This is a genomic window from Formivibrio citricus, assembly GCF_900115065.1.
Classification (GTDB): Bacteria; Pseudomonadota; Gammaproteobacteria; order Burkholderiales; family Chitinibacteraceae; genus Formivibrio; species Formivibrio citricus.
In genome coordinates, this window is the sequence record NZ_FOVE01000003.1 from 57,672 (window position 1) to 169,395 (window position 111,724).

The window sequence follows — 111,724 nt, forward strand, 5'->3', positions numbered from 1 at the left end:
GGAACTGGGCTTGCACGGCAAGCTGCGCATGGGCGACGACAGCGCATTCGAGATCCGCACGCTCGACCAGCTCGAAAACGAACGACCGATGAACCGGGATACCGATGTCATCTACTTCCCCACCCTCGCCGACAACCGTGTACTGACCAGCACCTTGCGTGGCGCGGGTTTCACCTGCGTCGACAACTACACGGACGGCTTCGACCTGCAAGACCTGATCAAATCCGGGCGCAAGGCAGTAGGCGACGCAGTTTGCGCACCGATGGCCGCCGTCTATGGCGACCTGCAACGCGCCACGGCCGATTTCTCCCGTCGCAAGGCCGGGAACGATCCGCTGCTCGCCGGCAAGTCCCGTCTGCTGTTCTTCAACAACGCCGGCACCGGCCCCTGCCGCCAGGGACAGTACGTCGAAGTCCACAAGCTGATGGTGCATCGCGAGCGCAACCGCAGTCGCGACGCCGCAGCCGACGAATGCCATAACGGCCTTGAATCCGTGATGCGCTTCCTCGTCGCGCGCGAGTCGGCCGGCTACAACTTCGGTCTTGAGGAATGGTCGCTGCTGCGCCTGTACCAAGGCGCCATCCTGCAGGGCGTGTTGCAGGAAATCCTGTTCACCGGCGGAGCCAACTGCCGCGACTATGCCGAGTACGAAACCTTCCTGGCCGAATACCGGAAGATGAAGGAAGAAGTCTACGCCGCACTGGAAGCCTTCCACGGGCCGGGCGCACTCGGCCGCGCCGCAGTCGATCTTCTCGGCACACCAGCCAAATACTTCGCCTACCGCCTGCACGGACGCGATCTGACCGAACCGCTCAAACGCTTTGCCGCCCGCTGGATCGATGGCCGCGCCCCCGCGCAAAAACCGTTGTCCGTCCATATCACGGGCGAGGTCTACATGCGCGTCGCCCAGGCCGAGGACATCTTCCGCACCTTGCTCGCCACGCTCGGCTTCGGCCGCTTCCATCTGGAAACGGCGCCGGTATGGGGCTATCTCGAATATCTGGTTGAAGAAGCGGCAGAAGACGCACGCGAAGCCATTGCCACGGCCGAAGCCAAACTGGCTCGCCAAGGCAACGACAGCGAAACAGCAAAAACTTTGCAAGAGGCCCGCGCAAAGCTCAAGCGCATCGGCCACCTGCGCTGGATGCTGCGCAACCTGCTGGCCAAGCCGCTCTACGACGCTGCCGGCCTTTCACTGCCGAAGGCTGCCGCAAAAACCATGGAAGCTGCGAAGGAAGTCCTGCCGACCCTGCGCCCGATCGGCGAACTCGGCCCCTACGCAGGCGAAATCATCATGGGGCTGCGCGAAGGGCATGATGTTTTCCTCAACGTGGCCCCCACCGGCTGCATGGTTTCCACGATGGGCCAGGTCTTCGCCCCGCGCCTGCGCGCCGCCGCCGAAGGCGAAGGACGCATCCAGCACCTGTTCTCGGCCGACGGCGAAGTCAACGCCGAAACACTGGCGCTGGCCATGCTCAAGCGTTTGGGGCCGGAAGGGTTTTTCGTGCGGACACCTGCCCCGGCCCAAGCCTGAACGCCGGCAACATCCCCTGTCCGGTACGACACCGGCAGGGGATGCTCCGCCAAACCACTTGAGCAAGTTGCGTTTTTCCCATAAAATGCCGCGTTTTCCCCCTTGCCTGACCGCAGTCGCTAGCGGCAGGCTGCTTAGCCAAAAGGAGTACTCATGCGACATTACGAGATCGTATTCATCGTGCACCCCGATCAAAGCGAGCAAGTGCCCGCAATGATCGAGCGCTACAAGTCCATCATCACCGCCGGCAACGGCGTGATCCATCGTCTGGAAGACTGGGGCCGCCGCCAACTGGCTTACCCGATCCAGAAGATCCACAAGGCTCACTACGTTCTGATGAACATCGAAATCGGCCAGGAAACCTTGGACGAACTCGAACACGCCTTCAAGTTCAACGACGCCGTTCTGCGCCATCTGACCATCAAGATGGAACAGGCCGTGACCGAAGCCTCCCCGATGATGAAGGAATCGGAAAAGGCCAAGTCGCTGACTCCGGCTGCCGAAGCTCCGGCTGCAGCCTGATCGGGCATTGGACAACTGCAACCAGGTCAGGCTGACAGGCACATTGCTTGCCACAGGACCGCTGCGACACACCCCCGCTGGACTGCCGATTCTCGAAACCGTGATCGTGCACCAGTCGGAACAGCAGGAAGCCGGCAGGCCAAGAAAGGTTGATTGCGAAGCGCCGATTCTGGCCATGGGCGAAACCGCCCTCGCACTTCACCGCAGCCCGCCGGGCGCCAGAATGACCGTAAAGGGATTTCTGGCTGCAAGAAGCCTGCGTCGCAAGCAAGACCTTGTGTTGCACATCGAAGAATTTGAATTGCTGAATTGAGGAATACACACATGAAACCCGCACCGCGCAACCTGTTCCGGCGGAAAAAGTTCTGCCGCTTCACCGCCGAAGGCATCACCCAGATCGACTACAAGGACATCGCGATCCTGAAGGAATTCATCGTCGAAAACGGCAAGATCATTCCGGCCCGCATCACCGGCACCAAGGCCAAGTACCAGCGTCAGCTCTCCACCGCGATCAAGCGCGCCCGCTTCCTCGCCCTGCTGCCGTACTCCGACCAACACTAAGCGAGAAGGAACCTAGAACATGCAAATCATCCTGCTCGAAAAAGTTGCCAACCTCGGCGATCTTGGTACCGTGGTCAAAGTCAAGGACGGCTACGCCCGCAACTTCCTGATCCCGCAAGGCAAGGCCAAGCGTGCATCCGAAGCCAACCTGAAGGAATTCGAAGCTCGCCGCGCCGAACTCGAAAAACGCCAGGCTGAAATCTTCGCCGCCGCTCAGGAACGTGCCGGCAAGCTGGAAGGCGCTGCCATCACCGTCGCCCAGAAGGCTGGCGTGGACGGCCGTCTGTTCGGCTCCGTAACCAACCACGACATCGCAGAAGCCATTACCGCTTCCGGCGTTGAAGTGAAGAAATTCGAAGTCCGCCTGCCGGAAGGCCCGCTCAAGCAAGTCGGCGAATACGACATTGCTCTGGCCCTGCACCACGACGTAGTTGTGAACGTCAAGGTCAATGTAGTCGGCGAAAACTAAGCCGCTGCATCACCCCAGCAAAAAGACGCCTCGCGGGGCGTCTTTTTGTTTGCCTGTCATCGGTCAAGGACATCATAATCTCCTGACTCCAATCTGCTGCGCCCGATCATGAGCAAACCCAGCAACCCGACTGAAATCGCCCGCGAAACACTGAAACAGCTTGCTGTGCGCCGCATTGTTCCTACGCCGGATCACTATGAAGCAATCTACCACCAGATAGCGCAAACTCCGGAAGAAGAACGCCTGCATCCGGGCCTGAAGCAAATCGTCGAATCGCTCGCAGCCCTGCCACAGCAAACGCCGGAACTGCAACGCAAACTCGGCGAGTTGCGCAAGACCGCTTCGGCAGAGGACTGGCCCGCGTTTCCGAAACTGCTTTTCAGTTGCCTGGAAGGGCAAGGCGCACAAGCCGAACTCACCCGCAACTGGTCCGACCTGATCCGCGACCTGATCCGCCAATGGGATCTGCGCAACCCGGTCTTCACGCCCAGCCGCAAGAAGGATGCCCTGGAAAAGGTGCTGATCAACTTCGGCAGCGACAGCGGTGCGCTCAACGAAAAACTGGCCGGACTGGTTCGCTCCTGGAGCGAAACAGGCACCGAAGGTTCCGGAGGCGCGGCTGCAGAGACCTCTCGCGAACAAGCATACGAGGCCGATGCCATTGTACCGGCAGCCGGAACAGGCTGGGCAGACTGGCGCAACGCACTGGTCCAGGCACTGCAACTCGGCGTGGAAGCGCGGCTTGCGCACAACCCCGACCTGCAGGAAGAAGCCGCCAGTCTGGCCAACGAAGCCGCCCGCATCGAACACGAAGCCGGCTTGCAAGCCCTCACACCCCGTCTGCGCAAATTCTGGCTCAAGCTCGAACTGCAGAACGATCAGGAAATGCGCCTGTGCGACGGGCTGCTCAGTCTGTTGCGCCTGTTGACCGACAACATGGCTGAAGTCGTAATCGACGACGAATGGGTGCAGGGGCAGATCGCCGTCGTGCAGAAGATCATGTCGCAACCCTTGGACATGAGCCTGATCTACAGCGTGGAAGCCGGTCTCAAGGAAGTGCTGTTCAAACAAGGCCAGCTCAAGCACAACCTGAAGGAAGCGCAGACTGTTCTCAAGGACATGATTGCCACCTTCATCGACCGGCTGGGATCGCTCTCGGATTCGACCGACAACTACCACAGCAAGATCACGGTCTACGCGGAAAAGATCCAGAAGGCCAACGACCTGCCGAGCATCAGCCATGTGATGGAAGACCTGTTGCAGGATACGCGCTCGATGCAACTCGACGTGCAGCGTTCCCGCGACGAGATGAGAGAAGCCCAGCGCAAGGCCGACGAAGCACAGCAGAAAATCCGCGATCTGGAAAAAGAACTGCAGGCCGTCAGCGAAAAGGTGCGCGTTGATCAGCTCACCGGTGCACTGAACCGGCGCGGGCTGGAAGAAGTCTTCGAGGTCGAGCTTGCCCGCACCCAGCGCAGCCACCTGCCGTTCGCCATCGCCCTGCTCGACATCGACAACTTCAAGAAACTCAACGACACCAAAGGTCACGCTGCGGGCGACGCCGCCCTCACCCACCTCGTTCGCGTCATCAAGGACATGCTGCGCCCCACCGATACGGTCGCCCGCTACGGTGGCGAGGAATTCGTGATCCTGTTGCCGGAAACCTCGCTCAAGGAAGCCGTTTCCGTGCTGCAGCGTCTGCAGCGCGAACTGACCAAGCGCTTCTTCATGCACAACAACGAAAAGCTGCTGATCACCTTCAGCGCCGGCATCACGCTGGTCGATCACAAGGAACCGCGCGAAGCCGCACTGAGCCGCGCCGACCAGGCCATGTACCAGGCCAAGCGACTCGGAAAAAACCGCGTGGAAGTCATGCTGGCAGAGCAATGAATCTGCGGACCGGACTATGGAAAACCAGCCTGCTTCTGGCTGCCAGCCTTGTTTTACCCCTGCAGGTTCACGCCAGGACACTGCACGGCACCGTCATCGGAATCAGCGACGGCGACACGCTGACGCTGCTCTCCAATCAGCGCCAACACAAGGTACGCCTGGCGCAAATCGATGCACCGGAAAAAGATCAACCCTACGGACAGCGCGCCAAACGTTCGCTCTCCGATCTTGCCTACCGCCGCGAAGCGCGTGTGGAAGTCGAAGCTGAAGACAAGTACGGCCGCACCGTCGGCACCATCTGGATCAACGGGCGCAACATCAACGAGGAACAGCTCCGGCGCGGCATGGCTTGGGTCTACACCCAGTACGCCCACAGCCCGGAATTGTTGACTATCCAGCAGGAGGCCCGTCAGGCGCAACGCGGCCTCTGGGCCGACGCCAACCCGACCCCGCCATGGAAATGGCGTCACACCCGCCCATCGGCCAGCCACAGCCAATGGGGATGGCTATCGTGGTTGAAATTCTGGAAATCCGGACACAAGCAAAGCAAACCCGCCCCGATCCGCGAAGGCTTGAGCACCCCGCAGCAATGCGGCGCCAAACAATATTGCAAGGAAATGACGAGTTGCGAGGAAGCGCGTTTTTATCTGGAGCAGTGCGGATTGAAGCAATTGGACGGGAATGGTGACGGGGTGCCTTGCGAGGCGTTGTGCAGGTAGCACGAGGTCATTACTTGACGCGGCAGAATACCCTCTCAGGCGCTGTACTCACGAACATTTCACTCAGTTTTAGATAGGCTTGCATGGAATAGAAAAATCAATGTGGTAATGCTCATCGTGGCGAACCCAAGCATTGCCTTTCATGAAATTCATGTTGGACTGTAAATACGCCCCGCGCTTTGCAGCAAAGAGCTTCGGCAAATACGGCGGATCGAAGATGGCCAGTGAAATACCTGCACCACGAGCCTTGGCTGCGACATCCAACTGATAAAGATGTTCTGCCATCGCCTCAAAATCAATGACATATCCCTCATATTTGCCGTTGGCGTCAAAATCGATGGCATACCCGAATTTGTTGCCGATACCCGTTGGCAAAGGAATCGAACGACCTTGCCCATCAATAATCGGGACAAAAAAATCGACAGACAAACCATTCTTGTGGGTTCGGTGCGGTCTAATTCTTCCTCCAGAAGACCAACCCGTCTCGCCGTAAACAAATACTTTCCCGGCGGCAGACTGCTCCAAAGCACCATAAGCTGCCAAAACGATTTCCGCGACTTTTGAATGGACATAAGTTCGTCCAAGACTGGCTCCCAGCGGGCTATAGGCCGAAAAATTCTTCCCTTCAACTGGCAATTTGACACCATTTTCAAGTCGACCGTTCGACACAGTGCCAAAACAAGTGCTCTCCGCTGCATAAGCAATTCCCGCAATGCTCATGCAGAAGAGGGTAACGATAATTAGGATGAAGCGCATTTGATACGAGTCTCGATCTCTGCACTCGACCTTAGACTCAGGCAAACAACCGCAGCGCCGCCATCGAGCCCGCAGCAATGCCCTTGTCGTCCATGCGGGCGTAAATGGTTGTGAGCTGCTTGCGGATGTTGGCAAGGCTGGCTTCGGTCAGCGGCTTGCCGTTGTCGTCGGCAAGCTCGCCACCGAGTGCACTGGAAAGGCTGTGCGCGAAATCGGCCAGGTAATCGAATACCGCCAGCCCGCCAGCCACGCGCGGCACGTCGAAGAGCAGGGTCAGGCCATCAGAGGTCGTGCCGAACGGCGTTTCGTCCTGGTTGGCAAGCGTGAAGAGCGTTTTGCCGGAATCGCTACGGTAATGGAAGCAGCCATCCGGTCCGCGCACGAGGCCGGCATTCTCGGCCAGTACGCGCACCTTTTCCATCGGGAACGGCATTTCCGCCGGCAGGATGTTGAGACCGATCAACACGTCCACCCCCGCACAGAACTGGTCGAGCGACTGGGCTGCGGCGATCTTGCCCGAGCGTTGCGGGAAGGTCACCACGGCGTCGAATTCGTCGGCAAACTGCTGCACACCCATACAGAAGGCATTGAGCTGTTCCTGGGTCAACGCCCCCTGGCGATCCGCAAGCTGCAAACCCACGCGCAGCTCGGTATAGCGGCTGTGACCTGAGTGATGTACGACTTCCCACTGGTCGTCGTCCCTGAGCCCCAGGGTGACGATGCGTTTTGCGCCTGGGAAGATCGGCACATTGGCTGCAGGAATCAGCTCGCCGGCATGGATTTCGGCGATGAAATCGAGCGCCGGATCAAGCAGGGAGGATGTGACTTCGTCGGCTTCGCGCTCTGGTTCATGAGCTACCGGAGCAGCGGCGGAAAATTGGGGTTCCTGGCGGACAGGTTCCGGCTTGACCGGCTCGACATGAACTTGCGTTGCGACCTTGCGGGCCGCCAGCGCGGCTTCCGGATCAACGAAATCGTCCAGGTCCTCATCATCGATGGCATTGAACGGTTCGGCCGCATGGGCGGGGGCCACCGGCACTTCCGGCTCAACCGCACGTAAGACGGGAATCACGGGCTCGGTCTTCGACTCGACCTTGGGCTCAACTTTGGGTTGGCCGTGGATGATGGGTTCAAGGCGGTGCGTTTCACCGCTGCGGACCATGTTCTTGGGAGTTTCCAGCAACACATCGGGCTGGTTGCGCGCGAAGGATTTCTGCACCTGCTTGCGATAGCGGCGTTCCTGCCACCAGTTGTAGGCATAGACAAGTACGACAATGGCGCCACCGCCAATCAGCGAATACAGTTGCAAATCAGTCATGGTTATTCCGGTCCATCAAACAGTTGCGGGCTCGCGCATGGACAGCGCCTGCTCCACATCCACCGCCACCACGCGCGAAACACCCTGTTCCTGCATGGTCACGCCCACCAGATGCTGCGCCATTTCCATCGCCAGCCGGTTATGGCTGATAAACAGAAATTGCGTGCGTTCGGACATTTTCTTCACCAGATCGCAATAACGCAAGGTGTTGGCATCATCCAGCGGAGCATCCACCTCGTCCAGCAGGCAAAACGGCGCGGGGTTGAGCCTGAACAGGGAGAATACCAGACTTAGCGCTGTCAGTGCTTTTTCACCCCCGGAAAGCAGGTGGATCGTGCTGTTCTTCTTGCCCGGAGGCTGCGCCATGATCTGCAGGCCGGCATCGAGAATTTCCTCGCCGGTCAGGATCAGTTCGGCATGCCCGCCACCGAACAGGGTCGGGAACAGCTCCTGCAAACTGCCGTTCACTGCGTTGAACGTTTCGGACAACAGCGCGCGCGTTTCGCGGTCGATGCGGCGGATCGCGTTTTCCAGCGTTTCCATTGCCGTGAGCAGGTCGGCAGCCTGGCTGTCGAGATAGGTCTTGCGTTCGCGCGCGGAGGTCAGCTCTTCCAGCGCAGCCAGATTGACCGCGCCCAGCCCGTTGATCGCTTGCGTCAAGCGGCCGATCTCGCCCACCAGCGAGGAAATTTTCAGTCCGCTACCCAGCAGCGGGCGCAGCGCTTCCTCGTCGACACCGGCCTCGGCCAATTCCTGGGCAAAGCGCTCGACAGCCAGACGCGCTTCCTGTTCCTTGAGACGTTGTGCATTGACCGCTTCGCGCGCGGGTTCGAGCGTGGTTTCCAGCAACTGCTTCGCCGCCTCGCGTTCGCGCAACTGGTTCTGTGCACCGTTGAGCGCATCGCGTGCAGCAGCCAGCGCCCTTTCCTTCTCGCTGCGCTTGTCGACGGCGGCCTGAAAATCGACGTCGAAATCGCCCTCGTCGATGCCATCGAGCTCGACCAGCAAGGTTTCCAGCCGTTCAGTCAGCATCTCTTGCCGGTGCGCAAATTCCCCGTCACGCTGCGCCAGCTCCCGAAGGCGCGCTTCAGCAGCTTGCACGGCAAAACGCGCTTCCTGCGCGTGTCGTTCGGCCTGGCGCAGCTTGCTGCGCTGCAATTCGCATGCCGCTTCAATTTCGGCGCGCGCCAGCCGGGCGTTTTCCAGTGCTTCGGCCAGCGGTGCAGTTTCTTCCGTTGCCAGCTGCAACGCTTCCTCGCATTCCAGCTTCGCGGCGGTTTCTTCCTCAAGCATCCCGACAACCGACAGCAGCTCCTCTTCGACTTCGCCGCGCCGCCGTTCGGATTGCAGCGCCATTTCCTGACGGCGCGAATGTTCGCGTTCGGTCTGCGCAAGCTTCTGCTGCATTTCCAGCTGCTCGCGACGCGTCACGCGCAGCGTGGCTTCCAGCCTTCCAAGCTGCTCGCCCGCAGCCTGCGCAGCCACTTTGGCCTCGGCCAGCAAGGGGTCGACTTCCGCCAGCCTTGTCTCACACTCCCCCAGTTCGCGTCGACACGCGACCAGACCGGCCAGCGAGCCGCTGCCCGCGTGGTAATGCACGCTGTTGCGGCTGGCAAGATGTCCTTCAGGCGTGACCAGCCAAGCGCCCGCAGGCAAGCTACGACGCAAGGTTTCAAGCTCGCCCGGTTGCGCGCAGTAAACATGGGAGAGCCAATCGGACAATGCAGCGGCAACGGCGGGATGAGAGGAAACGACGTGATCGCGCAGCAACGCATCCTGACCGTCATTCCCGCGCAGGCTGGAATCCAGTTTTTCGAGTTGTCCCACGAAGGAACCCACCACCACCGCGCTCGCCGGCGCAGCTTCGCCAGGCAACGCATCGGTCACCCGGCCCTGCAACCGCATGCCGAGCACAGCCTCCAGCGCGGTTTCCCAGCCGGATGCGACCTCGATCAGTTCGAACACGCGCGGCGCATCGGAAAGCCCCTGCGCACGCAGCCAGCCGTCGAGCGCGCCTTCGTCACCGGCGATCAACAGGTTTTGCAACGCTCCGATGCGTGCCGTCAGCCCGGCTTGTTCCAATGCCAGACGCTCGTTTTCGCTGCGCGCGCGTTGCTGTTCAATACGCCCGGTCTCGATCTGCGCTTCAAGCGTGCAGACCTGTTGTGCGACCTCTTCGGCAGCAAGCGCAATTTCCTCGCGCTCCAGCGCCAGCGCTTCGAGTTGCGGATCGACCGCATCATCCGCCAGGCGTTCCCGGTCGGCCAGCAAGCGCTCATGGCGTTGCTTCAGCGTTGCCAGCGTGCGTTCGTGGTGTTGCAATTGTTGTTGCGCCAGTTGGGCCGCGCTACGGCTCTGGCTCAGGTGATCGCGCGCGGTCTGGAACGCGGCATCCGCTGCTCGCAATTCGTCTTCGAGCTCGGGCAGGCGCTGGCTTTCCTCTTCGAGCGCCAACGCGGCCTCTTCGCTCGCAAATTGCGCTTCCTCCTGCCGGACCTGCCAAGCTTCCTGCTCGGCCAGCGTTTCGGCATGATTGCCTTGCAAACGCACGATTTCGCCCCTGGCTTCCGCGACTTGGCCATTGATGCGTTCGCGCGTCTGGCGCAGGTGCAGAAGTTGCTGTTCGAGCCGCGCCACGCCGGCATTGGCGTCGTACAGTTCGGCCTGCGCGTTGTGGACCGCATCGCTGGCGGCATAGTGCGTCTCGCGCAAGGTTTCGATTTCGGCTTCCAGCGTACGCAGTTCGGCGACCTTGCCTTCCAGCGCGTTCTGCGCCGTGTCGATCGCGTGCCGGGCAGCCTCGGCCTCCCGCGAAGCATCGACCTTGCGCTGCAGTGCCAGCAGGTTCTGCTTCTCGGCAATGGCTTCCTTGAAACGGTGGTATTCGGCAGCGACTTCGGCCTGGGTCGAGAGCTTTTCGATCTGACCGTCGAGCTCGAGCCGGATATCGTCGACCCGCGCCAGGTTGTCGCGCGTATCGGCAATGCGGTTTTCGGTTTCGCGCCGCCGCTCCTTGTATTTGGAAACGCCGGCAGCTTCTTCGAGGTAATGGCGCAGCTCTTCGGGCTTGGCCTCGATGATGCGGCTGATCATGCCCTGCTCGATGATCGCGTAGCCGCCCTTGCCCACCCCGGTGCCGAGAAAAAGATCGGTGATATCGCGACGGCGCACCTGCAGGTTGTTGATGTAGTAGGAAGATTCACCCTGGCGCGTAAGCACGCGCTTGATGGCGATTTCGGCGTATTGCGACCACTGCCCTGCCGCGAGCCCAGCGCTGTTGTCGAACACCAGCTCAACCGAGGCGCGACTCACCGCCTTGCGTGTGGACGAGCCGTTGAAGATCACGTCCTGCATCGATTCGCCGCGCAACTGCTTGGCCGACGATTCGCCCAGCACCCAGCGCACGGCATCGATCACGTTCGACTTGCCACAGCCGTTCGGCCCGCACACGGCCACCAGTTGCCCCTGGGTGGCAATGGTGGTCGGGTCCACGAAGGACTTGAAACCGGCGAGTTTGATATGGGACAGGCGCACGACGCGGTTCGGGATCGGGAAAAGCAGGGATTTTACCCGAGTTTCGAGTCAACCCGGAGTCACCACAGCCTATGTAGTCAGTCACACAGATTCTGCTATGTTCGGCACGCCTCGCATCCACGCAAACCTGCGTGACTGACTACTAGAGTAAAAACCGGCAAAACTCAGCGGGCGCGTTCCCTGCCCCAGCCCATTCGGTTAGAATCGTGTTTTGTGATTGTCCAACACGGAAACTTCCGCCCATGCTGACCGGTAGTCTTGTCGCACTCGCCACGCCCATGTTCGAAAACGGCGACCTGGATTTTGCAACGCTGAGAAAGCTGATCGACTGGCACATCGAACAGGGCACTGACGGCCTCGTGGCCGTTGGCACCACTGGTGAATCGCCCACTGTCGATGTCGATGAACACCTTGAGATCATCCGGACTTTTGTCGAGCAGGCTGCCGGACGCGTACCGGTGATCGCTGGCACGGGCGCCAACTCGACCCGTGAAGCCATCCATTTGGCCCAGCGCGCCAAGGACATCGGCGCGAATTACTCGCTCTCGGTCGTTCCGTACTACAACAAGCCCGGCCAGGAAGGTCTCTACCAGCACTTCAAGGCTATCGCCGAAGCGGTGGACATCCCGACCATTCTCTACAACGTTCCCGGCCGCACGGCTGCGGACCTCTCGAACGATACCGTGCTGCGCCTCGCAGAACTGCCGAACATCGTCGGCATCAAGGACGCCACCGGCAATCTGGATCGCGCCGTGGACCTGGTCAGCCGAGTTCCGTCCGATTTCGCACTGTACAGTGGCGACGATGCCACCACCATGGCCTTCATCCTGCTCGGCGGTCACGGCACGATCTCGGTCACTGCCAACGTGGCCCCGCGCCTGATGCACGAGATGTGCGTGCTGGCACGCCAGGGCAAGATCAACGAAGCACGCCTCATCAACGATCGCCTGCAGTATTTGCATCGCAATCTGTTCGTGGAAGCCAACCCGATTCCGGTCAAGTGGGCCATGGCCGAACTCGGCCTGCTCGGCAAGGGCATCCGCCTGCCGCTGACTTGGCTTTCCGAGGCCAATCAGCCCGCGGTGAAAAAGGCGCTCGTCAAGGCCGGCCTGTGCTGATTCACGCCGAAGCTGTGAGTGAAACATTTTTCACGCATAATGACCCCCTGTTTTTGAAAAAGCGCAGACAATGAAAGCATTCCGTCTTGTTCCCATCGTGCTGGCCCTCGTGCTCGCCGGCTGTTCCTCCGACGACCTGCTGTTGCAACGCCGCGTGGATTACCGTTCCGGAAGCGACAACCTTTCCAAGAATCCGCTGGAAGTCCCACCCGACCTCTCCGCGCCGGCCAGCAAGAGCACGTTGAGCTTGCCGCCCCGCGCCACGCTGGTCGCTGCTGCCAGCGCCACGGCCTCCCAGGTTTTGCCAGGCAGCACCAAGGCCAAAGTGGTCACGGCGGGCGGACAACGCTGGCTGGTCGTGCGCGGCAAGCCGGAGAAACTCTGGAACGAGATCCGTGAGTTCTGGATCGCCAACGGCTTCCTCATCACCGTGGACAACCCCGCCGTGGGCATCATGGAAACGGACTGGCTGGAAAACCGCGCCAAACTGCCGCAGGATGCGCTGACCCGCCTGCTCAACAAGGTTTCCAGCCGTTTTGCCTCGACCGGCGAACTCGACAAATATCATGTCCGCATCGAGCGCGGCACGGAACTGGAAACCACCGAGATCTATGTCACGCACCGCGGCATGATTGAAGCCTACCGTGACGATGGCTCGACCCAGTTGCGCAACACGACAGCTCATGTCGATACCATCTGGAAACCGCGTCCCTCCGATCCCGTTCTGGAAGCCGACATGCTCGCACTGATGTTGCAGCACTTCGGCATGGACGAGCAGACGGCGCGCGCCACGGTCAAAACGCCAGCAGAACAACTGACCCGCGCCGAACTTTCCGCAGACGGCAAGTCGCTCAGCGTGTTCGATTCGTACGACCGCGCATGGCGGCGTGTTGGTCTTGCAATCGAGCGCTCCGGCTTTGTCATCAACGATCGCGACCGCACCAAGGGCGTCTATTACGTCCGCCGCGCCGATACCGACATCGCCAAGGAAGAAACCACCAACTATCTGGGCAAGCTGGCCTTCTGGCGCAAGAACGATGCCGACAAGAAATTGGCAGCCGAAAAACTCGAATACCAGTTGCAGATCAAACAGGAAGTCAACCGCTCTGTGCTCACGCTCAAGGCCAAGAATACCTCCGATCCGGCGCTGGAAAAGCAACTCATGGATGCGCTGCTCAAGCAGCTCAAGTAAGCAATCCTGTATCAGGACCAAAACGGCGATCATGGATCGCCGTTTTTTGTTGTTTGGCCCCGGTTTACTCCGTTAACTTCCCTCTCTTTTTCGAATCCATTTTCCATAATTGAAGAACAGTGTTCCAAGCCAGCAGAGGACAAGACATTGGCCCAGACCCAACTCCCCCTCCCGCCCTACCGCCTTCCGGTTGATGCCATACAGGAATCGGCACAAAGCAACCTTGCATCGGGACTGAGTACGACCGAAGCCAACCACCGCCTGCAGATTGACGGCCCGAACGAACTGCCCGCAGCGCCCCCCGTTCCCGGATGGATTAAATTTCTGCGCCAGTTCACCGATCCGCTTACCGTCTTGCTGTTATGCGCAATGGGCATTTCGCTGCTGGCCTGGTTTATCGAGGGCGAAAGCGGCCTGCCCTACGAAACCATCACCATCCTGATCATCGTACTGCTCAATGCCACGCTGGGGTTCATGCAGGAGCGCCGTGCCGAAGAAGCCGTCGCGGCACTGCAGGCCATGTCGGCCCCCACGGCGAGCGTGCTGCGCGACGGCGAACAGCAAGCCATCGCTGCGCGTGAAGTGGTCACGGGTGACATCCTGCTGATCGAGGAAGGCGACACGTTGCCAGCCGATGCTCGCGTCATCGAATCCATCTCGCTGCGCGTGGCAGAAGCTGCGCTCACTGGCGAAAGCGCTCCGGTCAGCAAGGATCCGCAGCCGATACAGGAAGAAGCCGGCATCGGCGATCAGGAAAACATGGTTTTCAGCGGCACGGCGGTCACGTCCGGCAGGGGACGCGCCCTGGTCGTGGCCACGGGTGCGGACACCGAAATCGGCCGCATTGCCGGATCGCTGCACGCCACGCAAGATGAACCGACGCCGTTGCAAAAGGAGCTCGCCAAGGTTGGGCATTTCCTAGGACGGTCCGTCATCGCAATTGCACTGGTGATGGGGCTGACGCTGCTCTGGATTTACCGCGCCGAGCTTTCCCTGGGCCACTTCGTCGCGATCCTGATGTTCTCGGTTTCGCTCGCCGTCGCCGCCGTTCCGGAAGGCTTGACCGCGATCAACACCATCATTCTTTCGCTCGGCATGGCGCGCATGGCCAAGCGCAACGTGATCGTGCGCAAGCTCAACTCGGTCGAAACACTCGGCTCGACCACCGTGATCTGCTCGGACAAGACCGGCACGCTCACCCGCAACGAAATGACCGTGCGCTCGGTCATCGTCGCAGGCGAACGGGTCGACTTCAGCGGCATCGGCTACGAACCGTCCGGCACCTTGCACCAGCAAGGCCAGCCCTTGAGCGACCCGGTCAGGGATGCGGTCGAGCGTGCGCTGCACACCGCGGAGCTCGCCAACAATGCAAAACTGATCGAACAGGACGGACGCTGGAGCATCCAGGGCGATCCAACTGAAGCCGCGCTGATCGTCGCCGCGCGCAAGGCCGGCATCACTCGGGCGCAACTCGATGCACGCTACACCCGGATCGGTGAAGTACCCTTCTCGTCCGAGCGCAAGATGATGAGCACCGCGCAACTGGATATTTATCACGCCGGCCACATCCGCATGACGAGCAAGGGCGCGCCCGACATCCTGCTGTCGCGCTGCACGCACGAATGGATCGACGGCGAAGACCGCCCGCTTACGCCAGAACGGCGCACCGCGATCCTGACCAGCATCGAAGATCTGGCGCAGGAGGCATTGCGCACGCTCGGCGTGGCCTACCGCCTGCTGCATCGCGATGCACTGACCGGGAACCTGTGCGAAGAGCACGAAAACGAGATGGTTTTTCTCGGCGTCATCGGCATGATCGATCCGCCGCGCCCGGAAGCCGCCGCCGCCGTTGCGGAAGCCCGAGCCGCCGGCATCCGCCCGATCATGATCACCGGCGACCACCAGATCACCGCCGCCGCCATCGCTATCGAGCTGGGAATCGTAGAAAAAGGCGCGCATGCTGTCACCGGTGCCGAACTGCAGCGCATGAATGACAAACAACTGCGGCAAACGGTCAAAACGTGTTCGGTCTTTGCCCGCGTGGCCCCCGAACACAAGCTGCGCATCGTCACCGCACTGCAGGCCGAAGGCGCCATTGCCGCGATGACCGGCGACGGTGTGAACGATGCGCCAGCACTGAAGAAATCCGACATCGGCGTCGCGATGGGCATCACGGGCACCGACGTTTCCAAGGGCGCGGCCGACATGGTCCTGACCGACGACAACTTTGCCTCGATTGTCGCCGCGGTCGAGGAAGGGCGCACCATATTTGCCAACATCCAGAAATTCCTGCGCTTTTTGCTCTCCTCGAACATCGGCGAAGTATTCTTCATGTTCTTCGGCGTACTGCTGGCCGGCGTGATCGGGCTCAAGCCGGAAAGCGGGCTGGGAATCACCGTGCCGCTGCTGGCGGTACAGATCCTCTGGGTCAACCTGCTGACCGACTCCGGGCCGGCATTGGCACTGGGCGTCGACCCCGTCGATCACGATGTCATGCGGCAAACTCCGCGCGACCCGAGAACCAACATCATCACCCCGGCCATGTGGCTGGACATCATGCTGGTGGGGATCATCATGGCCATCGGCACGCTAGCCGTGACCGACTGGGTTCTGCCCGGCGGGCTGATTCCGGGCGGCACCGGCAACATGGCCCGCGCCCAGACCATGGCATTCAACACGCTCGTGTTCTACCAGCTTTTCAACGCCTTCAACGCCCGCTCGGAAACACGCAGCGCCTTCCACGGCGTGTTGCGCAACGGCTGGCTATGGATAGCCATCGCCATCGCCATCCTGCTGCAGATCGCCGTGATCCATCTGCCGTTCCTGCAGACAGCCTTCAAGACCGAAGCCCTGACGGCGCAGGAATGGGTGATCAGCATCGTTACGGCAAGCAGCGTGTTGTGGCTGATGGAGCTGAAGAAGCTGTACTTGCGGCGGCAGTAAAAACAGAAAGGGGCGCAACATGCGCCCCTTTCCTGTCCCGCGAAAAATCAGGCGTTTTCTTCCCGGTTGATGTAGCTGAACGGCAATCCCACGAACAATGCGCCGCCAACGATGTTGCCCAGCGTGCTGAATGCCAGGTTGTAGAGTGCTTCTTCCAGCCTGATCTGGCCGTTACCCAGAAGGGACATGGAGAATGTACCCATGTTGGCAATCGAGTGCTCGAAGCCCAGGTAAAGGAAGATGAACACGACCAGGATCATGATGGCGATCTTGGCGATGTCTTCCTTGCAGCGCAGCGCCAGGCGCACGGCAAGGCAAACGATCCAGTTGGCCAGCACACCCTTGTAGAAGATGACCGATGCGGTCTGGTGAACCTTGTGGGCTGCACCGCTATACAGCGCATGATCCAGCGGCAAATCACCCAGGGCATGGGCACCGTACAGCAGCAAAGCCACCAACCCAGCGCCGGCAAGATTGCCAACATAGCAGGCGATCCACAGCAGGACCGTCGAACCCCAACTGGTCCGCCCTTCTGCGGAAGACACCGCCAGATACATGTTGTTGCTGGTAAAGAGTTCGGCATTGGTGAAGACGATCACCGACAAACCCACGCCGAAAAAGGCCGAGGCGATTACTTTTCCGAAGGGCGAAGCGTGCAGGTTGTGCAACAGCGCCCAGAATACGAACACCACGATTGAGAGGTACATCCCCGCCAGGATCGAGCGCAGCAGATAGCGGCCGGGATCATGTTGCAGCAGGGACAACTTGCGCACGCCGCTGTCAGCAGCCTTTTCAACCAGCGGACGATCAATCATGGGCTTACCCTCCCGAAAAGAAGGCCGCATTAAATCACGGGCATATTTTTGCTGCTATGCAACAAATACACACCTTCCCGATTAACGAGACCTGTCACCACCCCGACACAAAACCCGACAAGCTGGAATCTACTGAAATAGAATCCTGATGCCGAGTATGGCATACAGCGCGGCCACGACGTCATCCAGCATTACCCCAATACCGCCCGGCACGCGCGCATCGAGCCAGCCGATCGGCCAGGGTTTGACGATATCGAACAGGCGAAACAGCGCGAAAGCCGCCCCCCAGCCAGCAAGCGTCGCCGGGGTGAAGGCCAGCACCAGCCACATTGCCACGATTTCATCGACCACTACGCCGCCGAAGTCGGGCACGCCCAGATCGGAGCAGGTCTTGCCGGAAGCCCACGCGCCCAAAAAAAACAGCGGCAGGCACAGCAGTGCTATCCATAGCGGCGGCAGGGCAAAGTTCAGCAACGCATAGAGCGGCAGCGCAGCAAGCGTTCCCCAAGTGCCGGGTGCCTTGGGAGCAAGTCCACTGCCGAATCCCAGCGCAATGAAATGCGCCGGATGCGACACAAGAAAAGCCACATCGGGCTTGGATACAGGTCCGTTCATGGAAAACTCAAGAAAAATGATCGAAACCGGCGCGCGCCAATTCAAGGCGCAAGCCGTCTTCGCGGCATACCCGTACACCATCGCCCTCGGTCAGGCTGCCGATGCGCGCCAGCGCCATGCCGAGATCAAGCCCAAGCGCTTCGATCCTGGATCGCGATGCGGCAGGCGCCGTGAAGCACAGTTCGTAGTCGTCGCCGCCCGCCAGGATGGCTTCTTCAAGCAGGGTTTCCGGCAAGCAATCCAGTTCGCGGGGATAAGGCACTTCAGGCAGCATGATTTCCGCGCCACAGCCGGAGCGCTCGCAAATATGCCCCAGATCGGCCACCAGCCCATCGGAAATATCCAGCGCCGCACTCGCGAGGCCACGCAGGCGCACTCCCAGTTGAACGCGCGGCACGGGCAGATCGAGACGAATCTCGCATTGCCCGCGCAGCTTGGGCGGCAATTCAACCCGCCCCAGGCGGTGCATGACCGCCGCCGCCGCCGCGCCCAGCGGGCCGGAAACCCAGACATCGTCGCCCGGTTTGCCGCCGCTTCTGAGCAAGGCTTGACCGGCCGGCACCTCGCCGGCGATCTGGATCGAAATCGCCAGCGGACCGCGCGTGGTATCGCCACCGACCAGCACCACGCCGTATTCGTCGGCCATCTCGCGCAAGCCGAGGCTGAAACTGCCAAGCCAGTCCACGTCGATTTCCGGCAGCGCCAGCGACAGCGTGAACCACTTGGGCTCGGCGCCCATAGCCGCCATGTCGGACAGGTTGACTGCCAGCGCCTTGCGCGCGAGGCAACCCGGATCGGCATCGGCGAAGAAATGCCGCCCCTCGATCATCATGTCGACCGACACCGCGAGTTCGCGGTCCGCGGTCAACGGCACCAACGCCGCATCGTCGCCCACCCCGAGCCAGCCCGCCGGAGCGGGCCAGTCGAAATAGCGCGCGATCAGGCCGAATTCGTTCACTGACGCTTGTTCCGCGCGGCCTCGACTTCGGCATGACGCGCAATCGCCGCCAGCTTGTCGAGCACGCCGTTCACGAACTTGTGACCGTCGGTGCCACCGAAAGTCTTGGCGAGTTCGATGGCCTCGTTGACGATCACCGGATACGGCGTTTGCGGCATGTGCAGGATTTCGAACGCGGCAGCGAACAGAATCGCCTTTTCCACCGGGCTGACTTCAGCGAAATCGCGGTCGACGTGCGGCTTGAGCGCCTCGCTCAAACCAGCCGATTCCTTGACGGCACCGAACAGGATGGCGCGGAACAGGTCACTGTCGGCCCGCACGAACGAAGTCGAGCTATCCCGCAGGAAACGTTCGATGCTGCCGACGGTATCCTGGGCCAGCAGCCATTGATAGAGGCCCTGCACGGCAAATTCGCGGGCACGGCGGCGCGCCGATTTGACCGGAGCCTTGGGTTTGTTTTGCTGTTGTTCGGCCATGTTAGCGGATCACCTTGAGAAGATTGGCCGTTTCCACGGCAACGCGGGCGGCATCGCGCCCCTTTTCGGTCATGCGGACTTCGGCTTGCTCGTCGGTCTCGGTCGTCAGGATGGCATTGGCCACCGGAATACCGTGATCCAGCGCGATCCGCGTCACGCCAGCGCCGGATTCGTTGGAAACCAGTTCGAAATGATAGGTTTCGCCGCGAATCACCGCGCCCAATGCGATCAGGGCATCGAAGCGCTTGGTATGCGCGAGCTTCTGCAACACCAGCGGAATCTCCAGCGCACCGGCCACCGTGCCGAGCCAGACATCCTGTTCTGCCACGCCCAGCGCCTTGAGTTCGGCCAGGCAGGCGTCGCGCAAGCCCTCGCAAACCGGCGTATTGAAGCGGCTCATCACCACGCCGATCTTCAGGCCCGCCCCGTTCAGATTCGGGGCAATCGCATTGATTGTCATGTTGTTTCCTTCAGTCAAAGATCATTGAATAGGACGGGTTCAGCCCGTCAAGCTTGCAAAAATTCCTGGCGAAAACGCAGCGTTACGGCGCCAGAAAACCCGTAATTTCCAGCCCGAAGCCGGTCATGCTCGGGATTTTGTTTTCGCGCGACATCAGGCGCATGCGCCCGACGCCCAGTTCCTTGAGCATCTGCGCGCCGATACCGTAGGTGCGCAAATCCCACTTGTGCGGGGTTTGCAGCCCCAGTTCCGGCAAGGCGCGTGCGCAGATGTCGTTGCCACACTCGTCGCGGTGCAAGAGGATCACTGCGCCCTTCCCTGCCTCGCGGATTTTCTCCAGCGTCTGCGATACGCTCCAGGTATGCCAGGATGCGCTCAGATCGAGCCAGTCCATGACCGAAAGCGGCTCGTGCACACGCACCAGCGTTTCCTCCGCGCCAACGATGTCGCCCAGCGTCAGCGCCAGATGGCAGCCTTGAGTCATCTTGTCGCGGAATACATGCAGGTCGAACTCGCCAGCGAAAGTCTGCACCTTGCGGCTGCCGACGCATTCCACCAGCGTTTCGGTACTGCTGCGGTAGTGGATCAGGTCGGCAATCGTGCCGATCTTGAGCCCGTGTTCGGCGGCAAACACCAGGAGCTCCGGCAGGCGCGCCATCGTGCCGTCATCGTTCATGATCTCGCAGATCACGGATGCAGGCGTAAGGCCGGCGAGCTGCGCCAGATCGCAGCCTGCTTCGGTATGCCCGGCGCGCACCAGTACGCCGCCCGGCTGCGCCATCAGCGGGAAGATATGCCCCGGCTGCACCAGATCGGCCGGCTTGGCATGATAGGCCACGGCCTTCTTGACGGTGAGTGCGCGGTCCGCTGCGGAGATGCCCGTCGAAACGCCCTCGGCCGCTTCGATCGACATCGTGAAATTGGTGCCGTGCGAAGAGCCGTTGTTCGACACCATCAGCGGCAAGTTGAGCTGTTGGCAGCGCTCGCGCGTCAGCGTCAGGCAGATCAGGCCGCGGCCGTATTTGGCCATGAAATTGATCGCTTCCGGCGTGACGAAATCCGCAGCCAGAACCAGATCGCCTTCGTTTTCGCGGTCTTCCTCGTCGACCAGAATCACCATCTTGCCGGCCCGCAGGTCGGCGACGATTTCCGAAACCGGTGAAATGGACACGGTCATAAAAACTCCTTGAAATTGATTTCACCACAGAGCCACAGAGATCGGGAGAAAACCCAAACAAACAACAACGAACCAGCTCGCTTGAACTCTGTGCCCTCTGTGTCTCTGTGGTGAATATTAATTTTGTAGATTCAACATGCGTTCGACGTAGCGCGCGATGAGGTCGATTTCCAGGTTCACCCGATCGCCCACTGCGATCTCGCCAAGGCCGGTCACCGACAGCGTATGCGGAATCAGGTTGATCGAAAACTCGCAGCCATCGGCCACGTCGACCACCTGGTTGGTCGTGAGCGATACGCCATTCACCACCACCGAGCCCTTGACCGCCAGATACTTGGCCAGCTCTTTCGGCGCGCGCACCACGAGGTTGCGGTTCTCGCCCACGGGATCGAAAGCCACCACGGTTCCGACGCCGTCCACGTGCCCGGAAACCAGATGCCCGCCAAGCATGTCGCCCAGCCGCATCGCCTTTTCCAGGTTCACCTTGCGCCCGGCCTGATCCAGCCCGGCGGTGCAGCGCAGCGATTCATCAGAAACATCGATGCGGTAACGCCCGCCCTCCAGTTTCTCAGTGATGGTCATGCACGCGCCGTTGTGGGCGATGCTGTCGCCCAATCCCATGTCGGATTGATCCAGCTCCGGCGCCGCAATCGTCAGGCGCACGCCGCCGGGAAATTTTTCTACGGTTTCGATCAGGCCCACAGCCTGGATGATGCCGGTAAACATTGTTTATTCCTCCATACCGAAGCGCAGCGCCCATTTCAAATCGGGGCCAACTGCTTCTTTTTCGACCCGTGTCGGGCACAATTTTTCGGTCAGGCTGGCCAATCCCAGATTTGCCACACCCTTCGCCGGATCGCCGATCAGCACCGGCGCCTGGTAAATCACCCATTCGTCAACCAGCCCGGCCCTGGCAAACGCACCGGCCAGTTCGGCACCGGCCTCGACGGTCACTTCGTTGCAGCCGCGCCGACCCAGTTCCAGCAGCAAAGCCATCAGATCGACACGGCCATTTACCGGCAAGCACATCACTTCCGCCCCCGCCGCTTCGAGCGCTGTGCGGCGAGCGGCGTTTTCTTCCGCACAAACAACCAGCACACCGGGCGTCTGCAACAATTTGGCCGAAGGCGGCATGCGCAGGCGGCTATCCAGCACCACGCGCAAGGGTTGGCGGCCGATAGCGAAATCGCGCACCGTCAGTTGCGGATCGTCCGCCAGCACGGTGCCGATGCCGGTCAGCATCGCGCATGAACGCGCCCGCAGCTTCTGCACGTCGGCCCGCGACTCGGGGCTGGTGATCCACTGCGACTGGCCGTTCGGCAAGGCGGTGCGGCCATCAAGGCTGCAGCCGGTCTTGATCCGCAACCATGGCCGATCGCGCGTCATGCGGCTGACAAAGCCGATGTTGAGTTCACGCGCCTCGGCCTCCAGTAAACCGCTTTCGACCGCGATTCCTGCAGCCGCCAGCCGGGCCAGCCCGTTGCCGGCCACTTGCGGATTCGGATCCTGCATCGCAGCGACCACGCGCGCGACACCTGCCGCAATCAGCGCATCGGCGCACGGCGGTGTGCGGCCGTGGTGGCTGCAGGGCTCCAGCGTCACATACGCCGTCGCGCCGCGTGCAAGTTCGCCGGCGGCACGCAGGGCATGCACCTCGGCATGCGGCTCTCCGGCACGTTCATGCCAACCTTCGGCGATGATCTTTCCGTCCCGCACAATCACGCACCCGACGCGCGGATTGGGCGTGGTGGTATACAACCCGCGCGCGGCCAGTTCGAGCGCGCGGCGCATGAACGGTTCGTCGGGCAGACTCACGCCAGCTCCGTATCCAGCCATTCGGCCAGACAGGCTCGTGCCTGTTGCGTCAGCCGCTCGCCCATGGCGTGGCTTTGCTGGCGCAACGATTGCAAATCCATTTTGATGGCGTTCAATTCGCCAGCATGGCCGATCAGCCATTGCTCGACGCGCGCATGGTCGAATTCCGGGTGGCACTGGAAAGCCAGCGCCTTTTCACCCCAGGCGTAGACCTGATTGGGATAGAGCGCGCTCGATGCCAGCAGCGTCGCGCCGTCGGGCAAATCGAAGGTGTCGCCATGCCAGTGCAGCATGTCCGTGAGTTCGCCGGCCAGATGGCGCACGGGCGAAGCTTTGCCGGCTTCGGTCAGCGCAAGCGGCGCCCAGCCGATTTCCTTGCCGTATCCCGGATAGACCTTCGCCCCCAGCGCCGCCGCCATCAGTTGCGCACCAAGGCAGATACCCAGCGTGGCGCGCCCCTGGCGCAGCCAGTCGCCGACAACCTCGATTTCCTCCGCAAGCCACGGATAGGCCGCGGTTTCGTAAACGCCGATGGGGCCGCCCAGCACGACCAGCAGATCGCCCTGACCCGCTTGCGACAACCCGGCCAGCGAATCCACGCCGGCTTCGAGATAGCGAACCGCCAGTCCACGCTCTGCAAACAGAATGGAAAGCGAACCGAGGTCTTCGAACGCCAAATGGCGGATGACCCAGACCACACGCGATGCACTCATTCCCTGGTTGCCTCCTTGATGGCGTCGCGAAAATCGTCCAGATCCTGGAAGCTGCGATACACCGAGGCGAAGCGCACGTAGGCCACCTTGTCGAGCTTGGCGAGTTCCTTCATCACCAGCTCGCCGATCTGGCGCGACGGGATTTCGCGCTCTCCGGCCGAGAGAATCTTGTGGATGATGCGCTCAATCGCCTCGTCGACCAACTGCGTCGGCACCGGGCGCTTGTGCAGCGCGCGCTGGAAGCTCACCCGCACCTTGTCGCGGTCGAACTCGACGCGCTGGCCGTTCTGCTTGACCACTTGCGGCATGCGCACTTCGGCGGTTTCGTAGGTGGTGAATCGTTTTTCGCAGGCGGTACAGCGGCGGCGGCGGCGAATGGCATCGCCTTCTTCGGAAACGCGGGAATCGACGACCTGGGTATCGGGAGAACCACAGAAGGGACATTTCATGGGAGCAACTCCCCGGGATCAAAGAACGAGATAAACGGCAAGTGGGGAGTGGTTAGTCGGGAGTGGCAAAAAACCACTCTCTACTCCCCATTCCCCACTCCCGGATTTTAGGCGCCGTAAACCGGGAACCGGGCAGTCAGCGCCGTCACCTTGGCCGCGACAGCAGCAATATTGGCCTCGTCTTCCGGCTTGTCGAGCACATCGGCAATCAGGTTGGCCACCAGAATCGCTTCTTCTTCCTTGAAGCCGCGCGTGGTGATGGCCGGGCTGCCGATACGGATGCCGGAAGTCACGAACGGGCTTTCCGGATCGTTCGGGATCGAGTTCTTGTTGACGGTGATGTGCGCCTTGCCCAGCGCAGCATCGGCAGCCTTGCCGGTCAAGCCTTTCGGGCGCAGGTCGACGAGGAACACGTGCGATTCGGTACGGCCGGAGATGATGCGCAGACCGCGTTCGGCCAGCGTCTTGGCCATGGCATCGGCATTCTTGCGAACCTGTTCCTGATAGGTCTTGAATTCCGGCTCCATCGCTTCCTTGAACGCGACAGCCTTGGCGGCGATCACGTGCATCAGCGGGCCGCCTTGCAGCGCTGGGAACACGCTGGAATTCAGTTGTTTCTCATATTCGGCCTTGGCCATGATTACGCCACCGCGCGGACCGCGCAGCGTCTTGTGCGTGGTGGAGGTCACGAAATCGGCATGCGGCACCGGGTTCGGATAAACACCAGCCGCGACCAGACCGGCATAGTGCGCCATGTCGACCATGAAATAGGCGCCAACTTTTTTGGCAATCTCGGCCATACGCGCCCAGTCAAAACGCAGGGCATAGGCAGAAGCGCCGCCAATCAGGAGCTTCGGCTTGTGCTCCAGCGCAATGCGCTCCATCTCGTCGTAATCGATTTCTTCTTTGTCGTTGAGGCCGTAGGGGATGATATTGAACAGCTTACCCGACAGGTTGGCCGGCGAACCATGAGTCAAATGGCCGCCATGGCCCAAGTTCATGCCCATCACAGTATCGCCCGGCTTCAGGAAAGCAAAGTAGACTGCCTGGTTGGCTTGCGACCCGGAATGCGGCTGTACGTTGGCATATTCAGCACCGAAGATCTGCTTCAGGCGATCAATGGCAATCTGCTCGACTACGTCCACATGTTCGCAACCACCGTAGAAACGCTTGCCCGGGTAACCTTCTGCATACTTGTTGGTCAGTTGCGAACCCTGTGCTTCCATCACGGCGGCGGAAACATAGTTTTCGGAAGCGATCAACTCGATATGATCCTGCTGGCGAACACACTCGGCCTGCATGGCTGCAGCGAGTTCAGCATCGTATTTGGCGATAGTAAGAGACTTGGAGAACATGGCGAAGTCTTGAGTGGTTGATTGTGAAGCGCGGATTTTAGCATGCCATATCACAATTCCGGATGTGAGAAATGCTCCGCTGTCGATGAAACGGCTTCATGCCCCAGGGAAAGCCCCTGCAATTGCAACGAAGGCGCATGGCCGCGCCCTGTGGCGTCCGAAATGGACCTGTGCAGACCAGCCCTGGAGCCTATGCTGAATTTTTGTGCAAATACGGCTGAGACCAAATTACCAAAGCGCGAACTGCGCCGTTGGCGGTCGTAAAAAATCTCGATGCCCTCCCCAAATCGATGCTCCGCCCGCCCAGTCAGTCGACACTTCCCCTCGACGACATGGGGCCTGCATACCCAATTGATCAACCAGTTTGCAGCAGCAATGTGAACAATACATGGCGGCCTCGATCCGAATGCAGAATCAACCCCACTGGTGGCCATTTCCATTTCACCGTTTTCCAAAAGACTTGGCTAACCAGTTCCTCCACTCAGCCACTAACCCACTGATAAAACAAGTTTTACCAGGCAACAAAACCGCAAGGGCGCTATAATCGCGCCCTTGCTTTTTGAGTTTCCCCCATGCAGCCCGCCAAGAACATTTTCAGCTACCGCAAATACTGGGCCAGCCGCTTCGGCACCGCGCCGTTCCTGCCCATGAGCCGCGCAGAAATGGATGCGCTCGGCTGGGATAGCTGCGACGTGATCCTGGTGACCGGCGATGCCTATGTCGACCACCCGAGCTTTGCCATGGCGATCATCGGCCGCCTGCTGGAAGCGCAGGGGTTCCGCGTCGGCATCATCAGCCAGCCGGACTGGAAATCGGCAGACGATTTCAAAAAACTCGGCAAACCCAACCTGTTTTGGGGCGTGAGCGCCGGCAACATGGATTCGATGATCAACCGCTACACGTCGGACCGGAAAACCCGCTCCGACGATGCCTACACGCCCAACGCCGAGCCCGGAAAGCGCCCGGACCGGGCCGTGGTGGTGTACTCGCAGCGCTGCCGCGAAGCGTTCCCCGATGTGCCGATCCTGATCGGCGGCATCGAAGCCAGCCTGCGCCGCATCGCGCATTACGATTACTGGAGCGAAAAGGTACGCCGCTCGGTACTGGTCGACTCCAAGGCCGATCTGCTGCTCTATGGCAACGCCGAACGCGCGCTGGTCGAAATCGCGCACCGCATCGCCCGCAAGGAGCCGGTGAGCGAAATCACCGACGTGCGCGGCACCGCGTTCATGCTCAGAAAATGGCCGGAAGGCTTTGCCGAGATCGATTCGACCGATCTCGACCGGCCGGGCCGCATCGAGCCGCACATCAACCCGTATGCCGAAGAGCCGGCACAGGCCACCACCGATCCCGGCACGCAGCCGCTGCGCTTCGTTCCCAAGCCCCGGCTCGACCGAAGCCACTGCGCCGTCCGCCTGCCGAGCTACGAGCAGGTCTGCAACGACCGCGTGCTGTATGCTCACGCCTCGCGCGTCATGCACCTCGAACTCAACCCCGGCAACGCCCGGGCGCTGGTGCAGCGCCACGGCGAGCGCGATGTCTGGATCAACCCGCCGCCGATCCCGCTGACCACGCCGGAAATCGATGGCGTGTTCGACCTGCCCTACCAGCGCATTCCGCACCCGTCCTACCAGGGTGCCAAGCTGCCGGCCTACGAGATGATCCGCTTCTCGGTCAATATCATGCGCGGCTGTTTCGGCGGCTGCGCCTTTTGCTCGATCACCGAGCACGAAGGCCGCATCATCCAGAACCGCAGTGAGGAATCGATCCTGCACGAGATCGAAACCATCCGCGATACCGTACCCGGCTTTACCGGCATCATCTCCGACATCGGCGGCCCCACGGCCAACATGTACCGGCTGCACTGCAAAGACCCGAAGATCGAATCTGCCTGCCGCAAGTTCTCCTGCGTGTTCCCCGGCATTTGCAAGAACCTCAACACCGACCACGCGCCGCTGATTGCGCTCTACCGTAAAGCACGTGCGCTCAAGGGCATCAAGAAGATCCTGATCGGTTCCGGCGTGCGCTACGACCTCGCCGTCGAATCGCCGGAATACGTCAAGGAACTGGTCACCCACCATGTCGGCGGCTACCTCAAGATCGCCCCCGAGCATGTCGCCGAAGGCCCGCTTTCCAAGATGATGAAACCGGGTATCGGCACCTACGACAAGTTCAAGCTGCTATTCGACAAGTTCTCCAAGGAAGCGGGCAAGGAACAATACCTGATCCCCTACTTCATCGCCGCGCATCCGGGCACGAACGACGATGACATGCTGGAGCTCGCGCTCTGGCTCAAGAAGAACGGCTTCCGCCTCGACCAGGTGCAGAACTTCCTGCCCAGCCCCATGGCGCTCGCCTCGACCATGTACCACAGCGGCAAGAACCCGCTCAGCCCGGTCACCCACGATTCGGAAGAGGTCTTCACCGCCAAGAAAGCTGTCACTCGCCGCCTGCACAAGGCCTTCCTGCGCTACCACGATCCGGAAAACTGGCCACTCTTGCGCGAAGCCCTGCAACGTATGGGCCGCCGCGACCTGATCGGCAACGGCAAGCATCATCTGGTGCCATGGTTCCAACCCGCCGGCACCGGTCAGAAAAGCGAAGGCGCCCGCAAACCCGAACCTCGCCCCGCCGGCGGCAAGGCACTGGCCCGCCCGGTCGGAACCAAAACACCGCCGCGCAGACCGCTGGCCGGCAAGCCGGCAGGGAAACCGGCGGGGAAGCGCAAGCCGTAGATACAAGCCGAACCTGCCCTGATTCCGTTCATGACAAGTCTAACGAACCATGAGCGGAATCGACTCCGCTGCTCGTACCAGATTTACCCCCTTGCATCCCCAAACAATGCCCGCATATATATCCGAGTAAAATACTCGATTAATAGTGCAGATGCGGCTTGTCTGCCGGATGCCCATGCCTCACACACTGCATCGATTCGTTCCTTATTCGCGCTTTGGCACATTGCCAGAGGCGCTCTATACCCGTCTTTCGGCCACGCCGGTTCGTGCACCACGCCTGCTGGCGTGGAATGCCCCATTGGCAGCGCATCTTGGCTTTGAACCCGATCCGGCCGCGCAGCCCCATCTGGCAGAAATTCTGGCCGGCAACCGGCTGCCAGAGTCGGCCAGCCCGTTAGCCAGTGTTTATTCCGGGCATCAGTTCGGTTCCTATGTGCCGCAACTGGGTGACGGGCGCGCGCTGCTGATCGGGGAACATGCCACACCGGATGGCGAGATTCTGGAGCTCCAGCTCAAGGGCGCCGGCCCGACGCCGTATTCGCGCGGGGCAGACGGGCGTTCGGTACTGCGCTCGGCCATTCGGGAATATCTGGCTTCGGAAGCCCTGCATGGTCTGGGCATTCCGACCACGCGCGCATTGGGGCTGGTCGGATCGGACGACATGGTTCTGAGGGAAGCCCCGGAGCCGCTGGCAGTCCTGTTGCGGGTAGCGCCCAGCTTTGTGCGCTTTGGCCATTTCGAGTTCTGCTACTGGTCGGGCGACCATGCCACGTTGCGCCAGTTGGCCGACTGGGTGATTGAACACTTCTACCCGGCCTGCCGGGATGATCCGGCCCCCTATGCCGCACTGTTGCGGGAAGTCAGCGAACGCACCGCAGCGCTGATCGCCCGTTGGCAGGCGGTCGGGTTCTGCCATGGTGTGATGAACTCCGACAACATGTCGATTCTCGGGCTCACGCTCGATTACGGTCCTTTCGGCTTTATGAATGGCTTCAACGCCCAGCACATCTGCAACCACTCCGACACCCTCGGTCGCTACGCCTACCACCGCCAACCGGAGATCAGTCTGTGGAACCTGTATTGCCTGGCGCAGGCGCTTACCCCGCTATGCGAGCAAGATGCGCTCAACGACGTACTGAAAGACTACCAAGCCGTATTCGAAGCCCGCTACGGAGAGCAGATGCAAGCAAAACTGGGTCTGAAAACCTGGATGGAAAGCGACTGGGAACTTCTGGGCCGCTTGCTGGTTCTGCTGCAGCAATCCGGCACGGACTGGACGATTTTCTGGCGCGCGCTGAGCCAGCTGGATACCGCTGCGTCGCGGCTGCGGGACATGTTTATCGACCGCGAAGCCTTCGATGCCTGGACGCAGGATTATCTGGCCCGACTGGAATTGGACGGTACTCCCCGTGAGGACCGTGTTGCGCGCATGAATACTTGCAACCCGGTCTATGTACTACGCAACCATCTGGCCGAAACTGCCATCCGCAAGGCACAGGACGAACAGGACACCAGCGAAATCGAACGTCTGCGGCGCTGTCTTTCCGAGCCTTTCCGCGAACAAGCGGAATTTGCCGATTACGCGCTTCCGCCACCGGACTGGGCCAGCGAAATCAGCGTCAGTTGCTCGTCGTAAACCCGAAAACAAGCTTCATAAGCCGGCTCCACAGCCTATGATCTAAACATCCCTATCCAGGAGAATACCCATGCCGCTCGATCACCTGTTTTCCCCTCTTTCTTTGGGAACCGTTTCGCTGAAAAACCGCCTGATCATGGCGCCGATGACCCGCTCGCGCGCAGGGCAGCCGGGCGACGTACCCACGTCGCTCAATGCGGAATACTATGCCCAGCGCGCCGGGGCAGGGCTGATTGTCACCGAGGCTTCGCAGATTTCCCGGCAGGGGCAAGGTTATGCCTGGACGCCGGGCATCTATACCGATGCGCAGGAAAAGGGCTGGAAGGGCGTAGTCGATGCCGTGCATGCCAAGGGCGGTAAGATCGCCTTGCAGTTGTGGCATGTCGGGCGGATTTCGCACCATCTGCTGCAGGCCAACGCCGTAGCGCCCGTTGCCCCCTCGCCCGTCCGCGCCGAGAATTCCAAAAGCTTTGTTGTTCTGCCAGACGGGACGCCTGCCAATGTGCCCTGCGATGAACCGCGCTCCCTGTCCAGCGCCGAAATCCCCGGCCTGATCGACGATTTCGTGCGCGCTGCGCGTCGTGCCCGCAGGGCCGGATTTGATCTGGTCGAGGTGCATGCGGCCAACGGCTATCTGCTGAACCAGTTCCTTTCGCCCAACACCAACCAGCGCACCGATCAGTACGGCGGCGATCTGGAAAACCGGGCACGGCTGGTATTGGAAATCATCGACGCCATTGGTGAAGAAATCGGCTTCGACCGCATCGGCGTGCGCCTATCTCCGGGCGGAGTTTTCAACGACATGGACGATCCGCAGAGCGAGGACATGGCGCTGTATCTGGGCAGTGAATTCACCCGGCGCGGTTTGGCTTACCTGCACATCGCCGAGCCGGACTGGGCAGGCGGGCAGCCCTTGAGCGCCGAATTCCGTCGCGATTTGCGCCTGGCCTTCCCCGGTTGCCTGATCTACTGCGGCAACTATACGGCAGAAAAAGCCGAAGCGGTCATTGCCGCCGGGATCGCCAACGCGATCGCGTTTGGTCGCCCCTTCATCGCCAACCCCGATCTTCCCAGGCGGTTCCAGGAAAACGCGCCGCTCAATACACCCGATCCCGACAAATTCTACGGCGGCGGTGCCGAGGGTTACACAGATTACCCGACGCTTTGAATGGCTCGCATGAAAAACCCGGAGCGCTCAAAGCGCTCCGGGTTTTTATTTTCGCAACAATATCCAGGCAAAGCCGAGGTGGCTTTAGAACCTGTTTACGATCTATGGCGAGAAACCATCAGCGGGGTGAAGAGCAGCGCAAAAACCGGGGTGCACAAGGAGTACATGAGGATTCCGAGCAGCACATGAGCCCCGATCACGGTTTCGCAGCAAGAGCGTGAACAGGTTCTTACCCGTTGCAGAACACAAATCAGGTGGTCGCCAGCAACGCCCTATACAACCCCGCATACTCCCTCGCCGCATGATCCCAGCCGAAATCCATGCCCATCGCCCGGCTGCGCACGGTTTTCCAGTCCTTGGGGCGCGACCAGAGCGCAAAGGCGCGGCGTACGCCTTGCGTGAAGCCATCCACGCTGAATTCATCGAACACCATGCCGGTCGCCGTGCCCGCATCAAGATTTTCCAGGCTGCAATCGACCACGGTATCGGCCAAGCCGCCCACCCGGCGCACCAACGGCAGGGCTCCGTATTTCAGGCCGTAAAGCTGGGTCAACCCGCACGGTTCGTAGCGGCTGGGCACCATGATGACGTCGCTGCCGGCCATGATACAGTGGGCATAGTCTTCGTCATAACCGATGCGCACCGCCACGTTGGCCGGATCGGCTGCTGCGGCGGCGCTAAATGCCGCTTCCATCTGAGCATCGCCGCTGCCGAGCAATGCCACCTGCCCGCCGCGCGAGGTGATTTCTGCCAGACCGGCCAGCACCAGATGCAGCCCTTTCTGCTCGGTCAAGCGGCTGACCACGGCAAACAGCGGTTTGTCCGGCGTCACTTCCAGACCGCATGCCTCCTGCAATGCAGCCTTGCACTTGGCTTTGCCCGCGATCCGTGCCGCGCTGTAACGCGCAGGAATCAACGCATCGTTTGCCGGGCTCCAGACCGAATCGTCCACGCCGTTGAGGATGCCGGACAGCACCGGACTGCGCCCGCGCAGCAAGCCATCCAGCCCGCACCCCTGCTCCGGCGTGGTGATTTCCGCCGCATAGCTGGGCGACACCGTGGTGATGCGGTCGGCAAAGAAAACGCCCGCTTTCATGAAGGAAAGTCGACCGTGATACTCCACGCCGTGCACATCGAAGAAATGCGCGGGCAAGGCCAGTTCGGCATGGAAGCTCGCCGGAAATATGCCCTGATAGGCGAGGTTATGGATCGTGAAGACCGACTTCGCCGGGCGGCCCATGGCGGCAAGGTAGGCCGGAGCAAGCCCGGCATGCCAGTCGTGGCCGTGAACTACCTCGGGGCGCCAATGAGGATCCAGCCCGTTGGCCAGCAGTGCCGCCACCCAGCCGAGCACGGCAAAGCGCTGGGGGTTGTCGGCATAGGCGATCTGGTTGGCGTCGTGGTACGGATTGCCGGGGCGGTCATAGAGGTGCGGCGCGTCGATCACATACAAGCTCAAACCATCCGCCGTCCGCCCGTGCAAAAGCCGGACAGGGCCGGCAAACGTTTCCAGTTGCCCTACCTCGCCCGCATCGTGCAGGCCGGACAGGATGGCCGGAAACCCCGGCAGCAGCACTCGCGCTTCGACACCGTGACGCGCAAGCGCCAGCGGCAGCGCCCCGGCCACATCGGCCAAGCCTCCGGTCTTGAGCAAGGGGAAAAGTTCGGAACAGACATGGAGAATGCGCATATTCATGCTCGTATGGAATGAGAAATTTTTTTGAAATTGGCTTGCTACAACAAGCGCCAGCCGTCCACGTAAAGCCACTCGAAGCCGAGCATGCCTTTGCTGCGGATGGTAAGCGGGTGGAGCAGATTCAAACATTTGGGCATGTACACGACCACGCCCTGAATCGTTTGCACGGAATAATCCGCAGGCCGCTGCGGCTCGCCAAAGCTGACCGAAGGCGCTTCGGTGACTTCGATGCAACAGCCGTTGATCGATGGTGGAACGCCGATCGTGATCGGCAACTGCTTCTTCTTGATCAGCGCCAGTGCATCATCTGAAATGGTCAACATCTTTTCTGTCCTTCAGCCCTAATACCGCTCTCTTAAGCCAAGTGAACGGCGTTTTTCTTGATCAGCGCTGCATGCAGCACACCCCGCCCTGGAAGGCGCCGAGAAGCACAGCAAGGCGCGGGAATTCGGCGAGCACTGTTTGAGGCCGCAGGCCGAGTTGCGCAGCCGCCGCGTCTTGCGAGCATCGCAGGGAACCCCGCAGGGGCGCCGGAATGGGCTCGCCTAGGGGTGAAGGGGATTTGGCGAGACAAATCCCTTTCCCGTCTGCCGGGCGGAACCGGCCCTAAACTCCGCGCCGCAGGCGCATGAAAATCCTTAAAGTGAACGGCATTGCCTCAGCCCAGTTTCTTCAGCATCTCCGCCGTAATCAGCACCACACCATTATCGGTGCGATAGAAACGTCGGCTGTCTTCCTCGGCGTTTTCGCCGACGATCAGGCCAGGCGGTATCTCGCAGCCGCGGTCGATCACGCAGCGCCGCAGCCGGCAGCCGCCCCCGATCGTCACGCTGGGCAGGATCACGGCCGAATCGACGGTGCAGAACGAATCCACGCGCACCTTGGAAAACAGCACCGAATTGAGCACCAGCGAGCCGCAGACGATGCAGCCGCCGGAAACCAGCGAGTTGAGCGTCATGCCGTGCGAGCCGTTGATGTCCTGCACGAACTTGGCGGGCGGCAACTGCTCCTGGTAAGTCCAGATCGGCCAGGAGCGGTCGTAGACGTCCAGCTCCGGCATCACCGACGCGAGATCGAGGTTCGCCGCCCAGTAGGCATCGACCGTGCCGACATCGCGCCAGTAGCACTGGCTGCCGTCGCCGCTCGTCACGCAGGACAGGCTGAAGGGGTGGGCAAACGCCCTGCCCTCGCTCACCGCCTTGGGAATCAGTTCCTTGCCGAAATCATGGTTCGATTGCGGGTCGGCCAAGTCTTCATCCAGCAGGCGGTACAGGTATTGGGCGTTGAATATGTAGATGCCCATCGAAGCCAGCGATACATCCTCGCGCCCCGGCATGGCGGGCGGATCGGCCGGTTTTTCGACAAAGGCCGTGATCTTGCGCGAATCGTCGACAGCCATCACGCCGAAGGCGCTGGCTTCCGCACGCGGCACTTCGATGCAGCCGACGGTGCAATCCGCGCCCAGCTCCACATGGTCGAGCAGCATGCGCGAGTAATCCATCTTGTAGATGTGGTCTCCGGCCAGGATCACGATGTATTCCGGGCCATAGTCGCGGATGATGTCGAGATTCTGGTAGACCGCATCGGCCGTGCCGCGATACCAGTGTTCTTCGTCCACGCGCTGCTGTGCGGGCAGGAGGTCAATGAATTCGTTGGATTCGCTGCGCAGGAAGGACCAGCCACGCTGCAAGTGACGCAGCAGCGAGTGCGATTTGTATTGCGTGACCACCCCGATGCGGCGGATGCCTGAATTGATGCAATTGGACAGCGCAAAATCCACGATCCGGAACTTGCCGCCGAAATAGACCGCCGGCTTGGCCCGGTTGTTGGTGAGATCCTGCAAGCGGCTGCCGCGCCCTCCGGCCAGCACCAGCGCCAGCGCCCGCTTGGGCAACTGGCGCGCCAACATGGCTTGTTCCATGATTTCCCCTCCCTTGTTTTTTGAACGCTCGACTTCAATGATAGGAAAAATCGCTGGCCGGGGTCAGAACCTGTTCTCAGAACCTGTTCTCAGAACCCGTTCACGATCTGTTGCGAGAAGCCGTCAGCGGGGTGAAGAGCAGCGCAAAAACCGGAGTGTACAAGTAGTACATGAGGATTTTGAGCAGCGCATGAGCCCCGATCACGGCTTCGCAGCAAGAGCGTGAACTGGTTCTCAGGCGATCACCGAAGGTTCGCTCCGCCCCGTTCTTCCGGCAATCCCGGCCACTTCCTTCGCCAGCACAATCAGTTCTGCCAGTTTTTCCTGCACCGGCACGGCATGCTGCGCCGGATCGGCCTCAAACGCTTCCAGATAGACCCGCAAGGTTGCGCCCTCGGTGCCGGTTCCAGAGAGCCGGAACACCACGCGCGAATCGCCTTCCAGCTCGATGCGCACGCCTTGCGCGCTCGTGCGCGAGCCGTCGACCGGATCGTCGTAGGCAAAATCGTCCGCCCGCGCCACCACCAACCTGCCGAACGCCTTGCCCGGCAATCCGGGCAGCGCGGCGCGCAGGTGCGCCATCAGGCCGTTGGCGGCATCGCAGTCGATGCCTTCGTAATCGTGACGGCTGTAATAGTGGCGGCCGTACTTTGCCCAGTGGGCGCGCACGATTTCCTCGACCGATTGGCCGGTCGCGGCCAGCAGGTTGAGCCAGAACAGCACGGCCCAGACGCCGTCTTTTTCGCGCACGTGATTGGAACCGGAGCCGTAGGATTCCTCGCCGCACAGCGTTGCGAGCCCGGCATCGAGCAGGTTGCCGAAGAATTTCCAGCCGGTCGGCGTTTCGAAGCAGGCAATACCGAGGTCTTTGGCCACGGCATCGGCCGCGCGCGAAGTCGGCATCGAGCGCGCCACGCCGGCGATGCCGCTGCGATAGCCCGGAATCCGCATGGCCTGGGCGGTCATGATCGCCAGACTGTCCGACGGGCTGACGAGAAAATCGCGGCCGACGATCATGTTGCGGTCGGCATCGCCGTCGCTCGCCGCGCCCAGATCGGCGGCATCCGGCCCGGACATCGCCCGAATCAGGTCGCCGGCATGCGCGGGGTTGGGGTCGGGGTGATGGCCGCCGAAATCTTCCAGCGGTACGGCGTTGACGACCGAGCCCGGCGCTGCGCCGAGCAGGTCTTCGAGGATGTGTTTGGCATACGGCCCGGAAATCGCCGACATGGCATCGAAATGGATGCGGTGCCCCGCTGCGAACCAGGCGCGGATCAGGCCGAAATCGAAAATTTGCTGCATCAGTTCGGCGTAGTCGGCCACCGGGTCGATGACTTCGACCGCCATGCTTTCCAGGGTAAACGAGCCCAGCTCGCCCAGCGGCAGGTCGGCGCTGTTGCTGATGCGGTATTCGTTCAGCGACTGGGTGCGCGCGTAAATCGCGTCGGTGATTTTTTCCGCTGCCGGGCCGCCGTTCGCGGCGTTGTACTTGATGCCGAAATCGCCGTCCGGCCCGCCGGGGTTATGCGAGGCCGAGAGGATGATCCCGCCCGTGGCACCGTGCTTGCGGATCACGCAGCTCGCGGCCGGGGTGGAAAGCAGTCCGTCCTGCGCGACCAGCACGCGCGCCACGCCATTGGCCGCCGCCATTTTCAGGATGGTCTGGATTGCGGCGCGGTTATGGAAACGGCCGTCGCCGCCCGCCACCAGCACACCGCCAGCCAGTTCGGGGACCGCATCGAAAATGGCCTGGACGAAGTTCTCCAGATAGTGGGGTTGCTGGAACACGCCGACTTTCTTGCGCAATCCGGAGGTGCCGGGTTTCTGCCCGGCGAAAGGCTGAGTTGGCTGATTGAGAATGGCCATGATTGTGTCTCGCCGATTTTTTGTTGTCTTCCGGAGAAGGCTATCACTTTGTTTGCAGGATCGTCACGCTTCGTGCGGCGACCGTGTATTTTTCGCCAGACAGCACGCCTTCGTCGGCACTGGACAGGCACAGCGTCCAGTCTCCGCGCGGCAGGCGGAATACCACCTGATGCGCCGAGGCGTTCACCAGCAACAACCAGTTGCCCGACAGGCGGATCATCAGCGCCTTGCCTGCCGGATCGTCCCAGTCATGCGCTTCCAGGTGCGTGCCGGACGGGTTCAGCCATTCGACATCCTTCGCGCCGGTGTCGTCCGGCTGGCCGCGCCACCAGCGCCCGCTGGCAAGCGCCGGAATCTGGCGGCGAATCGTCAGCAACCGGCTCACGTAATCGCTCAGATCCGGATCGGCTTCGGCCCAGTTCAGCCAGGTCATTTCGTTGTCCTGGCAGTAGGCATTGTTGTTGCCCTGCTGGCTGTGGCCCAGTTCGTCGCCAGCAAGCAGCATCGGCGTGCCTTGAGCCAGCAGCAGCGTCGCCAGCAGCGCCTTGCGCACGCGCAGACGCAGCAGGTTCACGTGCGGGTCGCTCGTCGGCCCTTCTTCGCCGCAGTTCCAGCCGTGGTTGTGGTTGTGCCCGTCGCGGTTGTGTTCGAGGTTGGCCTGGTTGTGCTTGTGGTTGTACGACACGAGATCGGCCAGCGTGAAGCCGTCGTGCGCGGTGATGAAATTGAGCGAAGCTTCCGGGCCGCGGCCGTCATGACGGAACAGGTCGCTGGACGCGGCAAAGCGCCGGGCAAACGCAGCGCGGCTCACGCCCTCGGTCAGCCAGAACTGGCGCAGGGTGTCGCGGTACTGGTCATTCCACTCGGCCCAGCCGGGCGGGAAACGGCCCAACTGGTAGCCGCCGTGACCGATGTCCCACGGCTCGGCAATCAGCTTGCAACCGGCCAGAACCGGGTCTTGCCCGATGGCAACCAAGAGCGGCGCAGCCGCATCGAAACGCCCCTGGTTGCGGCCGAGCACCGATGCCAGATCGAAGCGGAAACCGTCGACATGGCATTCCGTTGCCCAGTAGCGCAGGCAGTCCATCGCCAGTTGTACCACGCGCGGATGCGCCAGGTTAAGCGTGTTGCCGCAGCCGGTGTGGTTCTCGTATTCGGCTGGACGATGGGGAGCGAGCAGGTAATAGCTCGCGTTGTCGATGCCGCGCAGCGACAGCGTGGGGCCATGGGAATCGAGTTCGGCGCTGTGGTTGAACACCACGTCGAGGATCACTTCGATACCGGCAGAATGCAGCGCCCGCACCATGTCGCGGAATTCGGATAGTGGCGTGGTTCCGGGCCGGCCGGACCAGTAGCGCGGCGTCGGCGCAAACCAGGCCAGCGGGTTGTAGCCCCAGTAGTTGGTCAGCCCGTTGCGGGACAGGCGCGGCTCGTCGAGGAAGAACTGCACCGGCAAGAGTTGCAGCGCCGTGATGCCGAGCTTCTGAAGGTGGTCGATGACTGCCGGATGCGCGATGCCGGCATAGCTACCGCGCAACTCAAGCGGCACGGCGGGATGGCGGCGCGTCAATCCCTTGACGTGAGCCTCGCAGATGAAGGTCTGCGACCACGGGGTACGGGGGTTGACGTCGCCTTGCCAGTCGAAGGGTTCGTCGATGACCCGCGCCTTGAGGGCGACATCGGCGTTGTCGCGCGAGTCGGAATCGGCATGGCGCGGATCGTCGCGAAATTCACCGATTACGGCACGGGCATAGGGGTCGAGCAGTAATTTGGCAGGATTGAAGCGCTGCCCCTGCTCCGGCGCATGGAGGCCATGCACGCGATACCCGTAAACAAGGCCGGGGCGCGCATCCGGCAGCCAGCCATGCCACACGCTGTTGCTGCAGGCGGGCAAGGCATGGCGCGCGACTTCGGTCGCTCCCGTTGCATCGAACAGGCACAATTCGACCTTTTCGGCATGCGCCGAGAACAGCGCGAAGTTAACGCCAGCGCCATCGAAATCCGCGCCCGGCGGCCAAGGGGAACCGGGCAAGAGAGAGTCCGCCGGCACGCTCACTCAACGCCTCTTGGGCAAAGGCTGGCCCAAACTGCCCGGCTGCTCAAAACCGCCCGGTGGATAACCCGGAGGCATGCCCTGCCCATACGGGGTTGAGCGCTGCATCTGCAACATTTCGCTCTGGTAAGTGACCATCTTCCTGACCATGAGCCCGAAAATGCCCAGTATCAGCACGAAGCCGCCGATCAGGATCGCATAATGCACGCCGCTATTGGGCGGATTGGGCAAACCGTACTGGTTTTCTTCCTTGCTGCCGGGCCAGATCAGGAACCAGAGACCAACAAAGCCGCCGATAAGCGGAACGAAAAGCAGCAGTACCAGCCAGCCCGTATAACCCATGTCGTGCAGGCGCAACACGGAAAAACGGATGCCGACGAACAGCATGACCAGCATCAGTGCCAGAAACACCAGGGTCAGGAAAATGGGGAATCCGCCGCCGCCAAACAGGGAGGTCAACAGGCTGCCGATCATTATGAACGCGGCAATCGCCATGACTGCCTGCATGACCACCCCGTAAACGAGATAACGGACACGGTTGAGGCGACCGTCCAGGTTGAAGGCGAACACCGGGGGCAAATCTTCCTGCGCCGCAGAGAAACCGCGCGACAGGGTCGACGCTGCTGTTGCGGCATAGGGGCTGGGCGCAGCCGCTTCGGTTTTCGCCGTGGCCTGCGCTGCGGTATAGCGCGGCATGTCCACGCCGCATTCGCGGCACAGCGTGCGCTTGGGTTGCTTGCAGCCGCATTTCGGGCAGGCCATCTCTTCTGCTTGCGGGACGCTCGTTTGCGGTGCAGGCTCGGCTGGCGGTTCGACAGGCTGCGGCGCAACAATCGGTTCCAGAGACAAATCCGGCACTGGCATTTCGTCCTCGACCCGCACCGCCAGACCGGCCTTTTCCAGCAAAGCCCGGTAGCCTGCGAGCTTCGATTCGGGCAGCCCGCGCTTGATCACGACCGGTCTGCCGGCGAAGAGTTTTTCCACCTGCTCGGGCGGAATCTTCATCAGCGCCGGCAAGCCGGCTTTCACTTCTCCTGGCTCCCTGCCGGGCAGCAATTCCCCGGAAAAGATCAATCGCACCGTTTTTTCCAATTCACGCCCTCCGGAAATCGTCGTAACATTCCTGCCAGAAGCATTATCATGCACCGCAACAATACCACCAACCCAAGTTTGCCAGAAGCCAACAATAATAATCATGCAAGAACAACGTCAACATCAGCGCCATCTTATTTCATGGCGCGTTGCGATTTTCGCAAACCTCAGCAATACGCCGGTACCGGGAAAAACCCAGGAAGTTTCCCTGGGCGGCGCTGGCATTTTCCAGCCGCTCAACCTGGCACCCGGCATGTCTTGCAAGCTGCTTTTCGAGATCCCCAGCAGCGACTACAAAAGCCGCAGCTATCTGGAAGCCGAAGCCACCGTGATCTACTCCTCGCTGGTCGGGGGAACCACCGAGTATCGGACCGGTTTTAAATTCAAACAGGCCCCGCCACAGTTGCAAGACATTCTCAACAGCCTGAACCACTAGTAGCCAGTCACGCAGATTCTGCTATGTTCAGCACGCCCTGCATCCCCATTCGTTTTGTCGCTCATCCTCGCCATAGCCCTGCTATGGCTGCGGTTCGCTTCGCGCGACTGCGGCGCAGATGCGCGCCTCGGCATCCACGCAAACCTGCGTGACTGACTACTAGGCTCTGTTGGCGTTTGATTGATTTTTTACGGTTTGATCGTCCTGAACCGGCGTACGATTTCGTCGTATGAACCGTCTTTTTTCATTCTTGCCAGAGAACGATTGAAAACGGCCATCAGTTTTTCGCTGTTGTGGCGTTTTTTTGACATCGCAAAATATTTATCCCGGACAGCAAACGGAGGCTCCAGCATTTCCAGTTGCAAGCGCTCCTGAGGCGTTACCTTCGTCTGCAAGAGATGATTCGTGTAATCGGTGACCGAAACGATCAGGTCCACACGGCCCGCGAGCAGCTTCCTGATGTTCTGGGTGTGATCGCTGACCGCATCCACTTTCATGCCCGCCGCAAGCAGTTCGGTCTCATTCAAACCGCCTCTGACCAAGCCGATCCGGTAAGGTTTCAGCGCGTCCAGCGAAGTAAAACGGATCTGATCCTGCTTGCGCGCAAAAAAATTGTAGTTGACGCGATACAACGGCGCCGAATAGAGGAATACCGTTTTCCTTTGCGCCGAAACCGGTGCGCCCACGGCACCGTCAATCTCTCCGTCGTCCAGAACCGCATATAGTCGTTTCAAGGGCAGAAATTTGTATTTCACGTTGAGGCCTTCGCGCCGAAAGGCTTCCGTCACCAACGCAGCAAGCATTCCCTTTTCGGGCTGCTTTTCGCCCATATAGGGCCCGTTCTCGAAAAGCCCCAGCACCAGCGTTTTTCCCGCTGCTGCAGCAGGCAAAGGCAGGAAAAAACCCGCCATCAAACACAGCAAAAGACAATTACAGAATCTGCGCACTCCGGGCCTTTATCAAATCATTCAAGCCTTTTCAGATAAACCACCGCCAGCGGTGGTACCGTCAAGATCAGGCTTTGTCCATAACCGTGACTCACCCTAACTTCGGTGTCCACTTCGCCGTTGCCCAAGTTACTGCCGCCATACCAGTGCGAATCGGTATTGAGTATTTCCCGATAGCAACCGGCTTCCGGAACGCCGATGCAGTAGCCGTGGCGCGGCACCGGCGTGAAGTTGCAGATTACCACGGTAAAATTACCATTGGTATCGTATCTTACAAAACTGAACACGGAATTCTCCGGATCGTCATGCGCGATCCAGCAAAATCCCCGACTGTCGAAATCGATTTCGTGAAGCGATGGCGTGGACTGATAGGCGCGGTTGAGATCGCGCACCAGCCTTTGCATGCCTTGATGCCCCCCCTCACCGAGCAGGTGCCAGTCAAGACTTGAATCGTGGTTCCATTCACGCCCCTGGGCGAATTCGCCGCCCATGAACAGGAGCTTTTTGCCTGGATACGCCCACATGAACGCGTAATAGGCACGCAGATTGGCGAATTGCTGCCAGGCATCGCCCGGCATTCTGGCAATCAGCGATCCCTTGCCATGCACCACCTCGTCGTGCGAGAGCGGCAGGACAAAGTTTTCCGAATACGCGTACATCATGCCGAAGGTCAGCTGGTTGTGGTGGTACTTCCGGTGCACCGGCTCTTTCTGCATGTAGCCGAGCGTGTCGTGCATCCAGCCCATGTTCCACTTGAAATGAAAGCCCAGCCCGCCTGCAAAGGTGGGGCGACTGACCGCGGGATAAGCCGTCGATTCCTCGGCTACGGTAAAGGCTTCCGGACGCTCGCTGCCGATGATCTCGTTCATGCGCTTGAGAAAATCGATCGCTTCGAGGTTCTCGCGCCCGCCGAACTCGTTGGGCACCCACTCGCCCTCCTTGCGGCTGTAATCGCGGTAGAGCATCGAGGCCACCGCATCGACCCGCAGGCCGTCGATGCCAAAGCGTTCGATCCAGTACAGCGCGTTGCCGATCAGATAGTTGCGCACCTCGTTGCGGCCGAAGTTGTAGATCAAGGTGCTCCAGTCCTGATGAAACCCTTCGCGCGGATCAGCATATTCATAGAGATGCGTGCCATCGAACTGCGCCAGGCCATGTGCATCGGTCGGGAAATGCCCCGGCACCCAATCGAGGATCACGCCGAGCCCGGCTTCATGCGCGCGCTCGACGAAATGGCGCAACCCCTCCGGGTTGCCGAAGCGCGCCGTCGGCGCATACAGCCCCAGCGGCTGGTAGCCCCACGAGCCGTCGAAGGGGTGCTCGTTGATCGGCAACAATTCCAGATGGGTAAACCCCATCTCGCAGGCATAGGGAATCAATTGTTCGGCCAGCTCGTGCCAGTCCAGCCAGCGGTTGCCCTCTTCCGGCACGCGGCGCCAGGAACCCAGATGCACCTCGTAAATGCTCATCGGCGCTGGCTGCGCATTGGCCTGGCGTCTGGTTTCGCAGGAAGGAACCACCGGCGGCAGGCCGGCGACTTTAGATGCGGTTCCCGGCCGCAACTCGGCAGCAAAACCGTAGGGGTCGGCCTTGAGCTGAATCTGCCCGTTGGCATCCAGAATCTCGAATTTGTATAGCGCGCCGCGCTCCACGCCGGGCAGGAAGATTTCCCAGACACCGCATTCGCGTCGCAGTCGCATCGGGAAACGCCGTCCGTCCCAGCAACAGAAATCGCCGACCACCGAAACCCGCCGGGCGTTGGGCGCCCAGACTGCAAAACGCACCCCGGCCACGCCGTCGATAACGCACGGATGCGCCCCCAACTGCTCGTAGGGGCGATGATGCGTGCCCTCGGCCAGCAACCAGACATCCATTTCGCCCAGCACCGGCGGAAAGCGGTACGGATCGTCGATTTCCAGCTCGCAATCGCTCCATGTCACCGCCAGGCGGTAATCAAGACAACCGGAGCATGCCGGCAACAACCCGGCAAAAAAACCGCGCTCGTCCAGCCGTTCCAGCACGGCGATTTCACCGGAACCGTTTTTCACGGCACAGCGGCTGGCCTGCGGCAGGAAAACGCGCACGGCCAAACGGCTGCCGTCCTTGTGCAAACCGAGAATCGAGAACGGATCGCCATGACGGCCTTCGCAGACAGCGGAAATGGATTCGGGAGAAAGCGCGTGCGGCATGGTGGCGGCTCCGGATGGGGAAGATAGTGCCCAGTATGGCACAGGTTCTCAGGCACACGGTTTGCTTACTGATTAGACGACCCATCAAATGACAGCATCACACCATGGCAGCCCCACTTCTCGCGCCGGGATATTCCCGACCGACCTCCGAACTTGAAAACCTGCTGACCGTATCCGACTCAGGAATCAGCGCCCGCTTCGGGTCTCATACGCTGTCGAGCCATTTTCAACCAATCTACGGACTCTCAATCCAGCGCCCGGTCGGGCATGAAGCCCTGCTGCGTTCCGTGAGCGATGACGGAACACCGTTCTCTCCGCATGCACTGTTTGGAAGCCTGCCTTCCCGCGCACGCCCCAAACTCGACCAACTCAGCCATCTTTTGCATCTGCACAATTTCCTCAACATGGCGGACCGTAATACCTGGCTGTTTCTCAACATGACACCTGAAGTCTTTTTGGGCACGCGCAAGGCACCGGCTGGGCAATCTTTCGGCTATCAACTGGAACAATTGGGGTTCCCGGCACATCAGCTCGTTGTAGAAGTGCTGGAAGAAGCTGTTCGCGACGACGCGGAATTCGAATCGGCCGTGGCCTATTTTCGCGAGCTGGGCTGTTTGATTGCACTCGACGACTTCGGCGCGGGCAGCTCCAATTTCGACCGTATCTGGAAAATCCGCCCGCAGATCGTCAAGCTTGACCGCAGCATCATTGCGCGGTCAGCCAACGCCCCGCGAATCCGCCGGCTCCTGCCACAGATGGTTTCCATGTTGCACGAAGCCGGCGCAATGGTGCTGGCCGAAGGCATCGAAACCATGGATGAAGCCTATATCGCACTCGATGCCGACATCGATTTCGCCCAAGGCTACCTCTTCGGCCGCCCCCATCCGGTGCTGACCTCCCGCAACGAAGCCCAAGCCGTGATGGGCCGGGTCTGGAATTCGTTCGAGAACAACTGGCAGCAGGAACGCAGCCAGCAAAAAAACATGCTGGCTCCCTATCTCAACGCCATTGGCTACGCATCGGTCCTGCTCTCGGCGGGGCGCTCCCAGCCCGAAGCTTGCGCCTCGTTCCTTGAATTGCCGCAGGCCGATTTCTGTTACCTGCTCGATGAAAACGGCCGACAACTCGGTTTCAATCTCTGGTCGAAAACTTCCCAGCCCGGCGCCGATCCGCGCCTCTCTCCGCTGCGGGACACACGCGGCGCGCGCTGGGCGCGCAGCCCCTATTTCCGTCGCGCCATCGAACATTTCGGCAAACCCCAAGTCACCCGCCCGTATCTTTCGCTTTCCAGCGCCCGACTTTGTGTCACGGTCTCTATCAGTTTCAGGATCGGCGACAAGGTGCACGTAATTTGTGGTGATATCCGATGCGCCGATTAGGTGCGCACGCACGGCGCAGGCACCCGAATTGCGCAAACAACGAACACCCTGCGCCCCTGTTTCATGCCGTCCTGATGCCCATAAAACCTTGCTTCATCAAGCATTAGGGTAAACCCCAATACATGGCATGGTTCTTGCAGTCTTCTCTCCCGCACACACCGCACAGACCGGGAGATAAAAAACCATGCTGCAAAGCGATACGATGTCCCTCTCACCCCAGGAAAAAAGCTGGCTGCCTTGGTTCGGCAAGACCGGCAAGCTGGCCATGCGTTGGGCCACCCACCTCAACCGCCAGCGCTATCCGTGGCTCGAAACCGCATTTGAAGGCGTCGCCCAGACCCGCGTGCGCATCCTGACCGACTGGGCCAACCAGCAATGGGCGCATCTGGAAGGCTTCGCCCGCTCGCTGCCCGCGCATGGCGTACTGCGTAACGACTGGCTCTCCGCCCGCCTGCGCATCAGCCGCGATTGCTCGGAGCTTTTCGTGCTTGATCCGCAGGGGCGCGTCATTGCATCCAGCTATCCGGCCCACACTGGCAAAAGCGACATCCCGCCCCGCGTCGTGGATGCCGCACGCAAACAGCGCCTGCTCTACGGCCCGTATATAGATCCGCTCACGCTGCAGATCGGTCCCAGCACCTCCAATTTCCACGATGCGGTCACGCTGCTGTTCCTGCTGCCGGTCTTTCGCGACGGACAGTTGCAAGCCATCCTCTGCGCCCGCGTTCCCAACGATGTCGTGGGCGACCTGATCCAGCGCGAGGGCGGTCACGTTTTCCATGAATCGGGCGACAACTACCTGTTCATGGCCAGACCGGTCTTCGACACCGCGATCCAGCCCGGCGCTGCACTGTCGCGCTCGCGCTTCGAGGACCGCTCGTTTTCGCTCGGCGACAACCTCAAGGACGGGGTCAAGACCGACTTCGGCGTGGTACGGGTACAGAACCACACCGAATTCGAACTGGTATTCAACGATCCGGCCACGGGCCGGCTGCACCCCGGCGTGCGCGAAACCATCAGCAAGGGCAGCAATCTTTACGTGAAATACCCCGGCTATTCCGATTACCGCCACATTCCGGTGATCGGCAAGGGTGTCACGTTCCAGATGCCCGGTTCGCCCGATACCTGGGGCATGATGTGCGAGGCCGATCTCGAAGAAGTCTACCGCGCCCGCCCGATCAGCTACCGCACCAGCAAGGCGCTCTTCCTGTTCGGCCTGCTGGCCATTGGCAGCGCCACCGCGCTGACGCTCGGCTTCAACCTGAACGGCGGGCAATCGCTGATGGCGCAGAGCGGATGCCTGCTGGGCACGGCCATCCTGTTTCACCACCTCTACCTGAAAAAACTTTCGCGGCGCATCTCGGAAACGGCGCGCATGGTGCAAACCGTGGCTGAAGGTGGCGGCAACCTGTCGATGCGGCTGGATAAACCCGGTGCCTACCGCGACGAGATCACGGCCACCGCGCAGTGGATCAACAGCCTGATCGACAGCATGGAAGGCTTGCTGACCCGCATCATCGGCATCAACGGCGAAGTCAGCACCGCCAACCAGGCCCAGGTTCAGACCAGCCAGACGACCAGCGCGCGCGCCCAGGAAGTGTTCGATTCGATGCGCCAGATCCTGGATTCACTGGAAGAGCAGATGCTGGAAATCAACACGGCTTCGACCCAGGCCAACAGCATGCGCGCCGACATGTCGCGCGCCTTCGCGGATGCGCAGAAACAGTTCGAGGATTTGCAGGTCATGTCCGGCGCGATCCGCGGACGCATCTCGCACTCGGCCAGCACCATCGGCGAATTGCAGCAGCGTACTGCCGAAATCGACCAGATCGTGCTCGTCATCAAGGAAATCGCCGACCAGACCAACCTCCTTGCGCTCAATGCCGCCATTGAGGCCGCACGGGCCGGAGAGGCAGGGCGCGGTTTCGCAGTCGTCGCCGACGAGGTTCGCAAGCTCGCCGAGCGCACTCGCGAAGCCACGCTGCAGATCGGCGGCATGATCGACGGTGTACAGGAACAGGCCGAACGCGCGGTCGATGCGATGCAGACCGGCATGGGCGAACTGGAAGCTGGTCTCAAGCTGGCGGTGGAAAGCGCGGCCGACCGCAGCGGCACGGAAGGCATGGTCAACAGCGTACTGGCCACCATCCATCACATCGCCGAAGCCTGCAACGCGCACAGCGGCCACATCCGCTCAGTGGCCGGCACCGCCGACGCCATGCGCACCGCACTGGCCGAATCGGAGCAGAGCCTCGAAGAAACCGCTGCTGCCGTGCACAAGCTTGAAGGCTTGGCGGCGCAGTTCAAGGTGGCGATGGCATAAGTCACAACGAGGGGCTGTTCACAAGCGGCTGCAGGTCAGGAACAGCCCCTCCGGCCGTTGGTCGCGAAACCATGCTCTCGCTGCGGTTTTGTTGCTCTGCCCCGTTCACAAGTATTATCGGGAACTGGGCTCTAAACCTGTCCGTTACTCGACACGGGGGAACGTCGCGGACCAAAGGCAGGTTTATCGCGCCAGTCTCAATGTACCCCGCCATCCAGGCGCCCGGACTCGGCCAGTTCCCGGATCAGGCAGATGCATTCTGCATCCACCTGGCGCCACATCTCCTTGAGATAGTCTTCGTATTGGCTGTCTTCCGGATCATCGCCCGACGGAATCTCATAACTGAAGCGCACGAAAAGGCTTTCCGGCTCCGGCTCTTCAATAGCCAGAAGCAGTTGCCCGCCGCGATGCTGCTCGCCCGGTTCGGTCACGAAATGGATCGTGGATGCAGGCTGTAAACGGATCGCATCCTTGACCAGCAAAACACCCAGTCGCATTTCCCTCAACAGGTACTCATCCGTTTTGTCGAGAAACACAACGCTCTCCACGTTGGGAATAAAAAGCTGGGGTTGCTCTACCCGCAACAATAAACCGCGCCAAAGTTGGGCGCGCGACACAGAAAAATAGGCCGGGTTGCTCAAGTCATTGACCGCGACCAGATGCTCATAACGCACTACAGAGACTCCATTGTTGTTCGGGATTCCCGCTTCTTCCTATTCGACATGGTAACGCTGACGAATCCTCTTCATCTCGCCGTTGCGTTCAAGTTTCCTGATCGCTTCAACCACACGCCCGACAAGATCGGGAGAGGCTTGTCTGGAGAAGGCGACATGCAAACTATCCTTCATCAGAAATGGGGGGCGCAAGATTTTCACCTGCCCGGTGACACCCAAGGATTCGATTCCCGCACGGGCATTGTTTTCAGACACATAGATAAACCGCCCCCTGTCCGCCAGCAGCTTCTTGAGGTTGGTTGTCACGGTAAAGCCGCTGTCATCCACGAAGATTCCCGGTCGTTTTTTGAGAAAAACCGCTTGCCCGGAATTGGCCACTGCGAGAACGGTTCCGTTCCGTCCTTGAGTGCGTATGTCGTCCCAGCTATTAAGCTGCACCGGATCGTCTCTGCGAACGACCAGCACTTGCGGCATGGAAAACAAGGGCGGCTCGATGAAATTGACTGCTGCTACACGATGCGGCGTTTTCAGGAATCCGAAGAAAACGTCAATTTCGCCATGCGTCAGATGATCCAGAGCCCGCGTGGTCGTCACCAGCGTATCCAGCCCGGTAAATTTGATCTGCGGATCGAGCCTTTCAATGGCCCGGATGATTTCCAGACAGATGCCAGGCTTTGCGGGATTGGAGGGATCGTATTTTGCCGGGTAATTTTTTTGCGACAAGGTTTTTACCTGGAAGGGCGCGGCCCAAGCCCAAACCGGCAACAAAGCCAGCAAACACATACCCAGCCATTTCGTAACCTTGAGCATTCACCACACCCGCCCAATCATTCTCAAACTGGTCATCCTCTAGTGCCCCACCTGATAGCGTGTGCGGATCTTCCGCAATTCCCCGTTGCGCTCAAGTCGAGCCAGATCCTCATTGATCCGATTCACCAGTTCGGGGGGGGCTTTTCTGGAAAAAGAAACGTAAATGGCTTCTTTCTGGAAGCGTTTCGGCAGTATTCTGACTTGCGACTCCATACCCAGTTTTTCAATGGCTTCCCGAACTGAATTTTCCGATCCGTAATAGAACCGTCCGCGGCCTGCGACCAGCTTCTTGAGGTTGGCGGAAATCAATCGGGAGTTGTCGTCGACAATAATTCCGCCTAGCGATTTGAGGTAATCCACTTGGCCAATGCCCTTGACTGCCAAGACCACGCCATTAGCGCCCAGCTTGCGGACATCGTCCCAGTCATTGACTTGGACTGTGTCATCCTTTCTTGCAACCAGAACCTGGTTGATTTTGTAGAGATATGGTCCTGAAAAAACGAACCTGGCTGCTCGATCCGGGGTCTTGATATGGCCAAAAAAAACGTCGATCTGTCCATGCGTCAAACCTTCTTCCACCCGGGCAGTCGTCGCCATCTCATCGACCCCGATAAACTTGACCCCCGGATCAAGCTTCTCGATGGCTCGCATGATTTCAATGCAAATACCCGGCCTTTGCGTGCTACCGGGCGCATACTTGGCCTCGAAACCTTCCTGGGAATATGTTTTGACAACCATCGGCGCAGCAGATGCCGGCAGGAAAAACAGGGCTGTAGCAACAGCGCCAAGCAACAAGAGATTTTTTCCGAACATGACATCACCTACCCAAGAAAATAACGGGCGCGTATCCGTTTCATTTCCCCGGAACGCTCAAGTTTTTTGAGATTTTCTACAATGCGGTTGACCAATTCAGGCGGAGTTTTTCTGGAAAACATGGTATAGATGCCTTCCTTCTGAAAACGCGGAGACAGCATTTTTACAGAGGAAGCCAAGTCTTTATTGAGGGCAAGATCCTCGGCCACATACATATCCGAAACATAAAACAAGCGCCCTCGCCCCATAATCAGTTTTTTCAGGTTTACAAGACCGGTCAGGCCTTGATCGTCGATCAATAAACCGCCCTGCTTCTTGAGATAGAACGCCTGCCCCGTCCCTTCATTGACCAGAATAACCCCGTCCTTGCCTAGCTTGCGCACATCATCCCAGTCCTTGACTTCAATCGGGTCATTTTTTCTTGCCACCAGCAACTGGGCGGTATTGAACAAGGGGTCGCCAGCGACCACAAAATGGGCGGCGCGTTCTTTGGTCTTTATCAAACCGAAGAAAACATCAATCTTGCCTGCAGCCAGAGCGGCCTCGATACGGGCTGTTGAAGCTTTTGTTTCAAGACCGACAATTTTCAATTCAGGATCAAGTTTCTCAAGAGCGCGAATAATCTCAATGCAAATACCCGGCCTTTGAGGATTAGTCAGATTGTATTTGGCGAAAAAAGCTTCCTGGGAAAAAGTTCGCAGTTTGACCGGATCGGCAAACACCATGGCACTTCCCAGCCCAAAAACAAGTCCTGCGCCTACGCATCCAGTCGCCCGGCGCAACAATATGCCGACAAGCATCCAGACTTTGCGTCCGGCAAACAAATCAGGCATGCGGTTCAAGACTTATCGCTCCTCTTCCTTGCCCGAAATCCAGATCGATATCACCAGCCACAAGGTGATGAACAATGCCAGGATAAACCCCAAAGCACCCAAAACCGGCAACCCCAGCAATGTTGGGCCACTTTTGACTGTAGAGATGATGGCCGACCCGATCATCAGCGCTCCGGTTACGATCCCCATGGTAAGGCGATTGGCACTGCGCGTCATCTGGATACCGAAATGATCCAGGCGTTTGAGATCCAGATCAATGCGCAGATTGCCCCGACGCGCCTGCTTGATGAGTTTGCCGATATCCCGGGGGACGCCGGCAAGCACATGCAAGGCCTCCACCACCCCTTCCTTGCCGCGCTTCAGCAACGAAGCCGGGTTATAACGTGCCAATACCACCTGTTTCACGAACGGCGTCAGATGCGGCACCATCTGGAAATCGGGGTCGAGCTGCCGCCCCAATCCCTCCAGCGAAATCAGCGCCTTGAACAGCAGAGTCAGATCCGCCGGCAACATCAATTGGTGCTCGCGCGAAAGCGCCACGATATCGTTCAGTAGCGTGCCGAACTGTACTTCCTTGAGCGAAAGATTTTCATAATTGAAGATGAAATCGGCGATGTCCGCAGCCAGCTTTTCCTCATCTACCACGGCATCGCCGGTCCACTCCAGCAACACGTTCAGGATGCCGTGCTCGTCGCGCTGCGCCAGTGCCGCAAGAAGATCGACGATCTGGTCTCGGCGTGGATGAGGCAGGCGCCCGACCATCCCGAAATCGAGAAATGCCAAGCGGTTTCCGGGCAGATATTTGACATTGCCCGGATGCGGGTCAGCATGGAAATAACCATCGATCAGCACCATTTTCAGCACCGCATTGGCTCCACGCGCCGCCAGAACCTTGCGATCCAGGCCTGTGGCATCGACTGCCTCCAGATCGTTGCCAGGAATCCCGCCGATATAGCTCTGAACATTCAGGCGCTCGGATGTCCATTCGCGGTAAACGTGCGGGAGCTCGATCTCGACATTGCCGGAAAAGTTCTGGGTAAACCGTTCCAGATTGCGCGCCTCGGTCGAAAGGTTGAGTTCGCGGCGCAGCGATTTGGAAAATTCGTCGACGATCTTGATCGGTTGATAGCGCCGCATTTCCGGAAATTCAAACTCGGCCAGCTGGGCAATATGGCGCAACACCCGCAGGTCGGCTTCGATCTTGGGAATAATGCCGGGGCGGCGAATCTTGAGGACCACCGCTTCGCCCGACTTGAGGCGGGCACGATGTACTTGGGCAATCGAGGCGGAACCGATCGGAACCGGATCAAGTTCATCGAAAATTTCATGAGGGTTCTGTCCCAGCGCAATCTGCAACTCGGGGAGGAGCGCTTCGAACGGCAATGACGGCGCAGCGCTTTGCAGCTTCTCAAACTCGGTAATCCACTCCGGCGGAAACATGTCCACACGGGTGGCCAAGACTTGACCCAGCTTGATATAGGTCGGCCCCAGCTCTTCCAGAGCACGGCGCATGCGCACTTCGGGCTCGACCTCTTCTATCTCGTGCTTGCCCGGCAGATGCAGCAGGTCACCTGCCTTTTCAATCCCCTTGGCCAACCCCAATCGCTGTACCAGATTTCCCATGCCATGCCGGACCAGGATGGCAATGATGTCGCGCAGACGCGGCAAGTCCCGAACAACGTTAAAGGTTTCCTTGAGCATGGGGCAACCGGAATCGTGTCAATGAATGAATGGTTATTTCAGCGGATGCAAAATCAGCCGTCTAGTGCATTCTAGGCTTTACAGCGTTTGTGCGCACCGTTAGAGTTCAAACCCATGAAATTTCACCTTACAACGGCCTCCCTCATCATGGTTTTTGCCATGGCCGGTCTGCGTGCGGATGGCACCAAAGCTTCTGCGCCAGCCGCCATGGACAAGAGCAAATCCGTGACAGCGTCCGCTCCGGCAAGAAAGGCCTCGGCACCGGCAGAAACGGCGTCCGCCCCTGCTGCAGCCGGAAAACCGCGCCGGGTTTCCGCCAGCGAGCCGGCCAGAAAAATCGCCCAGGATTATGCTCCGGCCCAGGATCTGCTGCTTTCTGCGATGGGTCTGATCGGCGTCAAATACAAATGGGGCGGCAACACGCCCGAGTCGGGCCTCGACTGCAGCGGTTTCGTGCGCTATGTCTTCCAGAATTCGCTCAACATCGTTTTGCCTCGCACCTCCTTCAACATGAGTCGGATAGGCGACACCATCGAAAAGGAAGAACTCAAACCGGGCGATCTCGTATTCTTCAACACCCTCAAGCGCCAGTTCTCGCACGTCGGCATCTATCTGGGCGACAACCGCTTCATCCATTCACCGCGCAAAGGACGCACCGTCGAAGTCGCCAACATGAGCGACAACTACTGGACCAAGCGGTTCAACGGCGCGCGCCGCATGAGCGAGCTCGATCACGAGACCCTGGATCTTGATGCCCTGCTGCAGGGGCGCCCTGCTCGCCAGCCTTCAGCCAGCGCAGCGGAAGGCAGAACCTGCCGCAAAATCACGCGGGTCCGGAACGGCAAGAAGATTGTGACAAACGTTTGCGCCAGAAAAGGCGCCAGCAAACCGACGGCGCGCAACGGCAAAGCCTCTGCTGTAGCCAGCAAGCCAACAGCCAAAAAAACCGCCAAAAAGGTCGTCAAGAAAAACAAAAAGAAACGCGGTTAGCAAATCCGCTTAGACAGCAAACAAACACAAGGGGCGCATACAGCGCCCCTTGTTGTTTTTCCGGTTCTATCTCCCGATCAACCGAGGAATTTCTTCAATGCCTCGGTAAACCGCGCCAGCCCTTCGTCGATGTCGTTTTCGGAAATGATCAGCGAGGGCGCGAAACGAATCACATTGGGGCCGGCCATCAAGATCATCAGGCCATTCTTGCTGCAAAGATCGAGAATCTCCTTGGCGCGGCCGGCATACTTCTCTTCCAGCACGCAACCGATCAAGAGCCCCATCCCGCGGAAAGCACTGAATACGCCAAACTGGCCATTGATCAGTTCCAGGCGCTTGATGAAATGCTGGTGCTTGGCGATAACACCGTCGAGCACTTCCGGGCTGTTGACTACGTCCAGCAATGCCCCCGCGACCGCACAAGCCAGCGCATTGCCGCCATAGGTCGTGCCATGTACGCCCACGCCGAAATGCTGCGCAAGATCGGCCGTGGTCAGCATCGCGCCAATCGGGAAGCCGCCCCCCAGGCTCTTGGCACTGGAAAGGATGTCCGGCACGACGCCATAGTGCTCGTAGGCAAACAGTTTGCCGGTGCGCCCCACGCCGGTCTGGACTTCGTCGAAAATCAACAGGGCATTGTGCTTGTTGCACAGCTCACGCGCCGCCTGCAGGAACTCGGGGGTTGCCGGCAGTACGCCGCCCTCGCCCTGGATCGGCTCCAGGATGACCGCGGCGGTATCGTCGTCGATCAATTGCGTCAGCGATTCGATGTTGTTGTACTCGAAATAGGCAATGCCTTCCGGCTTGGGACCGAAGCCGTCCGAATACTTGGGCTGGCCGCCGACGTTGACGGTAAAGAGCGTCCGGCCATGGAAGGAGTTAAAGGCGGACAGGATCTTGTGCTTGTGCGCACCAAAACGGTCGTGAGCCACACGACGAGCCAGCTTGAGCGCGGCCTCGTTGGCCTCGGCACCGGAATTGCAGAAAAAAGCGCGCTCGGCGAAGGTCGCATCAACCAGACGCTTGGCCAGCAACAGCGCCGGCTCGTTGGTAAAGACGTTCGAGACATGCCAGATCTTGGTGGCCTGTTCCTCCAGCGCCATCACCAGCGCCGGATGGCAATGCCCCAAGGCATTCACCGCAATGCCACCAGCAAAATCGAGATACTCGCGCCCCGCCTGATCCCATACCCGGCTGCCGGCGCCCAACACGGGAACGAAATCGGCAGGTGCATAGGTGGGGACAAGATAACGGTCAAAATCGGCACGGGTAGACATTGGGCAATCCTTCAGGTCAAACAAACGGGCACACTGGCCCTGACAGCCAGAATTTTACCGCAGTGCGGAAAATGTGTGGGGGAGGATGGAAATATAAACAGATCGTTCAGCGATCGGCGATCTCGCGCAGGCGTCGCGCTCGCTCTTCCATGTCCGGTGCATTGACCACGGCCTTGCCGACGATCACGATATCGGGTGCCAGAATCGGTTTGGCCTGCTCCAGCATGCCGATATCGACCCCGCCGGCAATCGCCATCTGCAGCCCGCACAGGCGCTGGATTTCCAGATATTCGCGAAAACTTCCAACCAGGTTCTCGCCACAATCCGCGCTCTTGTGCACGCAGAGGTAGCGCGCCCCCAATGCCTTGAGTCGGGTGCAGCGCCCTTGATAATCGACCACGGTCTGCATGTCGAACATCACGTCCACGCCATACCGCTCGGCGATGCCCAATACGGTCGAAACCGCCTGGTCGGTTGCACAAGCCAGCATGGAGAACATGTCGGCGCCGGCCTGGCACATCAGCAGCGCTTCCTTCTCCGGACCATCGATGATCTTGCTGTCGACAAAAACCGGCTTGCCCGGACACCGATCCTTGATTTTCTGCACAATGCCAACGCCGCTGTATTTCAACAGCGACGTGCCGACTTCGATGACATCAAAATAGGAACCCACCCGGCCCGCGACATCCAGCACTCGGGCTTCATCCGGCAGATCGATCGACAGGCACAGTTTCATGAGCAGGCACCCGTTGCACAGGGGATACTTATCCATTGTGGCCCATCATGCTCCACATTGCCATGGCGCAACTGCCATCCATCCGGAGCGTAAAATTATTCTTGAGCAAGCAACCCGTGTTGAGGCTAGGCTTGAATCGTGTCTTTCACAAGGGAGCGTACTATGACCACTTGGATTCTCGTTGCCAATGCCAGTCAAGCAAAACTCTATTCCCGATCCAGCATCAAGAATGGCCTCTCGCTGGTCAAGACCCTGAGCCACCCCGAAAGCAGAATGAAAAACTCCGACCTGGTCAGCGACGGAGCAGGCGCCATGCAAAGCGCCGGCGGCCACGGAGCGCGCCAACCGCAAACAGCACCCAAGCAAAACGAGGCAATCCATTTTGCTCAGGAACTGGCCCAAGAGCTCAATCAGGGGCGCAACGATCAGCAATTCGGGAAAATTGTCCTGATGGCCCCTCCTGCCTTTCTTGGCCTGATCAACGACAAGCTCGACTCACAAACGGCCAAAATGGTGTCAGCCAAGCTGGACAAGGACTATACGCAGGTCGGCGAAAAGGAAATCCTCGGGGCACTCGGCTGGTAACCTGATTCTTCCAGAGTCAGGCCTGCCGGCTGGCTTATGGCAAACAAAAGGCCGCGTCTTGAAAGATGCGGCCTTTGTTTTTCAGGCTTCGTGCTGATGCAAGCCTGTAAGCTCGTAGACGGTGTCGTCGAAATACTCGTCGTTCTCGTCCAGTTGCCGTAACTGGAACGCCAGTTTTTCCAGGGAAATACTCCCCGAAGTAAAACGATCTTTTGTGCGCTTCATGCTCTTCATGCGCGCAAGAAGCTGACCACGACGAGCCTCGATTTCCCTTTTCTCGCGCCGGTGCGCGCCGAGTGAAAGGTTGAGCCAGAGAATCAGCGGCACGACAAGCACCCACATTTCCATGAAAATCAGGCAAAGCGTCAGAATGGTCAGCAGCAAATACCAGACCTGGTCGGCCTGATCGAACTCCGGCAGCAACACGGAAAGCGATGGCCAGCGGTTCTTGAGCAGACGGGCTACGCGGGCATCGTCAATGACGTCGAGTCTCTTGTGCGCAAGCGCCATCTCCAGAGCCAAAGTGACATAGGCATTGGTAATCACCCGGTTATGCAGCCACTCCGTCTCCTTGTAGGCCCGCATGCGCGCCATCAGTTCCAGTCTGAACTCCGCGCTGGTCAAGGGCGGGATATCATCGTTGCAGGGATCGGTCAGAGCATGTTGCACCAGCAGCGGATACCCTGCCACGTCGATCAACTGCCGGCGGCGTTCCGACAAAATGCCGGCCAGTTGTGGCATATCGGGAAAATCGAGATTGCCATACTGGCGCAGCAATTTTTCCAGCCCGTCGGTGCCGGGATTCTTTCCGGGATGTTCGCGTAGCGCTTGGCGCAGACGCACGATCTCGGCACGGATACGCTCGCCCAACGGAGCAACCTCCGGCACCCACGACAACTGCAGCAAAGACTCGGCCCGGTAGAAACTCTCGTCGAAATGACGATAAAACCCGGCATGGTACATGCCCACCGATTCTTCATCGCGGGTCTTGTCGCCGGTGACAAGCGGAGGAGTCGGAGGGTGGCGCTTGAGGTTGACGCACACCATGTTGATGGCCGACTCGACATCCGGTGCAACACCGGCTCTGGCAAAAACAGGCGCGAGCTCATGCCTGCGGCCGCGCCAATCCTCCAAAGCCTTCCAGATACTCCAGTCTGCCATGATCTCTATTTTTCTCCCTGCGCGGGATGTTACTTGATAGTGCAGGCTTCAAGGAAGTCCAGACGCGGATTGCGCGGATAAAGCTTCTCTGGATCGCCATATCCCAGGTTGACGAGGAAATTGGCCCGCCAGCGGCTGCCGGCAAAAAATGCCTGGTTGACCGCCTCGGCATCGAACCCGGACATCGGTCCGCAATCCAGCCCCAACGCCCTGGCAGCCAGAATCAAATAAGCCCCCTGCAGGCTGCCGTTGCGCATGGCTGTTTCCTGGATCAGCGCATCGTTGCCGACATACCAGCTGCGGGCATCGACCTGCGGATACAGCCTGGGCAGGTTTTCATGAAAATCCAGATCGTAGGCCACGATCACCGTCACCGGTGCCGCCATGGTTTTTTCCACGTTGCCCGGCGCCAGACACGGCTTGAGCAGTGCCTTGGCCTGCGGCGACTTGACGAAAACGAAACGCGCCGGACAACAGTTGGCGGAGGTCGGCCCCCACTTGAACAGGTCGTACAAGCGCAACAGTAGCTCGTCTTCGACAGGTTTATCCTGCCAGCCATTGTGCGTGCGGGCCTCTGAAAAAAGCTGGCCGAGAACGTTCTGATCCAGATCCTTGCTCATCGCTTTTTCTCCTTTTTTCCGAGGCGTGCTTCGATGGCATCGCACAGCGTCTCAAGTATGCGGATGCGCGCATGATTCTTGTTGTTGGCCCCGATCAGATGCCAGGGAGCTCGCAACGTGCTGGTACGGTCGACCATATCGCTGGCGGCGGTAATGTAATCGTCCCATTTGTCACGGTTGCGCCAGTCTTCTTCGGTAATTTTGAAACGCTTCCACTCGGTCTGCTCGCGGGACTGGAAACGGGCCAGCTGCTCATCCTTGCTGATCGCCAGCCAGAATTTGACCACGATGGTGTTGGCATCATCGAGCTGCGCTTCGAAGTCGTTGATCTCGCCGTAAGCGCGCATCCAGTCGGCACGAGGAGCAAATCCCTCGATGCGTTCGACCAATACCCGTCCGTACCACGAACGGTCGAATACCGTGATCCGCCCCTTGGCGGGCAAATGCCGCCAAAAGCGCCACAGGTAAGGCTGGGCGCGCTCTTCCTCGGTCGGCGCGGCAATCGGCACGACACGATACTGGCGCGCATCGAGCGCGGCCGTGATCCGGCGAATCGCCCCGCCCTTCCCCGCCGCATCCATGCCCTCGAACACGACCACCACGGCCATGTCCTGGAACCTGGGATGACGCGTAAGCAGGTTGAGCCGTCCCTGCATGGCTTCGAGTTGCGCCTTGTAGTCATTGCGCTCCAGGTTCTGGTCAAGCGGCAAGGTATCTAGCAGACGCAAACCGTCCACCGGCGGCAACAAGGGCGCCGTTTCAACGCGCATCTGCCGTACCGACGGACGGGCCATGTGATGTTTGACGGCATCGAGAATCTGCTCGCCCACACTCAGGGCACGGAACTGGGCATCCTCACCCTCGACCACCCGCCACGGCGCATCAGCCTGGTTGGTGCGCATCAGCATGGAACGGCTAGCGTCGATGATCTGTTCGTAATGGCGGGAAAACCAGCGGTCCTCGTCGCTGACGCGCCAGGCGGTCAACTCGTCGGCGGACAGTTTTTTGAGGCGCTTCTTGAGTACATCGCCGGAGAGATGCAGCCAGAACTTGAGCAGCAGCCCGCCTTCGTCGGCGAGCATTTTCTCGAAACGGGCGATGCGCTCGATTTCGCGCTCGAACTCCAGGGTGCGTTTACCGCTGAGATATTCCCACATCGGCCCGGCATACCAGCCACCGAACAGGATGGCGATCTTGCCCTTGGGTGGCAAGGTGCGCCAGTATCGCCACATTGGCGGACGACTGCGCTCTTCGTCATTGGGCGGCCCGAAGGCATGGGAGGCGATGTGGCGCGGGTCCATCCATTCCATCAGCAGATTGGCCATTTCGCCCTTGCCTGCCGTCGGCACCCCACCCAGCAGGATCACGACCGGGAAGTCAGCACGGTCCAGAAGCTGGTACTGGGTTTCAAGCAACTCCTGCCGCAGAATCGGCTCCTTCTGGCGGTAGGTTTCCTTGTCAACCTTGTGCCCCAATTCTGCGGAATCGAACATGCAGCCCTCGCTTATTCAGAATAACGATCGCGCAAAACGCCGTATTTCGTCCCAGTCCGTGAACTCCACGTCACGGGCCGGATCGGTCGGCCCGCCCGTAATCCACATGATGAAACGGATCACGAGCCGGTCATACCAAGTGTAGCGGGTGTAAAGCAGTGCACCGGGAAAAACAGCCAATTTTTGCGGCCGCCAGGCGGTCATTTTCAGGAAACGGCGCATGTAAGCCGAACCCTCTGGCGTGTTTTTGCCCGGCTTGCGCGCGGTGAGATTCACGCAAAAAAAGGCGTTGGGGCGCGATTCCAGTTCGGAGCGATGAGCTTCGATGAAGGCATACAGATTGGCTGGCAGATGGCCGTAATGGATTGAGGCACCCATGACAACGCAGCGGCTTTGCAGAAGGGCCTGCGCCGCCTGCGGATCGTCGAGCGACAGCGATACAGCGGTTCGGCCATGCCCCTTCACCTCTTCCGCCATGCATTCGCAGATGCGGTACGTTTGCCCTTCGCGGGTGGAATACAGGAACAGGACATCAGTCATTCTATTTTCCTTCACAGAACCTGTTCACAGAAAAAAGAAAGGAAGCCGAAGCTTCCCTTTCTTTTTTGGAGGCTGCGTTCATCAAACCGAGAACGAAGATCCGCAGCCACAGGTGGAAACGGCATTCGGATTCTTGATCGTGAACTGGGAGCCTTCCAGGCTTTCGACGTAATCGATTTCGGCGCCGACCAGATACTGGTAGCTCATCGGGTCAACCAGCAACGTCACGCCGTTTTTCACGACAGTGGCGTCGTCGTCATTGGCCACTTCATCGAAGGTAAAACCATACTGGAAACCGGAACAGCCACCGCCGGTCACAAAAACGCGCAATTTCAGGTCAGGATTGCCTTCTTCCTGAATCAATTCACGAACCTTTTCGGCTGCCGCATCGGTAAAAATGAACGGGCTCGGCATGTCGGTCGCAGTGCTCATGGCTTGCTCCAAAATAGTTGACTAACAAAGTAGGATTATCGTCTTGCATCCTGGTCCGGTCAATCCTCGGACGTCTTGACGTCACCCAGGAAAATCAGGCGTCCATCGACGATGGCACCAGGGTGCATTTCCAGCGTCTTGTAGGAAAGATCTCCCTTGATCCGCGCCTTGGGCTGCAGTTCGACATACTGGCTGACCTCAATCGGTCCGACAATCTCGCCATTGAGGATCAGATGGGTGCAAGCCACCTTTCCTTCAATGCGTGCTTTTTCACTTACCACCAGCGTACCGGCCTTCTCGTCCGACGAGGAAACATTGCCCGTCACATGGCCGTCGATGCGCAAACCTCCCGCAAAAAGCAGATCTCCGCTCACGCTGGAGCCAGCGCCGATCAAACTGTCGATACGGTCACTCTGGTGGTGCTTGTTCTTTTTGAACATCTAGACTCCCCCGACTTTCTTTTGACATTGCGCCACAACCTGCTTGCCATCATGGGACAGAATGCGCGCATCCAGAAGTTGCGGCTGCGCATCCGAGGGCAATTCGATCACCCCTTCCAGCCGCTCGTAATGCTTGACATGAACCGGCTGCGGTTTGTCCTCGCCTTGTACGTAACGCCCGCGTTGCCCGCGTTTCAGGTAATCGACACCGACAACCAGCCTGCCGTTAAATTCGGCCGCGCTGTTGAAGCCCTGCGCCAACAGTCCGCGATACCGGAATCTGCGCCCATCTCCCAACGATTGCAACTCACAGGCGACAAACCTCAAAGCACGCGCGCGATCATTGACGGTCAGGAGTGACTCAAGAAAAGTCAACGTTTCAAGCCGGGACGAAGCAGCCGCCTGCGACTGGGCCAATTCCCTAGTCAGCGTTTCGCGCGTGGCAATTTCCACAGCAGCACGCTGCTCGGCAAGACGACGGGCTGCATCAGCTGCTGCCACCTGTTTTTCCAGTTCTGCCACGCGCTCGGTCTGGGCATCGAAACCGCTCGAATGCGCTGCTTTTGATTCAATCCAACCCAGCCAGCCACCCGCAGCAAGCAGTCCACCAATGAACATCAACGCAATACCCGCCCGCGCGATCCGCATTCGCCGGCTGGGTGCTGGACGCAACGCCATGGGAGCAGAGGCCAAATGGGCGCGCTGCTGGCGATAGAAACGCTTGATCGGCATAAGAGCATGGAATAACCGGAATCTCCGGATACTACAGGATGATTCCAGCCATCGCAAAAAGGGCCGGACAATCTTTCGCCCCCCAAGCTGCAGACAAAACGGCATGCCCGTTACCTATGTCTCCGAGCACCTGTAACCCATGTCTACAGTCCATACACCCTCCTTGAGCAGGGGCTCCGTTTTGCGGAAGGGATTTACCCAAAATATGAGGGCCGAAAATTCTTTCGGCCCTCATTTTCCCCTTGGCGAAAGGGGTCTCAATGGCACACTATTCGATCGTCAGCTTGTGCTTTGGCTCCGGCTGCATCTTTTTGGGTAACACCAACTCCAGCACGCCATTTTCGAATTTGGCTGTCGCCGCCGTGTCATCGACTTCGCCCCCCAGAGTAAAGCTGCGCGAGACACGCCCAACATAACGCTCGGAGCGAATCAGTTTTTCCCCTTCTTTTTCTTCATGCACAAGCCGGCTTTCTGCCGAGATGCTCACCACATTGCCTTCCACATGGACATCGATGTCTTCTTTCTTTACGCCGGGAAGATCGGCATGCACCGTGTAGGCCTTGTCGTCTTCGCGCACATCCAGATTGATGCGCGACATACCTTCGTAATCAAGCGGTTTGACAAAAAAACCTCGCAGCAGACCATCCATGCTGCGGAACGGATCGTCGAGCAACGTATCCAGATTGCGACGTATCAGACCACCACTCATCACACACCTCCTTTGCTTCGAACGGGATGTTCCCATTCAAACTTAGAACAGCGCAAAGCAGTTTCAATGATAAAAATCAAGCCTGCTGCAACGCACAAACCCAAGCTGATTGAGCAAGGCAAGCAGGTTCCAGATCCTGCCACTACGGGCTACAATCCGTCGCTTCATATCTAGCTGAGTACATCATGCTCTGGTTTCGCAACATTCAAGCCTACCGCCTGGCCGAGAATCACGGCATCACCCCAGCCGATATCGCAGAAAAACTGGAAAAGAAGCCTTTCGTGCCTTGCGGCAACCACGATCTGTTTTCACAAGGCTGGATTGCACCGGCAACGCATGCACCTGATCTCTTCACGGCCGCCTGCCAGGGCGCGGTACTGATATCCCTGAAAACCGAAGAAAAGCTATTGCCGGCCAGCGTAATCCGCCAGCAAGCCGAAGCGCGCATCCTGCAGATCGAAGCAGCGGAAAACCGCAAGGTGGGCCGCCGCGAGGCACGGGAAATTCGCGAACGGATCGCCGAGGAACTCACGCCGCGCGCCTTCGTGCGTGCCCGTCACCAGCGCGCCCTGCTGGATCTGGAGCAGAACTGGGTGTGGGTTGAAAGCGGATCGGCCACCAAGGCCGAAAACCTGCTGTCCCTCTTGCGGGACACCTTGGGCAGCCTGCCGACTCGCCTGCTGGACACCCAGACATCGCCACAGGCAGCCATGACGCTCTGGCTGCAGGAAGGAGCACCCTCGCCTTTTTCCCTGGATGCGGATTGCGAATTGCGTTTCCCCGGCGAAGGAGGCGCCGTTGCCCGCCTGACGCGCCAACCCCTGGAAGAAGAAGAGATCAAGCAGCATTTGCTGGCCGGCAAACTGGCCACACGCCTGGGACTGGTATGGGAAGACCGGATTGCTTTCCAGCTCAATGAAAATATGGCGCTCAAGCGCATGAGCATGCTGGATGTTCTAGAGGAGCAACTCGAAGACGCCAGCGCGGAAGACCAGGCTGCATTGTTCGATGCCTCGCTGGCATTGATGGTGGGGGAGCTGCGGGCATTTTTTCCGGCATTGGTCGAAGCTTTGGGAGGAGAACCCCTGCAGCCGGCTTAGGTTTAGGCTTTATCCCGCGAAGGAGCCGCACGATCCGTGCCGTGCACTCCTTCCGGATCAGGCGTCTTTCTTCAGTACGTTGACCAGAACCCATGTCCAGTCAATGCCTTTTTCCAGCACGCTCCCCAAGCTGACAGTAAACGCTTTTTCGCGCGCACGCACCCGGTAGATCCTGCCATGGCTATAGTCGGCCGAGTGCATGATCAAGGTATTGACGCTCCCGTCTCCGATCTTGTGCGGGAGGTAGATGCCGGTCCGGACATTGAGCGCATCGTAATGCCCATGAAATCCAACTTCGGCCACCGAGATGCTTTCGATGCGATCAAGATCATCGGAATGCATGCTGACCGTCACCGGTGTATTCGTCAGAATCTGGATACCCGCATAAATTTCATCATCGCTCATGCGGTTGAGACGGCGTAGCACGCCAACATGCCAGTTTTTCCCCTCGTCTTCCCGCACTCCAAGCAACACACCGGGACGCACCCATTCGTTTTCGCTGTAGACCAGAATGGCGCCCAGCCCGCTCACGCTTTCGTTGTCAATCGCCCAGGTTTGCCAGTTGTGTTGTTTCACTTGAACCGTATAGGGATTCATCGACAACTTTTGCTGGGTTCGGTTGGAAACGAAACCATAAAGGCGCATGTCCATGACTTCGTCGTAATCGACCCTGTCCTTGACATCGACACTGCCTTTTTCCCTGTAATGCCGCTCGTTATCCTCTTTGACATGGACACACAGCCTATCCAATCCATGAATGACACAGGCAGCCTTGCTGACTTTCCTGCGCTCCGGGCGCTGAACCAGGCAATTGCGCATGCTCATGGTCCAGAAAACTTCCAGATGCTTGAGCAGCTCGATGGTGCCCGCAGTATTGCACCCCTCACCCAAACCGAGACTCTTGGGTGTGGCTCCGGCTTCAAGCCTGGACAAAATCTCCTGCACCTTGGAAACCAATTCCGAGATTCCCCAGCACCGGTAGGTTTCCCCCTCTTCTGCGGGAATGACTTTTTGCGGACCGGAAGCATCCTGCAGGCACACGCAGTAATGATGGACATCCTTCTGGCTTTTTCGGGAAAGCTGCAACAGTTTCGACCAAGAATCCAGCCAGCGGTCTACCCAGTTTATCTGGGAAACAGACAGGTTGTTGCTCGCAACCGTCGCCAGCATCAGCATTTGCAAATACTCGTCGGCACAGGAAGACAGCTCGGTGGAAAGACTGGGATAGAGCGGGAACGGATTGCAATCGACGCCATCGATTTCGGCAAGGCGATATATCTGGTTGGCCTCTGTCCACAATTTGGCCGGGGCCTTTTCAAAGCGGAAGTAATTCCACTTGGCCTTGATAGCCAGATAACGGAGGTTGCGGGCAATGGCCAGAGGCATGTCGGCACCGAACACCGCACGGCTTTTCTCATCCCCCCCTTGCTGGATAAAAGCCTGGTAGGCTTCGCTCATCGCTCTGGCAAACCCGCAAATCTCCTTCCAGAGCTTTTGTTCGGTCTCCTTGGGCATGCGGGGGTTGGAAATGTACTGGAAGCAGACCGATTCGAAAGCCGGCTGCACGGCATTGTCGATCCACAGCAACGACTGCAACACCTCGCTCGTCACCGACATCCTGCCAGTTGACAGCATACTGGCAATTGCATCGCTGACTTTCTGCAATTGAGTAGCCGCATCAGCTTCATTGAGCGGCTTCCACCAAGCCTGCGCAACACGGACATTCACAAAAGGCGTCTTGTGATGCGAAAACAACGAAGCGAGTCGATTAAGCATGAAATTATCCTGTAATTTTCATGTAGTCGCCGATTCTAGCAGCCAAACGACCGCTTCGTCTGCATCTTCAAACACCTGCAATTCAGCCTCGGTCATCAACCGGCTCAACCAAGCCGACCACGTCACCCACTGATCCGTCGTCACCACGGCAATCTTGCCTATTTCCTGGCGGTGCCCTTTGGAAAACCTGATTTCTTCCATTGCCATGTCCAGGGTATAACCTGCCATATCCTGCAAATCCACAAGCAGATTGACCGGCCCCTCGACTTTGGCCGCCGACACCACGTAATTCTCGAATTCGCGAAAATCCTGCAGCGTGAATTCGTTGAATACCACAGCCCGGTAATACCCGTCCTCATGCGCGATAGTAATCATGGCTGGCTCCTTTTCTGCACACTGTGCTTTCAGCATAGAACATGCATGCCAGTAGTCAGCATCGTTAAACGCTCAAAAACGCAAGTTGCGCGCCTCCAGCATCAATACGCGCATTTCCTTGATCGCCCGCTCCAGGCCAACAAAGACCGCATGCCCCACGATGGCGTGGCCGATGTTGAGCTCCTTGATATGGGGAATGGCGGCAATCGGCTGCACGTTATGGTAATTGAGCCCGTGGCCGGCATTTACGATCAAACCCAGCGAGGCAGCATATTCCGCAGCTTTGCGTACCCGTTTCAGCTCTACAGCCCGCTCAGCGGACGTTTCGGCATCGGCATAACGTCCGGTGTGGATTTCGATGACAGGAGCTCCGAGTTCATGCGCCAGCTTGATCTGCTCAAGGTCCGCATCGATAAAGATCGAAACGCGGACACCGGCCACCAGAAGCTTTTGCGTGTATTCGGCCACCGTATCATAAAACCGGCGCACATCCAGCCCGCCCTCGGTCGTCACTTCCTCGCGCCGCTCCGGAACGATGCAGACATCGTGCGGCTTGACCTCCAAGGCATGGGCCAGCATTTCCGGCGTCAGCGCCATTTCCAGGTTCATGCGGGTCTGCACCACCGCACGAATCAGGCGCACATCCTCATCCCGGATATGGCGGCGGTCTTCGCGCAGATGCAGGGTAATCAGGTCAGCACCGGCTTGCTCCGCGAGCTGCGCAGCCAGAATCGGGCTGGGATAGGGGGTGCCGCGCGCATTGCGCAGGGTAGCCACATGGTCGATATTCACGCCAAGCTGGATCATGGTCTTCTCTGTTTTTTGGGGATTGGTAGGTATTTTGCCGCGAAGCAACAAAAGCGGGAAGCTACAACTTTTGCAGATCGATCAACAACTGGCGGGTATGAAGCGGCGCATCGCCCAAAATGGCGGCAAAGGCCTGGCGCATCAGCAATTTGCCCTGCTGCAATGTCTTTTCTGAAGAGAAATCGGCGGAGGCAAACGCCAGCAAGGCGCTGCCGTCATAACGCGGTAGATCGTTGCGTGCTGCGACAATCCCGGTTCCGGGCAGGAAACCGTACTGCCGCCCGGATTCGACCGCCACGCCGTCGCTGGTAGCCTGCCAGTTCATGCCGTAACCGGATTCCTGCAAAAGCTGGCGCTCAAAGCCGCGCAGGACGGGTTCAACAGCTCCGTTCTGCTGTAAACAGGCCAAGTTGCGAATCGCTTCGAAATACGCGGAAAACAAAACCGGATGCGGATCGTCGCGCGGCAGCAAGCGCAGCAGCAACTCGTTCAGATAGAAGCCGCACAGAAGCGGCAAACCAACCAGTTGCGGAACGCCCCCCTGCCATTCGGCCGAATGCAGGGTTTTGACTTCGCCGGCACCGAACCACGACAACACCACCGGCTGGAACCCCAGCAACACGGCCCGCAGCTGCGAGCCGGGACGCTGGGCTCCGCGTGCGACCAGCATTACCCGGCCGTGATCGCGGCTGAATACGTCGAGCAGGCGGCTGGTTTCCCGATAGGGATACTGATGCAGAATGAAGGCCGGTTGTGCGTCCGTGCGCGACTGTTTCGACCTGGCCACATCGCCTCCGCGGCGTTATTCGTAACCGTACTGGCGCACCAGACGGGTATCGTCAGCCCAGCCGCTCTTGACCTTGACCCAGATCTCCAGGTGCACCTTGGCATCGAAGAGCTTTTCCATGTCAATACGAGCGTCGGTCCCGATGCGCTTGAGCTTTTCGCCGTTCTTGCCGATCAGGATCGCCTTCTGGCTGTCGCGGTCAACCAGCACTGCGGCGTAAATGCGGCGCAGCTCGCGGCCATCCTTCATCATCTCTTCGTCGAATTTTTCGATTTCCACAGCCATCGCATAAGGAAGCTCGTCACCCAGCATACGGAAAATCTTTTCGCGGATGATTTCCGCAGCCAGGAAGCGCTCGTTGCGGTCGGTGATCTGGTCTTCGTCGAACAGCGGCACGGATTCCGGCAACAGGGGCTCGACCGCCTGCATCAGCACATCGAGCTTGAGCTTGCGCTGCGCCGAGATTGGCACGATGGCGTGGAAATCGAAACGCTTCGACATCGCATCGACAAACGGCAACATCGTCGACTTGTCAGCGAGTTCATCCATCTTGTTGACGACCAGGATCACCGGACGATTTTTCGGCAACAATTTGATCACTTCTTCGTCGGCAGGGCCAAAACGCCCCGCCTCGACCACATAGAGCACCACATCGACATCAGCCAGGGTCGTGGTTACGCTGCGATTCATTGCCTGATTCAGCGCATTGCGATGCTTGGTCTGAAAACCCGGCGTATCGACGAAGACGAACTGGGCACTGTCCGTGGTCATCACGCCGGTAATCCGGTGGCGCGTGGTCTGCGCCTTGCGCGAGGTGATGCTGATCTTCTGGCCGATCAGGTGATTCATCAACGTCGATTTGCCGACGTTCGGTCGCCCCACAATCGCCACAAAACCACAACGGAACTCCTCGGCGCCCACTTCTTCCAGTTCGTTCATTTCTTTTTTCCTTTGCCCGGATAACGCTCGGCCAGTAGCAAGAGCGCCTCGGCTGCTGCGAGTTGTTCAGCCGCGCGCCGACTGGAGCCCTCTGCGCGGGTAATGATGGCGCCATCAGCTACGGCGCAACTGACTTCAAAAATCTGGTCGGGCGAATCGCCCTCCTGGCGCAAAACGGTATAGGCCGGCAGGGTGAACTTGCGCGCTTGCAGCCACTCCTGGAGCGCGGTCTTGGCATCCTTGGTTCCTGCCGAAGGGTCGATCGAAGCCAGTCGCTCGGCAAACAGCTTCTCCACGACTTTTTCCACGGCGACGAAACCGCCATCGAGCCAGATGGTGCCCAGTACGGCCTCCAGCGCATCGGCCAGGATCGAAGCACGCTTGTGTCCGCCGCTCTTGAGTTCACCCTCGCCCAGCCACAAATATTCGCCGAGGTTGAGCTGGTTGGCAATCAGCGCCAAGCCTTCCTGGCAGACCAGCGCCGCCCGCATTCTTGAAAGCTCGCCCTCGGAATGCTGCGGAAAATTCAGGAACAAGGCGCGCGCAATCAGGGCGTTGAGAATACCGTCGCCAACAAACTCGATGCGCTCGTTGTGGGTAGAGGAAAAACTGCGATGGGTCAGCGCCTGCTTCAGGCGCACCTTGTCTACAAATGAATAACCGAGCGCCCTTTCCAGGCGCTCGGCGGGAAGGATCACTGCCAATTCTTAGTTTCCTACGCTTTTACCGGATGATTCGTCGATGCGAAAATCGAACAACAGGCTGATATTGGCCACCAGCGGAACAACCTTTTCATATTCGACGACAATGCGCGTCACGCCGCCAGCCTGAATGACCTTGAGGTCTTGCGGTTTGACATCATCGATATAGCCGATCTGGGCATTTTTGGAAAACGACTCGCGAATCGCTGCCGGAGTCTGCCCGGCGCTTTCCTTGGCCAACCGCGCAATCGTCGACTTGGCGCTGAAATACTGATTGTAGACCGGCACCACCTTGAAAAAGGTCACCGCCGCCGCCGCCACGAAAATGGCCACGATGATGAATCCGAAAAAAGACAGGCCCTGCTGCTTTTTCATGAGAAGCTCCTTTAGCGAATCGTGGTTCCGATGCGGCCAGGCTGCTTGATATTCAGCCAGACGAAAAACGCTTTGCCAACCACGTATTTGTCCGGGACAAATCCCCAGTAGCGCCCGTCGGCACTGTGGTCACGGTTGTCACCCAGCATGAAGTAGTGCCCTTCCGGTACTTTGCAGGTGAACCCGTCTTCATCATAGCGGCAATTCTCGCGATAAGGAAAATCCGCGACCTTGGAAAGGTCGAAAGCAGGCTGCCTCGGCACTTCCAGCGTCTGGTAAGTATGCGAGCCCAGCGTTTCGGTAAACTGGCGGTTGATAACCGGCTGGACACTCTGTTCGAAATACATGTGCTCACCGGCCGCGTCGGTTTTGACCCGCTGGCCATTCACGGTCAGGCGCTTGTTGCGGTAGGTCACGGTATCCCCCGACACGCCGATCACGCGCTTGATATAGTTGATCGACGGGTTTTCCGGATAGTTGAACACCATCACATCGCCATGCTGCGGCTTACCCACCGGAATCAGTACATTGTTGACGATCGGGATGCGGATACCGTAACTGAACTTGTTCACCAGAATGTAATCACCGACCACCAGACCAGGGCGCATCGAGGGCGACGGAAGCTTGTAAAAACCCAAAGCGGCCTGCAACACAACAACCACAAACAGCAAAGCCGATATAGTTACAGTGCCTCCACGAACAGGCCACAATTTTAACATACTAACGTATCACTGTTCCTATGCGTCCCGGCTGCCCAATATTCATCCAGACAAAAAACGCCTTCCCTACCACATACTTATCCGGAACAAAACCCCAATAACGCCCGTCGGAACTATGATCCCGGTTATCACCCATCATGAAGTAATGCCCTTCCGGTACTTTGCAGGTAAAGCCGTCTTCATCATATCGGCAATTTTCGCGATAAGGAAAATCCTTAACCAACGAGAGATTTACTGGCAAATATTTTGGTGACTCAAGTGTCTGGTAGTTCCGGCCACCAAGAAACTCCGAGTTCAGTTTGTTTGCAACTTGCTCTTGATAACTACAGAGCAGGCCAAAAAAACTACACGATTTTTGAGTAGGGAATTTATCGCCATATGGAGGTTGTTCTACTGCTTTAACATTTTCCCAATAATTATGTCCGCCGGCCGCTTCCGTCTTGACCGCCTGACCATTCACCGTCAGCCGCTTGTTGCGGTAAGTCACGGTATCGCCCGGCAAACCGATCACGCGCTTGATGTAATTGATCGACGGGTTTTCCGGATAGTTGAACACCATCACATCGCCATGCTGCGGCTTGCCGACCGGAATCAGCACGTTGTTGATGACCGGAGTACGGATGCCGTAACTGAACTTGTTCACCAGAATGAAGTCGCCCACCACCAGACCGGGGCGCATCGACGATGACGGGATCTGGAACGGCTCGACCAGGAATGAGCGCAGTACGAACACGATCAGGATGATCGGGAAGAAACCGCGCCCGTACTCCACCCAATCCGGAGCAGGCGCTTCATCCCGCTTCCTTGCCAGCACAAAACGCTCCCAGCCACAGATTGCGCCGGAGACCAGCACGAAGACCAGCATCGCTGCGGCAATCGAGAAAAACTGTACCAGCAGGGTGAACGCACCGATCACCACCGCCAGATAGCCGTACTGCACCAGTTGCGGGGGTTCGTTGTTCTTGCGTTCCTGCTTCGATCCCATCTTGACCAGCACAGGCCCCAGAATCAATGCCGCAACACCCAGCAAAAACCAGTTGTTCATGCGTATTCCTTATTTGTCGGAAACCTGCAGGATTGCAAGGAAGGCTTCTTGCGGAATTTCCACGTTGCCCACCTGCTTCATGCGCTTTTTGCCCGCCTTCTGCTTTTCCAGCAGCTTGCGCTTGCGACTGATGTCTCCGCCGTAACACTTGGCCAGCACGTCCTTGCGCATCGCCTTGACGTTCTCGCGTGCAACAATCGTGCTGCCGATGGCTGCCTGCACCGCCACATCGTACATTTGGCGAGGGATCAACTCCCGCATTTTGGAGACCAATTCGCGACCACGATAACGCGCTGACTGCTGGTGAATAATCAGCGACAGCGCATCGACTTTATCGCCGTTGACCAGCACATCGAGCTTGACGAGATCGGCGGCACGGAATTCCTTGAACTCATAGTCAAGCGAAGCATAGCCGCGGCTTACCGACTTGAGCTTGTCAAAGAAATCCATCACCACTTCGGCCATCGGCAGATCGTAGGTCAGCATCACCTGCCGGCCCATGTACTGCATGTTGACCTGATTGCCGCGCTTCTGATTACACAGCGTGATCACCGCGCCGACATAATCCTGCGGCACCAAAATCGTTGCGGTAATGATGGGTTCGCGGATTTCCTGATAACGCGAAGCATCCGGCAGTTTCGATGGGTTTTCGATGTGCTGGATGGTGCCGTCCCGCATCACCAGCTCATACACCACAGTCGGCGCCGTGGTGATGAGGTCCATGTCGAATTCGCGTTCCAGCCGCTCCTGCACGATCTCCAGATGCAACAACCCCAGGAAACCGCAACGGAAACCGAAGCCCAAGGCCTGGGAGACTTCCGGCTCGTAGTGGAGGCTGGCATCGTTGAGTTTGAGCTTTTCCAGGCTATCGCGCAGATTTTCGTAGTCGTGACTTTCCACCGGATACAAGCCGGCAAACACCTGCGATTGCACATTCTTGAAGCCTGGCAAAGGTTCATCCGCCGGCTTTTGTGCCAGCGTAATCGTGTCACCCACCTTGGCGCTTGCCAATTCCTTGATACCTGCGGTCACGAACCCCACTTCACCGGCGCACAGCACGTCGCGCGGCACCGATTTCGGGGTGAACACGCCCACCTGTTCGCACAAATGCTGGGCCTTGGTCGACATGAACAGCAGCTTGTCCTTGGGTCTGATCTCGCCATCGACCACCCGCACCAGCATGATCACGCCAACATAGTTATCGAACCAGGAGTCGATAATCAGCGCCTTCAACGGCGCATCGAGCTTGCCCTTGGGCGCGGGCACCTTGGCAACGATCATTTCCAGAATATCTTCCACCCCGATACCGCTTTTGGCCGAGCAGTGGATGGCATCCGTGGCCTCGATGCCGATGATGTCCTCGATCTCCTGTGCCACGCGGTCCGGATCGGCCGCAGGCAAATCAATCTTGTTCAGCACCGGGAAAACTTCCACGCCCTGTTCCAGCGCGGTGTAGCAGTTGGCCACCGTCTGGGCCTCCACGCCCTGCGAGGCATCGACGACCAGAAGTGCCCCCTCGCATGCGGAGAGCGAGCGCGATACCTCGTAGCTGAAATCGACGTGTCCCGGCGTATCGATCAGGTTGAGGTTGTACACCTGACCGTCGCGCGCCTTGTACTGCAGCGCAGCGGTTTGCGCCTTGATCGTGATGCCGCGCTCTTTCTCGATATCCATCGAATCAAGCACTTGCGCACTCATCTCGCGCATATCGAGACCGCCGCAGTATTGGATGAAGCGATCCGCCAGCGTGGATTTGCCGTGGTCGATGTGGGCGATGATGGAGAAATTACGGATATGGTCCATTGTTACCGTCTTGAAACAACATTAAAAAGGGGCACGCCATGCGTGCCCCGTAGAGCGATTGGCCTGAATTCTAACGGAAATCAGCCGGATAAGCATCCGGCAGCGGGCCTAACTCCAATTGCCCCTCATTGTGCAGGCGCCGTGAGAATCAGGAAAAGGGGCTGACCACTACGAATCACCCTCAGTGGTATGCTTTCTCCTGTTTTGAGAGAAGCCAGGGCTTGTCGGAACTGGGAAAAGCTTGTCACTTCCCTGCTATGAATTCCTGCAATCACGTCTCCGTGCTGCAAACCGGCCTGCGCCGAAGCTCCCGTAGCCTCCTGCACCAGCAATCCGAAGCTAACCCCCAATTCCTTCTTCTGATGCTCGTTCAACTCGCTTACAACAAGCCCGAAACGACCGTTTTCTTCTTGTTGTTTATCCTTGAGTGCACGCCTGGCACTCTTTTTGTCCATTTTTTCCAGCTCACCAAGCGTCAGCGACAGTGTGATGGTTTCTTTATCTCGCCAGATTTCGACCTTGGCTCTGCTTCCTGGTTTGGCGGCCGCAACCATACGCGGCAAATCGGCAGAAACCGTCACAGTCTGGTCGTTAAACTTGAGAATGATATCGCCAGCCTTGATCCCGCCTTTGTCCGCCGGGCCACTCTTTTCCACCGAAGATACCAGTGCGCCGAAAGCTTTGACCAAACCAAACCCCTTGGCCAACGCCTCGCTTACATCCTGAATCGTAACGCCCATGCGCGCCCTTTGCACTCGCCCGGTTGACTTGAGCTCCTGCGCCACCTGGAGAGCCACATCGATCGGAATAGCGAAGGAAAGGCCCATATAGCCGCCAGATCGGCTATATATCTGGGAATTGACGCCCACGACTTCACCGTTCATGTTAAAGAGCGGCCCCCCCGAGTTCCCTGGATTGATCGCCGCATCGGTCTGAATGAACGGTACATAATTTTCATCCGGCAAATTGCGCCCTTTGGCTGAAACGATTCCGGCTGTCACCGAATGCTCCAGGCCGAACGGCGCTCCGATAGCCACAACCCACTCACCCACTTTGAGTTTGCCGACATCCCCCACATTGACCTTGGGCAGTCCCTTTGCATCAATTTTAAGCAGGGCAACATCGGTGCGCGGGTCGGAACCCACCACTTGGGCCTTGAAAGTACGCTTGTCGGCCAGCTTGACGGTGATTTCGGTGGCATTGGCCACCACATGGGCATTGGTCAGAACGAAACCGTCGCGTTCCACAATAAAACCCGACCCCAGGGAGTGGGTTTGGTGCTCCCGAGGTTGCCCACGCTTTGCTCCCGGCGGGAAAGCAAAACCGAAACGGCGGAAAAGCTCCGTTATTTCATCGTCGAACTCCGCGACGGAGCCCGTTTCACGAACAATCGAGGTCGTGGAAATGTTCACTACTGCCTTGCCTTCTCTCTCCACCAGACGGGTAAAATCCGGCAAAGTCTGCGGCGCTGCATGCGCCACCGATACCAAGCCAAATATCATCAATTTGGTCAAGAGCCACTTCTTCATGGTCATCATCCTCACTGAGACTGGTTTTTACAGGTAGAACTTGTTGGCTGCCCCGGCCCCCGCTTTTCCACGATCACCGGTTCAACCATTTTCGAGCGCCGAATCCAGAGCACCATGAACGCCGCCAATGCCCCCACTACCGCTCCGAGCAGAGCAATCCGGTTGGCCATTCTGGTCGGTGCGAACAAATGCCCCAACGTCGCCCCGGCCATCAGCAAGGCCAAGGGCAATCCGTAGCCCCACAACGCGCTTTTCAGCAGCATGCCGTCATCGACGGAAACCAGCACAAGGTCGCCCGGTTGCGCATCGATAGGATTGCGCACCCGGAACTCCTGCGCCCCGCCGAAGAGTCGCGTTAGCGCCACCGTTTTACAACCGGATTCGGGATCGCAATTTCCGCATGAGCCGTGGGGCTTGACCCGCACCCAGGCATACTCGTCTTCAACACTGATGACTTCCACTTCACTTTCAATCATTTCAAAAATCCAGGTTATTGTTTGAAGGTTCTGACGAACAATTCCAGCGTTTCATGCGGCACCTCGCCTACGGCCGTGACGTGCACGCTCCCCCACTGGCGGGAATGAACATTGAGCGCACCCTGCCGACCCGAACCGTCAGGCAGGTTGGGGCGGCCTTCCTCGGCAAAAACCGATACGGACACCACACCGTCGGAATACACCTGATGCAAAACCGGGCGGGTGCGTTTCACCATGGGGCGCAACACCTGTCTGACCAGCTTGAAACCATGTGGCACCGCCTTGCTGTCCTGACGCCCCCAAGCTGGCAACGAATCAATGCCCCCCAGGCGGCTTGCATTGAGAGGCTTCACAGGATTGACCGGTTTCAGTTGTCCGCGGTCGATCTGCCCACCCAGTTGCAGCTGGGAAAAGGCAAACAGGTCATAGAGTTCACGCCGGTAGCCGGTCGTCGAGGCCTTGAGCAGAAGCCCCGACCCGGTATGCATCCACAATCGATGAGGGAAGCGCAGGGTATCGCGCGGAAGCAGGTCATAAACCTCGACCTCGTGCCCGGCTACGCGCTCGCGTCCGGCCTGATGAAGGGTATAGTTTTCCAGCACAAAGGTCGGATCATCCGGCAACAAGGCAGGAAAAAGACGCCCGTCCGGCTGCGTTTCGAACGCGCCACCACCCTGAACGAACAGGCTCACCTTGTCGCCCTGGCGCACCATTTCACGCACCGGACCATCCAGGGAATCGCGCCGTTCGTTGACCAGCCCATTTTCGACGACATGGCAAACACGGATCGTTTCCAGCGAGTCGCCGTACTGCTGGACATACACGCCATGAAAAGACACCTGTTTCGGGGCCTGCGCCATGCGCTGCAGCAGCCTGACGGCTTGCTGGTCAGGCAGGCGCCCCGCAGCCATGGCCGTACCGGCCAGCCATACCAGCATCAAAGCAAAAAAACCGCGAGATCTCATCGCTGCCCTGCCACCTGGAATTGCGCCTTCTGCACGCCGCGCTCGACGAAGGGGTTGCCTTCGCTTTGCCGGTGTGCGGCCAGATAGTCATGCAAGACGGCCTCGGTTTCTGCGGCCATCTGGTTGGCCGTGACTGGCTCGATCGACCCGCCGTAATACTGCCACACGGCAATACCGACAAATGCGACGGAAGCCGCCACCGTCACGGGCACGGCCAAACGGCGCAGTACTCGGATACGCCGGGGCGCAATGACAACCGGCTCGGCTTCGAGACGTCGGGAAAAACGCTCGACAAAACCAGCCTGCGCCACGCCCTCGCCCTTCAATATGTCCCTGCCAGCCTGCCACGACGCCCACTCCTGCAACAGCGTCCTGTCCTGCCGCAACGAAACCAGTACTTCCTCGACCTCGCGAGGATCAAGTTCGCCATCCATCAACGCAGAGAGTTTTTCTTTCATGTCTTTTCCGTTCACCAGCGTTTGTCTGTGCCCACATGGTCCAGAAGCGGCCTCAATCTTGCGGCAATCGCTTCACGAGCCCGAAAAATCCGCGAACGCACCGTTCCGATCGGACAATTCATGATCGCGGCAATATCCTCATAACTCAGCCCCTCCAGCTCCCGCAGGGTAATGGCCACCCGCAACTCATCCGGCAGGGATTCGACCACTTCGTTAACCGTAGTGACAATCTGGCGGTTGGAGAGTTCCGTTTCGGGTGTATGGTAGTCGGGCATCTGCTCCGAAATATCCACCGATTCTTCATCCCCTTGCTGCTCTGCGGCTAGCTGCGGGCGCCGTCCACGGGTTGCCAGATAATTCTTGGCCGTATTGATGGCGATGCGGTACAGCCATGTATAAAAGGCACTTTCTCCACGGAAAGCGGGCAGCGCCCGATAGGCACGGATAAAGGTCTCCTGCGCCACATCGTCAATCTCGGAAGCATCGCGCACCAGCCGGGACAGCAGCCTTTCAACCCGCCGCTGATACTTGACGACCAGAAGCTCGAACGCGCGCTTGTCTCCGGACTGCGCCCGCAGGACAAGTTCCTGATCGATATCGCGTTGCGTACGCGTTTCCAAACAGCGTCTCCAATAAAAAATTACCCGGTTAAAAATTTGGGCTGGGGTGGTTTTTGCAAGCAGGGCGAATTGTAACAGGGAGGCACCCCATTCAAGAGAAACCAGAACAATTGCAGCAAAGGCATGGTCGACTGATGAAATAGGCTCTAAACTGCGGCGATTGTCAGCCAAATCCCAGCGATATATCCATGCAGGCATTCGACGTTCTCATCATCGGCAGCGGCCTTGGCGGAATGACCATGGCCCTGCATCTCGCAGAAACCCGGCGAGTGGCTCTCGTCACCAAGCGCGCACTGGTCGAGGGCAGCAGCCCCTTGGCCCAAGGCGGCATCGCAGCGGCACTGAGCGAATCGGACGCTATCGAATCGCACATCCGGGATACCGCGATTGCCGGCGCCGGTCTGTGCGACATGGAGGCCACCCGTTTCATCGTCGAGCATTCGCGCGCCGCGATCGACTGGCTGATCGACATGGGTGTCCCGTTCACGCGCACCACCGACAATGAGGCCAGCTACCACGGCTTCCACCTGACCCGCGAAGGGGGGCACAGCCAGCGCCGCATCATCCACGCTGCCGATGCCACGGGCAGCGCCGTGATCGAAACGCTGGCCGCCAAGATCGCAGCGCACCCCAACATCACCGTACTGGAAGACCACGTCGCGCTGGATCTCATCACCGACCACAAGCTCGGCCGCGAGGGCTCGAACTGCTGGGGTGCCTACGTTTACGACAAGCAGGCCGACCGCGTGCACACGATCCTGGCTCCGTTCACCGTACTGGCCACGGGCGGCGCGGGCAAGGTCTACCTCTACACAACCAACCCGGACGTTTCCACCGGCGACGGCATCGCCATGGGCTGGCGTGCCGGTTGCCGGGTTAGCAACATGGAGTTCATCCAGTTCCATCCAACCTGCCTTTACCACCCGCACGCCAAATCCTTCCTGATCTCGGAAGCGGTGCGCGGCGAAGGCGGCATCCTGAAACTGCCCGACGGCACGCGCTTCATGCCGGAACACGACGAACGCGCCGAGCTCGCGCCGCGCGACATCGTGGCCCGCGCCATCGACTTCGAGATGAAGAAAGGCGGTTTCGACTGCGTCTACCTGGACATCTCGCACAAGTCTCCGGATTTCGTGAAAGAACATTTCCCCAACATTTATCAGCGCTGCCTGGAACTGGGCATCGACATCACCCGCGAACCGATTCCGGTCGTCCCGGCCGCCCACTACACCTGCGGCGGGCTCGTCACCGATCAGGCCGGACAAACCGATGTCGGCAACCTCTACGCGGTGGGCGAAGTCGCCTGCACCGGCCTGCACGGCGCCAACCGCATGGCGTCCAACTCCTTGCTGGAATGCCTGGTTCTCGGAAAATCCGCAGCGGAGCACATTCTTGCCGACACCGTACAAACCTTGCCGCAGGTACCGGAATGGGACGAAAGCCAGGTCACCGACCCGGACGAGGAAGTGGTGATCTCGCACAACTGGGACGAACTGCGCCGCTTCATGTGGGATTACGTCGGCATCGTGCGCACCAACAAGCGCCTGGAGCGTGCACTGCATCGCATCCACCTGCTGCAGGCCGAAGTGCATGAGTATTACAGCAACTTCCGCGTTTCCAACGATTTGATCGAGTTGCGCAACCTGGTTCTGACCGCGGAACTGATCGTGCACTCGGCCATGCTGCGCCACGAAAGCCGCGGCCTGCATTTCAGCCGCGACTATCCCGGACTTGCCGCCACGCCGGTCAACACGATCCTGACACCTTCTGCATGAGCCTGCTCGCTGCTTCGCGCCGCCCGTGGGCGCTGGCAACCCTGCTGCTGTTGCTGGCGTCGTGCGGCATTGCATCGCTCTTCAGCGGCGCAATCGACATTCCGCCCCGCGTATTGCTGATGTACAACCTCGGCCCGGAAGACGCACTCTGGCGGCAAATCCTGCTGGACCTGCGCCTGCCGCGCATCCTGCTGGCGGCATTGGGCGGCGGCGCGCTGGCGCTCGCCGGGGCCGCCATGCAGGCGCTGTTCCGCAATCCGCTGGCCGAGCCGGGGCTGACAGGCGTGGTGAGCGGCGCAGCACTGGGCGCAACCCTGGCATTTGCCAGCGGACTGGCGCTCTGGCTGGTCTGGCCAGCCGCCTTCGCCGGTGCGCTCGCCATCGCCTCGCTGGCATGGACGCTGGGGCGGCGCCACGCGGGCAGCGCCGGCCTGCTGCTCGCCGGCATCGCCCTCAACGCTTTGTGCGCCAGCCTGATCGGATTGGTATTCGCCTTCGCCAGCGACCCGCTACTGCGCGACCTGACCTTCTGGAGCATGGGCAGCCTTGCCGCCGCGGAATGGACCACGCTGACGTGGTTCGCGCCGCTGGTTCTCGTAGCTGCGGCATTGATCGGGCGCGAATGGCGCGGGCTCAATGCGCTCTTGCTGGGCGAGCGCGAAGCGCTGCATCTCGGTTTCCGGGTCTCGGCACTCAAGCGGCGACTGTTTGTTCTCACAGCACTGCTGGTCGCCCCGCTGACCGCGCTTTGCGGCGCAATCGGCTTCGTCGGCCTGATCGCACCCCACCTCGCGCGCATGCTGATCGGCGCGCATCACCGCTGGCTGCTGCCTACGGCTTTCTGCTGCGGCGCGCTGTTGCTGGTTCTGGCTGACTGGCTGGCCCGCACCGCACTACCGCCCGCAGAACTGCCGGTCGGTCTCGTGACCAGCCTTCTGGGCGGCCCGTTTTTTCTCTGGCTGCTCGCGAGGGAAGGGAAATCCTGATGTTCAAATTGCAGGACGTACACCTGCGCCGCGGCGCGCAACAAGCCCTGGCCGGGATCGATTTCGAACTGAAGGCTGGCGACATGGTCGGCATCCTCGGCAGCAACGGCGCGGGCAAATCGACCCTGCTATCCATGCTGGCCGGCGAATTGCACCCAGACCAGGGTTCAGCCACGCTCGAAGGCAAACCTCTGGCCAGCTTCGGCCTGAGCGAGCTTGCCCGCCGCCGGGCCATGCTGCCACAAACTCAGGCCGCGCCTTTCGAGCTGACTGTGGAAGAAGTCGTCGGCATGGGTGCCTACCCGTGGCCGGAACGTACCCCGGACGAAGTCGCCGAACTGACGAACCAGGCCCTCGCCGATGCCGATGCAACCTGTCTGCGCGGACGCCTTTGTTCGACCCTGTCCGGAGGAGAAATGCAGCGCGTCCAATTCGCCCGCGTCCTGCTCCAGATCCGCGCCGGCACGGACGATGCAACGCGCTTCCTGCTGCTCGACGAACCCACGGCGCACCTCGACCCGAAGCACCAGCACCAATTGCTCGAATCCGCCCGGCGGCTTGCCTGCGAAGAACGGATCGGCGTCGCGGCGGTGCTGCACGACATCAACCTCGCCGCCCGCTGGTGCAACCGGCTGGCACTGCTCAAACAAGGGCGCCTGGTCGCCGAAGGGCCAACCGCCGAGGCACTGACCCGCGACCATCTGGAAACCACTTTCGGTTGCCCTGCCCTGTTGGTTCCGCATCCGCAGAATTTTGGACAACCGTTCGTCTTGCTGGGCTAACACAAAATCAAATTGACTTGTCACTCGTTGGAATACTGCCTATAAATGAATTACTGCAACCACAGAGGAGTTCTTGATGGGGTGTTTTGCAGTGACGAAGTCCATTGCGGTGAATTGACCGCCTGAACGAGCAATCTCTTGCGAGAAAATAGCACTCTGCACCGGGCCGGTTTCCCGAGCGAAACGGCAGCACACCAGCCGGGCAGAAAAGAAAACGGGGCGCGATTGCGCCCCGTCCGTTTTTGCCTTGCGTAATTCAACGCAAACCCAGCACATCCTGCATGTCGAACAAGCCGTTCTTTTTGTCCTTGAGGAAAGCCGCCGCACGCATGCTGCCACGGGCGTAGATGTTGCGGTTGCTGGCCTTGTGCGTCACCTCGACGCGCTCGCCCATGCCGGCAAACACCACGGTGTGGTCGCCGATCACGTCGCCGCCGCGCAAGGTGGCAAAACCGATGGTGGACGGATCGCGCTCACCGGTCACGCCCTCCCGGCCATACACGGCGCATTCCTTGAGGTCGCGCCCCATGGCGTCGGCCACCACCTCACCCATGCGGATCGCGGTGCCGGACGGCGCATCGACCTTCATGCGATGGTGCATCTCGACGATTTCGACGTCATAACCGGTAGGCAATGCCTTGGCAGCGATCTCCAGCAACTTGAAAACCAGATTCACACCCACGCTCATGTTCTGGGCATAGACGATGGCGATGTCCTGGCTGGCTTGGCGGATGACCTCCTTGCCTTCTGTCTCGAAACCGGTCGTGCCGATGATCATGTTGACACCGTATTCGCGGCATTTCTCGATGTGCGCCAGCGTGCCTTCCGGACGCGTGAAGTCGATCAGGACATCCGCGCCATCCAGCACCGCGAGGTCGGAAGTGATGGACACGCCAGATTCGCGGCCCAGAAAGGCTGCGGCATCCTGCCCCAGCGCGGTGCTTCCCGGACGATCCAGCGCAGCAAAAAGGCTACAGTCTTCGGTATTCAGAGCTGCTTCGATCAGCATGCGGCCCATGCGACCTGAGCTGCCGGCAATGGCAAGCTTGATTATCATGTTTGTTTCCATTATTTGGTTGCAGAGGCTGGCTTCGAGGCAATCGCAGGTATGGAGGCAACTGCGGGCTTGGAGGCAACCGCTGGCTGGCTGGCATTCTTGACATACTCGGGCGCAGGCAGGGTTTCGCCTTCGAAGCGGCTCAGGCGATCGTTCTCGAAGTAGACGGTAAAGGTCTTCTTCTGCTGCAGCTTGCCGTTACGCGCATCGGTATAGATGTAATCCCAGCGGTCGGCATGGAACGGATCGGTCAAAAGTGGGGTACCGATGACGAAACGTACCTGCGCACGCGTCATGCCAATCTTGAGCTTGGCGACCTGATCGGCCGTCACGGCATTCCCTTGGGGGATGTCGAGCTTGTAGGGGGCCACGACGTTGGGGAACGTGCAACCGGCCAGAAGCGTCACTGCCAGCAATTTGAAAATCAGTCTTTTTTTCATTGGAAACCGTTTATAATCCGATGGCCGCGGATGCGCGGCGTACGCAAACGCTATATCATAACCCGATTGCTGCTTTTGTCGCAGCGCCTTTCGATAGACCGTAGACCATGAGCAAAGCTGCCGAACTGAAAGAGATGGGCCTCAAGGCCACCGGCCCGAGGTTGCGCATCCTCAATCTGTTTGAAACCTGCAAGGATCGCCACCTGACCGCGGAAGACGTTTACCGGCTTCTGCTGGCCGAGCAAATCGACATCGGCCTGGCCACGGTTTACCGGGTACTGACCCAGTTCGAACAAGCCGGACTGCTCTCGCGCCATCATTTTGAATCCGGCAAAGCCGTATTCGAGCTCAACCAGGGCGGCCATCACGATCACTTCGTTTGCGTGAAGTGCGGCAAGGTCGAGGAATTCTACGATCCGGAACTCGAAAAACAGCAGGAAGCCATCGCCGCCCGCAATGGTTTCGAGATCCAGGAACACGAACTCTATCTCTACGGCATCTGCAAATCCTGCAAGTCGTGACACTCCGTAGCTTCCGTTTCAACCAGTCAGGCCGGCTCGTCCGGCCTGAATTGTCATGATTCCCTGGCTAGACTCGTTTTCCCTTGATTTTCCTTCGCCGGAACAGGCACTGCATGAGCCCAACGGCCTGTTGGCCGCGGGCGGCGGTCTCGAACCGGAACGCATCCTCGCCGCCTACAGCCAGGGCATCTTTCCCTGGTACATGCCGGACGATCCGATCCTGTGGTGGTCACCCAACCCGCGCATGGTGCTGTTTCCCGACGAATTGCACATTCCCCGCTCGCTGGCCAAAACGCTGCGCAACTGCAGTTACGAAATCCGCTTCGATACGGCCTTTCCGCAGGTGATGACCTGCTGCGCCGCTCCGCGCAAAGGAGCCTCCGGAACATGGATCAGCCAGGCAATGCAGGATGCCTATTGCGACCTGCACCGCATGGGCTACGCCCACTCCGTGGAAACCTGGATCGATGGCGAACTGGCTGGCGGTCTGTATGGCGTTGCGCTCGGCGACGTGTTCTACGGCGAATCCATGTTCGCCCTCAAGCCGGATGCATCGAAAATCGCCTTTGCACGCCTGGTTCCGTGGCTGGCAGGGCACGGCTTCCGCCTGATCGATTGCCAGATGCGGACCGACCATCTCACCCGCTTCGGCGGACGGGAAATCCCGCGCCGCGAATTCTGCACCCTGCTGACGGAATTTGTTGCAGTGCCGCGCACGCCCCGCCTGTGGCACCATGACATCATTCATGGCGGAAGCGGAACACGAACCTAAAAACCTCAGTTGACCGCTTGTTTTTCTTCGGAACCACAGATGAATACCTGGTTTGACCGGTTTTTTACTCCTCACCTTCCAGGAGAGCACGCTACGCACCCGCAAGCGACACTGGCGGGACGTATGGCGTTGTTGCTCCTCGTGGCAGGGAATACCATGCGTCCTCGTCGCGCCTAGCCCTCCGCCCCGCCAGTACCACTTTCGGGCGCGTCCAACTGAGGTTTTTAGGATGAACGATTTTCTATGCGATCAGCCCATACTGATCCGGTTCTACCCCACGGCAACGTACGAATGCAGCTACCTGCCCGGCAGGGATGCGCGCTCGCTGGTCGCCTCGCCCGCTGAAATCATCGACGGCCACGCTTACGGACAACTGATCCAGCACGGCTTCCGGCGCAGCGGGCTTTACGTTTACCGCCCGGCCTGCCACCCCTGCCACGAGTGCGTTCCGGTTCGGCTTGACGTGCAGCAATTCCAGCCTCACCGCAACCAGCGCCGGGCCGTCAAGCGCCATGCCAACCTGACCTCGCATTTGCAGGGGCTGGAATTCGTCGACGAACACTTCGAGCTTTACCGGCGCTACCAGGCTGCCCGTCATGCTGGCGGCGGCATGGATCAGGACGATCGGGAGCAATACGAAAACTTCATCCTCTGCAGCAATGTCACCAGCTTTCTGGTCGAATTCCGCGAGGATGGCAAGCTGAGAATGGTCAGCCTGATCGATCAGATCGAAGACGGGCTGTCATCGGTCTATACGTTCTTCGATCCGGACGTTCCTGCCGCCAGCTACGGCGTCTACAACGTCATATGGCAGGCCGGGCTGGCCCGGCAATTGGGCCTGCCCTGGCTCTATCTTGGCTACTGGATCAGGAATTCCCGGAAAATGGCATACAAGACAACCTACCAACCCTTGCAGGCCTGGCGCGAAGACAACTGGCACCCTTTAACGCCAGATAACTGAAAAACAAAGAGGGCACGCCAATTGGCCTACCCTCTTTTGATGAACATCAACCTCGCTGATTACTTCTTGCAGTTACCCAGGCGCTTCGCCGAGTATTCGGTGGTCATGCGCATGGGCTGGCCATTCTGCACCATGTCCATCTGGCTGGTGCCGCGATAGCTGGTTCTGGAGTAAATGACCTCACCGGTCATGGTCATCTTGTTCTTGCCCGAGCAGACCATCTTGTAGTTGAGCTTGTTGCCGGTCATCCTGCGTTCGACCATATCGCACTTCTGGTCGGACTGCTGATTCTGCGGCACGGTCTTGTCGCCCTTGGCGATGTCTTCCTTGGTAAAGCAGTGCTGCATGGTATGCGCCGGCATCTGCATGGGCATGCCCGGCATGTTTACCTTGCTGGTAATTTCCCACAAGCCTTCGGTCATGTCCGGCTTGTCGGCAGCTAGAGCAATGGCAGGAACGGCAATCAGTGCAGCAACCAGATACGCTTTCATATTTTCATTCTCCATTTGAGCAAGGCACACACTCGGGATTCTGGCAGATTACCGCTATCCGCGAATCTCAATTTTTCAGTGTGGCGACAACCGGCGCATGGTCGGATGGCCGTTCGTGTTTGCGCGTCTGTCGGTCGATTTCACAGCCGGTACAGCTTTGGGCCAGTTCTGGAGACAGCAGGATATGGTCGATGCGCAGACCTGCATTTTTCTGGAAGCTGAAACCGCGATAATCCCACCAGCTGAAGGTTTTTTGCGGTTGCTCGAACAGGCGAAAAGCATCCTGCAACCCGAGTCCGGTCAATGCACGAAATGCCGCGCGTTCTTCGGGCGATACCAGCACCATGCCCTCCCACTTGACTGGATCGTGGACATCACGGTCTTCCGGAGCGATGTTGTAATCGCCCAGCAGCGCCAGCTTGGGGTAACGAACCAGCTCGGCTTTAAGCCATGCGGTCAATGCCGCCAGCCATTCAAGCTTGTAGGCATACTTGTCAGAATCCAGCGACTGCCCGTTGGGGATGTAGGCACAAACCAGCCGCACACCTCCCAGCGTCGCGGCAATCAAACGTTTCTGCTCGTCCACGAACCCCGGAATGTTGACGACCACCTCGCCCAGCGTTTCGCGCGCGATGATCGCGACGCCGTTGTAGGTCTTTTGTCCGACATAGGCCACGCTGAAGCCAGCCTGCTCGAATTCGGCACGGGGGAAATTCCGGTCTTCGAGTTTGGTTTCCTGCAGGCAGAGCGCAGAGACCTCCGGATTGGCCGCCAACCAATCCAGAACCTGTGGCAAACGGACCTTCAGGCTGTTGACGTTCCACGTAGCGATTTTCATGCATTCTCCCAATAAGCGCGCAGCATGGCGATGCCGTGTGCGCCGCATTGCTGCGCGTGCGCCAGATCGTCCAGCCTCATGCCGCCGATGGCGTAAACCGGCATCGGCCAGCCTTGAGCGACCAGCTCCGCAAATTTTTTCCAGCCCAGCGGCGGGGTACCCGGATGGCTGCGAGTCGGCGCCACATGCCCGAGCACGGCATAATCCAGCCCCAGTCGCGCAATATGTTCCAGCTCTTGGGCATGATGGGCCGATGCCCCGACCCAGTCGAGTCCGCGCGGACGCTCATCGAGCGAGGCCAGCATTCGCGTCGGCAAATGAACCCCATCAGCACCCAGTTCACGAGCCAGATCGATGTCGCCGTGCAGGAGAATAGAGCCGCCATGATCCCTGACCAGCGCAAGGACTGCACTGGCAAGCCTCCGGTATTCCGCCCGATCCAGTTGCGGCTCGCGCAGCACCAGACGCAGCGGCGCGCTCTCCAGCCGCGATTGCAGACAACGCAGGAATTCCGCCTCACCCAGCTCGCCCACATTGGAGAAAGCCAGAACCGGAACCTGCGCCAACCCGCGCAAAATGGGGCCATTCGCCGGAAGGATGGGAGACTCATTCAGCTTTCCCGTCCGCTGCCAAGCGAAAGTTTGCCCTTCATGCGGATGGAGTTCGCCTTCCCAGCCGGTTACGCGGAAAAAATGCAGGCGCACAGTGGCATGCGGGTAGGTAAAGGTCTGAACTATCCAAGGGGTCGCCGCCGTTACATGGATCCCCATTTCCTCATGTAACTCGCGCTCCAAGGCGTCGAACGCGCTTTCGCCCTGCTCCAGCTTGCCTCCCGGAAACTCCCAGTATCCGGCATAGACCTTGTCGGCGGGCCGGCTCGCCAGCAGAAAGCTGCCGTCTTTCTGCAACAGCACACCTGCTGCGACATCGACGATTTTTTTCATTGCACGTACCTACCCCGGATATTCATGAAATATCCGGGCTGAAAAACAACATGCGGCCCGCAGGCCGCATGTTTGGGAAATATTGGCTAGCAACGCCCGATTCAGCAAGCACAGCCAACCAAAGAACGGGCTTTATTCAACCTTGGCCTTGGAGCGCAGATCAGCCAGCATTTTCTGCAAAGCCTGGTTCTGCAACTCTTGCTGGATCTCGCCCTTCACTTCCTCGAAGGTCGGTCCCTTGGCTTGGCGAACATCTTCTACCTTGATGATGTGATAGCCGAACTGGGTCTTGACCGGTGCGCTGCTGACCTTGCCCTTGGGCAGGCTCTGCAACGCATCGCCGAATTCCTTCACGAAAGCGGCCGGATTGGCCCAACCCAGATCGCCACCGTTTTCACCACTGGCCTTGTCAACCGACTTGGCCTTGGCCAGAGCATCGAATTTCTTGCCTTTCTTCAGCTCGGCCAGAATGGCCTTGGCTTCGGCTTCGCTGGCAACCAGAATGTGGCGGGCATGGTATTCCTTGCCGGAGAACTGCGGCTTGACCTGTTCTTCATAGAACTTCTTGAGGTCCGCTTCCGGAATCGGATTGTTCTTCACATAGTCGTTGATGTAGGCGCCGAACAGAATTTGCGCCTTGGCCATTTCAAGCTGATTGGTCACTTCCGGCGTCTTGTCCAGGCCTTTCTTGACGGCTTCCTGAACCACGATTTCATTACGAACCAGGTCTTCGCGCACGCGAGCGCGCAGCTCCGGGGTATCTTTGGTCTGGCCGCGAGCAACAACCTGTTTCACCAGAAAATCAACCTTGCTTTCGGGAATGGCGACACCGTTCACCGTTGTAGCCTTGCCGGCCTCAGCAAAGACGAATGCGGACAACAGGGCAGCGGAGAGGGCAAGCGCGATGCGTTTTTTTTGCATGAGAAGTTCCTTTAGGTTACTGCTGCTTGGTCAAATACATCCAGAACCAGATATGCAGGGTTACTGCGAAATAAGTTACGGGAATCTGGCCACAGGCCGATCAGCGCTCATGATAGCAGACTCTTCCTTTTAAGAACCGTCAGGATCAAGGCGTCTTGTCCTGCTCCATGAAGCGGGAGATATAGAAGCTCTGTGCTACGACGAAAACCAGCGTAAGCGCCAGCGTGCCAAACACCTTGAACTTGACCCAAACGTCCTCGCCCAGCATGCCGGCAGTCACGAAATAGACAACAACCAGATTGAGGCACCCCATGACGGCAAAAAACGCGGTCCATGCATGCAGGAGCCTCTTCCAGACCGGCGCCGGCAAAGCAATCTGCTCCTTCATCAATTTTTCGATCAGGTTGATTTTCCTGAACTGCCAGGAGCCGGCAAGCACCAATGAAAACAACCAATAAAGGGCCGTCGGCTTCCAGAAGATGAAGGTCTTGTTGTGAAACAGCAATGTCGCCCCGCCAAAAACCACGATCAAGGCAAAGCTGATCCACAACATGGTATCGATCTTGCGATGCCGCACATAGCTGTAAACAAGCTGAACGACCGTCGCGACTATGGCTGTGGCTGTTGCAACAAAAATGTCACGGGTAATTGAATAAGCACCAAAGAAAAGCAGGACAGGGAAAAGATCGAACAGGAATTTCATGACGGACCAGCTGAAGGGCAATGACAGCGATTATGCAGCGGCAGCAGGCGAAAAAAAAGTCGCGCCAAGGCGCGACCTGAAATTTACCACTGGAGATACACGAAGCATCAGCTTGCGAGGTGAATAGTACCAAAGCGAGAAATGCACGCATTGATCTCGATTAAATATTAATGAAATTAAATCAGGGAGAGGTGGCGAGCCCGACCCCCGGCACTGGCATCAAAGACTGTGGCTGCTTCCTTCCGGACCTGACCAGGTTCATCCTCTAGCCATGCGGGGAGGCCCGCCATGGAGCGCATTCGTTTTGGGGACGAAATGCACAATGAGGGCACTAGTCTACACGGAAGCAAGTACGCGTGTCGACAGTGACAAGCTCTCGCCGGCCCGTTGCATTCGACCGCCAGGCCAAAACCTCCGGACTGAGCCGATCCGACTCTACCCCTGACGCGGCAACGCTTGCTGATATATAATTACGAGTTACGCCCAATTCAACCCGACAGCAGTTACATGGAAGCAGAACAACTCAACCAGATCGAGAACGCGCTCTCAGACCTTGCCAACCGCACCGAAGAGCTGCGCCGTTATCTTGACTACCCCGGCAAACGCGATCGCCTGGAAGAAGTCGTACGCCTGTCCGAATCGCCGGAAATCTGGAACGACCCGAAAAAAGCCCAGGAAATCGGCCGCGAACGCAAATCGTTGGAAGACGTCGTACTGGTGCTCGACCGGGTCGGCACCGAAATCGCCGACGCACTCGAACTGTTCGCCATGGCCAAGGAAGAGGCGGATGTCGACACGCTGACCGCCATCAACGAGGATGTGACTCGCGTGGAAGGCGAAATCAGCGCGCTGGAATTCCGCCGCATGTTCAACAATCCGATGGATTCGAACAACTGCTTCATTGATATCCAGTCCGGCGCAGGCGGCACCGAAGCCCAGGACTGGGCCGGCATGCTGCTGCGCATGTATGTGCGCTATGCCGAACGCAAGGGTTTCAATGTCGAAGTGCTGGAAGAATCCGAAGGCGAAGTTGCCGGCATCACCAGCGCCTCGATCAAGCTGTCCGGCGAATATGCCTACGGGCTCTTGCGCACCGAGACCGGCGTACACCGCCTGGTGCGCGTTTCACCATTCGATTCCAACGCGCGCCGCCACACCTCGTTCTGTTCAGTGTTTGTCTATCCGGAAGTCGACGACAGCATCGAAATCGAGATCAACCCGGCCGATCTGCGCATCGACACCTACCGGGCTTCCGGCGCTGGTGGCCAGCACATCAACAAGACCGACTCCGCGGTGCGTATTACGCACAATCCGTCCGGGATTGTCGTGCAATGCCAGAACGACCGCTCACAGCACAAGAACCGCGATGAAGCGATGAAGATGCTGCGCGCCAAGCTCTACGAAGCCGAACTGCGCAAACGCATGGAGGCGCAGCAAGCGCTTGAGGCTGGCAAATCCGACATTGGTTGGGGCCACCAGATTCGCTCCTACGTGTTCGACCAGAGCCGCATCAAGGATCTGCGCACCAATTACGAAGTCGGCAACCTCAAGGGTGTCATGGATGGCGACCTCGACGGCTTTATCGAAGCCAGCCTGAAACAGGGCGTTTAATCCGTTTTTTCTTGCCGCTACGACTCCGATGCCTTGCAAGGTTCGTGGCAAATGAACTGTACTGAGATGTGAAAATCATGGCCAACGAAGAACAACTGCAACAAGACGAAAACCAGATCATTGCCGAGCGCCGCGCCAAGCTGAAAGCCCTGCGCGAACAGGGTGTCGCCTTCCCCAACGATTTCCGCCCGCAGAACTTGGCCGCGGATCTGCACGCCAAGCACGATGCCAGCGAGGGCGACGAACTGGTCGCCCTGAATATCGAAGTCAGCGTTGCCGGCCGCATGATGCTCAAGCGCGTCATGGGCAAAGCCAGTTTTGCTACGGTGCAGGACAGCTCCGGCCAGATCCAGTTCTATATCAGCCGCGATGCGGTTGGAGAAGAAATCTACGCCGCTTTCAAGCACTGGGACATGGGCGACATCCTCGGCGCACGCGGCACGCTGATGAAAACCAAGACCGGCGAACTCACTGTTCAGGTCTCCGAATTGCGCCTCCTGACAAAATCGCTGCGCCCGCTGCCGGACAAGCACCACGGACTGGCCGATCAGGAAGTGAAATACCGCCAGCGGTACCTGGATTTGATCACCAACCCGCAAAGCCGCGACACCTTCATCAAGCGCTCGAAGATCATCCGCAAGGTACGTGAAGTGATGATTTCCGAAGGCTATCTGGAAGTCGAAACGCCGATGATGCACCCGATTCCGGGCGGCGCCGCGGCCAAGCCTTTCGTTACACACCACAATGCACTCGACATGCAGCTCTACCTGCGCATCGCGCCGGAGCTTTACCTCAAGCGTCTGGTCATCGGCGGCCTGGAGCGCGTATTCGAAATCAACCGCAGCTTCCGTAACGAAGGGATGAGCACGCGCCACAATCCCGAGTTCACCATGATGGAGTTCTACGAGGCCTATGCCGACTACACCCGCATGATGGAACTCACGGAAACCGTGATCCGCGAATGTGCCCGCGAAGCGCTCGGCCATACCGTGATCGAATACCAGGGCAAGATGCTCGACCTGTCCAAGCCATTCGAGCGCCTGACAGTTACTCAAGCCATCCTCAAATACAACCCGCAGTACACCGAAGCGCAGATGCACGACCGAGCCTGGCTCAAGACCGAGATCGAACGCCTCGGCGGCAAGCTGGTCGTCACCGACGGCATCGCCGGCCTGCAATTCTCGCTATTCGAAGCCACAACCGAAGAAAAGCTGTGGAACCCGACCTACATCATCGACTATCCGCTGGAAATCTCGCCGCTGGCACGCGCCTCCGACAGCAACCCCGGCATCACCGAGCGCTTCGAGCTGTTCATGGTCGGCCGCGAACACGCCAACGGCTTCTCGGAGCTCAACGATCCGGAAGACCAGGCCGCGCGCTTCATGGAACAAGCCCGCGCCAAGGATGCCGGAGACGAAGAGGCCATGCACTACGATGCGGATTACGTGAAAGCGCTGGAATACGGCCTGCCCCCGACCGGCGGCTGCGGCATCGGCATTGACCGCCTGGTGATGCTGCTGACCGATTCAGCCAGCATCCGCGACGTCATCCTCTTCCCGCAGATGCGCCCGGAAGACTGATTGATTCGCAGCACCCCAAACAAAAACGCCACGGAGTTTCCGTGGCGTTTTTTTTGGTTTCCTGATCTTGTTCGATCAATGCTGATGACCGTGCTCTCCGTGCACATGACCGTGCATGATTTCCTCGTCATTCGCCGCACGAACCTCCTCCACCTTGGCAACGAAGCGAATCGCCATACCGGCGAACGGATGGTTACCGTCCACCACCACCTTGTCGCCCTCAACTTCCGTCACGCGGAAAAACAGCAAATCGCCAGTTTCCGGATCATCGGCTTCGAAAACCATGCCGACTTCCACGTCCTGCGGGAACACATCCTTGGTTTCCACACGCACCAGCTCGGATTCATAGTCGCCAAAGGCATCTTCCGGCTCCATGGTTACCTCGATGGAATCGCCAATTTTCTTGCCATGCAACGCCTCTTCGACCAAAGGCAGAATGTTGTCGTAGCCACCATGCAGATAGGAAATGGGCTCCGAGGTCTCGTCGAGAAGTTTTCCCTCGCTGTCATACATCTTGTAATGCAGGGTCACGACCGAATTCTTGGCGATTTGCATGAAAAAATTCCTGTATATAATAAGTTGCCTGGATGCAAACGCGCCGGAACGCGCCGCCCGATTCCGCATCTTAGCACGTAGCACTCACGGGAACTGAAAAGCCTACGAGATTTGCAAGCCTGAAAACGTCAGCAGGGGAGCGCTTATGTCACGAGAAACCATCCAGATCCGCTTTGACACCTACAGCGACTACAAGCTCGCCTTTGCCAGCATTCTGAAGAAAGCCAGAAAGCGCATCTGGATCTGCGAGAAAACGCTGGAAGAGAGCGGCTTGGATTCGGGCGAACTACACGAAGACCTGTGGAAGTTCTTCACGCAGCCATCGCCGGGCTCTGCCCGCATCTTGGTACAGGACGCCGGTTTTCTGGCTAATCATTGCCCCAGATTAATGCAATTGCGCGAACGTTTTGCCCATCTATTGGAAATACGCACACCACAAGAGGCGGCAGACCGTTGGCAGCAAGGCATGGTTCTGGTCGACGAGGACGATTATCTGGTGCGCAGGCACTTTGACTGGCCCAAGGGAGAATATGGCATTGACGGCAGGGAGTCCGCCATTCTGGAGCAGATGTTCACCCAACTATGGGAACATTCAGCCCCGCCAGGCGAAATACACAGGCTCAGCCTGTAGATAATTTGCAACACCGGCTATGCGATGCACCATTTTGCTCCCGAAAATGACTAAAGCCCCTACCCTAACTTGGAAATCGTGTTAGAATCCCGCCGGTCAGTTGACCCAAAAGCTGTTTAGCAATTCAGCCGTCGACGGCGGTCAACTACAAAGAATTTTGGCTGTTTGTGTTCAACTCCTTTTGCAAAAGGTACAAAGAATGAAAAAGTTTCTGATCGTTGCTGCTGTTCTGGGTCTGGGTCTGGTTGCTTGCCAAAAGCAAGAACCGAAGAAAGAAGCTCCGAAGGCTTCCGAAGTTAAGGCTTCCGCTGTCAAGGCTTCCGATGCCAAGGCTTCCGGCGCTGCTGCTTCCAAGGCTTCCGAAGCCAAGGCTTCCGGCGCTGCTTCCGCAGCCAAGGCTTCCGCTGCCAAGTAATTCGGCGCAAGCTTGCGAAAAACCGGCCCTCGGGCCGGTTTTTTGTTTTGGCATTTCAAATGTACACGCCTCCGAAGCGTCCTGCCGTGCTACGATCAGGTCTTGAACCAGACAGCCCTCTTTTTACCTGTCCATGAGCCAAGAGCACTTCAACGTCGACCCGACAGAAATCGCCAAGTTTTCCTCGCTGGCCCACAAGTGGTGGGATCCGGACAGCGAATTCAAACCCCTGCACGACATCAATCCGGTGCGAATCGACTTTATCCAGCAATACGCCGGCATTGAAAACCAACGCATCCTGGATGTCGGTTGCGGAGGCGGTATCCTCGCGGAAGGTTTGGCCGCAAAAGGAGGACATGTCACCGGCATCGACCTGGCCGAAAAACCGCTCAAGATCGCCAGACTGCATCTGCTCGAATCCGGGCAGAAAGTTGATTACCAGTTGAAAGCGGTCGAGACCCTGGCAGCAGAACAACCGGAAAGCTTCGACATCGTCAGTTGCATGGAAATGCTGGAGCACGTGCCCGAACCATCCAGCGTCATCCAGGCTTGCGCACAACTGGCCAAACCCGGCGGCTGGGTGTTTTTCTCCACGCTCAACCGGACCCCGAAATGCTATCTGCTTGCCGTACTGGGAGCCGAATACGTACTGGGCCTGCTACCGCGCGGCACGCATGATTACGCGCGCTTCATCAAACCGTCCGAACTGGCCCGCATGACCCGCTCGGCAGGACTCGACACCGTAGAAGTCGCCGGCATGCACTACAACCCTTTCAGCAGGGCTGTTACGTTGAACCAGGATAGCAGCGTCAATTACCTGGTCGCCTGCAGGAAACCCGCATGATCTCCGCTGTACTTTTTGACCTGGACGGCACGCTTGCCGACACCGCGCCCGATCTGGGCCTTGCACTCAACCGCCTGCTCGCCGAAGAAGGCCGTCCCTCCCAACCCTATGAAGCCATTCGCCCCATCGCCAGCCATGGTGCACGCGGGCTGATCGGCCTCGGATTCGGCATCGGCCCGGAACACTATGATTTCGCCCGGCTAAGAGCGCGCTTCCTTGATCTTTACGATGCCTGTTTTTGCGAAGAAACCCGCCTGTTCGACGGCGTGACCGAAATGCTCACCGCCCTGACCGACCGGGGGCTGGTTTGGGGCATCGTCACCAACAAACCGGCTCGCTTCACCGATCCGCTGATTGCCGCACTCCCACTCCCGTCCATTCCGCTTGCAGTCGTCTCCGGCGACACGGTTGGCGTGGCCAAGCCCGACCCGCGACCGATGTATCATGCAGCCGAATTGCTGGGCATCGCACCGGAAAACTGCCTGTATGTGGGAGACGCCGAACGCGACATCGAGGCCGGTCGCAAAGTGGGCATGACCACCGTACTGGCCGATTACGGCTACATCGCGGAATCCGACCATCCCCACGAATGGGGCGCGGACATCCGAATTGCCCACCCGCTGGAACTTCTCGCCCATCTGCCGACTCAAAGGGTATAATCCACATTCTTCATCAGTTTCACCCTAGGGGCCGCCATGGTTTCGACGGGGGTTGCAAAGCGGATGGGGGCATGCCGGGATCGCAGATTCCCGTAAAACGCTGTATTTATATAGTCGCAAACGACGAAACTTACGCCCTGGCTGCTTAATCGCGCCAGGCTCTGCACTACTCCTCCCATCGGGTAGGCCGGGTCAAACCGGTAGCAGAGTCATTTAGATGGGATCGTCTCTGGCCGGGTTACTTGGCTAGGGGTTAAATCCAAGGTGACTCGCCAAACTCTAGCCTGTCGGTCGGCGCGAGGGCGGTTAAATCCAAATGGCCAGACTAAGCATGTAGAACTCACTGTAGAGTGCTTCCGGACGCGGGTTCAACTCCCGCCGGCTCCACCACTATTCAAAAAACCAACCGTTCCCGGTTGGTTTTTTTTCGCCCGCCCCCAGTGTCAATCAGCAAGCAATTTTTTCCAGCCATTGACGAGGGGGCATACCCCAATCAATGGTTTTGTGCGAAGGCTTGCCTCTCTGGGGATTGAGTTCGGCCGTTTCCCCTAAACCGTTACCACCTTCCCTGCCCGCGCTTGCGCTTCGACAATCCGCATCATGTTGCCGATCTCGCCGGCCTCGACTTTATCCATCAGGCCGTAAAAATCCAGGCAGGTACGGCAAGCGATCAGCGGAACGCCTGCTGCGGCCAGCTCTTTGAGTTCCGCCAGACAGGGCGAGCCGGCAGCAACCAGCTTTACGCCGGCAGCATAGAACAGGATGGCTTGCGGGCGCTGGCCGAGTTCCAGCAGCGTGCGCAGGTAGTTGGTGGCGAGCTTGTGGCGCAGCGCCTCGTCGGCATGGCCCAAACCGTCGTGATTGAAGACGATGGCGGTGGTGGAAAAATTGGTGTTCATGCAGACTCCTTTATGGTTCAACGCGAATGACCGGCGCACCGGTTTGCATCTGCCCGATCACGCTGGCGGCGGCAAAACCTTGCGCGCGGAACAGTGCCAGCACTTCCTCCGCGCATTCCGGCGAAACGCTGGCGAGCAGGCCGCCACTGGTCTGCGCATCGGCCATGATGCGGCGCTGCCATTCTTCCACGCCGGCATCGAAGCACACCGCCTCGCCGAAGCTCGCCAGATTGCGCCCGATCGCGCCGGGGCCGATGCCTTGGCGGGCAAACCCTTCTGCTGCGGGCAGCAATGGCAGTTTCCCGGCTTCGATAGCCGCGCCGAGATTCGCACCACGGCACAGCTCCAGCAAATGACCGAGAAGGCCAAAACCGGTGACATCGGTCAGCGCATGTACGCCATCGAGCGCGGCGAGTTCCGCGCCCACGGTATTGAGTTGCGTGGTCGTGTCGATGAGCTGGCGATAGCCTTCGGCATCGAGCACACCCTTCTTCATTGCGGTGCCCAGAATGCCCACGCCCAGCGGCTTGCCGAGAATCAGCACGTCGCCGTCCCGCGCGCTGCTGTTGCGTTTTACCCGGTCCGGATGAACCAGACCGAGCGCAACCAGACCGTAGATCGGCTCCGGGGCGTCGATGGAATGGCCACCGGCGAGCGGAATGCCCGCTTTGGCACAGACACTCGCGCCGCCTTCCATGATCTTCTGGATCGCCTCCAGCGGCAACGTGCCCACCGGCATGCCGACAATTGCCAGCGCCAGGATCGGTTTGCCGCCCATGGCGTAGATGTCGGAGATTGCGTTGGTGGCGGCGATGCGGCCGAAATCGAACGGATCGTCGACGATGGGCATGAAGAAATCGGTGGTGGCGATCAGCGCCTGTTCATCGTTCAGGCGGTAGACCGCGGCATCGTCGGCGGTTTCGGTACCGACCAGCAGATCGGGAAACAGCGCCGTCTGCGGCAGGGTCTTGAGCATGTCGGCCAGCATGGCGGGTGCGATCTTGCAGCCGCAGCCGCCACCGTGGGAAAGCTGGGTCAGGCGAATGTCGTTCATTTTCAACTCCTCACCACAGAGACACAGAGCCGGGGAGAAAACCTTTCCGGCAAAAACAGACTTTCTCTGTGTGCTCTCTGCCTCTGTGGTTAAAAACGGGTTTTGATTCAATTCATTTACAATGGCGACATTATCCGTTGTTTGGCGCCCCATGAAAAACCAGCTTGCCTCCCTGGCCGAAATCGGCCGCTTCGATTGCATCATCGACGTGCGCACGCCGCTGGAGTTCGCCGAGGACCATATCCCCGGCGCGATCAATGCCCCGGTATTGAGCAACGAAGAGCGCGTGCTGGTCGGCACCATGTACAAGCAGGTGTCGCCGTTCGAAGCCACCAAGTTCGGCGCGGCGCTGGTTGCCAAGAATATCGCGCATCATCTGCAAACCACTTTTGCCGACAAACCGATCAACTGGAAACCGCTGATCTACTGCTGGCGCGGCGGCAAGCGTTCCGGTTCGATGACAGCCTGGTTCAACCTGATCGGCTGGAAGGCGCGCCAGCTTGAAGGCGGCTACAAGGCCTACCGCCATCATGTACTGGAACAACTGGAAAAACTGCCCGGCCGCTTCGATTACCGCGTACTGGCCGGGCTGACCGGCAGCGGCAAGACACGCCTGCTGCGCGCATTGGCAGACTGCAAAGCCCAAGTACTCGATCTGGAAGGCATCGCGCGGCACCGGGGCTCCCTGCTCGGTGCCTTGCCGGGCGAAACCCAGCCCAGCCAGAAAAGCTTCGACAGCCATCTGGTCTTGGCACTGGCGCAACTCGATCCAGCACGGCCAGTGTTTGTGGAAGCGGAAAGCAAAAAGATCGGCCTGGTGCAATTACCGACGGCCATGATGCAGGCCCTGTCCAGCGCCGACTGCGTTCGCGTGGAAGCCAGTCTGGACGACCGAGTAGATTTTCTCTGCGAGGATTACGCCGCGCTGTTTTCAGAACCCGAGCACTTCAAGAATCTGCTGGCCCGCCTGACCGAACTGCACGGGCGGCAAACCGTGGCCCACTGGCACGGCTTGATCGATGCAGGAAGCAAGACCGAACTATTCCGCGAACTGATCGAACAACACTACGACCCGGCCTACCAGCGCAGCAGTCACGGCCTCTACCCCAAGCTGCCGCAGGCACTGCCGTTTGCCTTCCGCCCCAATGCCGGCGATCTGGCGGCAGAAGCGAAACGGCTACTGGCGTTGCTGGCGCAACAGAACTCCCGTTCCTGAAAGGCTTAATTGTCCTGCTTGGTAAGTTCAAGCTTTTGGATATCAAAACCTTTGTTTGCCAACCGCCCCAGTAGCGCATCATATGATTTCCGATTGACCTTTGGCGTTCTGGAAAGCACCCAAAGGTATTCCCTGTTCGGCTCGCTCACCGCAGCCAACTGGTAATCATCATCCAGGTCGATAACCCAGTAATTACCCCAGACGGCAGGAATGAAAGAAAGCCATGCAGGCGCAAAACTGACCTTGAGCTTGGGGGATGTCGCAGTTCCGATTTGTCTGGCTATTCCGATTGCTTCGCTTATGCCGCCCTCTGCCAATTGGCAACGGTTGATGACCTGTACTTTTCCATCCGCCTTGAGGCGATATTCCGCCGAAGTAAAGCCCGCGCATTTCTTCTGAAACCGGTTCGGATATTTGGCGATTTCGTACCAAGTCCCCATGTAACGAGGAACATCCAGAACTGCGATGGCGGCCAAAGGCTCACTGGCAAGCGATTTTTTATCGACCTCCATGCTGTTCGCGCCCTCACAGAAAAAGAAGCAGCTCGAAAGAGCCACCATCAAGCAGGATTTCATACAAAAGCCCCTGTTGCGATGTCTTCGGGTCAATCGTCGTCCGAGGTGTCATGCACCAGCAGAATGGGAATCCGCGTGTGGTGAAGCACGCCTTCGGCCACGCTCCCCATCAGGAAATGCCGGATTCCGCCGCGCCCGTGCGTGCCCATGACGATCAGGTCCGCCTTCCAGTCGGCTGCGGCCTTGACTATCGCATCGCAGATTTTGCCGCCGAATTTTTCCACCAGCCGCGTATCCGTTTCGATGCCGGCCGCTTGCAACGGTTGGGCTCGGGCCTCAAGACTGCGGTGCAGCGCCGCCCGTCGGTCATCGTGTTCCCGCTCGGCTTCGCTCAACCGTAATTCGTGGGCGAGTTCCAGCGGGTCGTCTGCGAACTGCGAGGTGTCGACGACTTGGGCAAGACAGATTCTGGCGTGGAGTGCGGCAGCCAGACGGCTGGCCTCTTCAACGACGCAGGCGCTGGATTCATCGGCACCGACCGGGACAAAGATTCTTTGATACATGATCTGCTCCTTGGGATGAAGGGCCTCTCTGCCTTCATCATAGGAGCCGGGGAACACGGGCGCCACGCCGCCCTGTCAAACATCCAGCCACACCGGCGCAAACCCGCCGCCCGGCGTGCGGAAGTTGGTAGTCTGGCCTTGATAGAGCCGCGCCGCGAATAGCTGCGCCTTGCCGGCGTAGCTATAGACACGGATATCGACCTTGAAGCGTTGCGGCTCGCCGCCGATTGCCTGCTCGCACTCTCCGGGCGGCACCAGCCGCTGCGCCACATAGCCGCCCTGCTGGATTTCCTCCCACACCCGTTTGGTGAGCTTGTCGCCCCGGTAGGCCGCCTTGCTGCCGTAACCGGCATTGGGCTTGAAAAACCACTGCCGGCGTTCGGCCCATAATGCCTCCGCATCTTCCGGTGTCACCAGCCGGGTGGGCGGCGTACCACTGACCAGCGTCCGGATGATTTGCTGATCGGCGCCGAGCGCGGCCAGTTGCGCGGCATCGCACAGCGTCAGCAGGTTGCGCTTGTCCGCGTACAGCGCATGGGCGCGCGGGTGCGGTGTGAGCACCACGCCATCTTGCAGGTACGCCGCGCGGATGGCGGCCAGTTCAGGCGCTGCAAGGTAAAAATCAGTGAGCCGGTTGTAGACCAGATCGACAGGCTGGCCATCATGCAAGAGCTGCGCGCCATCCCAGGTCAGTTCCTCCGGCGCGGCAATCACGGCCTCGATGCCGTGGCGCAGGAAGAGTTGCCGGAACAGCTCGAATTCCGGTGCCAGAAACTGGCCGGCCGGCGCTTCGTCGACAATCGCAATGCGCCGCAACGGCAGATCACCCCGCTCCGCTTGCCACTCGGCGTGGAACATGGCGATGAAATCGCTTTCCTGCGCATCGAGATCGGTTGGTGCCAGCGCGTTCGGGCTGCACGCCCGCATGGCCTGCGCCAGCAAGAGGTTCAGCATCGCCCCGCCGGCATTGGTGTTGATCTCGATGACCTGCGGGCCCTGCTCGCCCAGATGAAAATCGAAACCGTAAAACACCCCGCGCGCGGCCGGTTGGTGACGCGCAATCGCCGGGGCACGCGCCAGCGCCTGTTCCTGCCATGCCGGCAAGGCTACGACCGCTTCCACCGCGGCAATGTAATCGCACATCCGGTCAATACCCCGCCGCGAGAGCTGCAGCGCCGAGGGGGCGAACAGGTTGGGACGGGTAATGGAAAGCGGCGCGTCCAGGCCGGCAGAAAACAGGCGGGCTTCGAGTCGGGACTGGAGGGCGGCGAAATCAGGGGTAACAAGCATGAGGGCTAACCGATGGATATTGTTTTTGTCTGGGTGCCCGGATCAGGCGGGCTTGCATGCTTCAATGGTCGCGGAAGCGACATGCGCTTCCATGCCGCGCCCCGGAAACCAGTCCTTGATGAATTCGCGGCTTTCCGGGCGAACATGGATGGCGACTTGTTCAAAACCGATGGCTGCCAGCATCTGTTCCAGCTCCGCCACGGTCACTGCGCCAGCCACGCAACCGGCAAACGCGGCGAAATCGCCAGCCAACTCGGGAGGCAGCGGCGCCAGCGCGACAATATCGGAAATCGCCAGCCGGCCACCGGGGCGCAACACGCGAAAGGCTTCGCGGAACGCAGCGGGTTTGTCCGGCGAGAGGTTGATCACGCAATTGGAAAGAATGACATCCACCGCGCCATCCGCCACCGGCAGGCTTTCGATCTCGCCCAGCCGGAATTCGACGTTGCCCAAGCCGGCCCGGCTGGCATGGCTGCGCGCCTTGTCGAGCATTTCCGGCGTCATGTCCACGCCGATCACCCGGCCGGCTTCGCCGACCTGGCGCGCGGCAAGCAACACATCCAGCCCGCCCCCGCACCCCAGATCCAGCACGATCTGGCCGGGTTTCAGGCTGGCAATGGCCAACGGATTGCCGCAGCCCAAGCCCATGTCGGCGCCCGCCGGCAAGGCATCCAGATCGCCGGCTTCATACCCCAGATGCCGCGAATCGACAGCCGCCGGGCCGGCACAGCAACTGGAAGCCGCACAGCCACACCCGCCCTGCCCGCGTGCAACCTGGGCATAGTTCCGGCGGATGGCGTTGCGAAAATCGTGCTTGTTGCGCATGGCGGCCGATCAGCGCTTGATCCAGCTTTTGACTTCCGGAACGGTCGGAATCTTGCCGGTGGAAACCACCTTGCCATCAATCGCCACGCCGGGGGTCGCCATCACGCCGGCCGCCGCCATTGCCGCGTAATCGCTGACTTTTTCCAGGGTAAAAGCCACCCCTTCGGCTTCGAGAACATCGCGCACGATTTCTGCGGTTTTGTTGCAACGGGCACAGCCCGGACCATAGACGGTGACTTTCATGGAGATACTCCTTGCAGGGTTAAAACGGGTTCTGCCAAATGGCAGCAGATTATTTCAAAAATGGCCAATTACAAAATGGGTGGCAGGTATGTGCCCGTTGCGGACGAACACCACCGAAACCAACTACGAAGAAAGCCCAATGGTAGGGTGGGTTCAAAGCGAAGCGTAACCCACCAAATCATGGTTGCCGACGGCTTAATAAAGTTTCACCGCCCCCATTTAAAACGAATTTGAATTTCAAACTTTATTCAGCGTGGGGCAATCATCGCCACACATCCGGCGCACTGCGCTACGCTTCGAGTGCACCCTACGGCCCTGTTACTCAATCATTGAATAGGAAGTTCGTTCATTTCATCGCCGAAATAAAGCTCGACTTTGTCGCCTTCTATGAAAATTGCGTCTTGGCGATTATCAAATCCCGCTTCGCTCCAGAATCCCTTGAATTGTGCTGCAGCGGTATTGAATCTGAAATTTTCATTGAGAATGTATCCGTAATTGTTCAGCCCGGTCCCATATAAGCCATCCTCACCCTTTGGATAGCTCTGAAACTTTGTTAAGTTGTAATGCGGATTTAGCAGGCTTACGAATGCCTTCTCTGCATCAGCAATTACCCTTTCTGGCTCCGCACCTTGAAAAAATCCATAATCATCATCTTCCGCTGTTATGGTCTGAATACTGAATGGCTCAATACCATAGAGGAATAAGATAATTTCGTCAGATGGATGAGCTCCGGGCTTTCGAGCACGTTCCTCCGACAACACCCTGAGTCGTCCATGATGGGCATTCTTTATGAGGCGCTGATAGCTATCCTGCTGCTTTGCAATACCAACATATAAAAGATCGTAGTCACAAACCAAATCGTGACGTGTAAAGCCTTCCAGATAGGGAGTGCAACGAGCCACATGCCAATACACAGAGTCGGGCGTAAGCCAAACTTTCACATGAGTACCTTTCTTTGTGCCCCCTAAAAGCACCGCCCCACCAGTAAGTTTAATCTCACTATTATCTTGAATTTCACTGCATTTTGAAAGGTGAATCACGCCGGAATCAACCACTTCAGAGCCAACTTGTATTTCCAAATAAATTTTCCCCTCTTTCTTATCAACCCGGTAATTTACAAAGCTGGCCTGTGCCCGTGCAGCAATCATATATAACTTGCTCTGTCGCAAATATTGTGCAACGTGTTGGTTTGCCTTGTTAACCAACAGTTCGACATTACGATTTGTAAATGGAGGAAAAATTGTTTTAAGAAAATTAATTTGTGACTTTCGCCCCATGACTGCCATCCTATATTCATTGAAATTAGGGCCGTAGGTGCGATTAGCGAAGCGTAATCGCACGCATGTTTTGATTTTACGTGCCATTTTCCACAGTCAACGCTCAAGTCAGCCCTGGTTCTGCAAAGGTTTTTTCCGGCCCATCCTATGCAACAACCCGACCAGCAGGACAATAAAACCGCCAACTCCCGCAATCAATAGCGCCAAAGAAACCTCATCCACCCATGCACCATAGGTCAAGCCGGCGAGCGTGGAAAACAGCGCCACCAGTCCGACATAGGTCCAGGCCTTCTGCTTGCCGATGATCGCCGAGGTGATCAGGATGCTTTGCAAGGATAGCTCGGGATCGGCCATCAGGTAGGCGATCAGCGGGCCCGGGTGCATGCCGAGCGACAGGAACATCCTGGCGATGGGCACTTCGACCAGCGTCGGGAAGTACATGAAAACCCCGAACACCACCCCGGCAAAATTGGCCGACAGCGAATTGGTGCCGGCCACCAGTTGAATCCATTCCGGCTGAATGAAGGTGCGGATCACACCGACCAGAAACACGCCGACCACCAGCAAGGGGAATATCTTCTGCACGAAACGCCAGGTTTCCCACAGCCACATCTGTCTATCCCACGCCTCGAAACGCCGCGCCAGCGGAAGCAACACCACACACAGCAGCGCAACGGCCAACGTGCGGCCGGTCAGCGTGACGACCAGACCGGATGCGCCGACCTTGATGCCAATGGCGGCAAAAACCAGCGTCAGCGCGGTCAACCCCAGCGCTAGCGGGGTGAGGCGGTTGAACCCTTGGTCGGCCTTCCCCAATCCGCGCCAGGCGGCGGCGCCGAGCAAGGCCAGCAGCAGAATCAGCACACCGCCTTGCAGGCTCAAACCTTCGGCCCCCTTCAATTCATCGACGGGAACGGCGCGATCCAGCAGCGCCTGAATTGCGACGGCAGCGCTGGAGGGCAGTTCCAGACTGGCAAGCGGTGTCGTCAGTAAATCTACCTTGAGCGTTCCGGCGATCAGCAGCGCAACCAGCGCCAGCAGGAAAACCAGCGTCTGCCGGGAAATCGCTTCGCCCTTGGCAAAGATGGCGCTATCGGCAAGACGCGCGGCATCGTCGCGGCGAAAAACAATCGCCATGATCATGCCGATGCCCACACCGAAACTCAGCGCCAGCACGATGCGCGCAATGGCAAAATCCGCGCCCAGCGCCACGCCGGTATAGGACAGCGCCAGAATGTTGGCCGCCGGGGCAAAAAACAGAAAAGTAATCGCGGGGCCGAGCCCGGCCCCCTTCTTGTAGATACCGGCAAACAACGGCTGCACGGTGCAGGAGCAGACCGCGAGCAGGCTGCCCGCTCCGGCTGCGGCGGGATAGGCCACCCACTTCGGCGCATCCGGCCCCAGATAGCGGATGATGGCCTGCTGCGGCACCAAGGCCGACAGCGCGCCGGCGATGAAAAACGCGGGAACCAGGCAGAGCAGGACGTGAGCAGCCAGATAAGACGCAACACTGGCAAACCCGCTCTGAATGGCTGCGTACAGAATATCCATGCGCCCTCCCCCGACCTGATTTTGTTTGAACTCGTCACCCCGGCGCAGGCCGGGGTCCAGTGGCTTGAAGTGGCTTGGTTGCTGGATACCGGCCTGCGCCGGTATGACGGCAAAAATTCAAACTTCAAAGGGCCGCATCAATAGTCAGTCACGTAGATCTGCCATGTTCGGCACGCACCGCAGGCTCAAACTACGCCAGCCGCTGTACCGATACTTTACGGTTGCAGCACCCTGCGAGCCGCAGCGACAACACTGTCGATATTTTCCTGCGTAGCCGGAGAGCAGCCCTTTTCCAGCCCCAGCTCAGCCAGTTGTACGCGCTGGAAATCCGTAAAGCCGGCTTTCTTGAGCACCATGCTCGCGCAAGCCGCCGGGCAGGCATCAATCGCCAGAATTGCACTGGCCGCGCGGGTCTTTTCCAGTGGCGCCGGGTTGCCGCTTGCCACCGCAGACAGGCAGTACATCTGCCCCACGCCGGAACGCGACAACTGCCGTGCAGCCCGATCCGCCACTTCGCCGACATCGGCCGCGCCTGAACAGGCAAAAATCAGTCTCGGCCCAACGGAACAACTGCAACTTGCTGCTTCACTCATCGTTTTTCTCCATCAGAACAGCGCATTGAAAATATAGCCCACCATCAGGATGCCCACCGCCACGATGCCGGCAAACACGGCGATCAGGCGGATCGACAGCACCTTGCGCAGAATCACCATCTCCGGCAGCGAGAGCGCGATAACCGACATCATGAACGCCAGCACCGTACCCAGCGCCGCGCCTTTGCCCAGGAGGGCCTGCACCACCGGGATCATGCCGGCGGCATTGGAATACATCGGCACACCGATCAACACCGCGAGCGGCACCGACCACCAGGCATCCTTGCCCATGATCGCGGCCAGCGCGTTTTCCGGCACGTAGCCGTGAATCCCCGCCCCGATGGCGATCCCGCCGACCAGATACGGCCAGACCTTGCCGACGATCTCCTTCACATAAGCCACCCCGGCCATGAGGCGCGCATTCCAGTCCAGCTTGGCTTCGTCTTCGCCAGCATGGGCAGGAATCTGGTAGACCCAGGGCTCGACCCAGCCTTCGAGCTTCAGCAAACCGATCACGAAGCCGGCCACGATAGCCACGCTCAAGCCCAGCAACAGGTAAGCGCCCGCCACCTTCCAGCCGAACAGGCCGAACAGCAACGCCAGCGCCACTTCGTTGACCATCGGTGCGGAAATCAGGAACGAAAAGGTCACGCCCAGCGGTACGCCGGCCGTGAGAAAGCCGATGAACAAAGGCACTGCCGAGCAGGAGCAGAACGGTGTAACCACGCCGAGCGATGCTGCGCTGATATTGCCGAAGATCGTACGCTTGCCCGCCAGCAAGGCGCGGGTACGCTCGGGCGAGAAAAAGGTATGCAGCACGCCCATGCCGAACACCACCAGCGTCAGCAGCATCAAGACCTTGGGCGTGTCGTAGATAAAGAAACGCACCGCCTCGCCCAGACGGCTTCCGCGCTGCAGCGGCAGCACGGCAAACGCCAGCCAGTCGGCAAACGCTTCAAGCTGCGAATAGAGGCCTGCCCACAGCAGCAGCGCCAAACCGGCATAAATCAGCCGGCGGGTAGAGGTAGTGGGAAGGGGTTGAGCAACATCATTCATATATGCACTTTCCTGCATTCATTACACAACGGATTCCCGGCATGAAACACGCGCCAGATCGGCCTGCAACTGGGCGGCGGTTTCCGGCTCCAGCAGCAGATCGTCGAGCAACTTGCACGCCCAGCGCGGCAATTCAGGATGCAGGCGGTAGTGCATCCATGTTCCCTGCTTGCGCCAATCCAGCACACCCACAGCGCGAATTTGTGACAGATAACGCGACACCTTGGGTTGCGGCAATTCGAGCGCGGCCATCAACTGGCAGACGCACAGCTCGTCGCGCCGGCACAGGAGCGCCAGAATGCGCCGCCGGTTGGGATCGGAAAGAACAACAAAAAGGGAATCGAGGGAGATCATGAATATAAATATACACTTTTATGCATATATTTCAACCCGCAGCAGATGACAATTACAGATAGCTGCCGGCAACAAAAAAGCCCCGCCCAAAAAGCGTAATACCGTTCACTTAAGGATTTTTATGCGCCTGCGGCGCAGGGTTTACAGCCGGTTCCGCCCGGCATACGGGAAAGGGATTTGTCTCGCCAAATCCCCTTCACCCCTAGGCGAGCCCACTCCGGCGTCCCTGCGGGGTTCCCTGCGATGCTCGCAAGACGCGGCGGCTGCGCAACTCGGCCTGCGGCCTCAAACAGTGCTCGCCGAATTCCCGCACCTTGCTGTGCGTCTCGGCGCCGTCCAGGGCGGGGCGTGCTGCATGCAGCGCTGATCAAGAAAAATGCCGCTCACTTGGCTTAGTGAACGGCATTACGCCAAAAAAGCGAGGCTCTTTGTCCGGAACCCAAGTTCCACGAACTGCCAGTCATGCCACCGCGGGGATGAAATATTTTCTCCTGAACCAGAGTGCGACATGCACCAGGCCGATCATGACCGGCACTTCGACCAGCGGCCCGATCACGGCCGCAAAAGCCGCCCCAGAGTTGATGCCGTAGACCGCCACGGCCACTGCAATGGCCAGCTCAAAATTATTGCTGGCCGCTGTAAACGAGAGCGTGGTGCTTTTCTGGTAATTGGCCCCCAGCCGCTTGCTCATGAAAAATGAAACCACGAACATGACCACGAAGTAGATCAGCAGCGGAATGGCGATACGCACCACATCGAAGGGGATGCTGACGATCAGTTTGCCCTTCAGGCTGAACATGACCACGATGGTGAAAAGCAATGCAATCAGGGTAATGGGGCCGATCTTGGGCACGAAACGGCTGTGATACCACTCCTTCGAGACAAAGCGCAGCATGATCACCCGCGTCAGCACCCCGGCAATGCAGGGAATCCCGAGATAGATGAAAACGCTTTCGGCAATCTGCCCGATGGAAATGTTGACCAGCGCGCCGGACAAGCCAAAGAACGGCGGCAACACGGTGATGAACAGCCACGCATACACGCTGAAAAACAGCACCTGAAAAATGGAGTTGAAGGCCACCAGGCCGGCGGCATATTCGGTCGAGCCATCGGCGATCTCGTTCCAGACGATCACCATGGCGATGCAGCGCGCCAGGCCGATCATGATGAGGCCGACCATGTATTCAGGCTTGTCCTGCAGGAAAATCACCGCGAGCGCGAACATGAGCACAGGCCCGACCACCCAGTTCTGCACCAGCGACAGCCCCAGGATTTTTCGGTCGCGGAAGACGTCGGGCAATTCCTCGTAACGCACCTTGGCAAAGGGCGGGTACATCATCAGGATCAAGCCCGCCGCGATGGGGAGGTTGGTCGTTCCGACCTGGAAGCTATCGATGAAGTTCTCGATGCCCGGCACGAAAAAGCCCAGCCCGACGCCCAGCGCCATGGCGGCAAAAATCCAGAGGGTCAGATGCCGGTCCAGAAAAGAAAGTTTATTGATTACACCACTCATTGATTCACTCTCCGGGTTAAGCCAGCGGCTTTTGGGCTATATCCTGCAAGCTAGCCTTGAGCGACAGACCTTCCAGTTTCTCGTCCGGCAGGCTCACCAGCCCCTCAATGCGCTGCTTGATCTGGTTGAATACCTTGAAAAACGCCATGCGCTTTTCTTCATCGGTTTCGCCGACCGGATCGTCATAGCTCCAGTGCGCAGTCGCGGGGTGCCCGGGCCAGATCGGGCAGACTTCCTTGGCGGCATTGCCGCAGACCGTAATCACCACGTCCATGACCGGCGCGCCCGGCTCTTCGAACACGTTCCACGATTTCGAATACATGCCGCTCGTGTCGTAACCGGCTTTCTCCAGCAATTCCAGCGCCAGCGGGTTAGGCCTGGCCGCCGGCTTGCTGCCTGCGCTGTAGGCCTTGAAACGCCCCTGCCCCAGCAGGTTCAGCAGCCCTTCGGACATGATGCTGCGCCCGGAGTTGCCGGTACAAAGAAAAAGCACATTGAAGGTTTTGCTCATGATGTTCTCCATGTGGGATGCAAGACAGGAACACTCTGCCCCGCACTTGTGTCATGCGTGTGAAACAGTCAGCAACCGCCTTCCTTGCACTCAGAGCTGGCAGGCAAACCACATTCCCGGCCACCGCAACAGTCGTGTGCCAAGAAAGCCAGCAACTCGCCCATCGCTTCGAAGCGCGCCGAGTAGAAGATGAAGCGCCCTTCCTGCCGGGCCTTGATCAGGCCAGCATGCGCCAGTTCCTTGAGGTGGAAGGACAGCGTGGCCGGCGGAATCGCCAGCGCCTCGCCAATCTTGCAGGCGTTCAAACCCTGTGGCCCCAGCACCACCAGATGGCGAAATATGGCCAAACGTGTTTCCTGCGCCAGCGCGGCAAGCAATGTGACAGCGGTTTTTGTTTCCATATTTCCAGAATAATGGAAATATTGTTTGTGATGCAAGCTGCGCGTGCAAATTACCGGCCACCTCCGGCCATCGCCGTTCGGCGTATGTTTTTGATCCGTATGGATTTAGTTGTTTAAAATGAAAATGTGTGCGGAGGATGTTCCAGCATGGACGGCATCTCTTCATCCCCTTCTTTTGGCCCCACTCAAACGGCGCAAAGTTTTGGCCAAGAGAAAGTGCGCACGCAAAAAAACGCCCCTGACTCTGAGACAACAGCCTCCGTCGAAGACACCTCAAGCGTCGCCGCCCGCAAACCCAACGGCGAAGCACTCAACTCCGAAGAACTGGCCGCCATCCGCGAACTGAAAAACCGCGACAAAACCGTGCGCCAGCATGAAGCCGCGCATCTGGCTGCCGCCGGCGGGCTGGCGATGAGCGCGGCCAGCTATTCAATGCAGACAGGCCCGGACGGCAAGCGTTATGCGATTGGCGGCGAGGTACAGATCGACATCACTCCCGGCCAGACACCGGAAGAGACCGTGCGCAAGGCACGCATCATCCAGGCCGCCGCATTGGCTCCTGCCGAGCCTTCTGCGCAGGATCGCAGCATAGCAGCACGCGCTAAAGCCATGGAGATGCAGGCAGAAGCCGAAATCGCGCAGCGCAGCATGCAGGAACAACGCGTGGCAAGCCGCTACCGCGTCGATTCGCTGCCGCAAAAAACGCTAGAAATTGAGGCTTGAAGCAGCCCCCCCTCGGAATCCGTAATGCCGTTCACTTAATGAAAAGTGAGCGGCATTTTTCTTGATCAGCGCTGCATGCAGCACGCCCCGCCCTGGACGGCGCCGAGAAGCACAGCAAGGCGCGGGAATTCGGCGAGCACTGTTTGAGGCCTCAGGCCGAGTTGCGCAGCCGCCGCGTCTTGCGAGCATCGCAGGGAACCCCGCAGGGGCGCCGGAGTGGGCTCGCCTAGGGGTGAAGGGGATTTGGCGAGACAAATCCCTTTCCCGTCTGCCGGGCGGAACCGGCTGTAAACCCTGCGCCGCAGGCGCATAAAAATCCTTAAGTGAATGGCATTACCCCGGAATCCGGGCTTTCAGAACCGGCACCAAAGCGCCAACCCCAGCGGCAACGCCACCGAAGTAAAAACGGCATTCATACCCATCGCCAGACCGGAAAAGGCACCAGCTTCGGCGGATATCTGGAACGCGTAGGCCGTGCCGGCGCCATGCGAGGAGAGGCCCAGCGCAAAACCTGTCACGGCATCGTCCTTGATCTTGAACGGCTCAAGAACATACCGAACCATCATGGCCCCCAGCACGCCCGTCACCACAACGGCGACCGCCGCCACCGAGGCATTGCCGCCCAGCTTTTCAGCCAGCGCCATGGCAATCGGCGTTGTGACGGATTTCGGGGCAAAACTCAACAGCACCGCAGGAGAAAGACCAAACAGCTTGCCAATCAGCAGGGCCGAAACGATGCCGGTCAAACCGCCCACCGACAACGCGATCAAAAGCGGCCAGAGCATCTGCCGCACCCGCGCCAGATTGGAATAAAGCGGGATGGCGAGCGCCACGGTAGCCGGCCCAAGGAGGAAGTGGATGAAACGCGCCCCTTCAAAATACTGGGAGTAGGAAATCCCCCACCATTTCAGCAAGGGAATCAACAAGGCCGCCGAGACAAAGACGGGATGCACCAAGGGCATGCAACCCAGCCTGCGAAATACCCAGTCGCCGACCAGGTAGGCAGCGATTGTCAGGGTCAACCAAAGTACGGGATGGGAAACCAGTGCCTGCATCAGCTTTCTGCCTTTCTGCGCGCCAGCAGCCATTTGAGCGTGACCGCCGTCACCGCCATGGTCACAGCGGTGGACAACACCAGTACAGCCAGCATGCCCAAGCCTTCTTCGGCAAACAGGCGTCCGTGTTCCATCAGCCCGACACCAGCCGGAACGAACAGCAGCGCCAGATGCGAAAGCAGCACACCGCCAACCTCGGCAGTTGGCTTGCCCACGCCGCGGCGGCCCAAGGCAACCGCCAGCAGAATCAGCATTCCGGCCACGCTACCCGGCAGGGACAGGGCCAGCAGGTTGACCAGCACTTCGCCTGCCAGCCAGCAGGCCATCAAGACAATGAATCCTTGCAGCATCAGAGCGACACTCGTTCCAGATGGTTGAGACTGCGCCCGAGGAACCGCTCGCCAACCGCCTGGAAGCGTACCGGCAAATCGGTCACGTAATAGCGATAATCCGGAACGGAATGCGCCGGATTGGAAAGTCCCTGTTTTTTCAAAAGTTCTGCCGTCTGATCTGCAATCGACAACGCCGAATCCACGAGCTGCATGCGGTTACCGACCACATCGAGCAACAGCGGTTTGATCAGGGGATAGTGGGTACAGCCCAGCACCAGCGTATCGATGCTCTCCACGAACACCGGTTTGAGATATTCCTGCGCGGTCAGGCGCGTCACCGGATGATCCAGCCACCCCTCTTCCACCAACGGAACGAACAGGGGGCATGCCTGGGAATACACGCGAAACGACGGGTCAAGCTGATGGATGGCGCGGGCATACGCATTGGAATTGATGGTGGCCGGCGTGCCGATCACGCCGATTCCGCCCGACCGTGTAACCGAGGTAGCATGCTTCGCCCCGGCCTCAATCACGTCCAGCACCGGCACGGGCGAGGCCGCGCGCACCTTGTCCGCCGCGACGGCCGCCATGGTATTGCAAGCAATGATGAGCATCTTTACCTGCTGCTTGAGCAGAAAATCGGCAATTTGTTGGGTAAAGTGCTCAATGGTGGCAACCGATTTAACGCCGTAAGGAACGCGTGCCGTATCGCCGAAATAAATGATATTCTCGAAAGGCAGGCGGTCCATCAAGGCACGGACGACTGTCAAACCGCCAACGCCGGAATCAAAAACACCAATCGGATGTGAAGGTTGCGATGCTTGCATGAGGGCTCCGGAAGAAGTGGCTATTCTATCCAGCCCGGCTCGCCCCTGCGAGCGTAACTGTTACCACGATCCGTCTGGCATACTGCACGGCATTTTTCTTTTGGAAGTTTGTTTTCGCATACTACGATCAGAAAGCGGAAACCCGAGATTCGTTCATGCCCAACCAAGACGAAAACAGCCATTACATCACCCCGGAGCAACTATGCATCGGGTTATACGTCCACCTGGATCTTTCCTGGATGGATCACCCCTTCACGTTCAGCAGTTTCAAGATCAAGAACCAGGAACAGATCGAAACCATCCGCCGGCTCGGACTGGAAAAAATCCGCTATTCCCCGGCGCGGAGCGACAGCGCCCCCCAGCCTCGCCACAGCCAGTTACAAGTCGGCAATATCCAGTCAGAGCCAGAACCCGAACCTGAACCCGAAGTCAGTGCGCAAGACATGGCGCACCTCGAAGCCAAGCGCCAACGCATTGCGCGGCTCAATGCCCGACGCGCAGCCATTGACTCCTGCGAAAAAGACTTCCTTTCCGCCGCGCAGGTTGCCAAGGGATTGGACCGCGCCATCTTTTCGCGCCCAAGGGAGGCCGCAGAAGCCGGCGCGCGCATGGTGGAACGCATGGTCGATTCACTGATGACCGACAAGGACATCGCCATCCACCTGATGAACGACCGTGCCGGCGGCGAAGAAGTTTATTACCACTCGCTCAACGTGGCCGTGCTGGCACTGATGCTGGCCAAGGAACTGGGACTTTCCGCCGAAGAGATACGCATGCTGGGCACAGCGGCGCTGTTCCACGACGTGGGCAAAGCGGAGATTCCCGACCGCATTCTGCTCAAGACCGAGGCGCTCAACCGCGCCGAGCAAACACTTTACGAACAGCATTGCCAATGGAGTGTCGATGCCGCCCGCAAGGCGGGCCTGTCCGCCGACATCCAGGCCATCATCGGGCAGCACCACGAGTTTTGCGACGGCAGCGGTTACCCAAGCAAACTGAAGCTGCAAGCCATCCATCCGCTCGCGCGCATCCTCGCATTGGTCAACCATTTCGATACGCTTTGCAACCGCGCCATTCCGGCAGATTCACACACGCCGCACGAGGCGCTGGCGCTGATTTTTGCCCAGCAGCGCAGCAAATTCGATCCGTTGCCCCTGAACACGTTCATCCGCTGCATGGGTGTTTACCCTCCCGGTTCGATCGTCATGCTCTCAAACGAAACCTACGGGATCGTAGTCTCGGTCAACTCCAGCCGCCCGCTCAAACCCCAGGTGCTTGTGCACGTGCCCGGCGGTCGCCCCGAGGATGCACCGATCATCGACCTGGAAGAAGAAACCGACCTCAACATCAGCAAATCGCTGAAGGCCGCGCAATTGCCGCGAGAAGCGATGGAATCGCTCAGCCCGCGCAAGCGCCTGACTTACTTTTTCGCCCCCAAGGATAACGATTGAACCCGCTCGCCGAACTCCTGCTCAACGCCTGCGCCGAAACCGTCATAGCGGTCGACGCAGAAACGCTGACCATCGTTTCCGCCAACAAACAAGTTGAAAACATGCTCGGTTATGCCGTCAACGATTTGATCGGGCGGC

114 protein-coding genes, 2 other RNA genes and 1 pseudogene (2 of these 117 only partly in view) are annotated in these 111,724 nt (G+C 59.0%); 38 read left to right on the top strand and 79 right to left on the bottom strand.

Going from position 1 to position 111,724, the window contains the following annotated elements; all coding sequences use genetic code 11:
• The 7 genes from BMZ36_RS02595 to BMZ36_RS02625 all read left to right on the top strand — a co-directional run.
• Positions 1-1,534, top strand: the 3' portion of a protein-coding gene (locus BMZ36_RS02595; RefSeq protein WP_091191031.1) for a BadF/BadG/BcrA/BcrD ATPase family protein. The gene continues 3,230 nt to the left of window position 1, outside the view; only the last 1,534 of its 4,764 coding nucleotides appear in the window; its start codon lies off the left edge, out of view; it ends in the stop codon at positions 1,532-1,534.
• A gap of 153 nt (positions 1,535-1,687) precedes the next feature.
• The gene (gene rpsF / locus BMZ36_RS02600; protein WP_091191037.1) at positions 1,688-2,056 is read left to right on the top strand and encodes a 30S ribosomal protein S6; all 369 of its coding nucleotides are present in this window, start codon (positions 1,688-1,690) and stop codon (positions 2,054-2,056) included.
• 7 nt (positions 2,057-2,063) lie between these two features.
• Positions 2,064-2,369 carry a primosomal replication protein N gene (gene priB / locus BMZ36_RS02605; RefSeq protein WP_245747755.1) on the top strand — a complete coding sequence of 102 codons (306 nt, stop codon included), beginning with the start codon at positions 2,064-2,066 and terminating at the stop codon, positions 2,367-2,369.
• 11 nt (positions 2,370-2,380) lie between these two features.
• Positions 2,381-2,617 (top strand): 30S ribosomal protein S18, encoded by a 237-nt coding sequence (gene rpsR / locus BMZ36_RS02610; protein WP_091191040.1) that lies wholly within the window; start codon positions 2,381-2,383, stop codon positions 2,615-2,617.
• 19 nt (positions 2,618-2,636) lie between these two features.
• Positions 2,637-3,086 carry a 50S ribosomal protein L9 gene (gene rplI / locus BMZ36_RS02615; protein ID WP_091191044.1) on the top strand — a complete coding sequence of 150 codons (450 nt, stop codon included), beginning with the start codon at positions 2,637-2,639 and terminating at the stop codon, positions 3,084-3,086.
• A gap of 108 nt (positions 3,087-3,194) precedes the next feature.
• On the top strand, positions 3,195-4,976 hold the full coding sequence (locus BMZ36_RS02620) for a sensor domain-containing diguanylate cyclase (RefSeq protein ID WP_091191048.1): 1,782 nt from the start codon (positions 3,195-3,197) through the stop codon (positions 4,974-4,976).
• Complete coding sequence (locus tag BMZ36_RS02625; protein WP_091191052.1) at positions 4,973-5,695, top strand: thermonuclease family protein; 723 nt, start codon at positions 4,973-4,975, stop codon at positions 5,693-5,695. Before BMZ36_RS02620 ends, BMZ36_RS02625 begins: the two co-directional genes overlap by 4 nt.
• Before the next feature lie 69 nt (positions 5,696-5,764).
• Here the strand turns inward: BMZ36_RS02625 and BMZ36_RS02630 are convergent, their stop codons facing one another.
• From BMZ36_RS02630 to smc, 3 genes are read right to left on the bottom strand one after another with little or no spacing between them, the layout of a single operon-like run.
• On the bottom strand, positions 5,765-6,451 hold the full coding sequence (locus tag BMZ36_RS02630; protein WP_091191374.1) for a penicillin-insensitive murein endopeptidase: 687 nt from the start codon (positions 6,449-6,451) through the stop codon (positions 5,765-5,767).
• Between the two features lie 37 nt (positions 6,452-6,488).
• Entirely contained in the window at positions 6,489-7,769 is a 1,281-nt protein-coding gene (locus tag BMZ36_RS02635) for a cell division protein ZipA C-terminal FtsZ-binding domain-containing protein (RefSeq protein WP_091191055.1), read from the bottom strand.
• A gap of 15 nt (positions 7,770-7,784) precedes the next feature.
• The gene (gene smc / locus BMZ36_RS02640; RefSeq protein ID WP_091191058.1) at positions 7,785-11,303 is read right to left on the bottom strand and encodes a chromosome segregation protein SMC; all 3,519 of its coding nucleotides are present in this window, start codon (positions 11,301-11,303) and stop codon (positions 7,785-7,787) included.
• A 242-nt stretch (positions 11,304-11,545) separates the two neighbouring features.
• On the opposite strand from smc, the gene dapA reads away from it, so the two are divergent.
• From dapA to BMZ36_RS02655, 3 genes are all read left to right on the top strand, one after another.
• On the top strand, positions 11,546-12,421 hold the full coding sequence (gene dapA / locus BMZ36_RS02645) for a 4-hydroxy-tetrahydrodipicolinate synthase (protein ID WP_091191064.1): 876 nt from the start codon (positions 11,546-11,548) through the stop codon (positions 12,419-12,421).
• Between the two features lie 70 nt (positions 12,422-12,491).
• A complete protein-coding gene (gene bamC, locus BMZ36_RS02650; RefSeq protein WP_091191067.1) occupies positions 12,492-13,613 on the top strand; it encodes an NlpB/DapX family lipoprotein in 1,122 nt (373 codons plus the stop codon).
• A 147-nt stretch (positions 13,614-13,760) separates the two neighbouring features.
• The gene (locus BMZ36_RS02655; protein WP_091191069.1) at positions 13,761-16,556 is read left to right on the top strand and encodes a cation-translocating P-type ATPase; all 2,796 of its coding nucleotides are present in this window, start codon (positions 13,761-13,763) and stop codon (positions 16,554-16,556) included.
• A 47-nt stretch (positions 16,557-16,603) separates the two neighbouring features.
• Here the strand turns inward: BMZ36_RS02655 and BMZ36_RS02660 are convergent, their stop codons facing one another.
• The 11 genes from BMZ36_RS02660 to glyA form a co-directional block, all read right to left on the bottom strand.
• Positions 16,604-17,371, bottom strand: coding sequence for a formate/nitrite transporter family protein (locus BMZ36_RS02660; protein ID WP_177187749.1), 768 nt, complete (start codon positions 17,369-17,371; stop codon positions 16,604-16,606).
• A 129-nt stretch (positions 17,372-17,500) separates the two neighbouring features.
• The gene (locus BMZ36_RS02665) at positions 17,501-17,986 is read right to left on the bottom strand and encodes a phosphatidylglycerophosphatase A family protein (protein ID WP_091191074.1); all 486 of its coding nucleotides are present in this window, start codon (positions 17,984-17,986) and stop codon (positions 17,501-17,503) included.
• A gap of 7 nt (positions 17,987-17,993) precedes the next feature.
• Positions 17,994-18,944, bottom strand: coding sequence for a thiamine-phosphate kinase (thiL, locus tag BMZ36_RS02670; protein ID WP_091191076.1), 951 nt, complete (start codon positions 18,942-18,944; stop codon positions 17,994-17,996).
• Positions 18,941-19,420, bottom strand: a complete 480-nt coding sequence (gene nusB / locus BMZ36_RS02675) for a transcription antitermination factor NusB (RefSeq protein ID WP_091191079.1) — start codon at positions 19,418-19,420, stop codon at positions 18,941-18,943. The genes thiL and nusB overlap by 4 nt, the downstream gene beginning before the upstream one ends.
• 1 nt (position 19,421) lies before the next feature.
• Complete coding sequence (ribH, locus tag BMZ36_RS02680; RefSeq protein ID WP_091191083.1) at positions 19,422-19,880, bottom strand: 6,7-dimethyl-8-ribityllumazine synthase; 459 nt, start codon at positions 19,878-19,880, stop codon at positions 19,422-19,424.
• Between the two features lie 82 nt (positions 19,881-19,962).
• Entirely contained in the window at positions 19,963-21,057 is a 1,095-nt protein-coding gene (gene ribBA / locus BMZ36_RS02685; RefSeq protein ID WP_218142613.1) for a bifunctional 3,4-dihydroxy-2-butanone-4-phosphate synthase/GTP cyclohydrolase II, read from the bottom strand.
• 117 nt (positions 21,058-21,174) lie between these two features.
• Positions 21,175-21,783: a riboflavin synthase gene (locus BMZ36_RS02690; RefSeq protein WP_091191086.1), complete on the bottom strand. Its 609-nt coding sequence runs from the start codon at positions 21,781-21,783 to the stop codon at positions 21,175-21,177.
• A 3-nt stretch (positions 21,784-21,786) separates the two neighbouring features.
• A complete protein-coding gene (ribD, locus tag BMZ36_RS02695; protein ID WP_091191088.1) occupies positions 21,787-22,893 on the bottom strand; it encodes a bifunctional diaminohydroxyphosphoribosylaminopyrimidine deaminase/5-amino-6-(5-phosphoribosylamino)uracil reductase RibD in 1,107 nt (368 codons plus the stop codon).
• The gene (locus BMZ36_RS02700; RefSeq protein ID WP_091191091.1) at positions 22,869-23,585 is read right to left on the bottom strand and encodes a glutamine amidotransferase; all 717 of its coding nucleotides are present in this window, start codon (positions 23,583-23,585) and stop codon (positions 22,869-22,871) included. Before BMZ36_RS02700 ends, ribD begins: the two co-directional genes overlap by 25 nt.
• Entirely contained in the window at positions 23,582-24,034 is a 453-nt protein-coding gene (gene nrdR / locus BMZ36_RS02705) for a transcriptional regulator NrdR (RefSeq protein ID WP_091191095.1), read from the bottom strand. Before nrdR ends, BMZ36_RS02700 begins: the two co-directional genes overlap by 4 nt.
• A 107-nt stretch (positions 24,035-24,141) precedes the next feature.
• A complete protein-coding gene (glyA, locus tag BMZ36_RS02710; RefSeq protein ID WP_091191096.1) occupies positions 24,142-25,389 on the bottom strand; it encodes a serine hydroxymethyltransferase in 1,248 nt (415 codons plus the stop codon).
• Positions 25,390-25,961: 572 nt separating this feature from the next.
• Between glyA and BMZ36_RS02715 the strand changes: the two genes are divergently transcribed.
• The 3 genes from BMZ36_RS02715 (at position 25,962) to BMZ36_RS02725 (ending at position 30,928) form a co-directional block, all read left to right on the top strand.
• Positions 25,962-28,124 (top strand): YgiQ family radical SAM protein, encoded by a 2,163-nt coding sequence (locus BMZ36_RS02715; protein ID WP_091191098.1) that lies wholly within the window; start codon positions 25,962-25,964, stop codon positions 28,122-28,124.
• Positions 28,125-28,293: 169 nt separating this feature from the next.
• Positions 28,294-29,760, top strand: coding sequence for a protein adenylyltransferase SelO (locus BMZ36_RS02720; RefSeq protein ID WP_373277398.1), 1,467 nt, complete (start codon positions 28,294-28,296; stop codon positions 29,758-29,760).
• Positions 29,761-29,830: 70 nt separating this feature from the next.
• Positions 29,831-30,928, top strand: a complete 1,098-nt coding sequence (locus tag BMZ36_RS02725; RefSeq protein ID WP_091191105.1) for an alkene reductase — start codon at positions 29,831-29,833, stop codon at positions 30,926-30,928.
• Positions 30,929-31,178: 250 nt separating this feature from the next.
• Here BMZ36_RS02725 and glgA read toward each other — a convergent pair whose 3' ends face one another.
• From glgA to BMZ36_RS02760, 6 genes are all read right to left on the bottom strand, one after another.
• A complete protein-coding gene (gene glgA / locus BMZ36_RS02735) occupies positions 31,179-32,618 on the bottom strand; it encodes a glycogen synthase GlgA (RefSeq protein WP_091191380.1) in 1,440 nt (479 codons plus the stop codon).
• Between the two features lie 44 nt (positions 32,619-32,662).
• The gene (locus BMZ36_RS02740; protein ID WP_091191109.1) at positions 32,663-32,947 is read right to left on the bottom strand and encodes a CC/Se motif family (seleno)protein; all 285 of its coding nucleotides are present in this window, start codon (positions 32,945-32,947) and stop codon (positions 32,663-32,665) included.
• Positions 32,948-33,282: 335 nt separating this feature from the next.
• Positions 33,283-34,545 carry a glucose-1-phosphate adenylyltransferase gene (glgC, locus tag BMZ36_RS02745; protein WP_091191112.1) on the bottom strand — a complete coding sequence of 421 codons (1,263 nt, stop codon included), beginning with the start codon at positions 34,543-34,545 and terminating at the stop codon, positions 33,283-33,285.
• Between the two features lie 234 nt (positions 34,546-34,779).
• The gene (locus tag BMZ36_RS02750) at positions 34,780-36,411 is read right to left on the bottom strand and encodes an alpha-D-glucose phosphate-specific phosphoglucomutase (protein ID WP_091191114.1); all 1,632 of its coding nucleotides are present in this window, start codon (positions 36,409-36,411) and stop codon (positions 34,780-34,782) included.
• A gap of 43 nt (positions 36,412-36,454) precedes the next feature.
• Positions 36,455-38,443, bottom strand: a complete 1,989-nt coding sequence (gene glgX, locus BMZ36_RS02755) for a glycogen debranching protein GlgX (RefSeq protein WP_091191382.1) — start codon at positions 38,441-38,443, stop codon at positions 36,455-36,457.
• Positions 38,444-38,467: 24 nt separating this feature from the next.
• On the bottom strand, positions 38,468-39,544 hold the full coding sequence (locus BMZ36_RS02760) for a DUF805 domain-containing protein (protein WP_177187750.1): 1,077 nt from the start codon (positions 39,542-39,544) through the stop codon (positions 38,468-38,470).
• A 115-nt stretch (positions 39,545-39,659) separates the two neighbouring features.
• Here BMZ36_RS02760 and BMZ36_RS02765 point away from each other — a divergent pair, with 115 nt between their 5' ends.
• Complete coding sequence (locus tag BMZ36_RS02765; RefSeq protein WP_091191118.1) at positions 39,660-39,992, top strand: PilZ domain-containing protein; 333 nt, start codon at positions 39,660-39,662, stop codon at positions 39,990-39,992.
• A gap of 188 nt (positions 39,993-40,180) precedes the next feature.
• Here the strand turns inward: BMZ36_RS02765 and BMZ36_RS02770 are convergent, their stop codons facing one another.
• Positions 40,181-40,882, bottom strand: a complete 702-nt coding sequence (locus tag BMZ36_RS02770) for a substrate-binding periplasmic protein (protein WP_177187751.1) — start codon at positions 40,880-40,882, stop codon at positions 40,181-40,183.
• 74 nt (positions 40,883-40,956) lie between these two features.
• A pseudogene (gene glgB / locus BMZ36_RS02775) lies at positions 40,957-43,107 on the bottom strand (1,4-alpha-glucan branching protein GlgB); the annotation flags it as partial.
• 125 nt (positions 43,108-43,232) lie between these two features.
• On the opposite strand from glgB, the gene BMZ36_RS02780 reads away from it, so the two are divergent.
• Complete coding sequence (locus BMZ36_RS02780) at positions 43,233-44,507, top strand: sensor domain-containing phosphodiesterase (protein WP_091191124.1); 1,275 nt, start codon at positions 43,233-43,235, stop codon at positions 44,505-44,507.
• Between the two features lie 184 nt (positions 44,508-44,691).
• Positions 44,692-46,830 carry a methyl-accepting chemotaxis protein gene (locus BMZ36_RS02785; RefSeq protein ID WP_091191126.1) on the top strand — a complete coding sequence of 713 codons (2,139 nt, stop codon included), beginning with the start codon at positions 44,692-44,694 and terminating at the stop codon, positions 46,828-46,830.
• Between the two features lie 197 nt (positions 46,831-47,027).
• Here BMZ36_RS02785 and BMZ36_RS02790 read toward each other — a convergent pair whose 3' ends face one another.
• The 5 genes from BMZ36_RS02790 to BMZ36_RS02810 are packed head-to-tail and all read right to left on the bottom strand — an operon-like array spanning position 47,028 to position 51,661.
• Entirely contained in the window at positions 47,028-47,504 is a 477-nt protein-coding gene (locus BMZ36_RS02790; protein WP_177187752.1) for an AtaL-like protein, read from the bottom strand.
• A gap of 39 nt (positions 47,505-47,543) precedes the next feature.
• Positions 47,544-48,314 carry a substrate-binding periplasmic protein gene (locus tag BMZ36_RS02795; protein ID WP_091191131.1) on the bottom strand — a complete coding sequence of 257 codons (771 nt, stop codon included), beginning with the start codon at positions 48,312-48,314 and terminating at the stop codon, positions 47,544-47,546.
• A gap of 39 nt (positions 48,315-48,353) precedes the next feature.
• Positions 48,354-49,127 (bottom strand): substrate-binding periplasmic protein, encoded by a 774-nt coding sequence (locus tag BMZ36_RS02800; protein ID WP_091191133.1) that lies wholly within the window; start codon positions 49,125-49,127, stop codon positions 48,354-48,356.
• Between the two features lie 8 nt (positions 49,128-49,135).
• Entirely contained in the window at positions 49,136-49,960 is an 825-nt protein-coding gene (locus BMZ36_RS02805; RefSeq protein ID WP_091191135.1) for a substrate-binding periplasmic protein, read from the bottom strand.
• A gap of 12 nt (positions 49,961-49,972) precedes the next feature.
• Positions 49,973-51,661, bottom strand: coding sequence for an ABC1 kinase family protein (locus tag BMZ36_RS02810; protein ID WP_091191138.1), 1,689 nt, complete (start codon positions 51,659-51,661; stop codon positions 49,973-49,975).
• Positions 51,662-51,775: 114 nt separating this feature from the next.
• On the opposite strand from BMZ36_RS02810, the gene BMZ36_RS02815 reads away from it, so the two are divergent.
• On the top strand, positions 51,776-52,651 hold the full coding sequence (locus BMZ36_RS02815; RefSeq protein ID WP_218142614.1) for a C40 family peptidase: 876 nt from the start codon (positions 51,776-51,778) through the stop codon (positions 52,649-52,651).
• Between the two features lie 77 nt (positions 52,652-52,728).
• On the opposite strand, the gene BMZ36_RS02820 is transcribed toward BMZ36_RS02815, so the two are convergent.
• On the bottom strand, positions 52,729-53,928 hold the full coding sequence (locus BMZ36_RS02820; RefSeq protein ID WP_091191141.1) for an aspartate aminotransferase family protein: 1,200 nt from the start codon (positions 53,926-53,928) through the stop codon (positions 52,729-52,731).
• Positions 53,929-54,034: 106 nt separating this feature from the next.
• A complete protein-coding gene (locus BMZ36_RS02825; RefSeq protein ID WP_091191144.1) occupies positions 54,035-54,700 on the bottom strand; it encodes an orotidine 5'-phosphate decarboxylase / HUMPS family protein in 666 nt (221 codons plus the stop codon).
• A gap of 126 nt (positions 54,701-54,826) precedes the next feature.
• Here BMZ36_RS02825 and BMZ36_RS02830 point away from each other — a divergent pair, with 126 nt between their 5' ends.
• Complete coding sequence (locus tag BMZ36_RS02830; RefSeq protein ID WP_091191146.1) at positions 54,827-55,249, top strand: host attachment protein; 423 nt, start codon at positions 54,827-54,829, stop codon at positions 55,247-55,249.
• 81 nt (positions 55,250-55,330) lie between these two features.
• Here BMZ36_RS02830 and BMZ36_RS02835 read toward each other — a convergent pair whose 3' ends face one another.
• The 8 genes from BMZ36_RS02835 to BMZ36_RS02870 form a co-directional block, all read right to left on the bottom strand.
• A complete protein-coding gene (locus BMZ36_RS02835; RefSeq protein WP_091191148.1) occupies positions 55,331-56,410 on the bottom strand; it encodes a hypothetical protein in 1,080 nt (359 codons plus the stop codon).
• Between the two features lie 29 nt (positions 56,411-56,439).
• Positions 56,440-57,030 (bottom strand): malonic semialdehyde reductase, encoded by a 591-nt coding sequence (locus BMZ36_RS02840; RefSeq protein ID WP_091191150.1) that lies wholly within the window; start codon positions 57,028-57,030, stop codon positions 56,440-56,442.
• Complete coding sequence (gene pap, locus BMZ36_RS02845; protein WP_091191153.1) at positions 57,027-58,523, bottom strand: polyphosphate:AMP phosphotransferase; 1,497 nt, start codon at positions 58,521-58,523, stop codon at positions 57,027-57,029. The genes BMZ36_RS02840 and pap overlap by 4 nt, the downstream gene beginning before the upstream one ends.
• A gap of 15 nt (positions 58,524-58,538) precedes the next feature.
• Entirely contained in the window at positions 58,539-59,063 is a 525-nt protein-coding gene (hemG, locus tag BMZ36_RS02850; RefSeq protein WP_091191155.1) for a menaquinone-dependent protoporphyrinogen IX dehydrogenase, read from the bottom strand.
• 81 nt (positions 59,064-59,144) lie between these two features.
• Entirely contained in the window at positions 59,145-59,495 is a 351-nt protein-coding gene (gene erpA, locus BMZ36_RS02855; protein WP_091191157.1) for an iron-sulfur cluster insertion protein ErpA, read from the bottom strand.
• Between the two features lie 59 nt (positions 59,496-59,554).
• A complete protein-coding gene (locus tag BMZ36_RS02860) occupies positions 59,555-59,935 on the bottom strand; it encodes a bactofilin family protein (protein WP_091191159.1) in 381 nt (126 codons plus the stop codon).
• Complete coding sequence (locus tag BMZ36_RS02865; protein ID WP_091191161.1) at positions 59,936-60,667, bottom strand: DUF6776 family protein; 732 nt, start codon at positions 60,665-60,667, stop codon at positions 59,936-59,938.
• Positions 60,668-60,935: 268 nt separating this feature from the next.
• Entirely contained in the window at positions 60,936-61,376 is a 441-nt protein-coding gene (locus tag BMZ36_RS02870; RefSeq protein WP_091191163.1) for an Hsp20/alpha crystallin family protein, read from the bottom strand.
• A gap of 185 nt (positions 61,377-61,561) precedes the next feature.
• Here BMZ36_RS02870 and BMZ36_RS02875 point away from each other — a divergent pair, with 185 nt between their 5' ends.
• On the top strand, positions 61,562-62,476 hold the full coding sequence (locus BMZ36_RS02875) for a recombination-associated protein RdgC (RefSeq protein ID WP_091191165.1): 915 nt from the start codon (positions 61,562-61,564) through the stop codon (positions 62,474-62,476).
• Between the two features lie 57 nt (positions 62,477-62,533).
• Here the strand turns inward: BMZ36_RS02875 and BMZ36_RS02880 are convergent, their stop codons facing one another.
• The 15 genes from BMZ36_RS02880 to rpoE all read right to left on the bottom strand — a co-directional run bounded on the left by BMZ36_RS02880 (position 62,534) and on the right by rpoE (position 75,851).
• A complete protein-coding gene (locus BMZ36_RS02880) occupies positions 62,534-64,252 on the bottom strand; it encodes a cyclic-di-GMP receptor FimW-related protein (RefSeq protein WP_143085954.1) in 1,719 nt (572 codons plus the stop codon).
• A gap of 18 nt (positions 64,253-64,270) precedes the next feature.
• Positions 64,271-64,627, bottom strand: a complete 357-nt coding sequence (locus BMZ36_RS02885) for a SpoIIAA family protein (protein WP_091191387.1) — start codon at positions 64,625-64,627, stop codon at positions 64,271-64,273.
• Between the two features lie 72 nt (positions 64,628-64,699).
• Positions 64,700-65,434: a pyridoxine 5'-phosphate synthase gene (gene pdxJ / locus BMZ36_RS02890; RefSeq protein ID WP_091191170.1), complete on the bottom strand. Its 735-nt coding sequence runs from the start codon at positions 65,432-65,434 to the stop codon at positions 64,700-64,702.
• A 61-nt stretch (positions 65,435-65,495) separates the two neighbouring features.
• On the bottom strand, positions 65,496-66,221 hold the full coding sequence (recO, locus tag BMZ36_RS02895; RefSeq protein WP_091191172.1) for a DNA repair protein RecO: 726 nt from the start codon (positions 66,219-66,221) through the stop codon (positions 65,496-65,498).
• Between the two features lie 15 nt (positions 66,222-66,236).
• Entirely contained in the window at positions 66,237-67,160 is a 924-nt protein-coding gene (era, locus tag BMZ36_RS02900; protein WP_091191175.1) for a GTPase Era, read from the bottom strand.
• On the bottom strand, positions 67,157-67,864 hold the full coding sequence (gene rnc / locus BMZ36_RS02905) for a ribonuclease III (RefSeq protein WP_091191177.1): 708 nt from the start codon (positions 67,862-67,864) through the stop codon (positions 67,157-67,159). Before rnc ends, era begins: the two co-directional genes overlap by 4 nt.
• Before the next feature lie 3 nt (positions 67,865-67,867).
• Positions 67,868-68,236 carry a DUF4845 domain-containing protein gene (locus BMZ36_RS02910; RefSeq protein ID WP_091191179.1) on the bottom strand — a complete coding sequence of 123 codons (369 nt, stop codon included), beginning with the start codon at positions 68,234-68,236 and terminating at the stop codon, positions 67,868-67,870.
• Positions 68,237-68,247: 11 nt separating this feature from the next.
• A complete protein-coding gene (gene lepB, locus BMZ36_RS02915; protein ID WP_091191181.1) occupies positions 68,248-68,955 on the bottom strand; it encodes a signal peptidase I in 708 nt (235 codons plus the stop codon).
• Position 68,956: 1 nt separating this feature from the next.
• Entirely contained in the window at positions 68,957-70,000 is a 1,044-nt protein-coding gene (gene lepB, locus BMZ36_RS02920; RefSeq protein ID WP_091191184.1) for a signal peptidase I, read from the bottom strand.
• Positions 70,001-70,009: 9 nt separating this feature from the next.
• Positions 70,010-71,803 (bottom strand): translation elongation factor 4, encoded by a 1,794-nt coding sequence (gene lepA, locus BMZ36_RS02925; RefSeq protein ID WP_091191186.1) that lies wholly within the window; start codon positions 71,801-71,803, stop codon positions 70,010-70,012.
• A gap of 125 nt (positions 71,804-71,928) precedes the next feature.
• Entirely contained in the window at positions 71,929-73,332 is a 1,404-nt protein-coding gene (locus BMZ36_RS02930) for a DegQ family serine endoprotease (RefSeq protein WP_245747756.1), read from the bottom strand.
• Positions 73,333-73,343: 11 nt separating this feature from the next.
• Positions 73,344-73,808 carry a SoxR reducing system RseC family protein gene (locus tag BMZ36_RS02935; protein WP_091191189.1) on the bottom strand — a complete coding sequence of 155 codons (465 nt, stop codon included), beginning with the start codon at positions 73,806-73,808 and terminating at the stop codon, positions 73,344-73,346.
• Positions 73,809-73,822: 14 nt separating this feature from the next.
• Positions 73,823-74,746 (bottom strand): MucB/RseB C-terminal domain-containing protein, encoded by a 924-nt coding sequence (locus BMZ36_RS02940; protein WP_245747761.1) that lies wholly within the window; start codon positions 74,744-74,746, stop codon positions 73,823-73,825.
• 23 nt (positions 74,747-74,769) lie between these two features.
• Positions 74,770-75,231, bottom strand: a complete 462-nt coding sequence (locus BMZ36_RS02945; RefSeq protein WP_143085955.1) for a sigma-E factor negative regulatory protein — start codon at positions 75,229-75,231, stop codon at positions 74,770-74,772.
• An 11-nt stretch (positions 75,232-75,242) separates the two neighbouring features.
• Positions 75,243-75,851: an RNA polymerase sigma factor RpoE gene (gene rpoE, locus BMZ36_RS02950; protein ID WP_245747762.1), complete on the bottom strand. Its 609-nt coding sequence runs from the start codon at positions 75,849-75,851 to the stop codon at positions 75,243-75,245.
• 188 nt (positions 75,852-76,039) lie between these two features.
• On the opposite strand from rpoE, the gene nadB reads away from it, so the two are divergent.
• Genes nadB through BMZ36_RS02965 form a run of 3 tightly spaced genes read left to right on the top strand, consistent with a single transcriptional unit; the run spans position 76,040 to position 79,394 of the window.
• Entirely contained in the window at positions 76,040-77,626 is a 1,587-nt protein-coding gene (gene nadB, locus BMZ36_RS02955) for an L-aspartate oxidase (protein WP_091191198.1), read from the top strand.
• Entirely contained in the window at positions 77,623-78,612 is a 990-nt protein-coding gene (locus BMZ36_RS02960) for a FecCD family ABC transporter permease (RefSeq protein WP_091191200.1), read from the top strand. Before nadB ends, BMZ36_RS02960 begins: the two co-directional genes overlap by 4 nt.
• The gene (locus BMZ36_RS02965; protein ID WP_091191203.1) at positions 78,612-79,394 is read left to right on the top strand and encodes a heme ABC transporter ATP-binding protein; all 783 of its coding nucleotides are present in this window, start codon (positions 78,612-78,614) and stop codon (positions 79,392-79,394) included. The genes BMZ36_RS02960 and BMZ36_RS02965 overlap by 1 nt, the downstream gene beginning before the upstream one ends.
• A gap of 256 nt (positions 79,395-79,650) precedes the next feature.
• Here the strand turns inward: BMZ36_RS02965 and dapB are convergent, their stop codons facing one another.
• Both dapB and BMZ36_RS02975 read right to left on the bottom strand, forming a co-directional pair.
• The gene (dapB, locus tag BMZ36_RS02970; protein ID WP_177187754.1) at positions 79,651-80,451 is read right to left on the bottom strand and encodes a 4-hydroxy-tetrahydrodipicolinate reductase; all 801 of its coding nucleotides are present in this window, start codon (positions 80,449-80,451) and stop codon (positions 79,651-79,653) included.
• An 11-nt stretch (positions 80,452-80,462) separates the two neighbouring features.
• Positions 80,463-80,891: an outer membrane protein assembly factor BamE gene (locus tag BMZ36_RS02975; protein WP_091191204.1), complete on the bottom strand. Its 429-nt coding sequence runs from the start codon at positions 80,889-80,891 to the stop codon at positions 80,463-80,465.
• Between the two features lie 107 nt (positions 80,892-80,998).
• Between BMZ36_RS02975 and fur the strand changes: the two genes are divergently transcribed.
• The 3 genes from fur to BMZ36_RS02990 all read left to right on the top strand — a co-directional run bounded on the left by fur (position 80,999) and on the right by BMZ36_RS02990 (position 83,145).
• A complete protein-coding gene (gene fur / locus BMZ36_RS02980; RefSeq protein ID WP_091191206.1) occupies positions 80,999-81,412 on the top strand; it encodes a ferric iron uptake transcriptional regulator in 414 nt (137 codons plus the stop codon).
• Between the two features lie 55 nt (positions 81,413-81,467).
• On the top strand, positions 81,468-82,184 hold the full coding sequence (gene aat, locus BMZ36_RS02985; RefSeq protein WP_091191207.1) for a leucyl/phenylalanyl-tRNA--protein transferase: 717 nt from the start codon (positions 81,468-81,470) through the stop codon (positions 82,182-82,184).
• 229 nt (positions 82,185-82,413) lie between these two features.
• A complete protein-coding gene (locus BMZ36_RS02990) occupies positions 82,414-83,145 on the top strand; it encodes an arginyltransferase (RefSeq protein WP_091191208.1) in 732 nt (243 codons plus the stop codon).
• A gap of 59 nt (positions 83,146-83,204) precedes the next feature.
• Here BMZ36_RS02990 and BMZ36_RS02995 read toward each other — a convergent pair whose 3' ends face one another.
• The 5 genes from BMZ36_RS02995 to BMZ36_RS03015 all read right to left on the bottom strand — a co-directional run bounded on the left by BMZ36_RS02995 (position 83,205) and on the right by BMZ36_RS03015 (position 87,042).
• Entirely contained in the window at positions 83,205-83,636 is a 432-nt protein-coding gene (locus tag BMZ36_RS02995) for a DUF3617 domain-containing protein (RefSeq protein WP_177187755.1), read from the bottom strand.
• A 67-nt stretch (positions 83,637-83,703) separates the two neighbouring features.
• Positions 83,704-84,474, bottom strand: coding sequence for an exodeoxyribonuclease III (locus BMZ36_RS03000; protein WP_091191212.1), 771 nt, complete (start codon positions 84,472-84,474; stop codon positions 83,704-83,706).
• Positions 84,471-85,418 (bottom strand): Nudix family hydrolase, encoded by a 948-nt coding sequence (locus tag BMZ36_RS03005; RefSeq protein ID WP_091191214.1) that lies wholly within the window; start codon positions 85,416-85,418, stop codon positions 84,471-84,473. The genes BMZ36_RS03000 and BMZ36_RS03005 overlap by 4 nt, the downstream gene beginning before the upstream one ends.
• Before the next feature lie 132 nt (positions 85,419-85,550).
• Positions 85,551-86,339, bottom strand: coding sequence for a peptidylprolyl isomerase (locus tag BMZ36_RS03010; protein ID WP_091191216.1), 789 nt, complete (start codon positions 86,337-86,339; stop codon positions 85,551-85,553).
• Positions 86,340-86,484: 145 nt separating this feature from the next.
• Positions 86,485-87,042, bottom strand: coding sequence for a septation protein A (locus BMZ36_RS03015; RefSeq protein WP_091191218.1), 558 nt, complete (start codon positions 87,040-87,042; stop codon positions 86,485-86,487).
• Here BMZ36_RS03015 and BMZ36_RS14780 point away from each other — a divergent pair.
• The gene (locus BMZ36_RS14780) at positions 87,041-87,169 is read left to right on the top strand and encodes a hypothetical protein (protein WP_281242178.1); all 129 of its coding nucleotides are present in this window, start codon (positions 87,041-87,043) and stop codon (positions 87,167-87,169) included. The genes BMZ36_RS03015 and BMZ36_RS14780 overlap by 2 nt on opposite strands.
• A 63-nt stretch (positions 87,170-87,232) precedes the next feature.
• Here BMZ36_RS14780 and ffs read toward each other — a convergent pair.
• An RNA gene (gene ffs, locus BMZ36_RS03020) (signal recognition particle sRNA small type) lies at positions 87,233-87,330 on the bottom strand.
• A 219-nt stretch (positions 87,331-87,549) separates the two neighbouring features.
• Between ffs and prfB the strand changes: the two genes are divergently transcribed.
• Together prfB and lysS are read left to right on the top strand one after the other, a co-directional pair.
• Complete coding sequence (gene prfB / locus BMZ36_RS03025) at positions 87,550-88,653, top strand: peptide chain release factor 2 (RefSeq protein ID WP_091191219.1); 1,104 nt, start codon at positions 87,550-87,552, stop codon at positions 88,651-88,653.
• Positions 88,654-88,730: 77 nt separating this feature from the next.
• Positions 88,731-90,233 carry a lysine--tRNA ligase gene (gene lysS / locus BMZ36_RS03030; protein WP_091191395.1) on the top strand — a complete coding sequence of 501 codons (1,503 nt, stop codon included), beginning with the start codon at positions 88,731-88,733 and terminating at the stop codon, positions 90,231-90,233.
• 75 nt (positions 90,234-90,308) lie between these two features.
• Here lysS and BMZ36_RS03035 read toward each other — a convergent pair whose 3' ends face one another.
• A complete protein-coding gene (locus tag BMZ36_RS03035) occupies positions 90,309-90,788 on the bottom strand; it encodes an FKBP-type peptidyl-prolyl cis-trans isomerase (protein ID WP_091191220.1) in 480 nt (159 codons plus the stop codon).
• Positions 90,789-90,933: 145 nt separating this feature from the next.
• Here BMZ36_RS03035 and BMZ36_RS03040 point away from each other — a divergent pair, with 145 nt between their 5' ends.
• The 5 genes from BMZ36_RS03040 to ssrA all read left to right on the top strand — a co-directional run bounded on the left by BMZ36_RS03040 (position 90,934) and on the right by ssrA (position 93,727).
• On the top strand, positions 90,934-91,419 hold the full coding sequence (locus tag BMZ36_RS03040) for a DUF7931 domain-containing protein (protein ID WP_091191223.1): 486 nt from the start codon (positions 90,934-90,936) through the stop codon (positions 91,417-91,419).
• 199 nt (positions 91,420-91,618) lie between these two features.
• Complete coding sequence (locus BMZ36_RS03045; protein ID WP_091191225.1) at positions 91,619-91,834, top strand: hypothetical protein; 216 nt, start codon at positions 91,619-91,621, stop codon at positions 91,832-91,834.
• A gap of 133 nt (positions 91,835-91,967) precedes the next feature.
• Positions 91,968-92,678 (top strand): bifunctional 2-polyprenyl-6-hydroxyphenol methylase/3-demethylubiquinol 3-O-methyltransferase UbiG, encoded by a 711-nt coding sequence (ubiG, locus tag BMZ36_RS03050; RefSeq protein WP_091191227.1) that lies wholly within the window; start codon positions 91,968-91,970, stop codon positions 92,676-92,678.
• On the top strand, positions 92,675-93,337 hold the full coding sequence (locus BMZ36_RS03055; RefSeq protein WP_091191229.1) for an HAD family hydrolase: 663 nt from the start codon (positions 92,675-92,677) through the stop codon (positions 93,335-93,337). Before ubiG ends, BMZ36_RS03055 begins: the two co-directional genes overlap by 4 nt.
• A 27-nt stretch (positions 93,338-93,364) precedes the next feature.
• Positions 93,365-93,727: a transfer-messenger RNA gene (gene ssrA, locus BMZ36_RS03060) on the top strand.
• A gap of 158 nt (positions 93,728-93,885) precedes the next feature.
• Here the strand turns inward: ssrA and BMZ36_RS03065 are convergent.
• Both BMZ36_RS03065 and selD read right to left on the bottom strand, forming a co-directional pair.
• Positions 93,886-94,236 (bottom strand): DsrE family protein, encoded by a 351-nt coding sequence (locus BMZ36_RS03065; RefSeq protein ID WP_091191230.1) that lies wholly within the window; start codon positions 94,234-94,236, stop codon positions 93,886-93,888.
• Positions 94,237-94,246: 10 nt separating this feature from the next.
• The gene (gene selD, locus BMZ36_RS03070; protein ID WP_091191398.1) at positions 94,247-95,290 is read right to left on the bottom strand and encodes a selenide, water dikinase SelD; all 1,044 of its coding nucleotides are present in this window, start codon (positions 95,288-95,290) and stop codon (positions 94,247-94,249) included.
• Between the two features lie 151 nt (positions 95,291-95,441).
• On the opposite strand from selD, the gene mnmH reads away from it, so the two are divergent.
• The gene (mnmH, locus tag BMZ36_RS03075) at positions 95,442-96,506 is read left to right on the top strand and encodes a tRNA 2-selenouridine(34) synthase MnmH (RefSeq protein ID WP_091191233.1); all 1,065 of its coding nucleotides are present in this window, start codon (positions 95,442-95,444) and stop codon (positions 96,504-96,506) included.
• Between the two features lie 5 nt (positions 96,507-96,511).
• Here mnmH and BMZ36_RS03080 read toward each other — a convergent pair whose 3' ends face one another.
• The 5 genes from BMZ36_RS03080 to BMZ36_RS03100 form a co-directional block, all read right to left on the bottom strand.
• The gene (locus BMZ36_RS03080) at positions 96,512-97,081 is read right to left on the bottom strand and encodes a lipocalin family protein (protein ID WP_091191235.1); all 570 of its coding nucleotides are present in this window, start codon (positions 97,079-97,081) and stop codon (positions 96,512-96,514) included.
• A 29-nt stretch (positions 97,082-97,110) separates the two neighbouring features.
• Positions 97,111-97,584, bottom strand: a complete 474-nt coding sequence (locus BMZ36_RS03085; protein WP_143085956.1) for a universal stress protein — start codon at positions 97,582-97,584, stop codon at positions 97,111-97,113.
• Positions 97,585-97,659: 75 nt separating this feature from the next.
• Complete coding sequence (locus tag BMZ36_RS03090) at positions 97,660-98,874, bottom strand: hypothetical protein (RefSeq protein WP_091191240.1); 1,215 nt, start codon at positions 98,872-98,874, stop codon at positions 97,660-97,662.
• 42 nt (positions 98,875-98,916) lie between these two features.
• Positions 98,917-99,699, bottom strand: coding sequence for an arsenite methyltransferase (locus BMZ36_RS03095; RefSeq protein WP_091191242.1), 783 nt, complete (start codon positions 99,697-99,699; stop codon positions 98,917-98,919).
• A 9-nt stretch (positions 99,700-99,708) separates the two neighbouring features.
• Entirely contained in the window at positions 99,709-99,942 is a 234-nt protein-coding gene (locus BMZ36_RS03100; RefSeq protein WP_091191244.1) for a thioredoxin family protein, read from the bottom strand.
• Between BMZ36_RS03100 and BMZ36_RS14485 the strand changes: the two genes are divergently transcribed.
• A complete protein-coding gene (locus tag BMZ36_RS14485; RefSeq protein WP_177187756.1) occupies positions 99,941-100,111 on the top strand; it encodes a hypothetical protein in 171 nt (56 codons plus the stop codon). The genes BMZ36_RS03100 and BMZ36_RS14485 overlap by 2 nt on opposite strands.
• Positions 100,112-100,268: 157 nt before the next feature.
• On the opposite strand, the gene BMZ36_RS03105 is transcribed toward BMZ36_RS14485, so the two are convergent.
• The 8 genes from BMZ36_RS03105 to BMZ36_RS03140 all read right to left on the bottom strand — a co-directional run bounded on the left by BMZ36_RS03105 (position 100,269) and on the right by BMZ36_RS03140 (position 107,198).
• Positions 100,269-101,228, bottom strand: coding sequence for a hypothetical protein (locus BMZ36_RS03105; protein WP_091191247.1), 960 nt, complete (start codon positions 101,226-101,228; stop codon positions 100,269-100,271).
• 99 nt (positions 101,229-101,327) lie between these two features.
• Complete coding sequence (locus tag BMZ36_RS03110; protein ID WP_091191249.1) at positions 101,328-102,770, bottom strand: permease; 1,443 nt, start codon at positions 102,768-102,770, stop codon at positions 101,328-101,330.
• 215 nt (positions 102,771-102,985) lie between these two features.
• Positions 102,986-103,363 carry a putative zinc-binding protein gene (locus BMZ36_RS03115; RefSeq protein ID WP_091191251.1) on the bottom strand — a complete coding sequence of 126 codons (378 nt, stop codon included), beginning with the start codon at positions 103,361-103,363 and terminating at the stop codon, positions 102,986-102,988.
• A gap of 12 nt (positions 103,364-103,375) precedes the next feature.
• A complete protein-coding gene (locus BMZ36_RS03120) occupies positions 103,376-104,419 on the bottom strand; it encodes a permease (protein ID WP_091191400.1) in 1,044 nt (347 codons plus the stop codon).
• Between the two features lie 21 nt (positions 104,420-104,440).
• A complete protein-coding gene (locus tag BMZ36_RS03125; RefSeq protein ID WP_091191254.1) occupies positions 104,441-104,773 on the bottom strand; it encodes an ArsR/SmtB family transcription factor in 333 nt (110 codons plus the stop codon).
• Between the two features lie 460 nt (positions 104,774-105,233).
• Positions 105,234-106,286 carry an ACR3 family arsenite efflux transporter gene (gene arsB, locus BMZ36_RS03130; protein ID WP_091191256.1) on the bottom strand — a complete coding sequence of 351 codons (1,053 nt, stop codon included), beginning with the start codon at positions 106,284-106,286 and terminating at the stop codon, positions 105,234-105,236.
• Between the two features lie 16 nt (positions 106,287-106,302).
• Positions 106,303-106,797, bottom strand: coding sequence for an arsenate reductase ArsC (locus BMZ36_RS03135; protein WP_091191402.1), 495 nt, complete (start codon positions 106,795-106,797; stop codon positions 106,303-106,305).
• A gap of 68 nt (positions 106,798-106,865) precedes the next feature.
• The gene (locus tag BMZ36_RS03140; protein WP_091191259.1) at positions 106,866-107,198 is read right to left on the bottom strand and encodes an ArsR/SmtB family transcription factor; all 333 of its coding nucleotides are present in this window, start codon (positions 107,196-107,198) and stop codon (positions 106,866-106,868) included.
• A 216-nt stretch (positions 107,199-107,414) separates the two neighbouring features.
• On the opposite strand from BMZ36_RS03140, the gene BMZ36_RS03145 reads away from it, so the two are divergent.
• On the top strand, positions 107,415-107,921 hold the full coding sequence (locus tag BMZ36_RS03145; protein ID WP_245747757.1) for a putative metalloprotease CJM1_0395 family protein: 507 nt from the start codon (positions 107,415-107,417) through the stop codon (positions 107,919-107,921).
• Between the two features lie 353 nt (positions 107,922-108,274).
• On the opposite strand, the gene BMZ36_RS03150 is transcribed toward BMZ36_RS03145, so the two are convergent.
• From BMZ36_RS03150 to murI, 3 genes are read right to left on the bottom strand one after another with little or no spacing between them, the layout of a single operon-like run.
• On the bottom strand, positions 108,275-108,976 hold the full coding sequence (locus tag BMZ36_RS03150; RefSeq protein WP_245747758.1) for an LrgB family protein: 702 nt from the start codon (positions 108,974-108,976) through the stop codon (positions 108,275-108,277).
• Complete coding sequence (locus tag BMZ36_RS03155) at positions 108,976-109,326, bottom strand: CidA/LrgA family protein (protein ID WP_091191265.1); 351 nt, start codon at positions 109,324-109,326, stop codon at positions 108,976-108,978. Before BMZ36_RS03155 ends, BMZ36_RS03150 begins: the two co-directional genes overlap by 1 nt.
• Positions 109,326-110,135, bottom strand: coding sequence for a glutamate racemase (gene murI, locus BMZ36_RS03160; protein WP_091191267.1), 810 nt, complete (start codon positions 110,133-110,135; stop codon positions 109,326-109,328). The genes BMZ36_RS03155 and murI overlap by 1 nt, the downstream gene beginning before the upstream one ends.
• A 155-nt stretch (positions 110,136-110,290) precedes the next feature.
• Here murI and BMZ36_RS03165 point away from each other — a divergent pair, with 155 nt between their 5' ends.
• Positions 110,291-111,586 carry an HD-GYP domain-containing protein gene (locus BMZ36_RS03165; RefSeq protein ID WP_091191270.1) on the top strand — a complete coding sequence of 432 codons (1,296 nt, stop codon included), beginning with the start codon at positions 110,291-110,293 and terminating at the stop codon, positions 111,584-111,586.
• Positions 111,583-111,724, top strand: the 5' portion of a protein-coding gene (locus tag BMZ36_RS03170) for a PAS domain-containing hybrid sensor histidine kinase/response regulator (RefSeq protein WP_091191272.1). 1,763 nt of this gene lie beyond the right edge of the window; 142 of the gene's 1,905 nt are visible here — the first part of the coding sequence; it begins with the start codon at positions 111,583-111,585; the stop codon falls past the right edge of the window. Before BMZ36_RS03165 ends, BMZ36_RS03170 begins: the two co-directional genes overlap by 4 nt.

Excerpts from the sequence above, each read along its gene's own strand:
- rpsF (WP_091191037.1), top strand. The coding sequence starts at position 1,688 with ATGCGACATTACGAGATCGTATTCATCGTGCACCCCGATCAAAGCGAG.
- rpsR (WP_091191040.1), top strand. The coding sequence starts at position 2,381 with ATGAAACCCGCACCGCGCAACCTGTTCCGGCGGAAAAAGTTCTGCCGC.
- rplI (WP_091191044.1), top strand. The coding sequence starts at position 2,637 with ATGCAAATCATCCTGCTCGAAAAAGTTGCCAACCTCGGCGATCTTGGT.
- BMZ36_RS02620 (WP_091191048.1), top strand. The coding sequence starts at position 3,195 with ATGAGCAAACCCAGCAACCCGACTGAAATCGCCCGCGAAACACTGAAA.
- BMZ36_RS02625 (WP_091191052.1), top strand. The coding sequence starts at position 4,973 with ATGAATCTGCGGACCGGACTATGGAAAACCAGCCTGCTTCTGGCTGCC.
- BMZ36_RS02630 (WP_091191374.1), bottom strand. The coding sequence starts at position 6,451 with ATGCGCTTCATCCTAATTATCGTTACCCTCTTCTGCATGAGCATTGCG.
- BMZ36_RS02635 (WP_091191055.1), bottom strand. The coding sequence starts at position 7,769 with ATGACTGATTTGCAACTGTATTCGCTGATTGGCGGTGGCGCCATTGTC.
- dapA (WP_091191064.1), top strand. The coding sequence starts at position 11,546 with ATGCTGACCGGTAGTCTTGTCGCACTCGCCACGCCCATGTTCGAAAAC.
- bamC (WP_091191067.1), top strand. The coding sequence starts at position 12,492 with ATGAAAGCATTCCGTCTTGTTCCCATCGTGCTGGCCCTCGTGCTCGCC.
- BMZ36_RS02660 (WP_177187749.1), bottom strand. The coding sequence starts at position 17,371 with ATGATTGATCGTCCGCTGGTTGAAAAGGCTGCTGACAGCGGCGTGCGC.
- BMZ36_RS02665 (WP_091191074.1), bottom strand. The coding sequence starts at position 17,986 with ATGAACGGACCTGTATCCAAGCCCGATGTGGCTTTTCTTGTGTCGCAT.
- nusB (WP_091191079.1), bottom strand. The coding sequence starts at position 19,420 with ATGGCCGAACAACAGCAAAACAAACCCAAGGCTCCGGTCAAATCGGCG.
- ribH (WP_091191083.1), bottom strand. The coding sequence starts at position 19,880 with ATGACAATCAATGCGATTGCCCCGAATCTGAACGGGGCGGGCCTGAAG.
- ribBA (WP_218142613.1), bottom strand. The coding sequence starts at position 21,057 with ATGACCGTGTCCATTTCACCGGTTTCGGAAATCGTCGCCGACCTGCGG.
- BMZ36_RS02690 (WP_091191086.1), bottom strand. The coding sequence starts at position 21,783 with ATGTTTACCGGCATCATCCAGGCTGTGGGCCTGATCGAAACCGTAGAA.
- ribD (WP_091191088.1), bottom strand. The coding sequence starts at position 22,893 with ATGGCTGGATACGGAGCTGGCGTGAGTCTGCCCGACGAACCGTTCATG.
- BMZ36_RS02700 (WP_091191091.1), bottom strand. The coding sequence starts at position 23,585 with ATGAGTGCATCGCGTGTGGTCTGGGTCATCCGCCATTTGGCGTTCGAA.
- nrdR (WP_091191095.1), bottom strand. The coding sequence starts at position 24,034 with ATGAAATGTCCCTTCTGTGGTTCTCCCGATACCCAGGTCGTCGATTCC.
- glyA (WP_091191096.1), bottom strand. The coding sequence starts at position 25,389 with ATGTTCTCCAAGTCTCTTACTATCGCCAAATACGATGCTGAACTCGCT.
- BMZ36_RS02715 (WP_091191098.1), top strand. The coding sequence starts at position 25,962 with ATGCAGCCCGCCAAGAACATTTTCAGCTACCGCAAATACTGGGCCAGC.
- BMZ36_RS02720 (WP_373277398.1), top strand. The coding sequence starts at position 28,294 with ATGCCCATGCCTCACACACTGCATCGATTCGTTCCTTATTCGCGCTTT.
- BMZ36_RS02725 (WP_091191105.1), top strand. The coding sequence starts at position 29,831 with ATGCCGCTCGATCACCTGTTTTCCCCTCTTTCTTTGGGAACCGTTTCG.
- glgA (WP_091191380.1), bottom strand. The coding sequence starts at position 32,618 with ATGCGCATTCTCCATGTCTGTTCCGAACTTTTCCCCTTGCTCAAGACC.
- BMZ36_RS02740 (WP_091191109.1), bottom strand. The coding sequence starts at position 32,947 with ATGTTGACCATTTCAGATGATGCACTGGCGCTGATCAAGAAGAAGCAG.
- glgC (WP_091191112.1), bottom strand. The coding sequence starts at position 34,545 with ATGGAACAAGCCATGTTGGCGCGCCAGTTGCCCAAGCGGGCGCTGGCG.
- BMZ36_RS02750 (WP_091191114.1), bottom strand. The coding sequence starts at position 36,411 with ATGGCCATTCTCAATCAGCCAACTCAGCCTTTCGCCGGGCAGAAACCC.
- BMZ36_RS02765 (WP_091191118.1), top strand. The coding sequence starts at position 39,660 with ATGCAAGAACAACGTCAACATCAGCGCCATCTTATTTCATGGCGCGTT.
- BMZ36_RS02780 (WP_091191124.1), top strand. The coding sequence starts at position 43,233 with ATGGCAGCCCCACTTCTCGCGCCGGGATATTCCCGACCGACCTCCGAA.
- BMZ36_RS02785 (WP_091191126.1), top strand. The coding sequence starts at position 44,692 with ATGCTGCAAAGCGATACGATGTCCCTCTCACCCCAGGAAAAAAGCTGG.
- BMZ36_RS02795 (WP_091191131.1), bottom strand. The coding sequence starts at position 48,314 with ATGCTCAAGGTTACGAAATGGCTGGGTATGTGTTTGCTGGCTTTGTTG.
- BMZ36_RS02800 (WP_091191133.1), bottom strand. The coding sequence starts at position 49,127 with ATGTTCGGAAAAAATCTCTTGTTGCTTGGCGCTGTTGCTACAGCCCTG.
- BMZ36_RS02805 (WP_091191135.1), bottom strand. The coding sequence starts at position 49,960 with ATGCCTGATTTGTTTGCCGGACGCAAAGTCTGGATGCTTGTCGGCATA.
- BMZ36_RS02810 (WP_091191138.1), bottom strand. The coding sequence starts at position 51,661 with ATGCTCAAGGAAACCTTTAACGTTGTTCGGGACTTGCCGCGTCTGCGC.
- BMZ36_RS02815 (WP_218142614.1), top strand. The coding sequence starts at position 51,776 with ATGAAATTTCACCTTACAACGGCCTCCCTCATCATGGTTTTTGCCATG.
- BMZ36_RS02820 (WP_091191141.1), bottom strand. The coding sequence starts at position 53,928 with ATGTCTACCCGTGCCGATTTTGACCGTTATCTTGTCCCCACCTATGCA.
- BMZ36_RS02825 (WP_091191144.1), bottom strand. The coding sequence starts at position 54,700 with ATGGATAAGTATCCCCTGTGCAACGGGTGCCTGCTCATGAAACTGTGC.
- BMZ36_RS02830 (WP_091191146.1), top strand. The coding sequence starts at position 54,827 with ATGACCACTTGGATTCTCGTTGCCAATGCCAGTCAAGCAAAACTCTAT.
- BMZ36_RS02835 (WP_091191148.1), bottom strand. The coding sequence starts at position 56,410 with ATGGCAGACTGGAGTATCTGGAAGGCTTTGGAGGATTGGCGCGGCCGC.
- BMZ36_RS02840 (WP_091191150.1), bottom strand. The coding sequence starts at position 57,030 with ATGAGCAAGGATCTGGATCAGAACGTTCTCGGCCAGCTTTTTTCAGAG.
- pap (WP_091191153.1), bottom strand. The coding sequence starts at position 58,523 with ATGTTCGATTCCGCAGAATTGGGGCACAAGGTTGACAAGGAAACCTAC.
- hemG (WP_091191155.1), bottom strand. The coding sequence starts at position 59,063 with ATGACTGATGTCCTGTTCCTGTATTCCACCCGCGAAGGGCAAACGTAC.
- erpA (WP_091191157.1), bottom strand. The coding sequence starts at position 59,495 with ATGAGCACTGCGACCGACATGCCGAGCCCGTTCATTTTTACCGATGCG.
- BMZ36_RS02860 (WP_091191159.1), bottom strand. The coding sequence starts at position 59,935 with ATGTTCAAAAAGAACAAGCACCACCAGAGTGACCGTATCGACAGTTTG.
- BMZ36_RS02865 (WP_091191161.1), bottom strand. The coding sequence starts at position 60,667 with ATGCCGATCAAGCGTTTCTATCGCCAGCAGCGCGCCCATTTGGCCTCT.
- BMZ36_RS02870 (WP_091191163.1), bottom strand. The coding sequence starts at position 61,376 with ATGAGTGGTGGTCTGATACGTCGCAATCTGGATACGTTGCTCGACGAT.
- BMZ36_RS02875 (WP_091191165.1), top strand. The coding sequence starts at position 61,562 with ATGCTCTGGTTTCGCAACATTCAAGCCTACCGCCTGGCCGAGAATCAC.
- BMZ36_RS02880 (WP_143085954.1), bottom strand. The coding sequence starts at position 64,252 with ATGCTTAATCGACTCGCTTCGTTGTTTTCGCATCACAAGACGCCTTTT.
- BMZ36_RS02885 (WP_091191387.1), bottom strand. The coding sequence starts at position 64,627 with ATGATTACTATCGCGCATGAGGACGGGTATTACCGGGCTGTGGTATTC.
- pdxJ (WP_091191170.1), bottom strand. The coding sequence starts at position 65,434 with ATGATCCAGCTTGGCGTGAATATCGACCATGTGGCTACCCTGCGCAAT.
- era (WP_091191175.1), bottom strand. The coding sequence starts at position 67,160 with ATGAACGAACTGGAAGAAGTGGGCGCCGAGGAGTTCCGTTGTGGTTTT.
- BMZ36_RS02910 (WP_091191179.1), bottom strand. The coding sequence starts at position 68,236 with ATGAAAAAGCAGCAGGGCCTGTCTTTTTTCGGATTCATCATCGTGGCC.
- lepB (WP_091191181.1), bottom strand. The coding sequence starts at position 68,955 with ATGTTAAAATTGTGGCCTGTTCGTGGAGGCACTGTAACTATATCGGCT.
- lepB (WP_091191184.1), bottom strand. The coding sequence starts at position 70,000 with ATGAACAACTGGTTTTTGCTGGGTGTTGCGGCATTGATTCTGGGGCCT.
- lepA (WP_091191186.1), bottom strand. The coding sequence starts at position 71,803 with ATGGACCATATCCGTAATTTCTCCATCATCGCCCACATCGACCACGGC.
- BMZ36_RS02930 (WP_245747756.1), bottom strand. The coding sequence starts at position 73,332 with ATGAAGAAGTGGCTCTTGACCAAATTGATGATATTTGGCTTGGTATCG.
- BMZ36_RS02935 (WP_091191189.1), bottom strand. The coding sequence starts at position 73,808 with ATGATTGAAAGTGAAGTGGAAGTCATCAGTGTTGAAGACGAGTATGCC.
- BMZ36_RS02940 (WP_245747761.1), bottom strand. The coding sequence starts at position 74,746 with ATGCTGGTATGGCTGGCCGGTACGGCCATGGCTGCGGGGCGCCTGCCT.
- BMZ36_RS02945 (WP_143085955.1), bottom strand. The coding sequence starts at position 75,231 with ATGAAAGAAAAACTCTCTGCGTTGATGGATGGCGAACTTGATCCTCGC.
- nadB (WP_091191198.1), top strand. The coding sequence starts at position 76,040 with ATGCAGGCATTCGACGTTCTCATCATCGGCAGCGGCCTTGGCGGAATG.
- BMZ36_RS02960 (WP_091191200.1), top strand. The coding sequence starts at position 77,623 with ATGAGCCTGCTCGCTGCTTCGCGCCGCCCGTGGGCGCTGGCAACCCTG.
- BMZ36_RS02965 (WP_091191203.1), top strand. The coding sequence starts at position 78,612 with ATGTTCAAATTGCAGGACGTACACCTGCGCCGCGGCGCGCAACAAGCC.
- dapB (WP_177187754.1), bottom strand. The coding sequence starts at position 80,451 with ATGATAATCAAGCTTGCCATTGCCGGCAGCTCAGGTCGCATGGGCCGC.
- BMZ36_RS02975 (WP_091191204.1), bottom strand. The coding sequence starts at position 80,891 with ATGAAAAAAAGACTGATTTTCAAATTGCTGGCAGTGACGCTTCTGGCC.
- fur (WP_091191206.1), top strand. The coding sequence starts at position 80,999 with ATGAGCAAAGCTGCCGAACTGAAAGAGATGGGCCTCAAGGCCACCGGC.
- aat (WP_091191207.1), top strand. The coding sequence starts at position 81,468 with ATGATTCCCTGGCTAGACTCGTTTTCCCTTGATTTTCCTTCGCCGGAA.
- BMZ36_RS02990 (WP_091191208.1), top strand. The coding sequence starts at position 82,414 with ATGAACGATTTTCTATGCGATCAGCCCATACTGATCCGGTTCTACCCC.
- BMZ36_RS02995 (WP_177187755.1), bottom strand. The coding sequence starts at position 83,636 with ATGAAAGCGTATCTGGTTGCTGCACTGATTGCCGTTCCTGCCATTGCT.
- BMZ36_RS03000 (WP_091191212.1), bottom strand. The coding sequence starts at position 84,474 with ATGAAAATCGCTACGTGGAACGTCAACAGCCTGAAGGTCCGTTTGCCA.
- BMZ36_RS03005 (WP_091191214.1), bottom strand. The coding sequence starts at position 85,418 with ATGAAAAAAATCGTCGATGTCGCAGCAGGTGTGCTGTTGCAGAAAGAC.
- BMZ36_RS03010 (WP_091191216.1), bottom strand. The coding sequence starts at position 86,339 with ATGCAAAAAAAACGCATCGCGCTTGCCCTCTCCGCTGCCCTGTTGTCC.
- BMZ36_RS14780 (WP_281242178.1), top strand. The coding sequence starts at position 87,041 with ATGACGGACCAGCTGAAGGGCAATGACAGCGATTATGCAGCGGCAGCA.
- BMZ36_RS03015 (WP_091191218.1), bottom strand. The coding sequence starts at position 87,042 with ATGAAATTCCTGTTCGATCTTTTCCCTGTCCTGCTTTTCTTTGGTGCT.
- prfB (WP_091191219.1), top strand. The coding sequence starts at position 87,550 with ATGGAAGCAGAACAACTCAACCAGATCGAGAACGCGCTCTCAGACCTT.
- lysS (WP_091191395.1), top strand. The coding sequence starts at position 88,731 with ATGGCCAACGAAGAACAACTGCAACAAGACGAAAACCAGATCATTGCC.
- BMZ36_RS03035 (WP_091191220.1), bottom strand. The coding sequence starts at position 90,788 with ATGCAAATCGCCAAGAATTCGGTCGTGACCCTGCATTACAAGATGTAT.
- BMZ36_RS03040 (WP_091191223.1), top strand. The coding sequence starts at position 90,934 with ATGTCACGAGAAACCATCCAGATCCGCTTTGACACCTACAGCGACTAC.
- BMZ36_RS03045 (WP_091191225.1), top strand. The coding sequence starts at position 91,619 with ATGAAAAAGTTTCTGATCGTTGCTGCTGTTCTGGGTCTGGGTCTGGTT.
- ubiG (WP_091191227.1), top strand. The coding sequence starts at position 91,968 with ATGAGCCAAGAGCACTTCAACGTCGACCCGACAGAAATCGCCAAGTTT.
- BMZ36_RS03055 (WP_091191229.1), top strand. The coding sequence starts at position 92,675 with ATGATCTCCGCTGTACTTTTTGACCTGGACGGCACGCTTGCCGACACC.
- BMZ36_RS03065 (WP_091191230.1), bottom strand. The coding sequence starts at position 94,236 with ATGAACACCAATTTTTCCACCACCGCCATCGTCTTCAATCACGACGGT.
- selD (WP_091191398.1), bottom strand. The coding sequence starts at position 95,290 with ATGAACGACATTCGCCTGACCCAGCTTTCCCACGGTGGCGGCTGCGGC.
- mnmH (WP_091191233.1), top strand. The coding sequence starts at position 95,442 with ATGAAAAACCAGCTTGCCTCCCTGGCCGAAATCGGCCGCTTCGATTGC.
- BMZ36_RS03080 (WP_091191235.1), bottom strand. The coding sequence starts at position 97,081 with ATGAAATCCTGCTTGATGGTGGCTCTTTCGAGCTGCTTCTTTTTCTGT.
- BMZ36_RS03085 (WP_143085956.1), bottom strand. The coding sequence starts at position 97,584 with ATGTATCAAAGAATCTTTGTCCCGGTCGGTGCCGATGAATCCAGCGCC.
- BMZ36_RS03090 (WP_091191240.1), bottom strand. The coding sequence starts at position 98,874 with ATGCTTGTTACCCCTGATTTCGCCGCCCTCCAGTCCCGACTCGAAGCC.
- BMZ36_RS03095 (WP_091191242.1), bottom strand. The coding sequence starts at position 99,699 with ATGCGCAACAAGCACGATTTTCGCAACGCCATCCGCCGGAACTATGCC.
- BMZ36_RS14485 (WP_177187756.1), top strand. The coding sequence starts at position 99,941 with ATGGAGATACTCCTTGCAGGGTTAAAACGGGTTCTGCCAAATGGCAGC.
- BMZ36_RS03100 (WP_091191244.1), bottom strand. The coding sequence starts at position 99,942 with ATGAAAGTCACCGTCTATGGTCCGGGCTGTGCCCGTTGCAACAAAACC.
- BMZ36_RS03105 (WP_091191247.1), bottom strand. The coding sequence starts at position 101,228 with ATGGCAGTCATGGGGCGAAAGTCACAAATTAATTTTCTTAAAACAATT.
- BMZ36_RS03110 (WP_091191249.1), bottom strand. The coding sequence starts at position 102,770 with ATGGATATTCTGTACGCAGCCATTCAGAGCGGGTTTGCCAGTGTTGCG.
- BMZ36_RS03115 (WP_091191251.1), bottom strand. The coding sequence starts at position 103,363 with ATGAGTGAAGCAGCAAGTTGCAGTTGTTCCGTTGGGCCGAGACTGATT.
- BMZ36_RS03120 (WP_091191400.1), bottom strand. The coding sequence starts at position 104,419 with ATGAATGATGTTGCTCAACCCCTTCCCACTACCTCTACCCGCCGGCTG.
- BMZ36_RS03125 (WP_091191254.1), bottom strand. The coding sequence starts at position 104,773 with ATGATCTCCCTCGATTCCCTTTTTGTTGTTCTTTCCGATCCCAACCGG.
- arsB (WP_091191256.1), bottom strand. The coding sequence starts at position 106,286 with ATGAGTGGTGTAATCAATAAACTTTCTTTTCTGGACCGGCATCTGACC.
- BMZ36_RS03135 (WP_091191402.1), bottom strand. The coding sequence starts at position 106,797 with ATGAGCAAAACCTTCAATGTGCTTTTTCTTTGTACCGGCAACTCCGGG.
- BMZ36_RS03140 (WP_091191259.1), bottom strand. The coding sequence starts at position 107,198 with ATGGAAACAAAAACCGCTGTCACATTGCTTGCCGCGCTGGCGCAGGAA.
- BMZ36_RS03150 (WP_245747758.1), bottom strand. The coding sequence starts at position 108,976 with ATGCAGGCACTGGTTTCCCATCCCGTACTTTGGTTGACCCTGACAATC.
- BMZ36_RS03155 (WP_091191265.1), bottom strand. The coding sequence starts at position 109,326 with ATGCTGCAAGGATTCATTGTCTTGATGGCCTGCTGGCTGGCAGGCGAA.
- murI (WP_091191267.1), bottom strand. The coding sequence starts at position 110,135 with ATGCAAGCATCGCAACCTTCACATCCGATTGGTGTTTTTGATTCCGGC.
- BMZ36_RS03165 (WP_091191270.1), top strand. The coding sequence starts at position 110,291 with ATGCCCAACCAAGACGAAAACAGCCATTACATCACCCCGGAGCAACTA.